Genomic DNA, 101,745 nt, shown 5'->3' on the forward strand with positions numbered 1-101,745 from the left:
TATAATATTATCAGTAAATCCGTTCAGCCCACTAATGATGAACCAGATACCTGAGGTTATCAGAACCGTTCCTTTAGAATATTACTTATACTTTAGCACCGCACTGTTTGTGATCGGAGTGATTGGTGTACTTACCAGACGCAATGCTATTGTAATTTTTATGTGTGTGGAGCTTATGCTTAACTCCGTAAACCTGCTTCTTACAGCATTGTCTGCTTACCGCTCAGACCCTAATGGTCAGGTATTTGTGTTTTTTATCATGGCTGTAGCGGCCGCCGAAGTATGCGTGGGCCTTGCTATTATAGTTATGATATACCGCAACATCCGATCTACGGATGTACAGTTGCTGAACTACCTGAAGTGGTAATAGTATCTAAAGAATCCCTGAATTAGCTTAATTAAATCATACGCTACATGCCAGAAATAGTAATGCCCAACAACAACCAGGAAATGGCGCTGCTGTGTTTGCTCGTTCCGCTCCTGCCGCTGCTTGGCTTTATCCTGAATGGGTTAGGAAACCGAAAATTGGCCAAAGGGCTCGTTTCTCTTATCGGTTGTGCTACCGTACTCGCTTCATTCCTGATCTCGATTTACCTCTTTTTAGATTTCACAGCTAATGGCAGCAAGCCATACCTGGTAGATTTCTACGACTGGATCTCAGTGGGTACGCTGCAGATCGGTTTCTCTTTTATGATCGACCAGCTGACGCTGCTGATGATGCTGATGGTTACCGGTATTGGCTTCCTGATCCACGTTTACTCGGCTGGCTACATGAGCCACGACGAGAACATGGGTAAATTCTTCGCTTACCTGAACCTGTTCCTTTTCTCGATGCTACTGCTCGTGATGGGCTCTAACTATGTGATGATGTTCGTGGGTTGGGAAGGTGTAGGTCTTTGCTCTTACCTGCTCATCGGTTTCTGGAATAAGAATACTAACTATAACAATGCCGCCAAAAAAGCCTTTATTATGAACCGTATCGGTGACCTGGGCTTTTTGCTAGGTATTTTCCTGATATTCATAACTTTTGGCAGCGTAAGCTATCCGCAGGTTTTCCTGGAAGCTTCTAAAGTTACCGGCATCGATACACCTGTTATGATTGCCATTACATTGCTACTTTTTGTAGGTGCAATGGGTAAGAGTGCGCAGTTGCCGTTATTTACCTGGTTACCGGATGCGATGGCTGGCCCTACGCCGGTTTCTGCCCTGATACACGCGGCAACCATGGTTACAGCTGGTATTTACATGGTACTGCGTTCTAATGTGCTCTATGTATTGGCTCCGACAACGCTGGATGTGATTGCAGTTATTGGTCTGGTTACGGCACTTGTAGCTGCAACTATAGGCCTGGCACAAAACGATATTAAAAAGGTACTGGCTTATTCTACAGTATCTCAGCTGGGCTTTATGTTCCTGGCGCTGGGTGTGATGGCCTTTTCTTCTTCCATCTTCCACGTACTTACACACGCTTTCTTCAAAGCATTGTTGTTCCTAGGCGCTGGTAGCGTAATCCATGCCATGAGCAACGAGCAGGATATCCGTAGTATGGGTGGTCTGAGAAAATGGTTACCAATCACGTTTATTACCTTCCTAATCGGTACACTGGCTATTTCTGGTATTCCGCCGTTTGCCGGTTTCTTCTCTAAAGATGAGTTATTGGCGCACGTGTATGAACACAACAAGATTATGTGGGTTGGCGGTTTGCTGGCCTCTTTCATGACAGCTTTCTACATGTTCCGCCTTCTGTTCCTGACTTTCTTCGGCAAGTTCAGAGGTACAGAAGAACAACGCCACCACCTGCACGAATCGCCGGCTTCGATGACATTCCCGCTGATTGTGCTGGCTATACTTTCAACTATAGGTGGTTTCCTGGGCTTACCGGCTGTGTTTGGCGAGAATATGCACGTGCTGCAAAACTACCTGAATCCAATCTACGACTTTGCCAGAATAGCAAACGGCGCAGCTTTAGAGGCTCCTCACATGGACCATGCAACTGAATATATGCTGATGGGTATTTCGGTAGCAGTTGCTGTAGTTGCCATCATCATTGCTTATGTAATGTATGTGAAGAAAGATACCGTACCGGCTCCGGAAACGGCAAAGCTTTCTCCTATCCATAACCTGATCTACAACAAATATTACATCGACGAGCTTTACGATGCGATCATCGTTCGTCCGCTGATGGCTATTTCTACAGCATTCCATCGCTTTATTGATGTGATACTGGTGGATGGTATTGTGAATGGCTTCGGCAAATTTGTAATGTTAAGTGGCCGCACATTGCGTTATGCACAAAGCGGCGTTATCAGCTTCTATGTGCTGGTAATGGTATTCAGCATTGCCCTGATTCTATTTTTAAACTTCTTTATCGGATAAGGTTCTTAGAAGATGATTACAGCTCTTTTACTTTTCTGGCCTGCCTTAGCTGCCCTGGTGGTGCTTCTGCTAAAAGGACAGGGTGCCAAGAAAGTGGCTTTTGTAGCGGCACTCGTTGAGTTTGCCATTGCTTTGTTTGCTACTGCTGGTTTTACGCCTGAAGTTACAGCACCACAGTACGCGCTTGATATTCCGTGGATAGCAAGTGCAGGTATCGGTTTCAGCATTGGCATGGATGGCATCAGCCTTCTGATGGTGCTCCTGACTACTTTCCTTATTCCGTTAATCATACTTTCGGCTTTTAAACACGATTATAAGAACCCGAATGTTTTTTACGCCCTGATCCTGTTCATGCAAACCGGCCTTATCGGAGTGTTTGTATCACTGGATGCCTTCCTGTTCTACTTCTTCTGGGAAGTGGCGCTTATTCCGATCTACTTTATTGCAGCTATCTGGGGTGGCGAAAATCGCATTAAGGTTACATTCAAGTTCTTTGTATACACGATCTTTGGCTCGTTGTTTATGCTGGCTGCGTTCGTATACTTATACTTCCAGACTCCGGGCACACATACTTCAAACGTAAACGCCTTCTACCAACTGGCACTCGATAGCAGCTCGCAAGGTTGGATCTTCTGGTTCTTGTTCCTGGCTTTTGCTATTAAAATGCCGGTATTCCCATTCCATACCTGGCAGCCCGATACTTATACAGAGTCTCCTGCTCCGGCAACGATGCTTCTTTCAGGTATTATGCTGAAAATGGGTATTTATGGTGTCCTGCGCTGGTTATTACCTGTAGTGCCACTTGGTGTTAGCCAGTGGGATGAAGTGGTACTTATACTTTCCATTATCGGTATAGTTTATGCCTCTGTCATCGCTATTCGCCAGCAAGACCTGAAACGCCTGATCGCTTATTCTTCTATCGCGCACGTTGGTCTTATCTCTGCCGGTATCTTTACACTGAATGAGCAGGGCTTACAGGGTGGCGTTATCCAGATGCTGAGCCACGGTATAAACGTAGTTGGTTTGTTCTTCATCATCGACATTATTTACAGCCGCACCAAAACAAGAGAGATCAGCAGCCTGGGTGGTATTACACAAACAACACCAGCGCTTTCTATCTTCTTTATGATCCTGCTGCTGGGTTCTGTGGCACTTCCGCTTACAAACGGTTTCGTGGGTGAGTTCCTGTTGCTTTCCGGTGTGTTCCAGTTTAACAACTACTTTGGTGCCATTGCCGGCCTTACAATTATACTTGGCGCGGTGTATATGCTGCGTATGTTCCAGGGTGTAATGTTCGGAAACAAATCTACTCATACAGAAGGCTTTACAGACCTGACATTTACCGAAATGGCTGTACTTATACCTTTGGTGATCATGGTGTTCTGGATCGGATTGTTCCCAAATACTTTCCTAAGCATTTCAGAGCCTGCAGTTATCAACCTGTTAAGCATCATCAAACGATAGACAATATTAATACAGGAAATAAGACGACATGACTTCGATTATACTTCTATCTGTTTTCGGGATTATTAACCTCTTTGTAGGTTTCCTGAAGTCGAACAGAATATTGTTGCCGCTGGCGCTGCTCTTCCTGGCAGTGGTGTTTGGTGCCAACTTGTTTAACTGGAACGATACGCAGAGCTATTTTAACAACATGCTCACCATCGATAATTATGCGGTGGCATTTACAGGCATTATGGTACTTTCCACCTTGCTGCTTATCCCATTCTCACAGCGCTACATCGATACAAAAGATGAAAACCTGGCAGAATACTACTCGCTGCTATTATTCTCGCTGGTAGGTGCTGTCATGATGGTAAGCTACGAAAACCTGATCATGCTTTTTGTAGGCATCGAGATCCTTTCAATCAGCATGTATGTACTGGCAGGCAGCGACAAGAAGAGCCTTCGTTCTAACGAGGCAGCTTTAAAGTACTTCCTGATGGGTTCTTTCTTTACCGGTGTGCTTTTATTCGGTATGGTAATGATCTACGGCGCAACAGGTTCTTTCAACATCACGGAAATTGGTGCTGCACAGGTATCGGCTGACGGTGTTACAAACACCATGTTCGTGCTTGGCCTTTTAGTAACCATTATCGGTATTTCGTTTAAAATTTCTGCTGCTCCTTTCCACTTCTGGACACCGGATGTATACCAGGGTACTCCAACGCTGTTTACTTCGTACATGTCTACTATAGTAAAAACGGCAGGTGTCGCGGCATTTTATAAGTTAATGGCATCTGCTTTTGCAGCATCTTATACTACCTGGTTCCCGACACTAATTGCAATTACAGTACTTACTTTAGTAGTAGGTAACATTGGAGCTGTAGTTCAGAAGAATGTAAAACGTATGCTGGCATACTCCAGTATCTCGCACGCTGGCTACCTGCTAATGTCGCTGATCGCGTTTAACGAGCGTTCTGATTCATCTATCTTCTTTTACTCGCTGGCCTACTCTACAGCAACTATAGCTGCCTTTGGGGTACTAAAGTTAGTAGCAGACCAACGCAAGGATGAGACATTTGAAGCCTTCAATGGCTTGGGAAGAACCAACCCGCTTTTAGCTTTTGCAATGACCGTATCAATGATGTCTTTAGCAGGTATTCCGCTAACTGCCGGCTTCTTTGCTAAGTTTTTTGTATTTGCTTCGGTATTAGAAGATGCAAACCTGATGTGGCTTGTAGTTATTGCAGTGTTACTGGCTGCAGTTGGTATTTACTACTACTTTAAAGTAGTTATAGCCATGTATATGCGCCCGGCAGAAAACCAGGAAAAGGTTGGAGTAAACAGCTTCACTTCTTTCACTTTGATATTCATAACCATACTAACTATACTTCTGGGTATAGTTCCAGCTCTGGTAAGCGATATACTGTAGATTCTATCTGCTTTTAAAATAAAAGGCTGCCCGAACAAAGCAGCCTTTTGTTTTGCCGGCTAGGTTATAAGTATGTAGTTTCAAGTATAAATTAGAAAGCTGAAACTCATCTTTAATTAAACAACTATCTGCTTGTGCACAACTCAAGGATAAGACCTTGGCCCTGTAGAAAATGCCATAAACAGAAACGCCTGCCACATTTATACTTGCGGCAGGCGTTTCTGTTTAATTATATACTTTCCTTCTAGTGAGGGAGATTCTTTAGCTTGATATGCAGCTCTTCTAATTGCGCATCGGCAATCGGAGAAGGTGCGTCTATCATTACATCGCGGCCTGAATTGTTTTTAGGGAATGCAATGTAATCGCGGATAGAATCGGAGCCACCAAACAGGGAGCACAATCTGTCGAAACCAAAAGCGATGCCACCGTGAGGAGGTGCACCATATTCAAATGCATTCAGCAGGAAGCCAAACTGAGCTTCAGCCTCTGCTTTTGAGAAACCAAGTAGTTTAAACATCTGCTCCTGCAACCTGCGATCGTGGATACGGATAGAACCGCCACCCACTTCCACGCCATTAATTACCATATCGTAGGCATTGGCACGGATCTCGCCAGGCGTATCGTCTATAAGTTCGATATCTTCCGGCTTAGGCGATGTGAACGGATGGTGCATGGCATGGTAGCGCTGAGAGTCTTCGTCCCACTCCAGCAACGGGAAATCAACAACCCAAAGCGGAGAGAAAACATTCTTATCACGCAGGCCAAGGCGCTCACCCATTTCCAGGCGAAGCTCGTTCAGGGCTTTGCGGGTTTTATCTTTAGCACCAGCAAGTATAAGCAACAGGTCGCCAGGCTTGGCATTGAAAGCAGTTGCCCAGGCAGCAAGGTCTTCCGGCGTATAGAATTTATCTACAGATGATTTAACAGAGCCATCATCGCCAACACGGGCGTATACCAGACCTGTTGCGCCAACCTGCGGGCGTTTTACAAAATCAGTAAGTTCATCGAGTTGCTTACGCGTATAGTGGGCTGCACCAGTTGCGTTTATACCTACAACCAGCTCGGCATCGTCAAAAACTTTGAAGCCTTTGTGTTTCACCAGTGGGTTAAGCTCTACAAAACGCATTTCAAAGCGCGTATCAGGCTTATCCGAACCATAATACTTCATGGCATCCGCGTAGGTCATACGCGGTAATTTATTAATATGCACGCCCTTAACTGTAGAGAAAAGGTGTTTTACCAAACCTTCAAATGTGTTCAGGATATCTTCCTGCGTTACAAAAGAAAGCTCGCAGTCAATCTGGGTAAATTCCGGCTGGCGGTCGGCACGCAGGTCCTCGTCGCGGAAGCATTTTACAATCTGGTAATATTTATCAAAACCAGAAACCATCAGCAGCTGCTTAAACGTTTGCGGCGATTGTGGCAGCGCGTAAAACTCACCCGGGTTCATGCGGCTTGGCACCACAAAATCACGGGCGCCTTCCGGCGTAGATTTTATAAGGACCGGGGTTTCTACTTCAATAAAGTAAAGATTATCCAGGTAATTGCGGGTTTCACGCATCACACGGTGACGCAGCTCCAGGTTGCGGCGCACAGGTGTACGGCGCAGGTCCAGGTAGCGGTACTTCATGCGCAGGTCGTCGCCGCCATCGGTTTCGTCCTCTATCATGAAAGGCGGTAACTTGGCAGCATTCAGCACTTCCAGTTTCGTCACCTTTAGCTCTATCGCTCCGGTTGGTATTTTATCGTTTTTAGATTCGCGCTCAATTACTTTACCAACCACTCTTATCACGTATTCACGGCCCAGGCTGCGTGCCTGGTTCAGTAAAGCTTCTGGTGTTAAACCTTCTTCGAAGCTTAGCTGCGTAATGCCATAGCGGTCGCGCAGGTCTATCCAGAGCATACCACCTTTATCGCGCTGGCGCTGTACCCAGCCGGTAAGTATAACTTCTTCGCCTACATTATCTATTCGTAGTTCGCCACAAGTATGAGATCGGAGCATAGTATCGTTTATAGTTTTGATAGAGCAAAAGTAATGATAGTTTTTCTACGATGCTTGGAAAACAAAGGTCAGTTAACAGGGTTTTATGGATGATTTACCAGAAAGTATCTACTGTTTGCAGTCAGGAATTTATACTTTATAAGCAGCTATTAACCTAGGAAGGCACTATAAACGTCGTAATTTATACTTCCTGCTACTGTAATTGATGAAGTTGTTTCAAAACTGAAAAGCCGCGTGGTTTAACCAACCAATCAGGTACTGCGTTAAGTATCCGTGCTTTACCAGGTATAAGTATATTCCTAAACCATACTTTAAGCCAATGCAACAGCCTCAGTCTGAAGTAAACTATAACCAACACCGGCAACAAATATCAGCGCATCCGGCACAGCCTGCTGAGGTAAAACCTATGCCTTTGGGTGTTATACTTACTATAGCGCTTGCCATCCGGTTGCTGGCTGCAGTTTTTTCCAAAGGTTATGCCTTCAGCGACGATCATTTTGATGTGATAAAGATTGCCCAGAACTGGCTCTACGACCTACCCTACTGGCTAAACACCGATATGCCGCCCCGCCACAGTATGTTTTATACCGGCCTGCATTACTTTATATTTTATACTTTGGAAGCGGCAGGTATAAATAGCCCGGATACTAAAATGCTGGTTATTCGATTGCTGCATGCTTTTTATTCATTGTTAATAGTATACTTTGGATATAAGATTACAGAATTGCTCAGCTCAAAAACAAATGCCCGACTGGCAGGCCTGATGCTGGCATTGATTTGGTTTATGCCCTTTATGAGCGTGCGCAACCTGGTAGAAATGGTTTGCATTCCGCCGTACCTGGCAGCTTTTTACCTGATGCTGAAGTATGAAAAGCAGGCGCTGAATAATTGGAAATGGCTGCTACCCGGTGCCCTGTTTGCGCTTGCCTTTGTGCTGCGTTACCATACGGCACTGTTTGTAGCCGGCGCAGGTTTTGTATTGCTCTACCGCAGGCAGTGGGCGCAACTTGCTTGGCTTAGCTTCGGGTTTATACTTGTTGCTTTCCTGATTCAGGGAACTATAGATATTATCTTCTTCGATTACCCTTTTCACTCAATTATTACTTACTTTTTTTACAACGCCGAAAATGCCTATGGCTTTAATACTGGTCCGGCTTACAGGTTTTTACTTACTGTTCTGGGTTTTTTAGTGCCGCCTATAAGCGTTTTTCTGTTGATGGGTTATGCCCGTACTCGCAGGCTCGCACCCATGCTTTTCTGGGCAGGTCTGCTGTTTTTTGTGGTGCATTCGCTCTTCCCGAACAAACAGGAACGGTTTATTTTTCCGCTTTTACCACTTATAGTTATACTTGGTGTAACAGGCTGGCAAAGTTATGTGCAACACAGCCCTTTCTGGCTAAAACACAGGCGCTGGCTTGCTTATAGCTGGCGGTTTTTCTGGGTTTTAAACATAGCCGCCGCCATTGGCCTGAGTTTAACCTATTCAAAAAAGAGCCGCGTTGCACCGTTGGTGTATCTTTCAGATAAAGAAAATGTTGAGGCCATAGTTCTTGAAACCGGAGAAGGTGGTGTAAAAAATCCGCCCCTGTTTTACCTGGGCCACATGAGCGCTACTTACCAGGAGTATCAGGATGATAATTACCAGGCCTGGGCAAAGTATAAAAATGGCCAGCCACTGCCTCACAACTTTATTATGGTGTATACTTTAGATGAAAACACAACGCTGGCGAAATTACAACAGCAAATAGCGCAAATGAAACGGAAGCCAACATACGTGGTAATGGCTGGCAATAAAAACCTCGAGCAACGACTTGCAAGGCTCCGTAAGTTATACCCTGCTCTAACTTTAGAAACAAGTATAAAACCATCGCTTTACGACCAGGTATTGCAACGCCTGAACCCGGGTGTGCACAAAGATGAAAGCGTACAGATTTACCGCATCGGCAAAAAATAGCCAGGCTATACTTTAAATGTGAAAAGGTAATTAGCCGAAAAATTCCAAAGCATGACTAAACCAATGGCGATCAGTTTGGCAACATAAAAATTAAGACCAAGCCGGTCGTGCAGCAGGTATACCAGCAAATTACTTAGCCCGAGCCCAACCACCGATACCGTTACAAACTTCAGGTATTGCTGCACTACAGCGGTGTCGTAATTCTGAAATGTCCAGGTGCGGTTAAGGATGTAATTAGAGGTGCAGGCAACTATAAAACCCAGGCTGTTCGCTACATACTTGTTCCAGCGTAGCTTCTCTTTTGCCAGGTAGGTTAGTCCGAAATCAATAGCAAGCCCACTCAAGCCAACCAGCCCGAACTTAAGAAACTTTATACTTAAACTCGCTATGCTCTCTGACATTAACCGCTGGTTTTTACTGGTGGTTTCTACAAACGAGAGAAAGCAAGGTTATAGTTGCCCTTTAATTGAAATTCTCACCGCCAGGCAATCCTATACATGCTTAAACGTCCACCCTTCCTTCCACATAAACCCAGTCAGGCCAATAGGCATCCTTTGTCGACAAATCAGGCACGTTGGTATAGTTTATTTTGATGGCGCTATTTGAATGATTTAATTCAACAGAAACAAACAATTAAGCTGCTACAAAATAAAACTATGAATTATATTGATTAATAACTACTTAGAAGCTATTTGCAACAATATGTCAAAAAAGTTGCCTTTCGGTTGGTTGCCTATATCAATTCAATCGATTTATGCCGTATCTTTGTGCCAAAATAAGGCCCTATTATAGCATAGAGCAACGAATTGGTTCGAGAATATCAGACTTTAAGATAGCAACTGATAACTCCTACAAAAACTGCCTGACCGGAAGTATAATTTAACCCAGGATCGGGATCTGAGCATATAAAGATAGCTGCGTTGAACGATTGGGTAAACACAGCTGTTCTTGCCTGGGAGTAAGTAGATCGGATTTATAGTATATGATAAAACGGTATAGCCCTTACCATATACTGACAGATGATAATACAAAGACATTGCCGCGCCTCAAAAGCCGGTAATTATAGGCATATCTTGTTTAAGGTGAGATGTAAGTAAGATGCCTTCCGCACCAAATATATCTACAACATTATTAAAAGAAGCCATACCTGTTGGGTATGGCTTCTTTGTTTTTATACTTGCTTTAGCTACATTTTATACCTGTTACTACTTAAACATACCGCCTAACTTATCGCCCAGGCCACCTGGCAACTTTTCCTTCAGTCCGCCGCCCAGCATACTCATCAGGTCAGATTGGCCCACCTCGCCGGAATTAACTTTGCCGGATAACTTACTCATCAGGAACTGCATTACATAAGGACCTATTTGCGTGGCTACGCCTACTGGTATACCTAACTTTGCGGAAAGAGATTGTATGTAATTTTGGGTCATACTGTTTACAGCAGGATGGATCCCAGCTTGGTTACCTTTCAGCATGTTCATAATACCGCCGAAGTCGCCACTGCCTGCTTCTTTCTTCAATCCATCGGTCATGGTATCCTTTGCCAGGTCTACAGAGCGGTTTGCCTGATCAGGGTTCAGGTTGAATTTACTTTGCAAGTCGCCGGTTAACTGGCCTTTTACGCTATTGATGATGTTTTCTAACATAGTTTTATACTTTAAATGGTTTATAAGCAGCTTATAAGTATAGGGGCACTATTTGGCTCCTGATTTTGTTACTTTATTTAACGAAAAACAGTAACCAGTAGATTTTCAACACGATACAGAAACAAAGGCAGCTAAATATGCTTTTGGCAAAGAAATTGTAACGAAGCTGGCAGCACCAAAAGAATATATAGTTTATAAGATTTTATAGCTTTGTCTATCACTAACCCATGAACATGCGATTTATAGCCCTATTAGCAGTTATCCTATTGGCAGGAGCGGCATTTGCCTCTACCAAGCTTAAAAAAGTAGACATTACCAAAGAGATCAGCGTAATGCTGCCACGCGATTTCTCTCCTCTACCCGATGAAGGCATCGCCCGGAAGTACCCGGCTACAACAAAACCGTTAGCAGTTTATTCCAGCCCAAGTGGCCAGATCGATTTCAGCGTTACCCAGAAGCAAACCCGCTTCCAGGCAACCGACCTGCCTATGCTGCGTGAGTTTTACAAGGCAAACCTGGTAGAGAGATTTACCAAAGTTGATTTTATCCGGCAGGAAGTAAAGCAGGTAAAAGGGCAGGATTTTATAGTTTTTGAGTTCGTATCTACCCTGGCCGATGAGCGCGGAGCAAGTAACCTGGCCCCTGTTCAGAAATACAGCATTATCGAGTATACTATAAAAGGCAACCAACTGCTGATATTTACACTGCATGTACCTTTTGCTATGAAAAATGATTGGCAGGCACCAGCCCGTGAGATCATGGAATCTGTAAAATTAAAGTAACGTATACTTTCGCTTTCAAAGCCTCTCCTTTTCGGGAGGGGCTTTTTTTATTTTTATACTTTTGCAGTAAGCCTGAGTATATAGATCAGGCTTCGATCACAGCTTACTAATTAACCAATCACCTATGGAATTTTTATCTCTTTACAGCGACGAGTATTTTATGCAGGAGGCTTACCGGCAGGCACAGTATGCTTTTGAAGAAGGCGAAATTCCGATAGGTGCTGTGGTGGTTTGCAACAACCGGATTATTGCCAAAGCTTATAACCAGACTGAAAAACTAAACGACGTAACGGCCCATGCCGAAATGCTGGCACTTACTGCCGCTGCCAACTACCTGGGCAACAAGTACCTCTCTGATTGTACCCTGTATGTTACCGTAGAACCCTGCATTATGTGCGCCGGCGCAAGCTATTGGGCACAACTAAAGCGAGTGGTTTTTGGCACTGCAGAACCCAAACGCGGCTATCGCAAAGCGGGCAATTTACTCCATCCTAAAACAGAAATGGCAAGCGGCATACTGGCTGCCGAGTGCGCCGAACTGATGGCTTCCTTCTTTGCACGTAAAAGAAATTAGCTATATTTGAAACTAAGTTTTCGAAGGCATACGTACACCTAAAATCTGTACGCATGCTATTTTTCACATATAAAATTCTATAAAACTATGGCTTTCGAACTACCGAAACTACCTTATGCCTACGACGCACTGGAGCCGCACATAGATGCACGCACCATGGAGATCCACCATACAAAACACCACCAGGCTTATACTGATAACCTGAACAAGGCTATTGCCGGTACTGAGATGGAGAACATGAGCATTGAAGAAATCATGCGCAGTGTGAAAGAAGATAATAAACCGGTTCGTAACAACGGTGGTGGTTTCTACAACCACAACCTGTTCTGGACAATCCTTTCTCCGAACGGTGGCGGCCAGCCATCTGGCGAGCTGGCTGATGCAATTAATGCTTCTTTCGGCTCATTCGATCAGTTTAAAGAGAAGTTCAACAATGTTGCTGCTACACGTTTCGGCTCAGGCTGGGCCTGGCTTTGCGTAAAAGATGGCAAGCTGGAAATTTGCTCAACTCCTAACCAGGATAACACCCTGATGAGCTTTGCAGAAGGCTGCGGTGGCCAACCTATACTTGGCCTGGATGTTTGGGAGCACGCTTATTACCTGCACTACCAGAACCGTCGCCCGGATTACATCAACGCTTTCTGGAACTTGGTAAACTGGGAAGAAGTAACTCGCCGCTTTAACGAAGCAAAGTAATTCTTTCAGATATTAGATATCAGACACAAGATTATAGATTTCTTGTATCCTTGATAAAAGAAAAGCCCTATCATTACGATGGGGCTTTTTTTTTACAGGCTATTTTTTCAAGGGATGTGCTTGAACTATGGAGCTTACACAACCCTGCTGTAAAGTATAAATCCCCTGCTATAGCAACAACTACGGCAGGGGATTTATACTTTATACTTTAGTGATACTTACTTCTGGGCTACTTGCTGTTTGGCTTTATAAGTTGCTACGCCTTCATCCAGGAACTTCACAAAATTCTCAACACTCAGGTCGTAAGCAATTGGCTTTACCAGTACGTTTTCGTTCTCATCCATCAGCACATAGTATGGCTGGGCGTTTACGTTAAACTTCGTGATCTGGTAATCGGCATACTTTTTACCAAGTGTCTTTTTCTCTTTGCCATCCTGCTTCGATGTATACCATTCATTCTGTGGCAGTTCGGTTTTATCATCAACATACAATGCAGCAATTACATAGTTCTCACGCAGGCGCTTCAGCACTTCCGGGTCAGACCAAACGTTGGCTTCCATCTCGCGGCAGTTTACGCAACCGTGGCCGGTAAAATCTATAAAGATCGGTTTGCCTTGTTCGGCAGCGCACTTCTTGGCTTGCTCCAGGTCGAAGTAACCTTGCAGGCCATGCGGCAGGTGCAGGAAATCGGCGTACTTGGGTTGTTCGCAGAGCTGGTTAGTGGCAACAGTTGCAGTACCGCCTCCGCTCTGGCGTACAATTGCGTTCAGATCGAAGTCGTGGGTACTTTGTGGTGGCAGGTAACCAGACAGGGCCTTTAATGGAGCACCAAACATGCCCGGCACCAGGTAAATCACAAAAGCAAACGTAGCTATAGCCAGGAACAGGCGAGGTACACTTATAAAATTAAGGTCAGAATCGTGTGAAAACTTAAGCTTGCCCAGCAGGTAAAAGCCCATTAAAGTAAAGATAATGATCCACAACGCTAAGTATACTTCACGGTCAAGTATACCCCAGTGATATACCTGGTCGGCTACGCTGAGGAATTTAAGCGCCAGCGCCAACTCTATAAAGCCCAGCACCACCTTTACAGAGTTTAACCAGCCACCAGACTTAGGCAGGCCGCTCAACCACGACGGAAAAATAGCAAACAAGGTAAATGGCAACGCAAAGGCAAGCGAAAAACCAAACATCCCTACTACAGGGCGTATGGTTTCGCCACCAGCCGATGCCACCAGTATACTTCCTACAATAGGGCCGGTGCATGAGAAAGAAACCAAAGCCAGTGTAAATGCCATAAAGAATACACCTATCCAGCCGCCTTTGTCAGCCTGGGCATCTACTTTAGTAAGCCAAGAACTTGGCAATGTTATCTCGAACATGCCAAAGAATGACATGGCAAATAGAAGGAAAATGGCAAAGAAAAGCAGGTTTGGCAGCCAGTGGGTACTGATGAAGTTTGCACCATCTGCACCGAATAATTTAGCAACTATCGTACCTGCTATAGTATAAATCGCGATAATGGACACACCATAAACCAAAGCTTTTAAGATAGCCTGGCTACGGTTTTTGCTGCTCCCGGTAAAGAAACTGACGGTCATGGGCACCATCGGAAAAACGCAAGGCGTAAGCAAAGCCACCAGGCCAGAACCAAAAGCCAGCAACATAAAGGCCCACAAGCCACTGCCCTCGGCAACCGGTTCAGCAGCAGGCAAGGCAGGAGTTACAACAGTTTCCGGCTTAGTAACAGTATCGGTAACTTGTGCGGTAGCTGATGATGCGCTATCCTGCACAAGCGGTGCTGTTGTATCTGAAGTGGTTGCAGCAGCGGCTGAAGTAGTAGGTAGTTGTGGCGTGGTTTGCAGGGTTTGTTGCTGCTGCGTAGAAGTCTGGGATGAAGCCGGTGCAGCCGTAGCAGCAGTTACCTGTATCTGGTTATTGGTGAATGAAAAATCATCGTCGAACGGAATACATTTGCCATCGATATCAGTACAAACCTGGTACTCGTAAGTGCCTTTTACCAGCAGGGTTGGCTGCAGCACTTTCACCTTTTGCCGGAACTGAGCGGTGCCTACAAAGTAAGTATACTCGCCGCCCCACAGCTCATCATACTTTTTCTTTGGTTTTACAGGCTTAATTTTGCCTACCAGCTCATAAGAAGGGTGTTTAGCAAATTTAAACTCCGTTACCATCGGACCCAGTTCAGGGTCAAAATCAGAAGAGTACAGGTACCAGTCTTTATCTATGCGAACATTGAAAATCAGTTCTACCTCCTCGCCTACTGCTACCTGCTTTTTAGAAACATCATAGCTCCAGGAAGCTGGTTTCAGCACCTGTGCCTGCGCTGCCACCGCAACTATAAATAGCAACAATGCGAGCGCTACCTGTTTCATGTTTATGTGTTTATTCATCGGGTGTATATACTTAATATGTATTCCAACAGCACTCTGCGAAAATGCCGGTTTAAATGCTTTACAAAAGTATAGTTTTTTATTTTACAGTTTCTCTCTGTTTGCTACTATACCAGCTTTACATGACAGACAACAAGAGAACCGCTGTTAAAACTCCATGCTGCACGGTATAAAAAACTATAAATGCCATATCGGTTGTAAGTTTATTTAAAACCACCTTAATAAGCAGCATTCTCAAATGTGATTTTAAAATAAATCAGTGCAAAAATAAGGGAGCAATTACGAAGGTCATGATTTATGTAATTTGCTCATAAACCTGTTTATACCCTTGCCACGCATTTTCTGAATACGAACAACTGGCATTTCGGCTGACTCCCTTTTTCAAACGCACAACATAAAAGCACAATTTTACAAATTAATAATAAAATAATACCATATTTATATATACTAAAAATTATATGTCTCGTATAACAACTCCATACTAATCAATGTGTTACAATTACCTTTTGCATTCGCTTTCAACTTTTACCAATACACCCTTAAAATTCAGATGTTCACGAACAAACACTATTTATAAGGTCATTACCGGAATTTTTGAAGGTCTTAATTTGTATATCTATTACAGAAAAAATATAACTTTACATAGTTAAATAAAGATAATGGAGGACAACTTGTATACGACTCAGGAGTTAGCTTTAAAGACCGAGTGCGGAAAAGAATTTGACGGCTTGTTTAAAGCTATCAAGCTTATCCGCGATGAGAAGCATAACTTTCATGTAGTGTATAAGACGTTTTCAGATGAGTACATCTACTCATTTTGCAATCCCTTCCAAGATACTTTTTCTGTAAACACCTATAAGTTGATCTCTGAGGAAGAGGCAAAAGGAATTTTCTTGAGCCGCCTTTCACAGGAAAATGCCCGCGAGCTGTTTAACACCGCCGAGGCATCTGCAGTTGGTTTTCACTCCTGATTTACAGAAAGTATCCGAGAACGAAAAGGTGCCACCCGGCACCTTTTCGTTATTATAAGCTATTTATACTTCATGGTTTTGCCATTTCGGTGGTAGTTGCGTACTTTGTATGAAATATAATAAGCTGGACGCACTATACTTGCGGCTATACATACTTTTGGCGTAAAACAGAAAACGCCTGCCGCTGCCACAGCCTGCTAAAAACTATGATCCTAAACATTATAATTACCATTTTACTCGTGTTGTTAAATGGTTTTTTTGTTGCTGCTGAGTTTGCTATTGTAAAGGTACGTTCGTCGCAGATAGAGCTGCGGGCACAAACCGGCCATACCATGGCAAAAATGGCCCAGCACATGCTCACCCACCTGGATGCTTACCTGTCTGCCACCCAATTGGGAATCACACTTGCCTCGCTAGGCCTGGGTTGGATAGGCGAAAGCGTAGTATCAGAGATCGTTATTAACACCATGGTTTTCTTTGGCTTTAAAGGAAACGCCGTGCTTGCCCATAGCATTGCCCTGCCAATATCGTTTGCCATTATTACGGTGCTGCATATTGTGTTCGGCGAGCTTGCTCCAAAATCTCTTGCTATTCAGCGCTCAGAAGCTACAACATTGGCGGTAGCGCTGCCTATGCGCTTTTTCTATATCACCTTCAGGCCTTTTATCTGGGTACTGAATGGCTTTGCCAGCACAGTCCTGCGCTGGATGGGAATACGACCGATGCACGGCTCAGAAGTACATTCTGCCGAAGAACTGCGCCTGCTGTTTGAGCAAAGCGCCGAGAGCGGAGCAATTAAAGAATCGCAGCAGGAATTGCTGGATAATGTATTCCAGTTTAGTGAGCGCATGGTAAAACAGATCATGGTGCCGCGTACCCGCATGGTAGCCATTGACGTGGAAATTCCGGAAGAAGAGCTGATGCAACTTATCCATACCGAAGGATACTCCAGGCTACCGGTTTACAGAGGCTCGATTGATAATGTAGTAGGTGTGCTGTATGTGAAAGACCTGCTTACTGTTATGCGCCTCGGCGAACCGATTAACATTGAAACGCTGATGCGCCAGGCCTACTTTGTGCCGGAAACTCAGAAGATAAACCGTTTGCTACAGCAGTTTCAGCGCCGCCACATGCACATTGCCGTAGTTACCGATGAGTTTGGTGGCGTATCGGGTATTGTAACCATGGAAGATATTATAGAAGAGCTCGTAGGTGAAATACAGGATGAGTATGATGAAGAAGCACCGATTGTAGAGCGCCTGAACGATTTTGAGTATAAGGTGAATGGTGCCGCCCCAATCTCCGATGCAAACGATTTCCTGCCTTACTCGCTGCCTGAAGGCGAAGACTATGAAACAGTAGGCGGTTTGATAACCATGGTATACGGACAAATCCCGGAAAACCTGAACGAAGTAGCCAGTTTTAACCAATACGATATCCGGGTGCTTGAAAAAGCGGATCGCCGCGTAGAATGGGTGCTTTTTAAAGTGAAAGAAGAATTCCGCGACGAGATCTCTTAATTATTTGCTGCCTGCATGAAACGCCACGAAAGCCTTGCCCCGGTATCGCGCCAGCACCACAACGGGTTACTGACGGCGAGGCTGCTGCAGAAAGATGCCCCGGCTTATAAAGGCATGCCTACCACGCTGGCTGGCAAACGCGACTATGTACTACGCTTTTTAAAAAGTGAGCTAGAGCCTCATTTCGCTGTAGAAGAGAAAACCATATTCATACTTGCCCGCACTGTTTCAGAAGAGCTGAAAGTACAAGCTGATGTATTAGAAACGGAGCATCGGCAGCTGGAAAAGCTCATAAACGATTTACTAAGCCTTACTGACGAATCTATACTTGCCGATAAACTGCATGAAACAGGAAAGCTCCTGGAGCAGCACATACGCAAGGAAGAACGCATCTTCTTCGAGTTGCTACAACAGGAGCTCCCGGATGAAAAACTACAGGAATTGAAACTGCAGATAGAACAGCACCTGCACTAGTTATACTTACTCTTTGCCCGTAAACCAGCCGCTATACATCACATAATTATTTGCCACTTTATCCAGCCCGTTAATCTGCTCCTGGCTTAGCTGCTTTACCTTTTTACCCGGAATGCCCGCATAAATCCACCCCGATTCGCAGACTGTATTTTCGAGTACGATAGCACCGGCTGCTACTATACAATTTTGCTGTACTACAGCGTTATCCATTACAATTGCGCCCATACCTATCAGCACATTGTCGTGCACGGTGCAGCCATGTACTATAGCGTTATGGCCGATAGACACATTGTTGCCTATAGTAGTGGCGGCTTTCTGGTAAGTACAATGTATAACTGCGCCATCCTGTATGTTGGTCTTATTACCTATGCGTATGGCATTCACATCGCCCCGGATTACAGCATTAAACCACACAGAACACTCGTTGCCCATTACCACATCGCCCACAATAGTGGCGTTTTCGGCTATAAAACAATCTTCGCCCATCTGGGGTTTTACACCTTTTACAGGAAGTATAACTGGCATATCTTTAATTGTTGATTGCTAAATTGATTAATTGCTAACCAGACAAAGTTAGAGTTTTAATTGCGTAGTCCGGATTGCTTAATTGTTGTTGTCTGCAAAACTGGATGTGTTATCCGCATAAATGATAATACGGGGATCAGGAAATCCCCGGCAGCTGGCTTTCGGACTGGGAAGTCCGAAAGAGCTTATTCATACAGAAAACCAATTAACAATCATCAATTAATTAACCTCTTCCAGGTGCCTTTGTGCAGGTTATACTTTAGCGTGCTGGGCAGGGCTTTCCAGAAGTACTTGTTTATTTCTACGGCAAAGCTGGGTTGCATGTAACAATTAATCGTGCAGCCTTCGCAGGCAGGCAATCTTCCCTCCTGTTTTTTCAGATCTTCTACGGCCTGTGAAGTATAAAGAGCCTGCAGGTTACCATTTATCGGGAAGCTCTGCGCGCCCAGATGGTAGCAAGGTAAAACCAGTTCGTTCTCCGGAGAGATTACCAGCGTAGTGCTGGCAGCTTTACAGACAGGAGCATTTATGTGGTTGCCTCCATCGCGGCGCAACTCTATAAAACCTTCGTTCAGGTACACGCCTTTGCGCCTTCCAAACGCCGATAGGTACTCCAGTTCTTCCTTTGTTAGCTGTTCGCCGGTCTCCACTGCATTATACTCAAAGGCAGGATTAAGTATAAGCATGAGCTTGTTGGGCTGAGTTATGGTCTGGTACACCTCTTCCAGCTCATGCAGGTTGTGCCTGAACACCGTAAACAAAATATCAGGCCGCTCGCCAAGCTCTTTCGCAACTTTTACCGACTCCATTACAAAATCGTAGCAGGCCACGCCGCGGCCTTTGTCGTGCACATCTTTTTTAGCCGAGTCAAGCGAAAAATGCAGCATATCTACTTTGCCCTTTAACCGTTCAGCCAGCTTTGGATATAGCAGGCCGTTAGTGGTAAGCGTGGTGATAAAACCCATGTCGTGCGCCATTTTCAGGAACACATCAATCTCGCGGTGCAGCAGCGGCTCGCCTCCGGTAAAGTCAATTACCTGCACACCCAACTTTTTAAGATCGCGCAGGTTGCGGGCCACATCCTCTGTCTTAATATAAGGCGATGGTTTTTCCCAGATATCACAGAACGAGCACCTGGCGTTACAGCGGTAGGTAACGTAGTAATTGCAAAGTACCGGTTTCGAGGTCAGGCGCATGGTTCTGAGTTGTGAATCCAAAATTAGGAATTATGAATGAAGGCGGAAGCTTTATATCTTAACCTTTACAATAACTCTTTATTTATACTTAAACTATAATTCAGCATTTGGGGCTAATTTATACTTTAAAACTATGAACAGACAAAACATTTCGTCGGGTGCCGTATGGGAAGATAAGGTGGGCTACAGCCGCGCAGTAAGAGTAGGCAACATAATTGAAGTAGCCGGCACCACCGCTACTAACGGTTCTCAAATAACAGGTAAAGGCAGCGTTTACGAACAGGCAAAGTATAGCCTGCAAAAAATTGAACATGCCTTGCAACAGGTCGGTGCCACTTTACAGGATGTAGTGCGCACCCGAATGTTCGTAACCGATATCAGCCGTTGGGAAGAAGCAGGCAAAGCGCACGGCGAATTCTTTAAAAGTATAAAACCTGCTACCACCATGGTAGAAGTACAGGCGCTCATCCACCCCGACTTATTGGTAGAAATTGAAGCCACTGCCATACTCACGGATCAAGTATAAAAAATCTACTTTTAGCAGCAACCTCACGCTCATATTTAAGTATCTATATCTATAAATTTTGCACAGCCTGCCTGTTTAACAATTCCGCATGGCTTACCCCGAATTAGCTTAGATCATGATAAAGAAATTTGCGCTGAAGGCACTGCTATTTACGTTAACCCTGCCTGTTTTATACTTTGGTGCTATTGTTTGCCTGTCGGTAATTAGTCAGGAAGGCCCCTTACCCAACATTCGCTCCACTACCGGAGGAGTTGGTTTCTCGTTGCTGCGCATGCGCGAAGTACAGCAGGTAAAGCAAGTTGATTTTTTGTTTGTAGGCTCTTCGCATGTATACCGTGGTTTCGACCCGCGTATTTTTGACCAGCAGGGCATCCGGAGCTTTAACCTGGGCTCTCCTCTGCAAACGCCTTTCAATTCCTACTTTGTGCTTAAAGAGCACCTGCCCAATATAAAGGCAAAGTATATTGTTATGGACCTTTACTGGGATATTATGGCCGGAGATGGCGTAGAATCAAGTATAGACCTGGTTTCTAACATGCCGGTTAGCGCCAATACTATTTCCATGACTGCCTTAAATAACGAGCTGATGGTTACCAACAGCCTGTTATATGCGATGGCCAAAAGGCTGCATACGCCGCTAACCCACGAAAAACAGAAAACCATAAAAACCGCCGTTTACACAGGCCGGGGCTATGCCGCATCGCTTAAAACCAGCAACCAGCACCTTGATGATTTACGAATGGCCGAGCCGGTTAATGTAGAGCCTAGCGATATGCAACTCAGGTACCTGCAAAAGATCATTAGCCTGGCAGAAGAACAGGGAGCGCAGATGATATTTGTACTGACGCCGGTAACAAAAGAGTATAAGAACACAGTAGCCAACTATAAACAGTTCTCGGAAAGTATACATAAGTTAGCTGCGGCCAATGGCATTGTATTACTGGATTATAACACCCGTACCGACCTGAAACTTTCGTCACTGCACGACTTTTACGACAAACACCACCTGACCCAAGAAGGTGTTCAGAAATTTAATACAACCTTTATCCGTGACTTACAGAAACTAGGGTATATACAGGTAGCAGCGCCCAAACTGGCTGCCAACGATGATTTTGATCAATAAGAAAATCCAATCGAAATTATAAACCGGCGCTATACTTTCTATATTTGCCGCAACAGGCGGGTGCGAAAATTTCAGCTAAAACGCATACCTTCGCCTTACGTCAAATTAATTCCGGATCATGATACAACCGTTGCGCCGCGGCGACAAAATAGCCATACTTTCTACAGCCCGAAAAGTAAGTTTACAGGAACTTGAAGCTGCCATCCAGACATTTGAGAGTTGGGGCCTTTACGTAGTGCTGGGGCAAACCATTGGAGCCAGTTACAATCAGTTTGCCGGCGACGATGCCCTCCGCCTCCAGGATTTTCAGCAGATGCTGGACGACCCAGGTATAAAAGCCATTGTTTGCGCGCGCGGCGGTTACGGCACAACCCGTATCATAGACCAGGTAGATTTTTCAGGATTTAAAAAGAACCCCAAATGGCTTGTGGGCTTTAGTGATGTAACCACACTGCACAGCCATATCCATAACCTGGGCGTCGAAACCATACATGCTACCATGCCTGTGCTTTTTTCTAAGGAAGGCACCGCCGAAGCCATTGAAAGTATGCGCCAGTTGCTGTTTGGCGAAGAGCCGCAATACAATGCGCCAGCCCATGCCTTTAACCGCACCGGCACAGCACAGGGCCAGCTGGTAGGTGGTAACCTCTCTATGTTGCACACGCTTACCGGCACCCGCTCCGATATTGATACACGCGGCAAAATACTGTTTCTGGAAGACCTGGACGAATACCTATACCACATAGACCGCATGATGGTGCACCTGGACCGCAGCGGCAAACTCAGCCAGCTGGCCGGCTTAATTGTAGGCCACATGAGCGACATGCACGACAACGCTATCCCCTTTGGTAAAGATGCCTACGAGATCATAGCCGAACACACCGGCAAGTATAATTATCCTGTTTGCTACAATTTCCCGGTTGGCCACGAAGCGCATAACCTGGCTGTAGTATGCGGCAGAGAAGCAAAGCTTGCAGTAAGTGAGAACGGCAGCAGTTTGGTGTATTGTTAACAGGCATTGAAATTTGCAACATTCTTAAAGAGAAGACACATTTATACTTTAACTATACTTTCTCTATCAGATCTTAATGGTTTAATATCGCTGAAGTATAAAATATACCAGCTACTGGCAAGAACCAAATTACAATCACCCTACATTAGATATTATATTTCCCGCTATCTTGTTAGCCATCTTATCGCATTCAACTGTTTGATTGTAGAAATACAGTGGAATCAACTATGTATATAGTGCAGAAAGTGGGAGTAGGTACTCCTGCTTCACAGTAGTTGGGTGTCATTAAAATTATGAAATGAAAAAATATATACTTGTTGTTGCACTTGCTACTACATTACTTGGCTGCAAATCTGCCCAGAGAATGACACCTGTTGAAGCCGCCAATAAACTTGGACCCAATCCACACTTCATTATAGACGGGCAAGCATCTGATAAATCTGCAATGCAAACAATGGAAGCGGAAGATGTCGCCTCACTGACCGCTTACTATGGTAAGGACGCCACAAGCCGATACGGGGACAAAGCCAAAGACGGAGCCGTTGAGATTGAAACCAAAGCATATGCTAAGGAGAAGTACCAGAAAGTGCTAAAAGAAGCAAGCAGTGAATATAAGAGCAGACTTGAGGCAGAAGGGGGAGATGACAACTTCCAGTATGTCCTGAACGGCAAAGCGTTGACAGAAAACTACGCTGGTGATTTGGCAAGTATAACACCTGATCTACTGAAAGAAATCAGGATAATTGAAAGCGAGGAATTAATTAACAGTTACAATATAAATGGAAGAGCTGTTACGGTCGTTATTACCGCAAATCCTCCCAAAAATCTCTATAACAAAAAAGAAAAATACAACCAAAAATAACGTCACCCAACCCAGTTCAGCCTTAACCTTTGCTACGCCTCAGGCTTCGGCTGCACAAATCCGTTAACGGCAATGAAGTTTATAATAGAATGCTCTCAAAAATGGACTGGAGTAAAGTGGACAAGTATGGTGGAGTGGTACTCCTCTGCATGTTATTTGGGTACATTTTCTATCAATCATATAGCCAAACTTATGAGCTTGCTTATAAAACCCGATATACTGTAGGCAAAATCACAGAGCTTTCCAGAAGTGGTTAATTAATAAAAAAGGTAGATTATAAATACCATGTGAATGATGTGGAGTACACAAGAAGGGGAAACTATTAAGGGGGGAAGTTGAAAAAATTACTTCGTTAAATTTTCTTCGCAGCCATCCAGTGGCAAGTATAATTCCTGCCTGAATGACTTACGATTGAGGCAATACCTAATAAGGTACAGCATTGCAGCGTCAGCCATGCGTAAAAATTAATCGGATTATTTAAAGAAATACCCACTCCCTGATCAGCACCTCCTAAGAACTGAATTAATAATAAAATGCAATTTTTTGACCGGGTGCTGCTAGGTTGCCATACTTAGTCCAGCTATTCCCTGCCGGTTTAACTGCTGCTCCCAAATCGGATCCATCAAATTAAAAGCACGTCTTATGCTACATGCTAGCAATAACCTGGCTACTCACCAACTATCAGTACAAACGTATATTTATTCTTAAATTATATTTTTTAAATAATATTTATAACTTTAAAACTTATAAATCTGTACCGGCGTATCCAATACGACCTGATATTTTGATTGGTAACTATATAAAGTGCTGTACCTACACATCATAGACTATGTGCTAAAGCGGCATAATAGCGACACTGTACAGGTACAAAGCATAGTTAGAGCAATCCATAACCTCAATCCGGAAAAGATTTGAAATAAACTTATACTTTTTTGACATGACTGTTTCCCAGGCCGATATACAACAGACGTGCAGCTTTCTGACAGAACTTCTGGAGCAAGCGACTTCCCCGGAAGGTTTGCAATGGCTCACGAAAAAGATGGAAAAAATAAACACTCCGAGCCCTGACAAAGCGTTGCAACTGGCCTTCAGTGCAGCACCACGATTTGTCGGGAAAACAAAACTTGCGTTAACCAAAGAACACCGTCAGGAGGCAAACAGGCTGCGCAAAGGCTTTAACCCCGGTAACTGGACGGCCGATCAGGCAGCAAGAGTTTTACTGCTTCTCTCCCTGCCTCACAACGAGGAAAAGGCTTTTCTGGAAAGTATAAACAAACTGTTTAGTGCAGCTGATTTGGGAGAACTGGCGGCTTTGTACGCTAGCCTGCCACTGTTGCCCTACCCGGAAGCATTCCGGTTACGGGCCGCAGAAGGCGTCAGAACGAACATGGGCACTGTGTTTGATGCCATCGCACTAGAAAACCCCTACCCTGCCGGTTACCTGGAGGAAGGCCCCTGGAACCAGCTGGTGCTCAAGACAGTGTTCGTTGGCAAGCCCCTTTACCGCATTTATGGGCTGGAGGAACGCAGCAATCTGCGCCTTGCCCGCATTCTTTCTGATTATGCCCACGAGCGCTGGGCAGCCGGACGTACCGTAACACCAGAGCTCTGGCGTCCGGTAGGCCCGTTTATCGACGAAATTATCCTGAAAGATATCGAGCGGGTATTCAACCATCCCGACGAGATACAGCAGGAGGCAGCCGCGCTGGCCTGCTTCAGCAGCAGCTATGTACCCGCACAGGAAATGCTGGAGGCACACCCACTCCTGAAACATAAAATTGAATCGGGAGAACTGACCTGGGACCTCATCGGGAACAGGAACCTGGCTTTTGCTTAAAAATTTCACCTTTCATCCTTACCGATATGCTTTCAAACAACATGATGTTCATCGACCCGCACATTCACATGACCTCCAGAACCACGGATGATTATGAACGGATGCGCAATGCCGGAATTGTCGCTATCATAGAGCCGGCTTTCTGGCTGGGCCAGCCCCGTACCGAAGTAGGCTCTTTCAAGGATTACTACAGCAGCCTGGTAGGTTGGGAACGTTTCCGGGCCAGCCAGTTCGGTATCAAACACTACTGCACCATCGGCCTTAACTCCAAAGAGGCCAACAACGAAGCGCTGGCCAAACAGGTAATGGAGCTGCTACCGCTTTTTGTATGCAAAGAAGGCGTGGTAGGTGTCGGCGAGATAGGCTACGACGACCAGACGGCAGCCGAAGACAAATACTTCCGCCTGCAGCTGGACCTGGCCAGGGAGGTAAACATGCCGGTACAGATCCATACCCCGCACCGCGACAAAAAATCCGGCACCATCCGAAGTATGGATGTTTGCCAGGAACATGGCATAGCACCTGGAATGGTGATCGTGGACCATAACAACGAGGAAACCGTGCGCGATGTGCTAGATAGAGGCTTTTGGGCTGCTTTTACCATCTATCCGAACTCCAAAATGGGTAACGAGCGGATGGTAGAGATTGTGAAGCAGTATGGCACAGAGCGCATCATCGTGAACAGCTCTGCTGATTGGGGCGTAAGCGACCCGCTATCAGTGCCCAAGACTGCTTCCCTGATGCTGGAACGTGGCATTCCGGAAGAGGCCGTTCGTATGGTCTGCTACCAGAATGCACTAGATGCCTTCGGGCAGAGCGGCCAGATGAAAGAAACTGACTGGCTGGATGCGATGCAGGTAGACCAGACGGCAAAGTTCTCTGATAACTCCGTGCTGCGGGGCGGGCAAACGCCGTTTGTCAGAAACATGTCCGCAACAGAAAAACCGGCAGACAACCTGGTACGATGACACGTGTGGGAGCCTATATCCGGCTGATGCGTCCTGCCAACATCATAACGGCTGTTGCCGATATCCTGCTGGGCTTTGCCGCATCCGGTGCACTGCTGTCGCTGGCCAATAACACTTTTACCTTTGCAGACCTGCAGCCGCTGTTCTGGCTCATACTTGCAACGATAGGTCTTTACGGCGGTGGTGTAGTTTTTAACGATGTGTTTGATGCAGACCTCGACCGCGTGGAGCGCCCCGAAAGGCCTATTCCAAGTGGCAGTGCAAGTATAACCGGAGCTTCCGTGCTTGGTGTTCTACTGCTGGCAGGTGGCGTTCTGGCAGCCTGGCAGGTATCGCTGCTCAGTGCTGGCATTGCCTGTGCGATAGCTTTCTGCGCCTTGTTATACGACTGGAAAGGGAAACATCATCCAGTAATTGGCCCGATTAACATGGGTACATGCCGGGGAGGCAACCTGTTGCTTGGCATCAGCGCGGTGCCGGCAGCAGTGGAGCAATACTGGTACCTGGCCCTGATACCGGTGGTGTACATTTCGGCCATTACCATGGTGAGCCGCGGGGAAGTACACGGGGGCAACACCGCTGCCCTCAAAGGGGCCGTGCTACTGTATGCACTGGTCATAACGGGCATCATCAGCCTGACCTTATTGCCGCAGTTCAACGTGCTTTACAGTGTTCCTTTTTTGCTGCTGTTTGTTTACCTGATCTTTCCGCCGCTCCTCAAAGCCATGCCTGCCCGTGAACCGAGCCTCATCATTAAAGCAGTGAAAGCAGGCGTACTGGCGCTAATCGTAATGAATGCAAGTATAGCTGCTGGTTTTGCCGGCTGGCAATATGGCCTCTTTGTGCTGTTGTTGCTGCCCCTCTCTGTTTATTTAGCCAGGAGCTTTGCCGTGACGTGATGGAAGTATAAGATTTGGCTGGTGGTAAATTCCAAGGCCTTTCACCCCTATAGGTATGAAAACAATTCGACAGAAATTTGAAGTACAGTTTACATATAGCGTCAGTTTTACCCAGGGCCTTTTTAAGCCGGAAAATAACATGCTGGCGGATGTGCTGCAGCAGGATGGCCGATCAGGGCCGCGCAAGGCGCTGTTTGTAATTGATAGTGGCGTAGCCGCTGCACACCCACACCTTACAGAGGAAATCGCAGCATTTACAAGCAAGTATAAAGATGTGCTTTGGTCCGTTACAGCGCCACTGATCATACCGGGCGGAGAGGAAGCCAAGAATAACCCTGCCCTGCTGAACAAGCTGCTGGAGGCTGTCAACCTGCATGGCATTTGCCGTCATTCCTATTTGATTGCCATCGGTGGTGGCGCCCTGCTGGACCTGGCTGGTTTTGCTGCGGCCATCGCGCACCGGGGCATCCGCCACATCCGCATCCCGACCACCGTGCTTTCGCAAAATGACTCGGGCGTAGGCGTGAAGAACGGCATCAACGCTTTCCATAAAAAGAACTTCCTGGGCACGTTTGCTCCGCCGTTTGCCGTTATCAATGACAGCGATTTTCTGCTTACCCTCGAAGAAAGGGACTGGCGCTCCGGCATTTCAGAAGCGATCAAGGTAGCCCTGATAAAAGACGCTGCTTTTTATCAACGAATCAAACAGGATGCCTTCAGGCTGGTAAACCGTAACATGGAGGCGATGCAGGAATTGATCTATCGTTGCGCCGAGATGCATGTGGAGCACATCGGGGGCCGCGACCCCTTCGAAACCGGCTCTTCCCGCCCCTTGGATTTTGGCCACTGGGGCGCTCATAAACTGGAACAGCTTACCAATTACAGGCTGCGGCACGGCGAAGCGGTAGCCATCGGCATCGCTCTGGATACTACCTATGCTATGCTGGTTGGCATGCTTAGCCCGGCGGAGCGGGAGGATATACTGAACTTGTTATCTGACCTGAGCTTTGAGCTTTACGTACCGGAACTGTCTATGGAATCAGAAGATAATAAACTCCGGATCTTGAAAGGCCTTACCGAATTCAGAGAGCACTTGGGGGGTGAGCTGACCATCATGCTGCTCAGTAAAATAGGTAAAGGCATTGAAGTACACCAGGTAAACGAACATCTGATGACCCAGGCGGTGCAGCTACTGCAGCAGTGGCAACATAAACGCCTGAGGCTGCATGTGTAACTGGCATTCATACTTTAAATCTGCAAAGTAAACATCATGCTACTGAATCAGGCATACCACCTCAGCTATTGTACCAATATCCACCCCGGAGAGACCTGGCAGGAGATATTTGATAACCTGGTGCGCTACCTCCCTGGCATCAAAAAGACGCTATCGCCTGAAAAGCCATTCGGTATCGGCCTACGCCTGTCGGATGTAGCCAGCCAGGAACTGCTGGAGCAAAACAAGCTGCAACAGTTCCGCAAGTGGCTGGATGACATTGGCCTGTACGTGTTTACGTTGAACGGCTTTCCGTATGGCGGTTTTCATCGCCAGGTAGTGAAAGATGCAGTCCACCAGCCAGACTGGACTACCACAGAAAGGGCCGCCTATACGATCAGACTGGCCACCATTTTAGCTGCCCTGCTTCCTGAAAGTATGGCGGGCGGCATTTCTACTTCCCCCCTTTCCTACAAACCCTGGTACACCGGCAAACCGGACCAACTGGAGCAGGTGTTTTATACTTCTACCGCACACCTCGTTCAGGTTATACAAGCGCTGCAAAGTATAAAAGAGGCTACCGGCAAAACCATTCACATTGACCTGGAGCCGGAGCCCGACGGGCTGCTGGAAAACACGGGGGAAGTGATTCGTTATTTCCAGGACCGGTTGCTGCCACAAGGTATAAAAACACTGATGGCCTCTTCTAACTTAGAGGAAACAGAAGCCCGGGAAGTTATACTTGAGCACCTGCAGCTTTGCTACGATGTGTGCCACTTTGCCTTAGCTTACGAGGAACCTGTCACCGCCTTTGCCAGGCTAAAGGCCGCAGGTATAAAAATCGGGAAGATACAGTTGAGTGCAGCCCTGAAGGTACAGTTGCCACCAGGTACAGCGGCGCGCAAGGCAGTGGCTGAAACGCTTGCGCCCTTTGCTGAATCTACTTACCTGCACCAGGTGGTGGAGCGAAGTATAAACGGCCAACTGATACATTACACCGACCTGCCGCTGGCCTTACAGCACATCCAAAAGCCGGAAGCCCGGGAATGGCGCACGCATTTCCATGTGCCATTGTTTACTGCCTCCTACAACAAGCTGCTATCTACACAGGATGATATTGTGAAAGTGTTGGCGCTGTTGCAACAGGACCAGATCACGCAGCACCTGGAGGTGGAAACCTATACCTGGGAGGTGCTGCCCGAGGGCCTGAAGAAAGACGTATCCGAATCCATACAGCGGGAGCTGGATTGGGTTATCCATACTTTAAACCAGACACACCATGCAGAAAACGGTCGTATTGAACGTAGTAGGGCTCACGCAGTCACTGATCGGTAAACACACGCCTTTCCTGGCAGAATGGGCAGCCAGTGCTCAGGGTGCCACCATTCAGCCGGTACTGCCTGCGGTTACCTGTACCGCACAGGCCACCTACCTGACGGGAAAGTTTCCAGAAGAACATGGTATTGTGGGCAATGGCTGGTATTTTAAAGATGAATGTGAGATCAAGTTCTGGCGGCAATCGAACAAGCTGGTGCAGGCCGAGAAAGTATGGGAAGTAGCCAAAGCGGCCAACCCTAATTTTACCTGCGCCAACATGTGCTGGTGGTACAACATGTATTCTTCAGCCGATTATTCCCTGACGCCCCGTCCGCAGTACCTGGCCGATGGCCGCAAACTCCCCGACTGCTATACCTACCCGGCCGAACTGCGGGATATCTTTCAACAAAAACTGGGCACCTTCCCCCTGTTCAGTTACTGGGGGCCCAAAACATCTATCGAATCCAGCCGCTGGATCGCGGAGGCCTCCAAGATCACCGACAACTTGCTCAACCCCACTCTCACCCTCGTTTACCTTCCGCACCTCGACTACAACCTGCAGCGGCTTGGACCCAGCGACCCACACATTGCAACAGATCTTCATGGGATCGACGCTGTTTGTGCCAACCTGATCAGCTTTTATGAGGCCAGGGGTGCCCATGTGATCGTGCTGTCAGAGTATGGCATTTCGGACGTAAGCAACCCGGTGCACCTGAACCGTGTGCTGCGGGAACAGGGCTATCTTGCCGTACGGGAAGAACGCGGCACTGAGCTACTGGATCCGGGTGTGAGTACAGCCTTTGCCGTAGCAGACCATCAGGTAGCCCATATTTACGTGAACGACAAATCGAAAATGGCGGAAGTGAAGCGCCTGGTTGAACAGGTACCCGGTGTTGAAGAAGTGTTGGGAGGGGAAGCGCGTACTAAATATAACCTGGCCCATGATCGCTGCGGTGATTTGGTAGCCATAGCGGATAGCAACGCCTGGTTTACTTACTATTACTGGCTCGACGATAAACGAGCTCCGGACTTTGCCCGCACCGTGGAGATTCACAAAAAACCCGGCTATGATCCGGTAGAGCTATTTGCCGACCCGAAGATCCGGTTCCTGATGCCGTTGGTGGCGGGCAAGTTGCTCAAAAAGAAACTGGGTTTCCGCACCCTGATGGACATCATCCCGCTGGATGCCACGCTGGTAAAAGGCTCACATGGCAGAATACCAGAGGATAAACAGGAATGGCCGGTGTTGCTTACCCGGAACATGCAAATGCCCCTTCCCTCTTCTATACAGGCCACCGACGTGTTCCATCTCATACTTGCCCATCTGAATGTTCAGCAGAAACAAGAGGCAGTGCCGGCCTAGGCTTGGCTGCTTATTGCGACAGCAACCTCGTAGGGTAGCTTTTTGTAGGTCTGTCCATTTGCGTAGATTGGCGTGTAGTTCTTCTTCTTACCTTCGGGCTGTGACAGAAGCAGGAAACTGTTGGCCACGAAGCGCATAACCTGGCTGTAGTATGCGGCAGAAAAGCAAAGCTTGAAGTAAGTGAGAGCGGCACCAGTTTGATGTATTGTTAACAGGCATTGAAATTTGCGATACTCATCAAGCAAGGGCTCATTTATACTTTAACTATACTTTCTCTCTCAGATCTTAATGGTTTAATATCGCTGAAGTATAAAATAAACCAGCTACTGAGAAGAACTAAATTAGAATTACCCTATATTAGATATTTTATTTCCCACTATTCTGTTGGCCACTTTATCGCATTCAACTGTTTGATCGCAGAAATACAGTGGAATCAACTATGTATATAGTTCAGATAGTGAGAGTTGGCGCTCCTGCTAGTTGTCGTGCATTAAAATTATAAATTGAAAAAAATTTTAAACATATTAACTATACTTCTTCAGGCGGGTCTAACACTTGTATTTGCTTTTTGTGTGTTTATGGTTTTTGCTCTATTTGATTACAAAGGCGGCGTTGCAAATTTTGTTGGATTGGCGTTATTCCAGCCTATAGCTGCGATAGTAGCCGCAGGGTTAACTGTTGTTTTCTGTTTTATTATGGGGCTTCCAATACGGCTGAATAAACGACTAAATATTTGGTGGAGAAAACACTTTTATGTTTCTCTAATCTTAGCTTTTATTGGAATCAGTTTCTGTGCAGCTTCCTTAGCACCGCAGTTTATTGAAGTAATAAGTTACAGAATGGACGGAATGGATTTTGAAGATACAGTTCCCAATAGATTTCTATCTATAACGGGTTGGTTTCTTCTCTCATTTGGAACGTTACACCAGTTCCCTCCATATAGACTTCAGCAAAAGCTGGAGAATATTGTAAGTGCTGTCTTTGAAGGGGAAATAACGAAACCACAACAAGGTGCATAATTTAGGCTTCGGCTACGCCTTGCCCATACTATGCACTAGTAACGTTAGTGCTCATTTTAAAAACATTTATTATGCCGCAAATTTAGCGCCAGCGTAACTTGTGTCTAACTTTGATTCCAAACTACCTGTTACCGCTTCGCTCAAACTGGCGGTATAGTTAGTATATCCTTCTAGGCTTTATAACTCAAAACTATAGTTTTAAAGCTTCTCTATTTTCTTCAAATCACAACTATCGCCATACCTTCGTACTAACCTCATGAAAACCGAAAAAGAGAAAATGCTGGCCGGGGAGTTGTACGATGCGCTGGATAAGCAACTATCGGAAGAGCGGCTGCAGGCACGGTTGCTGCTTAAACAACTCAACGACTCCCGCGAAGATTACCCCATAGAAAGAGGCCGCATTATTAAAGAGCTTATACCCAACGCCGGCGAAGGCCTATGGCTGCAACCACCTTTTTACTGCGATTACGGCTATAATATCATAGTTGGCGAGAAAGTGTTCTTCAACTTTAACTGCGTGGTGCTCGATGTAATGCCGGTAACTATAGGCAGCCGTACGCTTTTCGGCCCCAATGTACAGATCTATACCGCAACGCACCCGCTCAACTATAAAGAACGCGCCACCGGGCTGGAGTTTGCCAAACCCATAACTATAGGCGAAGACGTCTGGATAGGCGGCAGCGCAATTATTAACCCCGGCGTAACTATAGGCAAGAGAAGCGTTATCGGGGCGGGCAGCGTGGTTACAAAAGATATTCCGGCAGATGTTTTTGCGGCTGGCAACCCGTGTAAAGTAATCCGCGAACTGGAACAATAAAGTACAAACTCCCGCACAATGGAGCCAAGAATCGAAACCCTGACCGAAAAGAAGCTTATAGGCAAAAGCCTTGCAATGTCTTTAACTAACGATAAAACACCCGTGCTCTGGAAGAGCTTTATGCCAAGGCGAAAAGAAATTCAGAACAACAGTGGCACAGAGCTCTATTCTTTGCAGGTATACGATCCTTCATATTTTCAGAATTTCAACCCAACCACAGCTTACACAAAATGGGCTGCCATTGAAGTTACAGACTTTGAAACTGTGCCTCCCGAAATGGAAACCTTTATTGTGCCGGGCGGTTTATATGCCGTTTTCCTGCATAAAGGCTCCAGTACAGATACCAGCACATTCCATTATATTTTCACCAACTGGTTGCCAAAATCAGATTATGTGTTGGATAACCGGCCACATTTCGAGATATTAGGAGATAGGTATAAAAATGGGGACGCCAGCTCGGAAGAAGAGGTCTGGATACCGATAAAACTGAAGCAATAATGTTGGCAGCTTACAACAATTTACCAATGCCATACTTTACCGTACATCTCTAAACTGGTGTTTCTGAAGAAATAATCCTGATAACTAACCCAACATGAAAACCACTACAAGCCTCCTGCTCTCTCTTTCTGTTTTTTGCCTGATAGGCTGCTCAGAAAAGAAGCCTGCTGCTACCACTACCCCTGGCACAGCTGCGCCTGCCACCACTATACAGCAACCAGCTAACGGGGCAGTAGCGCTAAACCCGGCACACGGGCAACCCGGCCACCGCTGCGATATTGAAGTTGGCGCACCGCTTAACCTGCCGCCACAGCCAAGGTTAAACACGGCTCCGCCTGCCCTATCAACGCCGCCGGTTTCTACGCCGGTTCCGGTACAAAGCAATGTTGCCGCTGGCACTAATCCGCCGCACGGCCAGCCAGGCCACGACTGTGGCATACCAGTAGGCGCTCCGCTAAACAAGTAAAGTATAAAACAATGCAGCTAAGGGCGGCAATGGCTTCTGATATACCCGGGGTGCGCAAACTCCAGGATGTATATTTGTTCGATAACCTATCGGAGGAAGAGCGGTTGCAGGGTTTTGTGACCACGCCGTTTACAATTCCGCAGCTGAAGCAAATTATATCGGAGGGCGGCTTATTTGTGGCAACAGATAAGAGCGAAGTAGTAGCCTATGCCTTTGCCGGTAGCTGGGATTACTTTTCACAATGGCCCATCTTTCCGTATATGGTTTCGCGCTTTCCGCAGCTGAAGTATAAAAACGTTGAGGTCACTTCTGAAAACAGCTTCCAGTACGGGCCGGTATGTATAGCAATGGATTACCGCGGCAAAGGCTTACTAAACAAGCTGTTCGAAACCATGCGCCTGGAGTTGTTAAAGCAGTACCCGCTAAGTATAACCTTCATTAACCAGGTAAACAAACGCTCGCTAAACGCGCATGTGCACAAACTGGGCTGGACAGTGGTCGATGAATTTGAGTTCAACAATAAAAACTACTATGGCCTTGCCTTCGATATGCAGGAGTCGGTTTTATAGTTACAGCAGGCAAGTATAAAACCGGTTGTCAAAGTATAATCATCGCGCAAGTATAAATCTATCAGGCAGCTTTATCTATACCTTTAGCCCGCACATCCTGGTAGTAATTGCATATATGGCTTAGTACGCATTCTTCGCATTTTGGAGTATACCAGGTACAGATCTTCTGGCCATGCCGCAGCATGTGTATGTGGAAATTAAAGAGCTCTACGGGATCTTCAGGCAGCATTTGCAGCAGTATGTCGTGGGCTTTGTTGGCAGTAACCTTCGCCCCGATAATTCCTACCCGCTGGCTCACCCGGAACACATGCGTATCTACTGGCATAACCGGTTTCTTAAAATTAAAAAGCAGCAGCAGCGTAGCTGTTTTCAGGCCTACGCCCGGCAATTTGGTTAGCCAGGCCATTGCCTCGTCAACAGGCATATCCTTCAGGAAATCGATATTCATTTCGCCCCGCTCCTCTTTTATGAGGCGGAGTGTCTGCTGAATCTGGGGCGCTTTCTGGCCGGGGTAGCGAGTCGTCTGGATGGCATCGGCCAGTTCATCAACATCGGCATTCATGACGCCTTCCCAATCGCCGAAGCGCTCAAGCATGGTATCGTAGGCTTTTTCTTCGTCTTTATGTGTGGTACGGTGCGAGAGCATGGTACTGATAAGCTCGTGCATGGGCGTACGGCGGCTAGTATCCAGAGTCAGGCGTTTATAGTTCTGGTTCAGCAGCTCATGTGTTTGCAGGGCTTTTTGTTCCGGTGTGAGTTCGTGCGCATCCATCGTGACAAAGTTTAAAACTCTCTTTACGGCCCATCAGTATTTTCTGTTAAAAGCTCCGGAAGTATGAGAGATTTTTATACTTGCTGCTTACCTAATTTATACTTTATCAGCTACCTCAAGTATAAATTAATGGCCTGATACAACCATTTAAAGCCATTCACGCTATATGCTTTAGCCAAAGCAGCAACACGTAATGCTTTTCCGGTTCTGAAAATAAAATATATGCAGATAAAATTCTTAGGCACAGGTGGCGCTTTCGATGTGGATTACCTTAACTCCGCAGCAATATTGCATTTCAGGAACAGAAACATACTTATAGATTGTGGCTTCACCGTTTTCCCGACGTTGGTAAAGAAAAACCTCATTAAGAAGGTGGAGTACATCTTGCTTACGCACCTGCACAACGACCATAGCGGTAGCCTGGCCAACCTGCTGCTGTATAAAAGTATAGTAGAACACAGCAAGCGCCCCATTATTATTTACCCGTCAGAGCAGTTTAAGCAACATATATTCGATTTACTAGAGATACAGGTAAAAGATCCTGAAAAGTATGCCGAGTTTGTTCCCCTCGACCAGTTTCCGGGGATACAGGCAATAGATACGTTCGGGCAGCACTCAGAGCGTTACCAGACCTATGCTTATGTGTTTGAAGATGAAGACTCGCGCCTGGTATACTCCGGCGATTTAGGTAAGCCGGATGCGCTATTTGATAAGCTGGATAAAATGGCTGTTATGAAAACCTGCGTTTACCACGACATAACTTTTGAACCTGATAATACAGGCCATACTTACTATAAAAAACTGTTCCCGTACATTAGCCGGTATGAGATATTCGGCTACCACTGCGACCCGACCTTAAACCCCGCCGATAACCCCTTCCGGCTTGTGTTTTACCAGAAGGAGCTGATGGCTTAGCGGGTTACTTCAAGTCTGATGCTTTAATTTCGTGTTGCCACATTTCTTTACCTGCAGCGTTGTAAATTGTTACTTTAAACCTGCGGTCTGTGGCAGGGCCGCTAACATTAACAAGTCCAAAATTGCGTTCTGTTACCAGTGTGCCCGGCATACGCAAGGTGTTTGGCTCGTCTTTCGGGTCTACCTGCCCGGCCGTAAGCGGCGAAATGGTAAAGTCATATAGCGGATAGGTGCCGCTGCGCTCCTGTTTGGTAAGCTCGGTAAAGTGGCGGTCGCCATCCATAAAGATCACACCTTTTATCTTCGACTTCTGAATGGCATCTAACAATTGCTGGCGCTCTTTGGGATGGTTGCTATAGTTTTCTTTTTCCTCTGCCGGGTTTAGTACCTGGCCCCCAACACAAATTACTTTAAAAGTAGCGCTGCTTGCGTGAAGAGCATCTATTAGCCATTGCAGTTGCTTTTCTCCTAAGTAAGCTTTCGCGTCTGGACGGTTGTTTGGGCTCTTGTACCAGCGGTCATCCAGCATAAAAAACTGCACATCGTTCCAATTAAAAGTGCTCGTTACGCCGGCATCTTTAAAAATATAGTTCGGGTTTGCCCAGAAAGTTTTAAAGGCCTCCAGTGTCATGTTTTTTCCCCAGAAACTGCGGTCTGCGTTGTTGGGGCCATAGTCGTGGTCGTCCCAGGTGGCGTAATTGTGCACCGAACCCAGCAATGGCTGCAGTTCTGGCAACGAGCGTGTGTGCGTGTAACGGTACTGTATGCCTGTTTTAGTGTTCCAGTCTGGCTCACGCAGGTATGTGTTGTCGCCAATCCAGAGCATCAGGTCTGGTTTTTTCTGGTAAATGGTATTCAGTATCTCGAAACTGGTGCTGCCGTATGGTTTGCCCGGCCGGTCAGTGGGCGTATCGTTCACATAAAAGCAGCTGCCTACAGCAAAGGTAAAATCAGGAGCATCTTTGCGCCATTGCCATAATTCCTGGGTTTTAAACTCCAGTGCATAAGGCCTTGCTGCTTTTTTATTGTTGATATAAAGCTCATAGTTATACTTGCGGCCCGGTTGTACTTTATTAGCTAACAGATGGGTGGCAAAGGCATTGTCTGCTTCGGTTTTAACTTCTTTTGTAGTATAAACCTGCTTCGGATTCTCTTTGTCCCAGTACTTGATCTTTACTTTTGCGGCTTCTTTAGTCTGTACCCAAAGCATTACTTCTTTCATATCGGCATAGCCCACCATTGGGCCCGACTGCAGCAGTTTAACCTGTGCCGTTAGCGGCAATACACAGCACAAACCCATGCATAGCAACGCTATTAATCTTAATTTCATAGTATAGGTTTTAAGTATAAACATGCGTTTTTAAGGCCCAAAGATAAGCGGGCTGCATCAAAATAATAAAAACATGTGTATTACTTTTAGGTTAATGCTCCAGACAAATAACTTCAGATAACATGAATGTTACCACGCTTGCTAAGCCTGAAGCACGGGTGCCGTTTCTGCACCAGCCGTTGCACGTAATTTATACCGTGGCTTTCTTTGCTTTCTGGGTTTATACCGGCATCACTACAACCGACCTAATTAACTGGTTACTCGAAAACACGCTCACGCTGTCGCTGATCATTTTTGTGGTGGCGTTTTACAATATTTTCCGCTTTTCAGATACCAGTTATACTTTGATATTGCTGTTTCTGCTGCTGCATGTGTATGGCAGCCAGTACCAGTATGCAGGCAACCCGTTTGGGGAGTGGCTTAAACTAAGCTATGGCTTGGGCCGCAACCAATACGACCGCTTTGTTCATTTTGGTTTCGGGTTATTGCTGGCTTACCCTATGCACGAAGTCTTGGCACGCGGTTTCCGGCTTAGCCGTTTTCTTGCTTTACTGATGCCTCTTGAGATTATACTTTCTATGAGTGCACTCTATGAGTTACTGGAGTGGGTAGTAGCCGATATGTTTTTTAACGAGGACAAGCATGCTTTGGCATATTTAGGAACGCAGGGCGATGTGTGGGATGCTCAGAAAGATGTTGCGTTGGCATTTTTGGGCGCCTTCCTGGCTATAGCAACTACTTCGGCTATACTTAAGCTTAGCAGACGCTAATACTATACTTTTATACTTGCTATGAGCTGGTCAGCATTTATTTGCTTTCTTCCAGGCTGGCGCTGCCGTCGTTGGTTTCTACTTTCAGTTCGCCGGCTTCCATTTCAATTTTCACAAACTCGTCCTGGTATTTTACTTCCTCAAACTGGCTGTAATAATTTTTACGGCTTTGCATGTAGCCAGCATACTTTACCAGGGGCATGGTGCGGGCAAGCTGGGCATCAGCCTCCAGTTCCTGCTGCAATTCGGTTTTCCGGGTAATATCTGCTTTTTCTGGTGTAGGCTTGGTGGTAATTTGGGTAGGAATCAAACTGGCATATTCTGTATCTTCGGCCGCTTTGTTCATTCGTTCGCAGGCACTAAAAGCAAGCGTAATCAGCATGCTTAGCAGCGCCATATTCATAAACCTTCTCATCTTTTAAACAAAACAATAAAGTACTCGGGTAATTTTCAGGGATAAAAATACCAGCCGCGCTACGGGCACGGCTGGTATCTCAGTAAACATCAACAAGTTTTATTATAGCTGGCCTTTTTCAGCAGCTTTTTTCATTTTCTCGTTAGCGAAGATGGCAATCTCTACACGGCGGTTCTGCTGGCGGCCTTCGGCAGTGCTGTTATCAGCAACCGGCTGGTCGAAAGCATAACCCTTTGTTGTCATGCGGCTGCGCGACACACCCTGGGATGCTGTATAATCTGCAACAGACTGTGCACGCTGCTCAGATAAACGCTGGTTCAGGTCGCGGCCACCGGTATTGTCAGTATGGCCTTCGATTACGATGTTAGTGTCTTCATACTTCTTCAGTGTTTCGGCAAGTTGCGCGATCTCTGTTTGAGCGCTTGATTGCAGCTGTGCTGAGTTAGTTGCAAACAAAATACCTGAGTTGAAAGTAATTTTGATACCCTCGCCTACACGCTCCACTTTTGCATTCTCAAGATCACGACGCAGCTCTTCTGCCTGCTTATCCATGTGGCGGCCGATGATAGCACCTGTTGTACCACCTACTGCAGCACCAATAATGGCGCCTGCTGCTGTGTTACCAGCTGCTCTACCAATTACACCACCAACTACAGCACCAGTACCAGCACCAATAATACCACCTTTAGCAGTTTTGCTCATAGGTTTTTTCTGGGTAGTAGTTGTTTCTGTGCCCGTTTTCTGGGCAGTGTTACATGATGTAGAAAGGAGGCCAAAAATGGCAAAAATGGATAAATAAATTTTTAAGTTTTTCATAATATTGGTTGATTAAAATCCAGCTTTACAGAATCAAAAGATTCAGCACTTAATACTCCAAACGATTCAATTAGTTATGCATTTTAAGACAAACTTATTGAATAAAACTTAGCGAGCAATTCTGTTTTATAGTTATATATTGATTGTGAGCACTTTATATTAGCTATACTTTATACTATAAACGTCAGTAATTACTCGTAGGTTTTGAGTGCAATTCTTTTACTGCCCCGTAGCCAGTAAACACAATGTGCCCACCTTAATTAAAAGGCAGGCACACTTACTAGTAAAGTTAAATTATTTTACTTCGCCGCTTTCGGCAGCTTTTTTAAGTTCTTCGCTTGCAATAATAATGATCTCTACACGGCGGTTCTGCTGGCGGCCATCGGCAGTAGTGTTATCAGCAATAGGCTGATCGAAACCATAACCCTTCGACTCCATACGCGACTGATCTACGCCACGCGTGCGGGCATATGCCACTACAGATTGTGCACGGCGCTCTGATAAACGCTGGTTAAGCTCGCGGCTACCGGTGTTATCGGTGTGGCCTTCTATTACAACGTTGGTGCCATCATACTTTAGCAGCGTTTCAGCCAGCTTGTCTATATCCTTTTTGGCATTGGCGTTCAGCTCGGCAGAGTTTACAGCGAACAGGATACCTGAATCGAAGTTAATGCGGATAGCTTCGCCTACGCGCTCCACTTTTGCATTTTCCATACTCTTTTCTAGTTCCTCTGCCTGCTTATCCATACGGCGACCTATTACGGCTCCGGTTGCGCCACCTACCGCAGCACCAATGATAGCGCCCGCAGCTGTGTTGCCCATTCTGTTGCCAATAATACCGCCAATAACGGCACCTGAGCCTGCTCCTATTATACCACCCTTCGTGGTTTTCTTCATTCCTGTTTTTTCAGTTGTTGAGGAATCTGTATTACCTGGGTAGGTTTGTGTTGTGGGCTCAGAAGAAGAACCAGCCGCAGGTTTAGACGATTGGCACGAAGAGAACAGCATGGTAACTGCCAGCAATGATGTGAGTGAAAATTTCAGAACTTTCATAGTGGTTGTTAAAAGTGAATTATTAAACTATTTCGTTTTTAATGGCTTGATTTAAGCGGGCGCTTTGTGCGCTTGCCTACGTGAACGCAATACTGGTGCCAAAAGTATGTATAGCGTTTTCACTATACAAACAATGCAATAAAATACTTCTTAAATAGCAATTCAGGCAGTATTTGTGAGCAAATATGTAAAAGAGGGACCACTAAAAACTAAAAAGCCTGCCCAGGAATTGGGCAGGCTTTTTATACTTTGTTACAACGTGCTTAGGAAGCTTTGGCTGGTTTAGCAGCCTTTGGCGTTGCATCTTCGGCAGGTGTTGCCGGGCGAAGCATTCCAAACAGATCCGTCAGTCTTTGCTTGAGTTCTTTACGATCAACTATAAAATCAAGGAAGCCGTGCTCCAATACAAACTCGGCACTCTGGAATCCTTTTGGCAGATCTTTACCTATAGTTTCTTTGATAACGCGCGGGCCGGCAAAACCGATAAGTGCACCTGGCTCTGCGATGTTAAAATCGCCCAGCATGGCATACGATGCTGTTACACCACCAGTAGTTGGGTCAGTCAGCAACGATACGTAAGGCAGTTTTTCCTCGGCAAGCAAAGCCAGTTTAGCAGAGGTTTTAGCCATCTGCATCAGCGAGAAGCCAGCTTCCATCATACGGGCACCACCCGATTTAGAGATCATCAGGAAAGGGGTGCGGGCTTTGCGGGCATGGTCAATGGCGCGGGCAATTTTCTCACCTACCACTGATCCCATAGATCCACCGATGTAAGCGAAATCCATACAGGCAATGGTAACGTCCTGGCCATTCATTTTACCGTAGGCGGTGCGTACTGCATCTTTCAGGCCGGTTTTGCGCTGAGTAGCTGCTGTACGCTGCGGGTATGGCTGCGAATCCACGAAATTCAGCGGGTCGCCGGATGTCATGTTCTCATCCAGTTCAACAAACGTATTGTCGTCAAATAAAATACTGAAGTACTCTTTTGAGCCGATACGGTCGTGGTGGTTACACTTAACGCATGTATTCAGGTTCTTGCGGTGCTCGGCCATACTGGTAACGGCTTTGCAGCTCGGGCATTTATACCATAAGCCATCCGGCGTTTCCTTCTTTTCCTCTGTAGGCGTGTGAATTCCTTTTTCTACTCTTTTAAACCAAGGCATCATAGATGAATAGCGTGCTTACCGCACTTTAAGGTTTATAGCTATACTTTTTATTAAAGGCCTGTACCATAAAGTATAACGAACAATATGGCCTGCCCTTGTATGTCTCTTTTTAACAGAAACAAAAAGGCAGGCCACAAAATTACTTAATTAAAAAGAGATGTGCTATAGCTTAGGCCAATGTAATCTCATTTGATAAATAAACATCCTGGATTGCGTTCAGCAGTTCAACGCCTATTTTCATATCTTTCTGGAATGCTTTACGGCCTGAAATAAGCCCCATACCCCCGGCGCGCTTGTTAATTACAGCTGTTCGTACTGCATCTGCCAGGTCTGATTCGCCTTTAGATTCGCCACCAGAGTTAATTAAACCAGCACGGCCCATGTAGCAGTTTGCTACCTGGTAACGGGCAAGGTCAATTGGGTTATCGCTGCTCAGCTTGTCGTACATGGCTTTGTGCGATTTGGCAAAATTAATGGCTGTAAAGCCACCGTTGTTTTCCGGGAGCTTCTGCTTAATAATATCTGCCTGAATTGTTACACCAAGGTGATTTGCCTGGCCTGTAATGTCGGCTGCTACGTGGTAATCTATACCGTCTTTTTTAAAGGCGTTGTTACGGGCGTAGCACCAAAGTATAGTTGCCATACCTAGCTGATGGGCTCTTTCAAAAGCCTCTGCCACTTCCATTATCTGGCGCGAAGACTCTTCAGAACCAAAGTATATGGTAGCACCAACTGCGGTTGCGCCCAGGTTCCAGGCTTCTTCCACAGACCCGAACATGATCTGGTCGAACTTGTTAGGGTAAGTAAGCAGCTCGTTGTGGTTTATTTTTACTACAAAAGGAATTTTGTGCGCGTATTTTCTCGACATCATGGCCAGGTTGCCAAATGTAGTAGCAACAGCGTTACAGCCACCCTCAATAGCCAGCTTAATAATGTTCTCCGGGTCGAAATAAATAGGGTTTGGTGCAAACGATGCGCCGGCAGTGTGCTCTATACCCTGGTCTACCGGAAGTATAGACAAGTAACCAGTACCACCCAAGCGGCCATGGTCGAATAACTGCTGCAGGCTGCGGAGTACCTGCGGGCTGCGGTTAGACTGAGTAAAGATCCTGTCAACAAAATCCGGGCCCGGGGCGTGCAGCTGCTCTTTTAAGATTGTTTTGCTTTCATACTGTAGCAGGCCTTCTGCTTCAGAACCAAGTAAAGAAACGATGTTATCGTAATTCATTTTGTCTTAATAGTTTATGATAGAGACACTTTAAATTGGTGATACAAATATATAAGCTAATCCTAATTGAGACTATACTTTAACAACATAATATAGCACAAAACTATACTCCAGATCAGCATGGCGGATATACTTTTATAGTTATTGGAATGCATTAAAAAGAGGGATTAATCCAGCAAGCATACTTGCTCCGGCTAAAAAAGTTACCAGCTTACAAATTCTTTTTCTGCCACACACCCGCCTTTTTATTCAATAGCATCCTTTTTGGCAACACAAATCGGCAAGCATACTCGTTAAAATATATAACAAGCTCTTAATCTGATGAATACAGCAATAATAAAACCATTCGCCCCTAAAAAGCTGATGTTATACTTACTGCAGTTGCTTGTATTTATACTTGCATCAGGGTGTGCATCATCTACCAGGATTACAGGCACCTGGAAAAGCCAGGAGGCAGGCAGCCATAAGTATGATAAGGTTGTAGTGGCTGCGCTTACAGATAATGTGCGGGCCCGCGAGAAAGTAGAAACCGACATGCAGGCGCAGTTGCAGATGCGTGGTATTACCGTAGCCAGAAGTATAGATTTTTTCCCGCCAACGCTTTCGAGCAAAGATGGCCCCGGCGTTGATGCACTGATTGAAAAGCTTAAAAATGAAGAGTATGATGCTATTATGACCATCGCGCTGCTCGACGAGAAAACCGAATCGCGCTATGTGCCCGGTAACTATAGTTACACCCCTGTCACGCGGTTCGGATGGTATGGCAGGTTCAGCGGATATTATACTTACTGGTACCCTACTCTTTACAATCCCGGATATTACACCGAGGATAAAATATACTTCCTGGAAACAAACCTCTACGATAAGGAAAATGAGAACCTGATCTGGTCAGCCCAATCTGAGTCTTACAGCCCGGCAAGCTTAAGAAAAGCATCTGAAAAACTGGCAGAGATTACAATAGCCAGAATGGCGCAGGATGGAGTAATAAAGTAATATTTGTTTATTAAAGTATTCGGGTTCAATCGAAATAAAAACGGCGCACCATATTCAGAGTGCGCCGTTATACTTTATACTTCAAAGCAGGTATACTTACTCATTATATACCACATGCAGTACGGTCTGGCCTACTGCTTTCAGCGAGTTTTTACTGATGATAGACATGCTATCGGCGTGGCGGTGATGATAAGGACCAAAGTAATCGCCGTCTGCTGAGTTCAGGTTATACTCTATAATATCGATCATGCGGATACCGGCAATGGTATTTACATAATGATGATCATCAATAATGCCCGGTGAATTGATATATTTAAAATAATCTGAGTAGCCGAGCTTGTTTCCGGCTTTCCATACTTTATCAACTACGTCTTTTGCATATTCCATGGATGTACCTTCGCGGGCATACTTGGCGTTTGCGGCGCCTACCATATCCAGCAGAATACCAAACTGCGCTTTATAGTTTGGCGTGTGCATGTTTTTGCTCCAGTATTGTGAACCCAGGCACCAGGTATCGTCTTTATAAGGCAAACCGCTGTTATCCGGCTGGCCATAGTCTTCGCCATCAAAGAAGATAAGATCTACGCCTATATCCGGCTTTTGCTGTGCCTGGTTTATAGTTCGGGCAATTTCTAAAAGTATACCTACACCGCTGCCGCCATCATTGGCACCATCTATAGGTTTCTTCGGATCTTTGGCATCTTTATCGGCGTAAGGGCGTGTATCCCAGTGGGCGGCCAGCATTACACGGTTAGCAGCATCCGGGTTATAAGATGCGATAATGTTACGCAGGTTTAGCATGGTGCCATCGTAAGCACGCATCTGGAAACTCTGCACTTTAACATCTGCGCCATTCTCTTTCAGCTTGCTAATGATCCAGTCGCCGGTAGCCTGGTGTGGCGGTGTGTTAGGAACACGAGGGCCAAACGCCACCTGCTTTGCTACAAACTGATAAGCCGAATCTGCATTAAAATCCGGAGCTTTTACAGCCGGGGTTGTGTCTGTCTCTTCTACCTGTGCTTCCTGCTGTTCTGCGCTTTTTTCTGCTGAGTCGCAGCTATACATGGCAAGCGAACCGCTCAGCAGCAAAAACAATAGTTTCATTTTATTCTTCATAAGCCCAGTCGATACCGGTTTTTAAATCTTTAATTACAATGCCCTGCTTTTTCAGCTCTGCCCGAATCACATCCACTTTATCGTAAGCCTTGGCTTCTTTGGCTTCTTTGTAGAACTCCAGCACTAAGCTCAGCATTTCTTCCTGATCGCCAAGCGGTTCTTCTTTCAGGCCAAGTATATCAAGTACCAGCGTGTTATAAGTCTCCCGGATGGTGTCAAATGTTCCACGCGTGAGGTGGCTGATCTGCAACTGCCCTAAGTATAAACTGTTTATCTTTTTCAGCAGGTTGAATAGTGACGCGATTGTTCTGGCTGTGTTCATGTCGTCGTTCAGCCCACGGAAGCAATCTTCGGTAAGTTTCAGCAGCTCTTCGTTCAGTTTCTCGTCCGGCGTTACTCCTTCCTCAGGGTACTGCATTTTGTCCAGCACACGCAATCCGTTCATCAGTTTGGTATAGCCTTTTCGGGCAGCCTGCAATGCTTCGTTGCTAAAATCGAGGGTGCTGCGGTAGTGCGCCTGAAGTATAAAGAAGCGAACCGTCATCGGGGTATAGGCCTGCTCCAGCAATTCCTTGTTGCCACTGAACAGCTCGCCCAGGGTAATAAAATTACCTAACGATTTACCCATCTTCTGACCATTTATCGTGATCATGTTGTTGTGCACCCAATACCTGGCTTCATCAGATTTGCTGTTGCTGGCCTGGCTCTGCGCAATTTCGCATTCATGGTGCGGGAACATCAGGTCCAGCCCGCCGCCGTGTATATCAAAGGTTTGGCCCAGGTATTTGCGGCTCATGGCAGAGCACTCCAAGTGCCAGCCCGGGAAACCATTGCCCCAAGGCGAAGGCCAGCGCATGATATGCTCAGGCGAAGCGTTTTTCCAGAGTGCGAAATCCAATGGCGAACGCTTTTCGTGTTGCCCCTCTGTTTCGCGGGTATTACTCAGCAGATCCTCTATAATGCGGCCTGACAGCTTGCCATAGTTATGGTTCTTGTTGTAAGCCGGTACATCAAAGTATACCGAGCCGTTTACTTCGTAAGCAAAACCATTGGCAATAATTTCCTGGATCATTTCGATCTGCTCGAGGATGTGGCCAGATGCACGCGGCTCGATATCCGGCGAAAGTATATTCAGCAGCGCCATATCCTCGTGGAAACGATTTGTATAATGCTGCACTACCTCCATTGGCTCCAGGTGCTGTACCTTAGCTATTTTGGCAATTTTGTCTTCACCTTCGTCGGCGTCGTTCACCAAATGGCCTACATCGGTAATGTTGCGCACGTAACGCACTTTATACTTCAGGTATTTCAGATAGCGGTAAAGTACATCGAAAGTAACATAAGCACGGGCATGGCCCAGGTGTGCCTCCCCATAAACCGTAGGGCCGCAAACATACATGCCCACAAACGGAGCGTGTAACGGTTCAAATACTTCCTTCTTGCGCGTAAGCGTATTGTATAGATTCAGTTTCTGTTGCATAGTATAAGTATAGGCAGCAGTGCCGCCGCACTTTATAGTTTATCAGCCTGATGCGGCCGGTTTATAGTTCAAAATTAAAAAGATTGCCTTCTAACTCCTAACGGTCAGCTGTAGTATCCTGCCCCAGCACATACTTTGCCGAAATCGGGAAATGATCCGAATACCCCATTTCATGGTGCGTCCTGAACTCATAGGCACGCAAACCTTTGCTGTAAAACTGGTTATCGATGCGCAAAAATGGTAACGGGCCGTTATAGGTAGAGCCCACTCCGTTGCCGGCCACTACAAAAGCATTACTGAGTTCCTTAGCCATTTCGTTGTAAGTATAGCTGAAAGGAATATCATTAAAGTCGCCGCTCACAATCACATCATAGGGCGATTCGCGAATGTGCTGCAGCAGTTTCTCTATCTGGTAACCACGGGCAATAAATCCTTTGCGTAAACGCCTTGCCAGGTTGCGGCCCTCCTTTTCAAAGCTGTCCTGGTTGCCGATAGAAGAATAAGTATTCTCGATATCCTCTGCCTTAATACTCATAGATTGCAGGTGCACCGCATATACTCTTACTGTATCGCCTTTAACATTCAGGTCTGCCCAGATTGCCCGGTTCGCACTCGACTCCTGGCTAAATGAGATCATGCCCTTGTCTATAATCGGGTATTTAGAGAAAATGATAATGCCGAAATCAGCCTTCTCGCGGTCTACGCGCGATACAGAGAAAAAACGGCGTTTATTATAGCGCGTACCAATCTTACTGATTGTGTTGAACACGCTGGAGTTGCGTTTGCTGTAAAATTCCTGAAGGCAGTACACATCGGCAGGGTGCGTGGCCACCCATTCTATCATTTCTTTAGAAGTTTCTATACTAGAATCGTCGAGCTTGCCGTAGGCATTAAAAACATGCACATTGTAGCTGAGCACCTGTAAGGTATTGGCTCCGGCAGGTACCGGGTCTTCTTTAAAGTTGATCGGGAAGAAACGGGCATACTGGTTCCAGGAAAGTACCAGTGCGGCAATGGGTAAAATAACAAACCACTGGCGGCGCAGCAACCAGTACAGCAGGAACAAAATATTAAGCACCAAAGCCCCAGGCAAAGAAAAAGCAAGAAATGCTGACGGCCAGAATTTATGGGGCGGAACCTGCAGGCATACCAATCCCAGCAACATCCAGAACACCACTGCGATGTTCAGTATGAGCCAAAATCTTCTCCTTATTCTTTTGAATGTGTCTGACACAATAGCAAACTTACAAATTATGCTTTTATCTATACTATCCTATACTACAGAATATCTCTCTTTTGCAGAATAAGCAAAACTATAACAGAACGAACTATAATTAATTGTGTCGTGTTTTTTATCTGACGCCCCTCCCAAAGCCACTGCACTTGCAGCTGCTTTTTCCCTTTATAATTGGTGATGATAATTTAATACAAGCTGCCTAAACAGTGTATGTTGTTTATATAATGTTTTTGTAGTAAATTTGTGACATTATTTCCAGGGAGATGAGGGGACACGAAGTCCCCTTCTTTATTTCTTATTAGTTAACTATGGGACTTACGGCACAAACTATTCTGGCAATGGCCGAGGACAGCATCCGCGACACCGACCTTTTTATCGTAGATGTGGCAGTATCTGACTCAGCAGTTCGCCCAAAAGTAACAGTGCTTGCCGATGGCGAGCAAGGTATAACAATAGACCAGTGCGCTACTATCAGCCGCCGTATCAGCAAGAGAATTGAGGAGGCTTTTGGCGAAGAGTTAAGTTATACTATAGAAGTAAGTTCGCCGGGCGTGGATTTTCCGCTGACGCAGCCTAAGCAGTTTCAGCGTAACGTAGGCCGCAACCTGAAGCTTAAACTACAGGATGGTGCCGAGAAAACCGGCAAACTGGAAGAAGTAACAGAAACCGGCATTAACCTGCTGGAAGAAATTAAACAAAAAGGCAAGAAGGCAACGTATGAGCCTGTGCAAATACCTTTCGGGGAAATTGTAAAAGCAAATGTTGTAATATCTTTTAAATGATAAAATAATGAACAGTTCAGTCCTGATCGAGTCGTTCGCTGAGTTTGCGAAATTCAAGAACATTGACCGCCCGACTATGATGCGCATCCTGGAGGATGTATTCCGTACGATGATCCGCAAGAAGTGGGGCACCGACGAGAACTTTGACATCATCCTGAATGTGGAAAAGGGTGACCTGGAGATCTGGCGTAACCGCGAAATCGTGGACGACAACTCAGAAGACATCTGGGATCATGATAAGATCAGCCTTTCCGAGGCCCGTAAAATAGAACCTGATTTTGAAGTTGGTGAAGAAGTATCGGAAGAGATACAACTGGAAGACTTCGGTCGCCGTGCTGTTCTTACTGCCCGCCAGACGTTGATCCAGCGCATCAAGGACATGGAAAAGGAATTGTTGTTCCAGAAGTATAAAGACCTTGTTGGCGAGATCATTTCAGGTGAAGTATACCAGGTATGGAACCGCGAAGTGTTGCTACTTGATCAGGAAGAAAACGAACTATTAATTCCAAAAGGCGAACAGATCCCGAAAGACCGTTACCGCAAAGGCGATGTAGTGCGCGCTGTTGTTCAGCGGGTTGAAATCGTGAACGGTAATCCTAAGATTATACTTTCACGTACTTCTCCTACTTTCCTGGAGCGTCTTTTCGAAAACGAAGTACCTGAAATTTTTGATGGCCTGATCGCTATCAAGAAAATCGTTCGTGAGCCGGGTGAGCGCGCTAAAGTTGCCGTAGAATCTTTCGACGACCGCATCGATCCTGTTGGAGCCTGCGTGGGTATGAAAGGCTCGCGTATTCACAGCATTGTGCGCGAACTGGAAAACGAGAACATTGACGTAATTAACTATACCGATAACCTGGAACTATACATTCAGCGTGCCCTTAGCCCGGCTAAGATCACCAGCATGAAAATAGACCAGGAAAATGGCAGAGTTTCAGTATTCCTGAAGCCAGACCAGGTATCATTGGCTATTGGTAAAGGTGGCCAGAACATCAAACTTGCCAGCCGCCTGGTTGATATGGAGATCGATGTATTCAGAGAGTCTGAAACATACGAAGAAGATATCACACTGGATGAATTCTCTGATGAGATCGAAAGCTGGGTGATTGATGAGTTCAGAAAAATTGGCCTTGACACTGCAAAGAGTGTACTGGCTGTAACAAAAGAAGACCTGCTTCGCAGAACAGAACTGGAAGAAGAAACCATCGACGATGTACTTTCTATTCTGCGCGAAGAGTTTGAATCAGAAGATAACCAATAGTTGTGAGTTGTGCTCCGTTCGTATAATTTTGAAAGAAATATGAACGGAGCACATCCTGCATTGGGTTACAATTAGTAGTATTTAAGATTAAAATAAGAGACAGCATATTAGAACATGGCAGAAGAAACAACAAGGAGGCTTAAACAGGTTGCAACTACTTTGAACATCGGGGTATCTACGATTGTAGATTTCCTGTCTGCTAAAGGTTTTGACGTGGAAAATAAACCCACTACCAAAATCACCGCAGAACAGTTCGGTATGCTGACTAAAGAATTTGCTTCCTCCATGCAAGATAAAGCAGTGGCGGGAGAGCTTAATATTGGCAAAAAACCTCATAGCAACCAGGTAATTGAGCCAGAGCACCACGACATTAAAAAAGTGAGCGAATCGGATCAGGAAATTCTGATAAAAAATGCTCCCCAGCCAAAAGCTGAAGCAGAGCCGAAAGCCGCTGCACCTGAAGCTCCTGCAAAAGCAGAAGAACAGGCGCCAACTACAAAACTTCCTGGGTTTAAAGTACTGGGCAAGATCGATCTGGATGCAAAAGGGCGTCCGGTACCGAAGCAACCAGAACCACAAACGCCGAAAGCTGAAACTGCTACTCCAGTAGATGAAGCGCCAAAACAACCGGTTACTCCACCTGCTCCTCCTAAGGCGGAAGAAAAACCAGTTGCGGCAGCACCTAAAGCAGAAGAAAAACCAGTAGAAAAACCTGTTGCTCCAAAAGAGCAGCCAGAGAAACCAGCTGTTGAGCCAACCGCGCCACTTGCCGAGGCTCCGGCAGCACCAAAAGCAGAGGTTCCGGCACAACCTGTTACGCCTCCGGCCCCAGCCGAAGCGAAACCAGCAGCCCCAGCCCCTGCACCAGTAGCAACAACTCCGGCACCAGAGCCAACAGCACCGGAACAACCTGCTACACCGTCTGCAGAAAAATCACCAGAACAAATAGAAACGATCACAGCAAAAGCAGACCAGTTAAAAGGTCTGACTGTGTTGGGTAAAATAGAATTACCTGACCCACGTAGAAAAGGCACTAAGCCTGTTGCTTCTTCCGACGACAGGAAGAACGACAAAAAGAAAAAGCGTAAGCGTATTATAGTTGCCGGCGAAGGCACCCAGACGCAACAGCAGGGCCAGGCCCCACAAGCTGGAGCGCCAGGCCAGCCACGTCCACAGGGAACAGGCTACCAGGGCAACCGACCACAAGGTGGTGCCGGATACCAGGGTAACAGGCCACAGGGTGGTGCTGGCTACCAAGGTAACAGGCCACAAGGTGCCGGATACCAGGGCAACAGACCGCAAGGTGGCCCGGGCCAGCGCCCAGGAGGACCAGGAGGCAACCGAAATGCACCTCAACCAAGAGCAGAAAAAGCAGAGGTTACAGATAAGGAAATCCAGGAGCAGATTAAAGCAACGCTTGCTAAGCTGAGCGGAGGCAAAGGCCAGGGTGGAAATCGTGCGAAATACCGTCGCGAGAAACGTTCTGCAATTGCCGATGCAACGGAAGAGCGCAGAATGGCCGAGCAGGCAGAGTCTAAGACACTGCGTGCTACAGAGTTTATCTCTGCAAACGACCTGGCATCTATGATGAATGTGAGCGTAAACGACGTTATCAAAGTGTGTATGCAACTTGGTATGTTCGTTTCGATCAACCAGCGCCTTGATGCAGAAGCTTTGACTGTTATTGCTGATGAATTCGGTTATAATATTGACTTCATTACTTCTGAAGAAGAACAAGCACTAGAGCAGGTTGAAGAAGAAAATGAAGCAGACCTGCAAGAACGTGCTCCGATTGTGACTATTATGGGTCACGTTGACCACGGTAAAACTTCACTTCTTGACTACATCCGTAACTCTAACGTTACAGCCGGCGAAGCTGGTGGTATTACGCAGCACATTGGCGCTTACAAAGTAAAAACTGAAAGCGGCCGTACGGTTACGTTCCTGGATACGCCTGGTCACGAAGCCTTTACAGCGATGCGTGCCCGTGGTGCTAAAATTACGGACGTTGTTATTATTGTGGTAGCCGCTGACGACTCAGTGATGCCTCAGACAAAAGAAGCAATCAACCACGCACAGGCAGCCGGTGTACCGATTGTAATTGCACTGAACAAAATAGATAAACCTGCCGCTAACCCGGATAAAGTTCGTGAAGAGCTTGCTCAGCTGAACATCCTGGTGGAAGAATGGGGCGGTAAATACCAGTCGCAGGAAGTATCGGCTAAAACCGGCCTTGGTATACCTGAACTTCTGGAAAAAGTATTGCTTGAATCTGAATTACTTGAACTGAAGGCAAATCCTAACAGAAATGCTGTTGGTGCTGTAATTGAAGCCGCCCTGGATAAAGGTCGTGGTTATGTAGCTACTGTAATGGTACAGACAGGAACATTACGTATTGGTGATGTGGTACTGGCTGGTTCGCACTATGGTAGAGTAAAAGCGATGACAGACCATCGTGGCAGAAAAATGAAAGAAGCAGGTCCATCAACACCGGTACAGTTACTAGGTCTGGATGGCGCACCGCAGGCTGGTGATAAACTGATGGTAATGGAATCTGAGCGTGAAGCGAGAGAAATTGCATCAAACCGTACCCAGTTGCAGCGTGAGCAAAGCTTACGTACCCGTAAGCACATTACTCTGGATGAAATTGGTCGTCGTTTGGCAATCGGTACTTTCAAAGAGCTTAACGTGATCGTAAAAGGTGACGTGGATGGTTCGGTTGAAGCACTTTCTGACTCATTACTGAAATTATCTACACCGGAAGTACAGGTAAGCATCATCAACAAAGGGGTAGGTGCTATCTCCGAATCTGATGTTCTGTTAGCCTCTGCATCAGATGCGATTATCATTGGTTTCCAGGTACGTCCTTCTCAGAATGCGCGTAAACTGGCAGAACAGGAACAAATCGACGTTCGTCTGTACTCTATCATCTACGATGCAATAAACGAGGTGAAAGATGCGATGGAGGGTATGCTTGCTCCTACCCTGAAAGAGGAAATTACGGGTAACGCTGAAGTACGTGATGTATTTAAAGTAAGTAAGGTAGGTACAATTGCCGGCTGTATGATCACAGATGGTACTATCTCCAGAAACTCGAAAATACGCTTAGTACGTGATGGTATTGTAGTACATAATGGTGAGATCCTGGCCCTGAAACGCTTCAAAGATGATGTATCAGAAGTAAGACAAGGTTATGAGTGCGGTATCAGCATTAAAAACTATAACGAGATACAGTTAGGTGATATAATTGAAGCTTACGAAGAGAAAGAAGTTAAACGCTCGCTCTAAGCAAGTATAAATAATAAAAAAAGCCCCGTTGGTAATAACCAGCGGGGCTTTTTTTATACTTCCTGGGTAAAGAGGAGCATTTCGAAGTATAAAGTATAAAGGCCGCACCAATTGAGGTGCGGCCTTTATACTTTACTTAAATAGTAAAAACGAATCAGGACTGCCTGGCAAGCCGGCGTTTATCGCGCTTATGCTTTTTGTGCATTTCCTTCTCTTTCTTAAGTATAGCCTTCATGCGTTTGCTATGCTTAATGCGGTCTTTTGCAAAAGTATTGCGGCGTCCGTCTTCATACTTATTCCAACGGGAGTCCAGGCCTTCACCGCGCCTGCCGACAGCATCTGTAGACGCGGCAGGAGATTCAGTTTTAGCAGTTCCCCAATATTCATCTTTAGAGCTGCTTTGGCTGGTCTGAGCATTTGCCTCAGAAAATGCCAGCGAAAATCCGATAAACAGAATTGATAAAAATAACTTCTTCATATTCTTAAAACCTACAAAGTATAAAACGAAGTATCCCCGTAAAAAATATAAGTAAACAGATCAAATATTCAGGCCTGGTTACTTCTTGTTCTAGAATTACTTCTGACATAACCTGCAAAAGCGATACCAGGAAAAACTGAAATGTACTTTTTATTAAAGCAAGGAAAGGTAAAAGGAGTTCAATACTAACTCTAAATCTAGCATTTCAGTTTTTAACGAGAGCATAAAACCTCGAAAAATATTTCGCTCATGCCACAAGTGGCGTTTACAGCCCTACTTAGCTAATAGCCCAAACGCGGTAACAAATAGCAAAACACAATAGCTATTAAGGATTTAATGATTTCATTATATTTGTACCAGAAAAAAGACTTGAACTGAGCTGAAAGAACTATGGCACCATTTGATAACCTGCTGCTTCAACTAGAAAACGGCATCCTGACAATAACTATAAACAGAGCTGATAAACTCAATGCACTAAATATAGAGACAATCAGGGAAATTAAAACTGCCATTCAGCAAGTTTACGACGACCCTGCTATCAGAGCAGTTGTATTTGTTGGTGCCGGCACGAAAGCTTTTGTAGCAGGCGCGGACATTGCTGAAATTGCTGAATTAAGCGATGTAAATGCCCGAAGTTTTGCAGAACGTGGTCAGGAGGTTTTCAGCATGATAGAAAACAGCACCAAACCTGTAATAGCAGCTGTAAATGGCTTTGCTTTAGGCGGTGGTTGCGAATTAGCTATGGCTTGCCACATGCGCGTAGCCAGCAACAATGCAAAATTTGGTCAGCCGGAAGTTAATCTGGGCCTTATACCTGGTTATGGCGGCACGCAGCGCCTTACACAACTTATAGGTAAAGGCAAAGCCGTGGAATTAATGATGACCGGCGATATGATTTCTGCTGATGAAGCAAAAGATTTAGGTTTGGTAAACCACGTAACAACACAGGAGGATTTAATGCCAAAGTGCTATGAGATACTGAACAAGATCCTTACAAAAGCACCCCTGGCAATTGGTTTGGTTATAGATTGTGTAAACGCAGTGTTTGATAAAGAAGAAGACGGTTACCAGACAGAAGCTAACTCATTTGCACGCTGCTGCACCTCACAAGACTTTATTGAAGGTACCAATGCCTTCCTCGAAAAAAGAAAGCCTGAATTCAAAGGCAACTAATCTATACTAATCTATCTATACTTCATCCGCCCCTCAGACCAAAAGTATGAGCATAGCCAAGAAACTGGTCGGGCAGACTGCTGCCTATGGTTTAAGCAGTATTGTAGGCCGGGCGCTTAATTACCTGCTTGTTCCGGTTTATACTGCCGTATTCCTTCCCAACGAGTATGGTGTAGTATCGTACCTGTATGCCTTTGTTGCTTTTTTCAACATAGTGTATACCTACGGCATGGAAACAGCCTACTTCAGGTTTGCAAATAAAGCTGATGCTGATAAACCAGCCCTTTATAACCGGGTGCTCACGCTAATTACACTTTCCAGTTTAGCTTTTTCCGGTATACTTATACTTGCATCCGGGCATATCGCAAGTTTTGTTGGCATACCTGAAAAACCGGAATACGTGAGCTGGTTAGCTATTGTGCTGGCCATAGATGCTATAGTTGCCATACCTTTTGCTTCGCTGCGCCTGGAAAACAAAGCCATTAAGTTTGCCTCCATTAAGCTAATCAACATACTAATTACGGTTGGCGCCAACATGTTTTTCCTGGTACTCTGCCGCGATGTCTACTTAGGCAAGTATCTGGCACCATTAAAACCTATAGTCGACAGTATTTACAGCCCAACCTTCGGAATCGGTTACATATTTCTAATAAACCTGGTTGCCAATGCCCTGCAAATACCATTGCTATGGCGTGAACTGAGCAAATGGCGGTTTAACCTGGATATGGAAGTGCTGCGCCCAATGCTTTCCTACGCTTACCCGCTGCTTTTTATGGGTTTGGCAGGTATGGTGAACGAAGTGATCGACAGAATTCTGCTAGAGCGCCTGCTGCCTGATAATTTTTACCCCAATACTACAAGTATGGCAGCGGTGGGCGTATATAGCGCCTGTTACAAGCTCTCTATTTTTATGTCACTGGCCATACAGGCATTTCGTTATGCTGCCGAGCCTTTCTTTTTCTCACAATCACAGGATAAAAGTTCGCCGCACACCTTTGCTCTGGTTATGAAGTGGTTTGTGATCGCTTGTGCCTTCATTTTCCTTTTTATCAGTGCCAACCTGGAAGATTTTGCTTTACTGTTGCGTAGCCAGGCTTACCGAGAAGGTATAATGGTAGTACCGGTACTGTTGCTGGCCAACCTGTTCCTAGGCGTATACTATAACCTATCGGTGTGGTTTAAGCTAACAGATAAAACAAAGTATGGCACCTACATCAGTTTTGGCGGAGCTGCTATAACAATACTTTTCAACCTGCTGCTGATACCAGTACTTGGTTACATGGGCTCTGCGCTGGCAACTTTTTTATGTTACTTCGGGATGGCACTGGCAAGCTACCTTTTAGGCAACCGCCACTACCCTATTCCTTACCCTGTTAAAACCATTATGGGCTATGTAGTGCTGGCCGTTATACTTACTGTAGCAGCTTTGTATATCCCGATCGAGAATTTCTGGGTGCGCCATGCGGTGCATCTTATCTTATGTGGTGCCTTCGTGCTGGTAGTGTTCCTACAGGAGCGTCCGCACTTCCGGCTAAAAAATTAATCTTTATTTTTAAAAGATGAACAACAAGAACTTGCTGGTTAACGTCATTAACCAATCAAAGCATGCGCTTCCTAATTACCAGACTGAGCACTCGGCAGGTATGGACCTTCGCGCTAACTTAGAAACAGCTGTAACCCTTAAGCCATTGCAGCGCGCACTAATACCAACCGGCTTATTTATAGCATTGCCTGAAGGTCACGAAGCGCAGATCAGGCCAAGAAGCGGACTGGCTTATAAACATGGAATATCGATTGTTAACAGCCCGGGCACAATCGATGCTGATTATCGTGGCGAAATAAAAGTATTGCTTGTAAACCTCTCCGATCAGGATTTTGTGGTAGAAGATGGCGAACGCATAGCCCAGATGGTGGTAGCAAAGTATGAGCGCGTAGCCTGGGCCGAAGCTGAGACCCTGACGGATACAGAACGTGGCGCTGGCGGCTACGGCAGCACGGGCACGAAATAACGTAAGCAATATTTCGTTTTCCGTGTTTGGGCAAAGTATAGCCTATCAAAACAACAGGCATAACTAAGTATTTAACGCTGCAGTAAAAGCTGTGGCATCATTATAACTAACGAAACAAACAGAATTGCTATGAGGATAATAGTACCAATGGCAGGTATGGGCAAACGAATGCGCCCGCACACACTTACAGTTCCTAAACCACTTATACCTATAGCTGGCAAACCAATTGTGCAGCGCCTAGTTGAAGACATTGCAAAAGTATGCCAGGAGCCGATTGAAGAAGTCGCTTTTATCATCGGCCGATTTGGTGAAGAGGTAGAGAAGAGCCTGGTAAGTATAGCTGAGTCTGTAGGCGCTAAAGGCAGCATCCATTACCAGGACGAAGCACTGGGTACGGCGCACGCAATCATGTGTGCTCAAAATTCGCTGGAGGGTAAAGTAGTGGTTGCCTTTGCAGATACACTTTTTAAAGCGGATTTCCAGTTAGATACGAATGCTGATGGCACAGTATGGGTGCAGCGTGTGGAAGACCCTAGAGCTTTCGGCGTAATTAAGCTGAACGAAAACCATGAGATTACTGACTTTGTGGAAAAACCACAGGAGTTTGTATCTGATATGGCCATTATAGGTATATACTACTTTAAAGATGGCGCTTACCTGCGCAGCGAATTGCAATACCTGCTGGATAACGACATTAAAGAGAAAGGCGAATACCAACTGACAAACGCGCTGGAAAATATGAAAAACAAAGGCACTGTGTTTGTGCCTGCGCTAATTTCTGAATGGCTTGATTGCGGAAATAAAAACGCAACAGTTTATACCAATCAGCGCTATTTAGAGTATATAAAAGATGAAGAAGGATTAGTGTCTTCTTCGGCTCAGCTGAATAATGCAGTTATTGTGCCGCCGGTATTTATTGGAGAGAATGTGGTTATTCATAATTCTGTAGTAGGACCGCACGTTTCTATTGGTAACAACACCAGCGTGTACGACTCTGTATTAAGCAATTCGATCATTCAGGAAAATACGGTTCTTAAAAACGGGAACATTTCAAACTCTATGGTCGGCAACTTTGTTTCTTACAAAGGGCGCCAGTCTGATCTCAGCATTGGCGACTACAATACGCTTATAGATTAGTATTCAACATGATTCGATTCAGAAACATTGTTCTCGCAATTTGCTGCCTGACCCTGGTTGCATCAGGCGAAAGCCTTGCGCAATCCAAGCGCAAAAAGGCAAAAGCTGCAAAGCAGGCAGCCGCAGTTGCTGCCCCTGTGCCGCAACCGTCCGAGCAGGAAATGCAGATCAGCGAGACATTGTTTCTGGATGGATTGAAATATTATATGCTCGAGGATTATGACCAGGCACTTAAATTGTTTCAGAAAGCCTACGTCCTCACGCCCAACAATGCGGCCTTAAACTATAAATTAGCCGAAACATATCTGCAGCTTAAAAACCCAAAAGATGCTGTACCATTCGCCCAGGCCGCTATAGCCCAGGATAGCAAAAATGAATACTATTACCTGCTACTTGCTCAGCTTTATACGCAACAGAAACAAGTAGCTGAAGCAGCCCAGGCATATAATGCATTACTGCAAAATGTACCCGATTCAGACGATTACCTTTTTAACCTTGCTGATTTATACTTAGCGCAAACCCAATACGACGATGCCCTGAAAACTTATGAGCGCATCGAGAAGAAATTCGGACCGCTGGAGCAGGTGTCTATAAACAGGCAGCAGATTTACCTGCGCCAGAAAAACATTACCAAAGCTATACAGGAAGGTGAGAAACTGCTGGCAAATAACCCAACAGAAGTACGTTATTTCCTGGCACAGGCAGAACTATACAATGCCTCTCAAAAACCGGATATTGCTATCGAAACGCTGCAACGAGCGCTTCGCCTGGAACCAAACAACCCGTTTGCACACTTAATGCTCTCTGACCTTAACCGCCAGAAGGGCAACCTGGAAGAGTCTGAAAAACAAGTAAAAATTGCATTCGCAAGCCCGGAACTTGACATCGACACCAAAGTGCGTATTCTGGTTGATTTTATCCGGCAGTTGCCAAACCCGCAACTGGAAGGTATATCTCTGGAGCTGGTAGACTTAACTATACAATCTCACCCGCAGGAGGCTAAAGCCTACGCTGTAGCCGGCGACCTGCAAACTATAGTTGGCAAAAAAGAAACAGCACGAAACAACTATCTGAAAGCTGTTGAGCTTGATGATTCCCATTTTAAGATCTGGCAGCAAATCGTGCTTTTAGATGCTGAACTTTCACAATCGGCTGCCCTGATAAAGCACTCAGAAGAGGCATTGGAGCTTTTCCCGAACCAGGCTGTCTTCTGGTTTTATAACGGTACCGGCCACCTGATAGAGAAAAATTTTGAGAAGGCTATAAAATCACTGGAGTATGGCAAGCGCCTTTCGGCAAACGAACCTGAACTGGTAGCACAATTTAACATGCAGCTTGGCGATAGCTATCACTCCCTGAAAGAGTATAAAAAATCGAATGAAGCCTACGATGCCGTGCTCGCTTTTGATGCTGATAACGAATATGTGCTCAATAATTACAGCTATTACCTATCGCTGCGGAACGAAAACCTGCAGAAGGCAAAAGAAATGGCAGGCCGTTTAGTAGCCAAGCATGCCGATAATCCTACTTATTTAGATACCTATGCCTGGGTACTATATAAATTAGAAGACTATGAAGGTGCCCTTAAATTACTGGAAAAAGCTATTGCTACCTCTGACGATGCCACCATTGTAGAGCATTATGGCGATGTTCTTTTTAAGCTTAATCAGCAGGAAGAAGCCGTAAAGCAGTGGCAGAAAGCCAAACTAAAAGGCGAAGCCTCTGCCTTCATCGACAAAAAAATAAAAGAGAAAAAACTGTATGAATAAACAGCTCCTGCTTTGCCTGTTAGCTTTTACAATGCTAACAGCGTGTAAGAAAGAAACTGTACCTACTACTGCCTCTTCTACCACTGAAACTATAGGCAAAGTAACTGTCCAGAATTTAGACTTCAATTATTTAAGCGCAAAGGGCTCTTTAACATTGGACGACCGCGGCGAAAGCACCACTTCGGGTTATTCTATGCGCATCAAAAAAGACAGCGTGATCTGGGTATCGGTGCAGCCAGGCTTAGGTATAGAAGCTGCCCGCCTCAAAATAACCCAGGATTCTGTGTTTGTAATGAACCGCCTGCGCCGCGAATTTACAGCCACCAGTTATACTTACCTTAGCAATAAACTTAAAGTTGATGTAAACTTTGATGTGCTCCAGGCTATACTTTTAGGTAACTACCAGCCAAACGGCCAGGAAAAATCAATAGACGAAGCCGGCCAACAGCATGTGCAGCAGCTTCGCGAAAATTTATTGTTCGACTATTTTATTGGTAAACAGAACCAGAAGCTGCAGCAACTTAATGTTAAAGACCAGCAAACCGGAAGCACTATTACAGTAAAGTATAATACCTTCCAGCCTATAGGTGATGTGCCTTTTGCCCATGCTTTGGTTGCCCAAGTACAGCAACCTGACCAGATTTCCAGCTTTAATCTTATGCACAGTCGCGTTACAGTTACAGACGAAATTCTGGATTTCCCTTTCGCAGTTCCGTCAGATTATAAAAGGCTATAGTTTAATAAAATCAGGAGGCAGTTGGTTCTTCGTGTTTAGTTTTGCCATATTTGTAAACTTAGAGTCGAAGAACCCATAGCTTAATGATAGCCCTTTACAGATTTGCCTTCTTCTTGGCCCTGCTGATGCTCCCTTTTGCCACTCAGGCGCAAAAGAAAAAATCAAAAGCACAGTTAGAAAAGGAAAAGAAGGAAAACCTCGCCCGTATTAAAGAAGCAAACCGCATTCTGCAGCAAACAAAAGTGCAGAAACAGGCTTCTATTGGCCAGCTTACTGCCATACAGGAAAAAATTACCGTACAAAAAGGAGTTATCAAAAACGTATCGCGCGAGATAAACTATATCGAGTCGGATGTTCAGGAAACAGAAGGTATAGTGGGTGCCCTGCAATCAGATCTTGATAAGCTTAAGGCCGAATACGCTACTATGGTGTATGCCGCCTCTAAAACTGCCAACAGCTATAACAAGCTCATGTTCTTATTTGCTGCAGACTCTTTTAACCAACTGGTAATGCGTATGCGCTACCTGCAGCAGTATTCGGAAGCTCGTAAAAAGCAGGTTGAACAGATAAATAAAGTACAGGCTGCGCTTACAGGCCAGTTAGACATACTTGAGTCAAAAAAAAGACAGAAGCAAAATCTGTTGAACAAACAGCTGGTAGAAAGCAAAAATCTGCATAATCTTAAAAGCCAGCAGGATAGCGTAATTTCGCGCCTGAGCAAACAGGAATCTAATTTACAATCAGAAGTAGCGCAACGCCAACAGGCAGTACGCAAGCTTGATAACCTGATTGCCGATATAGTACGGGAAGAAATTGCCAGGGCTGCACGTGCTGCCAGAGCCGAAGGCCGCAAACCAAGTACCAGCACAAACAAAATTACGTTAACCCCGGAAGCAGCCCTTGTTTCGTCTTCATTTGCAGGTAACAAAGGTCGTTTGGCCTGGCCGGTAGAGCGTGGTTTTATTTCGCAGCGTTTTGGTCGCCACAACCACCCGGTACTTAAGGGCGTGGTTATCGAAAACAGAGGGATTGATATTCAGACATCAAGCGGAGAGCAGGCACGCGCTATTTTTGAGGGGAAAGTGTTAACTGTGGCCAGCGTACCCGGCATGAATAACATCGTAATGGTACAGCACGGCGAGTATTTTACAGTTTATGCCAAACTTAAAACTGTAAGTGTAACCACTGGCCAAACTGTTAAGCTAAAAGATGTTATCGGCACTGTTTATACCAACTCCGATGGCACCACCGAACTGCAATTCCAGATCTGGAAAAATAATGCCAACCTTAACCCACAAAGCTGGATCAAAAGCAAGTAAAATACAGGAAAGTATAATCCGATAATTTACTGCGCTGCTTCTGCTAGGGCCTATATCCTATAGTTTATACTTTAGGCCTTACTTAAAATAGCTTGAAAATTATTGCCACCAGGTATAAAAAGAAAAAAGCACTCTACAAAGCAGAGTGCCTTTCCAAGCTATGAAAACAAACTTAATTTTATATTCTTTCGCAAACTCAGGTAAAACCTTTGCCTGCAACAAAATATCATTATAAATATACATCCACTTTTGCAATTGTGCAATAGCCTCCCCTACTCTACTTTTGTTTTTCAGTTATTAGGCTCTTAATTTTCGCACTGCTTTATTGCGGATAAACCTACCTAAACAAGTTACAGGCCAAAAAATAACTAAATCACAACAAACTGATTATCAATCCAATTACAATCAACCATTTGGCAATCATTCTCTATTTGGGAAAAACAAATTCCTATAACAGGAAGAAATACATAGGAAATTTACTATGTAATTTATTTTATCCTTAACAAATTTCACCTCACTGAATATTCTACTTTACAAAAGATAGCTAGTGTAAGGGAGGTATAGCCAGGTAAGTCTAAAGGGCGGTCTGCATCGTAAGTATACTGTTTACATAAAAACCTGCATATGCATAACGGCACATAATAAACTAATGTGTCCTTTTGTGGGTTTATTTAAAATATTAACTCTAATTTTGTAACCAATACATTTTAACATCTAAAACAATGGGTATCACCAACATTTTTGCTTTTATCGGAGGCCTGGGTGGCACAGAGGTAATTCTTATTTTGTTTGCCATTCTATTACTTTTCGGTGCTAAGCGCATACCTGAGCTTGCAAAAGGTTTGGGCCGCGGCATTCGTGAGTTCAAAGATGCTGCCAAAGACATCAAAAACGATGTAGAGCATTCAGCTAACGACACTAACAACAACAAATAGTACTTTTTAAATTAACCATTTAAAAAGAAAATATGTGCTTAAATACAATTTTCCTCTTCCTGGGAGACCTGGGAGGCGGAGAGATGCTTGTTATACTAACAGCCATCCTGCTATTGTTTGGTGCTGATAAAATCCCTGGTATTGCGCGCTCTTTTGGCCGCGGTATTCGTGAGTTCAAAGACGCAACAAACGAAATAAAGCACGAATTAGAACGATCAATCGACGACGACAAGAAGCCAAAATAGTTTGAGACAGTATCATTCGTTACGTGACATCCGCACAGACATTGCCAGCGGGCAGGTTTCGTGCAAGCAACTGGTAGATCATTACCTACGCAATATTAAGAATAATGCCCACCTGAATGCCTTTTTAGAGGTGTTTGAGGAGGAAGCTTTTGCCCAGGCTGATACCGTAGATCAGAAAATTGCCAGCGGAACCGCAGGCAAATTGGCGGGTATGGTTATCGGTATAAAAGACGTGCTAGCTTACGAAGGCCATAGTTTACAGGCATCAAGCCAGATCCTGAATGGCTTTAAATCTTTGTATACGGCCACGGCTGTACAGCGCCTGATTGCTGAGGATGCTATTATTATTGGTCGCCAGAACTGCGACGAATTTGCTATGGGTGCCTCTAACGAGAACTCTTCTTTCGGTCCAGTTTTAAACGCCGATGATGTTACCCGAGTACCGGGTGGTTCATCAGGTGGATCGGCTGTTGCTGTACAGGCAGATCTATGTTTAGCTTCAATCGGTTCTGACACCGGAGGCTCTGTGCGTCAGCCAGCTTCGTTTTGTGGTGTTATCGGACTTAAGCCAACATACTCCCGCATATCGCGCTATGGCCTTATCGCTTATGCTTCTTCTTTCGACCAGATCGGGATTATGAGCAAAAGTGTGGAAGATGCTGCGCTTTTACTGGAGGTAATGGCCGGCAACGATGACTATGACAGTACTGTGAGTCAGCGCGAAGTACCCGCTTACAGCGAGCTACTGGCCACCGACAAGAAGTATAAAATAGGTTATATCCGCGACTGTTTCGAGAGCGAAGGCCTTGATAAGGAAGTTAAGGAAAGTATACTTTCGGTAAAAGATATGCTGAAAGATGCCGGCCACCAGGTTGAGGCTGTGGAGTTCCCATACCTTGACTACATGGTACCAACTTATTACATCCTGACTACTGCTGAAGCAAGCTCCAACCTTGGCCGTTTCGACGGTGTAAAGTATGGCTATCGCAGCCACAATGTTACAGACCTGACTTCGTTATACAAAAAAACAAGGTCTGAAGGATTTGGCCTGGAAGTACAGCGCCGCATTATGCTGGGTACTTTTGTACTTAGCGCCGATTATTACGATGCTTATTACACTAAGGCACAACGTGTTAGAAGGCTTATAAAGGAAAAGACTGACGAATTGCTTCAAAAGTATGATTTCCTTATATTACCTACTGCACCTACTACAGCTTTTAAATTAGAGGAGAACACTGCCAATCCACTGGCTATGTACCTGGCCGATATTTTTACGGTTCAGGCTTCGCTTGCAGGTGTACCAGCTATCTCTATTCCGGTTGGTCGCGATGCAAACGGCCTTTCCATCGGGTTACAGCTAATGACCCGCTCATTTGAGGAACCGCAGTTGCTGGCTTTCTCAAATTATATCTTGGATAAGATAACCGTTGAAGCATAACATATAAAATGACCTACACTAAACTCTTTACAGTTCTTGCGGCTATAGTTGGCAGCATGTGGGCTTTCTGCGCCCATGCCAACAGCTTTGGCCCTGGGTATGAAAAGCCAATAGCGGAGGATTCGCTTAAACCTCAGGTAGAAGATACCACACTCTTTACACCCGAGGAAATTGACCTGATGATCGAATACATCCCTAATGAGCCCAATGAGGTTATTAAGGACAGGTTAAGCTGTATCGAATCTGATTTTCCGCTTACTTTTAATCCGTTCGTAAGGGGTTTTATAGATTATTTTACTATCCGCAACAGGAAGTATACCCGCACCATGATAAGCCGCGAGAATGTATACTTTCCACTGTTCGAGAAGTACCTGAAAAAGTATAACATGCCGCAGGACCTGAAGTACCTATCTATTGTAGAATCAGGCCTTAATCCTAAGGCAAAATCGGTAGCAGCAGCTGTTGGCTTATGGCAGTTTATAGGCTCTACAGGCAAGGAGTATGGCCTCGATCAGAATGGGCATATTGATGAACGCATGGATCCGGAAAAGGCTACTGACGCTGCTATGCGTTTCCTAAGCCGCCTTCACCGCTATTATGGCGATTGGGAACTTGCAATGGCTGCTTATAACTGTGGTCAGGGCAATGTAAACAAAGCTATTCGCCGGGCTGGCGGTGGCAAAAAGACTTTCTGGGAGATCTTTCCTTACCTTCCTAAAGAAACCCGCAGCTATGTACCTTCCATGACGGCCGTAATTTATACTATGAAGTATGCGCCGGAACACAACATTTTCTCTGATTCTATACTTTACGCAACAGATGTAGAGCACCTGGAAGTAAACCAGGCATTGGATCTGGAGAAACTGGCTGTGGAGCTGCATGTAGATACTAAATCTTTGCTGGCGCTGAACCCGGAATTAAAGACAAAGATGCTACCAGCACATACCCGCAACTATAAGCTTCGCATTCCGGCACAACGTGCAGCCTTGCTAGCCACTGAAACTGACCGAAGCTGTATTATGCTTGCCGCCACACCAACGCAACGCATTCCTGACCCGGTAAAAGAAATAACACCTGCGCTGGCGCAACCTTTACTTGCTACTGCCAAACCAGACACAGCCGAGAAAAAAGCAGCCGCCGACAAACTTACCTATATAGTTAAACGCGGCGATAACCTTACAACTATTGCAAACCGACACCAGGTAACAGTAGAACAGCTGAAGGAATGGAATAAACTCGGCAAGAGCAGCATCATACCAAACCAGAAGTTGTTTGTGTTCGGAACTGCAACAGAAGAGCCTGCCCTGTTAGCTTCAGCAGAAGAGAAAGCCGAGCCGAAAGAAGTAAAGAAAATAGCAAAAGCTTCAACTAAAAAATCACCAGAAACGGCCAGAGAACAAAAAGAAAGCGCTGTACACCATGTGCAACCAGGCGATACCCTCTGGAATATTTCGCAGCGGTATAACGGTATCAGCGTTGATCAGATAAAGAAACTGAATAAGCTAAAATCAAACGAAATTAAGCCAGGCCAAAAACTGATCATCAGTTAAGCCAGTTATTTTACATAACAAAAAAGCACCTCCCTAAACGGCAGGTGCTTTTTTGTTATAGTTTTTGAGTATAAAACAAGGTACTAACATAAAAAAACCATACTTTTTGTGCCTGCAAAGCACATACAGCTTATCTTTGGAGGCTGCACTTTGATTAGCCGCAAATTCTTAGGAAATTAGCCTTTATCCCTATTTTATACTTTCTTAAGTAGATAGGGCTGGAAGCAATTCCAACTACACAAACAACAACGCATACCATGATTAAAGTAAACAAACAAGACGCCCTGAATTACCACATGGAGGGTAAGCCCGGAAAGATTGAGGTAGTACCAACCAAAATGGTAAGTACACAACACGACCTTGCACTGGCTTATTCACCGGGAGTTGCAGAGCCTTGTAAAGAAATTGCCGCAGATAAAGACAATGTATATAAGTATACAGCCAAGGGCAACCTGGTTGGTGTAATATCAAATGGTACTGCCGTACTGGGCCTGGGCAATATTGGTCCTGATGCCTCCAAGCCTGTAATGGAAGGGAAAGGAGTACTCTTCAAGAAATTCGCAGGCATCGACGTATTCGATATCGAGATAGATTGCACTGACCCTGCTGAGTTTGTGCGCATCGTAAAATCGCTGGAGCCTACTTTCGGAGGTATAAACCTGGAAGACATCAAAGCCCCGGAAAGTTTTAAAATAGAAAATGCGCTGAAAGAGCAGATGAACATTCCGCTCATGCACGACGACCAGCATGGTACTGCTATCATTTCTGCAGCCGCTTTGCTGAATGCGCTAGAACTGGCTGGCAAAAGTATAGATAAAGTACAGCTGGTAGTAAATGGTGCCGGTGCCGCAGCTATTGCCTGCGCTAAACTGTATGTAGCGCTAGGTGCTAAAATGGATAACATCGTTATGTTCGATAAAGACGGCATTATCCGTCCGGAGCGCGACGACCTGGATATCTACAGAGCGCAGTTTGTGACTTTACGTAAGATAAACACATTGCAGGAAGCGATGCAGGGTGCCGATGTATTTATTGGTTTATCAGCAGGTAATGTGCTCCCTCCGGAGTATGTAAAACTGATGGCCGATAACCCGATCATATTTGCACTTGCTAACCCGGACCCGGAAATTCCTTACGATGTGGCGATGGCTACGCGCCCTGACCTGATCATGGCAACCGGCCGTTCCGATCATCCTAACCAGGTAAACAACGTTCTTGGTTTCCCTTACATTTTCAGAGGTGCACTTGATGTAAGAGCTACCGAAATAAACGAGGAAATGAAACTGGCTGCAGTGCGCGCACTGGCAACGCTGGCTAAAGAGCCTGTTCCGGAACTTGTACACAAAGCTTACGGCGATAATACGATCTCTTTCGGCCGTTTCTACCTGATCCCTAAGCCACTGGACCCACGCCTGATTACAACAGTGTCGCCGGCTGTGGCAAAAGCAGCTATGGAAAGTGGTGTAGCCCGAATTCCGATTACTAACTGGGAGGCCTACGAGCATGAGTTACAGGAGCGCATTGGTATAGACCAGAAACTGATGACGCGCATTACTAACCAGGCGAAGAAAGATCCGAAAACGGTAGTATTTGCAGAAGCAGACCATTATAAAATTCTGAAGGCAGCACAAACTGTAAAAGAACAGCAGATTGCGAACCCTATACTTCTTGGCAACCGCGAACGCATTAACGAAATTATTAAGGAGTATAACCTGGATTTGCAGGGCTGTACTATAGTTGACCCTTTTGAGGAACACGAAAAGCGCGAAGAGTTTGCCCAGTTACTTTACAAAAAACGCCAGCGCAAAGGTTTTACTTTATTCGATTGCCGCCGCCTGGTACGCGACCGCATATACTTTGGTAGCCTGATGCTGGAAACCGGCGAAGCTGATGCACTCATATCCGGACTAACCCGCGACTACTCCAGAACTATACTTCCGGCCATACAGGTCATCGGCGTGGAAGAAGGTGTAAACAAGGTAGCAGGTATGTATATTATCCTCAACAAAAAGGAGCCGTACTTCTTTGCTGATACCACCGTAAACGTGAACCCTACAGCCGACGAACTGGTGGATATAATCGGCCTGACTGCCCGTACTGTCCGTTTCTTTGATACAGAACCACGTATGGCAGTATTATCGTACTCTAACTTTGGCTCTGTAAAAGGAGATATACCTAATAAAGGATCTGAAGCAGTACGTAAAGCCAAGCAACGCTACCCTGACCTGCTGATAGATGGCGAAATGCAGGCGAACACCGCCCTTAACCGCGATATGCTGCGTGAGAATTATCCGTTCAGTACATTAGCTGAAAAAGGAGCGAATACGCTGGTGTTTCCAACGCTTACTGCCGGTAACATTGCTTACAAGCTGTTACAGGAAATTGGCGGCGCTGAAGCAATTGGCCCTGTATTAATGGGTATGCGCAAACCTGTTCATATTCTGCAACTTGGCAGTTCTATCAGAGAAATTATAAACATGGTAGCCATTGCTGTCGTAGATGCACAGAACTATAACAACAAACATATATAGATGATAGCCTATATTGATGGCAAATTAACTTATAAAGATCCAACCTATGTCATTATCGATGTTAATGGCATAGGTTACCAGATCAAAATATCGCTCGGAACGTATTCGGCGCTGCCTGATGGTGAGCGTTGCCGGCTGCATACTTTCCTGCATATAAAGGAAGACGCCCATACGTTGTATGGCTTTATGACAGCAGCAGAAAAAGAGACCTTCCTGCATCTGATCTCTATTTCGGGTGTTGGCCCGAATACAGGACTGATGATCTTATCATCACTGTCGGTAGAGGAAGTGCAGCAGGCTATAGTACGCGAAGATGTGCGCACGATACAGCATGTAAAAGGTATTGGCGCTAAAACAGCACAGCGAATTATACTTGAACTGAAAGATAAAATGAAAAAAGAAGTGTTGCTTTCAGATGCAGGCGTATCCGCACCTGGAGTGGCATACAATACCAACCGTTCCGAAGCGTTATCTGCTTTGGTAACATTGGGCTTTGCCAAGAATGTGGCCGAGAAAACTCTTGACTCAATCATCAAACGTGAAGGCAGAGAGCTAAGCGTGGAAGAGATGATAAAGTTAGCATTGAAATCTTCATAAGAGATATACCCAATTTGATCTGGAAAAGTAAAAAAAACAACCTGCTACTGGCATCGGTTGCTGCTATCTGTTTGCTGGCTTTATGGTCGCAGGCCGAAGAAGTGCGCTCGCGTAATAGGTTTAACTATTCTCTTTTCAAAAATCTGCTTTTACAGGATACTATTAAAACAGATTCCTCTAAACTGCAAAAATATATCCCGAGCCGCCGCCCTACGTTTGTACCCCGCGACCGCCGTGGCAACCCTTTCAGTACCCGTTCTAATGCTTCTCCCCTGCTATTGGGCCAGCCTGGCAATGTAGAGCTCAATATGCAGCTGGATGACAGCCTGCAACAATATACTATTGATGAAACTATAGGCGACCTCGATTACAGATTGCCTTCTTCAATGACGTTGCAGGAATACTCAGAGTGGCAGCAGCGCCAGTCTATACGAGATTACTGGCGGAGTAAATCCGCAGGCCTGGATGGCGAAAGCGTAGTAAGCAGCAAACGCCTGGTGCCTAAGATCTATATCAGCCCTGTTTTCGATCGTATTTTTGGTGGCAACTTTGTAGATATCCAGCCAAATGGTAACGTATCGCTGAAGTTTGGCGCACGGTTTAACCGCAACGAGAACCCAACTATACCTTTGCGCCAGCAACGCACCGGCGACTTTGATTTTGAGCAGAACATATCGCTGAACCTGGTTGGTAAGATCGGTGAGAAAATGCGCATCAACTTTAACTGGGATAACAACGCCAATTTCGATTTCGAAAACAACATGAAGCTGGATTACACCGGCTACGAAGAGGAGATCATACGCAAAGTGGAAGCGGGTAACGTTAGCCTGCCGCTTAACAATTCGCTTATTACGGGTGCCCAAAACCTTTTTGGTATAAAAACACAGCTGCAGTTTGGTCGCTTGGGCGTAACCGCTATTGCCTCTAACGTGCGCGGCCGCAACGATGAAATTGTAGTACAGAACGGGGCGCAGAACAAACCCTTTGAAATTCGGATAGACCAGTACGACCGCGATCGCCATTACTTTTTGTCGCAGTTTTTCCGGGGCCGGTATGATAACACGCTTAAAAACCTTCCGCTGGTTAATTCCGGAATCGTAATTCGCCGTTTAGAGCTATATGTAACCAACAACACCCGCTCTACCGAAAACCTGCGCAACATGGTAGCCTATATGGACCTGGGCGAAGCGGACCCGTACCGCGACCAGTTCCAGGGCAGCAATCCCAATGCCCCGGCAAACAACAATGCTAACCAACTCTATAGTTTAATAGCCAACAATACCGCCGCCCGCGATAATAACCGTGTAGATGATTACCTGACCAGCATCGGCTTACAGAAAGCAGTTGATTTTGAACACGTACGCGCGCGCAAACTTGACCCCCGTGAGTATAAATTTAACCCGCAATTGGGTCATATTTCACTTAACACAACCCTGTTGCCAGATCAGGTACTGGGTGTAGCTTTTGAATATACTTACAATGGCAAAACCTATAAAGTAGGCGAGCTTATAGAAGACTACCAGAACCGCTCCGACGACCAGGTAATTCACATGAAGTTGCTGAAGGCTACCAATCCATCATTACAATTCCCGACCTGGGACCTGATGATGAAAAACGTGTATAGCCTGGATGCCACGCAGCTTAACCGCCAGAATTTCCAGTTCCAGATCATTTATAAAGACGACGAGACAGGTGTAGATATCACAAGTATAAAAGAGCCAAGCGCTATCCAGAATATACCTTTGATTGAAGTACTGAACCTGGATAATGTAAACACCAACAACGACAAACCACGCGACGGCAACTTCGACTTTTTGCAGGGCATAACTATAGATCCTGAAACAGGGCGTATTTTCTTCCCGGAGGTAGAACCTTTCGGTAGTTACCTGGCCGGTAAGTTAGCTGGCAACCCGGAACTAATAGAGCGCTATGTATTCCAGGAATTGTATGAACAGACCCAGACAGATGCTCAGCAAAATACTACCAAGGCTAAGTTTTTCTTAAAAGGCCGCTTTCAGGCCACTTCAACCGATGAGATCGTACTTCCGGGCTTTAGAATAGCAGAAGGCTCTGTAGCTGTATACTCTGGAGGTACGCGCCTGGAAGAAGGCACTGATTACCAGGTATTTTATGATCTTGGCCGCATCAAAATTCTTAACCCAAGCTACATCAGCTCTGCCAGCGACCTGCGGGTGACCTACGAAAAGGCTGAGCTGCTGAATATTCAACCGCGTGCTTTACTCGGAGCCAGATTCGATTACAGGCTGAACAACGATGTAAACCTTGGTGCCACCGTTTTACACCTGAGCGAGCAGCCATACATAAACAGGGTAAGTATAGGCGACGAACCGAGCAACAATACCATTTATGGTTTCGACGTCAACATAAACAAAGAGTCTCGTTTCCTGACCAAGCTAACCGACAGAATCCCGCTTATCCAGACAAAGGCGCCATCCAGCGTAACGTTTAGCGGTGAGTTTGCACAGCTGGTGCCAGCTCCTTCCAAATCTCCTGTAAATGAAGCGGGTACTTCTTACGTTGATGACTTTGAAGGAGCAGAAACACCTTATAACCTGGGTGGCTTTAACAACGCAAGCTGGCGCCTGGCTGCTACTCCTGCCCCACTTGTACAAGGTCCGGGCCTACAATATTCTTACAACCGGGCTAAACTGGCCTGGTATACTATAGACCAGATCTTTTACCGCGACAGCGATAACCTGAAACCGGGCAACATTACCAAAGACGATCTGAAAAATCATTACGTGCGTGGCATACGCCGCAACGAAGTTTTCCCGGGCCGCGACCCGGAAGTAGCCAACACCTACGAATATACCTTTGACCTTGCTTACTACCCGCGAGACCGTGGCCAGTACAACTATAATCCCAATCTGGATGCTCAAGGCCGTTTATTAAGCGACCCTAAGAAGAACTGGGGTGGTATCAGCCGCGATATTACCTTCGATACCGACTTTGATAATGCTAATATTGAGTACATGGAGTTCTGGCTCATGGATCCTTTTATTACAGGGCCAAATGGCCGCAAAGATGACCAGGGCAACCAGATTACAAGTACTGAAGGCGGTGAACTTATACTTAACTTAGGTAGCGTATCGGAAGACATATTACGGGATAACCGCTATTCATTTGAGAACGGCTTGCCAACCACCGCCGGCGATGTGCAAAGTATACAGGAAACGATCTGGGGCCGCGTAACCACACAGCAGTTCCTGACCGATGCCTTTACAGGTGTTCCGGGCGGGCGCCAGTTCCAGGACATTGGTTTGGATGGTTTAAACGATGCCGACGAGCGTAACAAATTCCAGAACGGATTCCTGGACCAGATTCCGGGCACAGTGCCGCAATCTGTGATCGATGACCCTTCCGGCGATAATTTCCTGCACCACTTGGACCCGGTTTACGACCAACGCAATGCCGGTGTACTTGCCCGTTACAAAAACTTCAACGGCATGGAGAACAACTCACCGGAAAACAGCCGTTTCTCAAACTATGCTTTCCCGGATAAAGAAGACATGAACAAAGACAACGTTCTCAGCGACCTGGAGCAGTACTTTGAATATAAAATCAGTTTGAAGCCGGGGCAACTAAATGTTGGCCAGAATTACGTTGTAGACCAGGTAGTACACGAAAACATAAATGGCGATAAAGTAACCTGGTACCAGTTCCGTATTCCGGTACGCCAGCCAACAGCCAGTGTAGGCAACATCAGTAGCTTTAAGTCTATCCGGTTTATGCGTATGTACATGACCGAATTTGCCGACCCGGTGGTGCTACGCTTTGTGCAGTTCCAGTTTGTGGCTAACCAGTGGCGCACGTTCCTGCAGCCTATAACGGATGGTAACCCTTGTCTTACCTGCACAGACGATGCTAAAACCTTTACAGTTTCTACTGTTAACGTCGAAGAGAACAGCGAGTCGGCTGATGGCACCATACCTTATGTACTACCACCGGGCATAGAACGCCTCCGCGATTACGCCTCTACCAACGATCGCCGCCAGAATGAGCAGTCGCTGCAGCTTTGTGTAGAAGACCTGAAAGATTCTTTCTCGAAGGCTGTATACAAAAACCTGAGCCTGGACATGCTCATCTACAAGCGCCTGAAAATGTTTATACATGCTCAAACAGATGATGTAAACACACAAGACGATGATGTGCAGGCTTTCGTGCGTATCGGCACCGATTATACCCAAAACTACTACGAATACGTGGTACCGCTTAAGATATCGCAACCAGGCAGCAACACCCGCGAAGCCATCTGGCGAGCTGAAAACGAAATTGACATTGCCTTAGAAGACTTTGTAAATGCTAAAAACGAACGTAACAGGGCTGGTTTTGACAGAAGAATTCCTTACGAGGTAACTATAAATGGCAAAACAATACGCATAGTAGGTAACCCTGATTTCAGCGAAGTACAAAGTGTAATGATAGGCTTGCGTAACCCAACCGAAGCAAACGACGATGGCCGTCCGCATTCGGTATGTGTTTGGGTAGATGAGCTACGTGTAACTGACTTTAAAAACCAATCGGGCTGGGCTGCCAATGCACGCCTGAATACCAAACTGGCAGACTTTGCTAACCTAACCGCAACAGGAGCTTATACTACAGTTGGTTTCGGAGGCTTGCAGCAGAAAATAGCCCAGCGCTCGCGCGAGAACACAGCACAGTTTGATGTAAGCGCAAACATTGTAGCCGATAAGTTTCTGCCTGAAAAGTTAGGTGTTAAAGTACCGGTGTCGGTGCAATACGGCACCCTGAGCAGCGAACCGCAGTTCGACCCGCTGGATAAAGACGTGCCACTGGAGGAGTCACTAAAACGCTTTGACTCGCCATCAGAAAAAAGAGACTATAAACGCGAAGTAATTACCCAGGAAACACGCAAAAGCATAAGCCTGCTGAACGTACGCAAAGAGCGCACGAACCCGGAGGCGAAAGCCAAACCTTATGATATCGAGAACCTGGCTTTCTCCTACTCTTATGGCGAGCGCCTGTTTACCAACATCGAAACCGACCGCGACTATACTAAAACCTATACGGGTGGTATAGCTTATACTTACACCGCTACGCCTAAAAACTATACACCGCTGGCAAAAGCTAAAGCGCTTAACTCGCCATACCTGCGCCTGATAAAAGACCTTAACTTTACGCCGCTGCCAAGCCGTTTTGCCTTCCGAGCCGACCTGGACAGAAGGTATAACGAAACATTCCTTCAGCGCCGCGATCCGGGTTCAGGTTTGATCACCACAAGAGGTATTGAACCTACTTTCCAGAAATACTTTTACTTTAACCGCATTTACGACCTGAAGTGGGATATGAGCAAGAGCCTCTCGCTGGACTATACGGCTACCAACCGTGCTGTTGTAGATGAACCGGATTTCCGGATCGATAATGACATAGACTCACTTAAGTATAAAAACAAGATTATTTGGGAGAACCTGCGCCGTGGCGGCCGAAACACTAACTTTAACCAGTTAGCAGCTATCAACTATAAACTCCCGCTGGATAAATTCCCGCTGACGGATTGGCTGGGTGCCGAAACGCGCTATGCCGCTACTTATATCTGGACAGCCGGGTCTACGGCCCTAAACCAGGACGCAAACTTCAGACTGGGTAATACAGTTGAGAACAGCACCGAGTTCAGCGTAAATGGCCGCTTCGATCTAGTAAAACTTTACAACAAGGTGAAGTTCCTGAAAGAAGTAAATACGCCTGCACCGGCAGCCCGCCCTAAAACACCAGCGGATACAACAGCAAAACCAGCCGGCTCTGATATGAAGGTTGCCAGGTCGCTGGCTCGTGTGCTGATGATGACGCGCTCTATCAACTTTACATACTTACAGAACCGTGGTACCATGCTGCCTGGCTACCTGCCAACTACCAAAGTGCTGGGTTTTGATGATGGTTTTGATGCCCCTGGCCTGCCGTTTATACTTGGCAGGCAGTATGACCTTGATAACCTGTATAACCGCGCTTTCAGCAATGGCTGGTACACTGATAGCAGCCAGTACCTGAACACGCCGCTAAGCGCTATAAATACAGAAACCTTTACAGCTCGTGCTAATCTGGAGCCATTTAAAAGTTTTAACCTGCAACTGGATGCCCGCCACAACAAATCGGAAATTGAGGAAGTATTTTACCGCAAAGAATTTAATGATTTCGGCGAAGTAGGTGAGATCAACCAGCGTCAGAACCCGATCAACACAGGCTCTTTCAGCACATCGTTCCTGGCTCTGGGCACTTTATTCGAAGCGAACGACAGGGGTACTTCCGCAGCGTTTGAAGATTTTATCCGGAACAGGTATAATGTGCGCGATAAGTTAACCAATGCCAATGCCGCTGCCGGCGACTCAGGTTATACTTTGAACTCGCAGGATGTATTGCTGGAGTCGTTCCTGTATGCGTACCAAGGGCGCGATATTAACGGTTACAAGGCAAGAGATAAAAATCCGTTCAGCCGACTGCCAATTCCAAACTGGCGCATCGATTACAACGGGCTGTCACAGTTGCCTTTCTTCCAGCAGTGGTTCAGCCAGGTTAATCTTACGCATGCTTATAACTCCAGCTATAACATCACAAGCTTTACATCGTCGCTGGCTTACCAGAGTGCGCCTGCTGGTTATCCAGACAATAAAAACGACTTTGGCCAGATTGTGCCTTACTATATTGTGAGCCAACTGACAGTTGTAGAGCGCATGGCACCGCTGGTAGGCGTTAACTTCCGTACGAAGACAAACTTCACAGGCCGTGTGCAGTACAACATGGAGCGTAACCTGTCGCTAAACCTGACCAACGCGCAGGTAACCGAAACCAACGTGAAAGATTACGTACTGGGTTTTGGCTACAGCACCACCAATTTCAGAATACCATTCAGAATTGGCGGCTCGCGCAAAGTATTGGAGAATGAACTGACCATGCGCCTGGATTTCTCGGTGCGTGATAACCAGACAGTACAGCGTGCCATTGCCCGAGACGATGCCGGGAACGAGCGCAGCCAGAACCAGATAACTAACGGAACTATGCAACTGCAACTGCGCCCTACCGTAGATTATGTGCTCAGCCAGCGCGTAAACCTGCAGTTCTATGTGTTGAGAACCGTATCAGACCCTAAGATCTCCACCTCATTCAGAAGCAGTGTTTCAGAGGGCGGTGTACAGGTACGAGTTAGTTTGCAATAATATTTTGGCATTGCGAAAAAGGCTGTATTTTTGACGAGTCATAATTAACAGAAATAACAAATGAACCTACCTGAAAACCTAAAGTATACAAAAGACCATGAGTGGGTGCGTATCGAAGGCGATGTAGCCTATGTAGGCATCACAGATTTTGCGCAGAGCGAACTGGGTGACATCGTGTATGTAGACATCGACACTGTAGACAAAGAGATCAGCAAAGAAGAAGTTTTCGGTACTGTAGAGGCCGTTAAAACTGTATCTGACCTTTACAGCCCATTAAGCGGTACTGTGCTGGAGTTTAATGATAAACTTGAGGCTAGCCCTGAACTGGTAAACTCTGACCCTTACGGCGATGGTTGGATCATTAAAATGTCTGTAAGCAATACTGGCGAAGTAAACGAGCTGCTTACTGCAGAAGCTTACAAAGAGCTGATTGGCCACTAACAAATAAATAAAGTAGGTTGATTTTAAGGTATAACCTATTTACCATTTTGTGGGCAGCAATGATCCTTTTAACGACATTGCTGCCCACTTCTTCTATGCCGCAGTCCCTCTCTATCTGGGACCTCCTCTCCTTCGACTCTTTTGCCCACGGGTTCATGTTTGCCATACTTACCTTCCTGATGATCGTAGGCATGTCTAAACAATATACTTATACCAAACTACGCCATTACGCCATCCGCGTATCTCTTGCCACATGCTTCCTGTTTGGTGTCACCATTGAGCTGATTCAGCATATTTCGCAAGCAGGCCGCCATGGCGATATCATGGATGTGCTGAGCAATACGATCGGCTGTTTCCTGGGCATTCTGCTTTTCAAGATCATCTACAAACGCTGATATTTTCTGGTAGCAATCTAAACTATAGCTGCTTATCTTTCGCAGATGAAGCAAGTTTATACTTTATACTTAGTGCTACTGCTTTGCCTGCCGGCAACACTTATACATGCACAGCAAATGAACCGCGTGCGTCAGACCATTGATACGCTGTGTTCGCCAGCCATGCATGGCCGCGGCTATATTTTTGATGGCGATAAAAAAGCAGCAGATCTTATCAGTTATACTTTCCGCTCGGCTGGCCTCAAAAGTTTTGGGAGCAGCTATTTCCAACCTTTCAGCTTAACAGTAAACCGTATTACCGCCACTCCGCAACTACAAGCCGATAAAATTAAATTAACTGCCGGTGAAGATTTTGTTGCGGGTGCCGCCTCGGCTTCGGGCAAAGGCAAGGCGAAAGTGCTGGCCCTGGATACACTCGTTTTTACAGATACCACCGTTGCCAGCAAGTTCTTCTCTCAGCCCCTGAAAAAGAAAGCCATACTTTACCGACAGCAGGACAAGCAGAAGCTAATTAAACTTCCGGAGCCCTACCAGAAACAATTGCAGGCTGCTAAGCTGCAAATTATACTTCAGCCTAAAGAACTCTTAACTCCGGTGGCACGGCAACAAACCCTACCAGTATTGGAGGTAAAAACAACAGCCTGGCCTACCCAAACCCGCAAAGTAAAGTATAACATTCAGGCTGATATGGCGCAGAACTATAAAACCCAAAATGTGGTGGCGTTTGTGGAAGGTAGTATAAAACCTGATTCTTTCATTGTTTTTTCGGCGCACTACGACCATTTGGGCGGTCAAGGTAAAGATGTATACTTTCCGGGAGCAAACGACAATGCCAGCGGCACGGCCATGTTACTTGAGTTAGCACACCACTATAGCCAGCCCGAAAACAAACCAAAGTATAGCATGGCCTTTATAGCATTTGCAGCCGAAGAAGCAGGTTTGCTGGGCTCTTATCATTTTGTGCAAAATCCGCTGTTTCCGCTAGGCCAGATCAGGTTCCTGGTTAACCTGGATTTGCTGGGCACCGGCGATGATGGTATGATGGTTGTGAATGGAAGTATACATCCGAAGGAATTTAACCTGCTAACCCAACTCAACCAACAGCAGCATTACCTTACTCAAATCAGAAGCCGCGGCAGGGCAGCCAACTCCGATCATTTCCCTTTTTCAGAAAAAGGTGTGCCTGCTTTCTTTTTTTATACTTTGGGCGGCACCACTGCTTACCACAACACAAACGACAAAGCTGAGCAACTACCACTTACACGCTTTCCGGAAGTGTTTAAACTAATAACAGCATTTACAGCGCAATTGCAGTAGCGTTTATACTTTAGCCAAAGTCAGCCAGGCTAAATTTATCAGAAATATTGATTCATACTATACTCCAGGAGCTTGCCTTTGCAGGGCCAATTCATTAGATTTAATATTCTGCTTTAGTGCCTTAGCCGTTTATACTTACAGCTTACCTGTCTATGAAACCAAAACGTATGCGCTTACATGCTTTGCCGGCTTTTCTTGGGGCGGTACTTTTATCCTGCCTTCCGTTAGGGCTGTTTGCCCAGAAAAAAGACAATACGTTTTTAGACCAGACAGAACAAAAAAAATTAGCCCCGGCATTGCAGCAAAATGATGCCCGGCAGTCCTCAGCAGGCAAATTCCGCGTGCAGGTTAAGGACAGCGCTCTGTTTTTAAAGTGGCTGCAAGAGCAAAAACTAAGTATTAACACGACCAAAGTAGCCGGTTATAAAAATATCATACTTGTATCAGATGTAGCCGACAGCGAACTGAAGCAGCTTATATCCAGCCCGTATGTTACGTTTATTGATAAGCCCAACCGTAGCCCACGCGAAGAATCTGAATTTAAGGATGCAGACCTTACCTTTAACAAAATCAACTATGTGCACAGCATTTACCCACAGGTAAACGGCGAAAACCTGGTTGCATCGGTAAAAGAAGATGCCTTTGACCCTACCGATATTGATTTAAAGAACAGAACACTGCCATCGCCGCAGGCCAGCAGCACCCAATCTGCACATGCAACAACTATGGCAACTATAATAGCAGGCGCAGGTAATTCTTCGCCCTTAGGTAAAGGAGTTGCCCGCAAAGCCAAACTGGTTTCTTCGGATTTTAAGGAACTGATGCCTGAAAGCAGCGAGCAACTTTTAGCTGTTGGCGTTTCGGTACAAAATCATTCCTATGGCGTTGGAGTAGAGAACTATTATGGGTTAGAAGCCGCTGCCTACGACAAACAGACTTATACTTACCCGCAACTGCTGCACGTATTTTCGTCGGGTAACAGTGGCACAGAAACTGCCGTGGACAACCCATACAAAGGCATTGCAGGCATGGCTAACCTGACGGGGCAATTTAAAACATCTAAAAATACGCTGAGTGTAGGTGCCATTGAGGCTAACAGACAGATTGGTGCGCGCAGCTCAAAAGGCCCCACTTACGATGGCCGTGTAAAGCCCGAACTTGTTGCTTATGGCAAAGGTGGCACTTCTGAGGCTGCTGCGCTGGTATCTGGCGTATCGCTGCTGTTGCAGCAAAGTTACCGCGACAACCACAACGGCACCTTGCCTCCGGCAGCATTGGTAAAAGCCATACTTATAAACAGTGCTGATGATGCAGCCCGGCCGGCCGTGGATTTTGATTCGGGTTTTGGAAACACCGATGCAAAGGGAGCGCTGAAAACTATGTTGGATAAACGGTTTGTAATTGCTGCTGTAGCTCAGAACGAAGAAAAGACGTTTACCATTACAGTACCAGCTGATGCACATGAGCTGAAAGTTACCCTGGTATGGCACGACCCCGAAGCAGAAGCCAATGCTTCCAGAGCCCTCATCAACGACCTGGATTTAACAGTACAGCAAAGCGGTACCGGCCTGACCTGGCAACCATGGGTTCTCAGTACTTTTCCTCATCCCGACTCGCTTAAACTACCTGCCAAGCGCCGTGCTGACCACTTGAACAATGTAGAGCAGATTACCATTTCTGCTCCGGAAGCAGGAACTTATACTTTGAAAGTTAAAGGCTACCAAGTTAGCGAAGGTGCAAAAGATTTCAGTCTGGTTTATGAATATGAAAAAGGCCTGGAATGGACATACCCGGTGCAGGGAAGCAGCCTGATACCCGAAAGTATAAACCGCATACGTTGGGATGGCTCCAAACAAGCTGCCACCGGCAAACTGGAATATAAAAGCGCAGGCAGCAATACCTGGACGCTGGTAAATGATGCAGTTGATATAGCGACAGGCTACTTTGATTGGCAGGCACCCGATAATGTGCAAGTTGCGCAGCTTCGTTTAAGCGCTGGCAGCCAAAGTATAACTTCCGGCAGTTTTATACTTGCAAATGAACTTGCGCTAAAAGTTGGCTACGATTGCGATAACAAACTAATGCTGTTCTGGCCAGAGGCTGCCGGGGCACTACAATACCAGGTATACCAGCTCGGCGATACTTACCTGGAGCCACTGGCCCTTACCCCCGATACTATACTTGTAGCAGATAAAAGCCAGCTCACAAGCAGCCGGTTTACGGTAGCGCCAATTGTACAAGGCATTGAAGGCGCTTATGGCAGTACCATCGCTTCTGATCGTGTTGGTTATACTTGTTACATTAAAAATTTCCTGCCGCGCTTTATAGTTGGCAATACCATAGTTTTTAACCTCGAACTGAGCACACTATACGAACTGGCCTCTATAAGCTTGGAAAGGGCAGATGAAAAAGGTATGTTCCAGACAATCAAAAGTATAAATCCGGTTACACAATTAACCTCCGAGCTTTCAGACCCTGCACCAAAACTGGGGCAAAATATTTACAGGGCCAGAGTAGTCAGCAAAGCCAACCAGTCATACTACAGCCAGTCTGAAACAGCATACTTCGTAAATGAAAAGTTTATGCAGGTGGCACCTAACCCGGTAGCTTCAGGGCAGGATTTAAGTGTTCTGGTAGAGGCCGACCCGGTAACATTACAGCTTTTTGATCAGTTAGGCCGGTTGGTGCGGGAATCTACAGAGTTAGGAGCTATTAAAACACTATCTACACTTAACCTGCCCGCCGGACTTTATATTGTGCGTGCACGGAGCGAAAACGGAAAATTCACTTCTTCAAGCCGGGTAATCATACTTTAAGCTAAAAGCTGCTAAAACAAAAAAGCCCTGCAAAACTGCAGGGCTTTTCTTATGCAAAACTACTTGCTGCTTAGTACAGGTAGTTAAGAGCTGTTCTGTCGTTAGAGTTGAAGTAACGGTTCACACCAGATCCGATACAAGCCAGCATCCAGGAATTAGGATCTGGGCCAGCTGGCGTTCCTGGGATCTGGATTGCACCTACAGTAGAAGCTCCTTCGTTAGAGTAAGCACCACCGCAAGAGTAGCTACGATCCATGTAATCTGTGTGGCGGAAACCAATGCAATGGCCAGCCTCATGTGCCAGAATAGTAGCCAGGTAGTTGGTACCCGGGTTAGAACCCAGGTAATCAGAATTAACCTTTACGCTGTTGTAAGGGTTGCCACCTGATGGGAAACCAGCAGAAGCCAGGTAAGAAGAACCTGTTGGCGCTTTCGAGAAAAGGATCTCGTAACCAGAAGATACGCGCTGGAATTTAATACGCAGGTTCTCGGCATTGTAACGACGGATAGCTTCATCAAGCGCAGTTACATACGAAGACGGCAAGCTGGTAGTAATCGCCACTTTGATAGTACGGGCAGTAGAGCCTACACTTACTAGGTTTGTGGTGCGATACTGCTCGGCTTCGCCTACACGTAACGCATTAACCTTGCTTCTCTCGGCAAGATCAGCATCCGATAACATGATGTCGCCTTCTACAAGATAGCCACCCTCTACGCGCTCAACACCCTGGGTGCTGAAGCCCGCCTGGGCGATCATGTCTAGTGTAGTCTGCGACACTTTGTTGTCTGCTACTTCGGTTTCTTCCTGCTGGCAAGAAGCGAAGCTGAACATTGCCACGAAAGCGGCTCCAATGAGTAATCTGTTTGTTAACATAGGTTTTAAAGTGGTTAAGTGAAACATGTACTAATATATATAAATATACTATATATTAGCAAGTCTATTACTCACTTTAAACCAATTAGTTACATTAAATAAATATGAAATAAACACAATAAAATGTGTCTAAACACTAAATAATGCGATTGCATTTAGCCAGTAAGCTTTTTATCTAAATCAGGCGGGATTGATGTGCTAACATCGCTGCAAAAATATTTTTAAGAAATTTTATAATTACCTTATACACCAGGCACATAACAGCAGTTTATACTTTACTTTATACTTAAAATTTGCTTATCATACTTTGAAGCTGATCACATTGTAACGATTTATCTTAGCATACTACCCTACAGAAATAATAAGGGCTGCCCACACATGTGTGGGCAGCCCTTATTATTTTATACTTAAACGGCCTTAGTACAAATAACCTAAAGCGCTTCTATCGTTGCTATTGAAAGGACGATCCTGGCCGGAACTGATACAAGCCAGCATCCAGGAGTTAGGATCAGGGCCTGTTGGCGTACCTGGAATATGTATAGCGCCTACAGTGCTGGCACCTTCGTTTGAGTACGATCCACCACAAGAGTAGCTGCGGTCCATGTAGTCAGTGTGGCGGAAACCAATGCAATGGCCTACCTCGTGCGCCAGAATAGTAGCCAGGTAGTTGGTACCCGGGTTAGAGCCCAGGTAGGTAGAGTTAACCTTTACACGGTTGTAAGGATCTCCATTAGAAGTAGGGAAACCTGCTGAAGCTAAATAGCCGGCTCCTGCTGGTGCCTTAACCAGCGAGATATCGCCTCCTGAATTTACCCTGCGGAAAGTTATCTGCAGACTTTGCGCATTGTAACGTCTGATAGCCTCATCGGTAGCTGTTACATAAGCACTCGGCAACTGGCCTGATACGCTAATAGTAATTACACGTGGCAAGCCTTTTACCAGGTTTGTGGTGCGGTACTGCTCGGCTTTGCCTACGCGTAAAGCATTAACCTTACTTCCTGTTGCAAGCTCAGCTTCGGTTACTACAATGTCGCCTTCTACGAGGTAACCTTCCTCAATGCGCTGCACATTGTTGGTGTTAAAACCGGCTTTTGCAATCTGATCGAGTGCCGCCTGAGAAACAGCATCATTGGTAACCACATTTTCGTCATGCTGGCAAGAGGCAAAACCAACTGTAAGCGCCAGGGCTAACCCGAGTTGTAAATACTTTGTTCTCATAAGATGAAAGAGTTTAGGTGAAACAATAAAAAAGACAGTTTATATAGTAGGTATATATATTTATTGCTCGTTATCAAGTGGTTACCTTGATCAGGATTTGTTATACTTCTATATAAATATTAAGTTACTTTGCTTCACCTATTTATTTTTAAATTTTAACTTCATAACATCCTAGCTTCCATATACCTATAAAATAAAAGGGCCTGCAAATAATTGCAGACCCCTTTTTAGCTAAGTTTTTAACTTCTTAGTACAGGTAGTTCAAAGCAGTTTTATCGTTTGCGTTGAACGGACGGCTCTGGCCAGAACCGATACAAGCCAACATCCATGAGTTAGGATCCTGTGTAGATGGAGTACCTGGGATCAGGATAGCGCCTACTGTAGAAGCACCTTCGTTTGAGTAAGAACCACCGCAAGAGTAGCTACGATCCATGTAGTCAGTGTGACGGAAACCGATGCAATGGCCCATCTCGTGTGCAAGGATGGTAGCGAACCAAGCCTGGTTAGGAGCAGTACCAATGTATCTTGTAGCAACTTTTATTTGGTTATGAGGATCACCTGCAGAAGTAGGGAAACCAGCAGATGCTAAGTACTGAGCGCTTTTTGGAGCAGCAACAATATCAATAGCTCCACCAGATGCTACACGCTGGAATGTGATCTGCAAACCTTCTGCATTATAACGGGCAATAGCCTCATCTAAAGCCGGAAGGTAAGAAGATGGCAATGAAGTAGACATGCTAACAGTAATCACACGTGGCAGGCCTTGAACCAGGTTAGTAGTGCGGTACTGCTCAGCTTCACCTACGCGTAAAGCATTAACTTTAGCAGTGCTGCTAAGTTCGCTATCAGATAAGAAGATATCACCTTCTACTATATAGCCACCCTCAGCGCGCTGCACATTGTTTGTATTGAAACCTAATTGAGAAATCTGCTCAATGGTTTTTTGATTTACGGCGTCCTGGCTTGTAGCCTCTTCTTCTTTCTGGCAAGACACAAGAGCGAATGATGCCATTACAGCAGATGCGAACAGTAAGCGTGTTAATTTCATAAAGTTTTAAAATTTTAAGTTAAACATAAATGAAATATAATATATATAAATAAAGTATCAAAATGTTTTAAAGCTTATTTAAGCGTTTTTTATATAAATATTCAGGTGTTATTACATCCATGTTGTACCACTAAATAATATGATTATTTAATCACTTTAAAACATCAAATTTCCGATAAAGTAGATGGAATAACATTAATTTCTGATGGTTTGCACCTTCTCAGAGCAGGCTTTATTATCAAGTTTTATTATCCGGTAGTAGGTAAAGTATGGAAGGGTTAAAAAGAATAAACTACACTTTGTATAAGCATAAAAAACGGCTGTTACTTTGTAAAAGCAACAGCCGTTAGCTATACTATAATAAGGTATAATTAAAGTATGTTATTTATCTGCTCTTTTATCTTCTCCAGCTCTTCCTTCATCTCTACCACATAATGCTGTATGGTTGCATCGTTAGCCTTGGAGCCTATGGTATTTATTTCGCGACCAATTTCCTGGGCAATAAAGCCAAGTTTCTTACCGGTAGGTTCTGGCAAGTATACGGTTTCAGTAAAATAATGCAGGTGGTTTATCAGGCGCACTTTTTCTTCGGCAATATCCAGCTTCTCCATAAAGTATATCATCTCCTGCTCAAATCTGTTCTTGTCGAAATGTTCAGAGGTACCGATATCTGTTAAATGGCCTTTAATACGTGCACGAATGTGCTCCATACGTACCGGGTCGTGCTTTTCAATTTCGGCCAGCAAAATCCGGATTTTATCTACGTATGACATGATCTCGGCAGTTAGCGCTTTGCCCTCATCGGCACGGAAAGTATTTATATTGGCCAGCGCCTCTTCTACCAAAGGCTGCACAATGCTCCAGTCTGCGCCGGTGCTTTCGTCTTCGCCCTGGTCCTGCTGCAAAACATCAGGCATGTGCAGTGCTAACCGGAAAAGATCATTCTTCTGCCCACCCACCATATCAGCTGCTTCGTTCAGTTCGGAATAATAGGCACGAAGCAATTCTTTGTTAATAGTGCTTTTAGCTTTCTGGGCTTTATTTTTAGTATAATCTATACAAATGCTTACTTTACCACGAACCAGCGCTTTTGTAAGCATATTTCTTATTTCGTACTCAAACTCGCTTAAAAAACGGGGCAGGCGCACACCTAAATCCATACTTTTAGAATTAAGCGAACGGATTTCTACTGAAATGGAATACTGATCGGCATCTTGCCGGGCACTTCCAAAGCCTGTCATGGATTGTAACATAAGCTCTTTTTATAATAGTGATACTCTGGCAAATTAAGTATAATTCTTCAGATTTTAGTGCCTGCACAGCTTAAAGCTATTAAATGCAAACTTATGCGTGCAGCCCTATTAATATTTATTTAACTTTGAAGTATGAAATTTGGTGTAGTCGTTTTCCCGGGGTCCAACTGCGACCAAGACCTTGTAGATGCTCTAAGCGTGGGCATGCAACAGGAAGTTGTTAAACTATGGCACAAAGACCACGACCTGCAGGGTTGTGACTTTATACTGCTGCCAGGTGGTTTCTCTTATGGTGATTACCTGCGTTCAGGTGCCATTGCCCGTTTCTCGCCTATTATGCAGGAAGTGGTGCAGCATGCCAACCGCGGTGGTTATGTAATGGGTATCTGCAACGGTTTCCAGATTTTAACGGAAGCCGGTTTGCTACCAGGCGCACTGCTGCCTAATGCAAACCGAAAATTTATCTGCGACAACGTATACATTAAGCCGGTTACGAATGGTTTGTTACCAACACGCCACCTGGACCTGGACAAAGCTTACAAAATACCAGTTGCCCATGGCGACGGCCGCTACCACGCCGATAAAGACACGCTGCGCAAACTGGAAGACAACGACCAGATCATGTTTAAGTATAGCAGCAACATTGCCGATACGCACGAGATCTACAACATAAACGGCAGCTTGTTAAACATTGCCGGTGTAGCCAACGAGAAGAAAAACGTGTTTGGTATGATGCCGCACCCGGAACGCGCTGTAGACGCTGACCTTGCTAACACTGACGGCCGCGCTATTTTCGAATCTATACTTGATATGGTAAACGCGTAGGTTAGACGCCAGACTTTAGACTCAAGCCATTATACTTTATAGTTTATAGTTTATACCAGAAGCCCCGCTTGCTACAACAGGCGGGGCTTTTTATACTTATCCTTTGCCGGATCTTAATGAAACAAGGATGAAGGCTTTTCGATTTCAGCCAGTATGTTTTTGCAGCTGTGGCTATGGCCGGTATACTTCAGATATTGGTTGGCCTGTTTAAGCTGGGCAAATTTATCAGGCTGGTGCCGCAACCGGTAATGTATGGTTTTGTAAATGGCCTGGCGGTTATCATTTTTACCCCGCAACTGGGGCAGTTTAAAACGATAGTTAACGGCCAAACTACGTGGCTAACCGGCGAACCGCTCTGGATCATGCTTGGCCTGGTAGCGCTAACTATAGCAATAATACTTCTCTTCCCGAAAATTACCAAAGCTATACCTGCCTCGCTGGTCGCTATTATAGTAGTGTTTATAGTAGTGCTGGGTTTTAACATCGATATCAAAACAGTAGAGTTATGGCCCGCTGTTCTTTGGATCTGTAACGGCCTTCTCCGAAAAGTTTGATGTGCAAAACGACCTGCGGAAGTGATCATTGATTTTAAGGTAAGTCGTGTGGCCGATATGTCGGGGATTGATGCGCTGAACAAATTAACCGAGCGGTACCGGAATGCCGGTAACAAGCTGCACCTGCGCCACCTCAGCGAAGACTGTCGCCGCCTGCTTGCCAACGCCCAGGATGTAATCGATGTGAATATTCTCGAAGACCCACATTATGCGGTATTAACTGATAAGCTATAAAACAAAAGCCCTGAAGTTATACTTCAGGGCTTTTGTTTTATAGCTTGCTGTTATACTTAACTTCTAGCTAACATCAGTTTATTAACCATACTATAGCTAACCATAATACACGCAAAGAAAGCAACTGCTAAAATAAGATCATCCAGTAACGGGAATTTTTCAAACAGGGTGAAAGCTGCAACAGCCAAAGCTAATAAGACCACACCTGCAATCAATCTGGCCATAAAAGTAGTAGATGCTATCAATCGGGTTTTAACAGTAATTAAATGTGTAATTAGGGTAACTATGATCAGGGGTAATATAACTCTTGGTAAACCTGTACTCAAAGCTTTACCAATCAAATCGAATCGGTCAGATACAGCTAACTCTGCAACTATAAAAAGCGACAGTAACATTAATGCGAGCAAGGAGCTATAAGATACTTGTTTCATGGGTTTGCGAAGTTTGTTCAAGTTAAATTATATAGTATAAACTAAATATACAATTCTTAAAACATATATACTACTACTTCACTACCTCATTCACTGCATCAATCATTGTCAGCACTTCGCTTGGGTGGTTGTTAATTCGTTCGCCGCGTTGTTTGCCCAAGCGTACTATAATAATTTCTTTTTCAGGCATAACAATAATATACTGCCCAAGTATACCACGCGCATAAAAAACACTTTGTCCTTTATAGTTAGGGAGCAGCCACCACTGGTAACCATAAAAATCTGTTTTCTCACCGGTCAGAGCATCTGGCAAACCGCTTGGTGTTAAAGATGCTTTTACATAAGCCGGATCCACTATAGTGTCGCCATTCCAGATGCCATTATGTAAGTATAATTTACCGATGCGGGCAAAATCGCGGGCGTTACTAAAAAAACAGCAGTAGGCTTTTTCGTTACCTCCCGGATGGTCAACGCTCCATTCTGCGTTGTGGTCTGCGCCAATGCGTTTCCATAATTTTTCTTCGGCATAGTCGCTCAGGTGTTTGCCGGTAGCGGCCTCCAGCACAAACCCCAGTATCTGCGTATCACCACTTTTATAGCTGAATTTTTTACCGGGTTCATCTACTGCCTCCAGGCTCTTGATCACTTTTTTCAGATCGGAGCCATAGTAGGCCTCAGTAGTTACAGAAAGCGGGTTCATGTAAGATTCGTCCCAGTTCAGGCCGGAGCTCATCCAGAGCAGGTGCTTTAATCTGATCTTTGCTTTCGCTCCTTTTTTAAAATCCGGAAGAAAATCAGCAACAGGCTGCTCTATACTTTTAATGGCACCTTCCTCCAAAGCCACGCCTACAAGTATACTTACTATACTTTTAGCCATCGAGAAAGAGTTACTCTTTGATTTTTCAGAATAGCCATCCCAGTACTGCTCATAAAGGATAGAATCTTTGTGCACCACCAGAAATGCCACCGATTCTAATTTCTCGTGCAGCTTTGCTAATTCAGGCGGTAACTTTACTTTATTATAGTTTTTGGCAACAGCCCAGGCAACAGGTTTTGCTGGCGCTTTTATTTTGCGCTGCTGAAAAATCAGGTGATCATCTATATCGGCAAAATTGTGGTAAATGGCTTTGTACACATAGTTTTTATCAGCCATGTGCAGCCATGCAGCCAGAAGACCTAACAGCAACACCGTGCCAAGCCCAAAGCGTTTTGCTCTTCGGTTCATGGGCAGTTGCTTAAAAATCGTAACCGAGTGTTACGTAAAATTTAGGGCCATTGCTCTTATAATCTTCTTCGCCCCAGGCAACATCCAGTTTACCATACACTCCAAACAAAGTAGTGCGTGCACCAAAACCATAGCCCAGCAGGAACGGGTTGCGGTAATTGATAACGGTAACTTCAAACGGATCGGCCTGCGTTGGGCTTGTGCGGCCACCAACTACGCGCGTATTGATAGAGTTATTGCCTGTGAACGGGTTAGCACCATTATAAGCCGAACCCGCATCGCCGAAGGCAGTAAGCTGCAGGTTACGGAAGAAGCCCGATGGAATAGGCCCGTTGTAAATATACTGCACAATAGGAATGCGCAGTTCTGCATTTGCCAACAGGTATTTGCTGCCGTTGCGGGTGTTATAGTTAAAGCCGCGTAGCGGTGTGGCATATTGCAGGTAAAACAGATCGGCAGGCGCCCTTACAACAATATCGTTCTCATCTGTTGCATCATCATCCGAAGCAAAAAGCCAGTTATCCATACCCCCGATAAGGAAGCGCTTAGGCGAATTACCGAAGAACGACCCATAACTCAGGCGCGTGGCCAAAATTATCTGGCGGTGCAGTTTCTGGTAATGCCGCAAATCCAGGTAAAACTTATTGAAGTTAACATCCGAATTGCCGAAGCCTTTCAAGGCAAGTATACCAGCTTTCATACGGGTGCCTTCGAGCATGTTTACACCCGTTGCTACCGTGTTATCATATACCACCTCCACGTTGCCGCCGCCAAAATTATTTACGCTGTCAGGCGTGGCAAAACTATTAACGAAAGTAAAGCGGGTGTTCACAAATTTAGGCTTCATCCGGATGCTGGTGCTGTGGCTTAGCGGATAAACCAGCGTTGGCGAAAATTCATGCTTCCCAAAACGCAGCACGGCACCTGTTTCTTCTACCTGCGTTACAATCACATCGCGCTCGTATTGCATGCCAATATCGAAACGGTTTTTCAGGTTCATGTACTCGGCAAAGAAACGGCTTGTCTCCAGGTCGGTGCGCAGGAAGGCATTGCCCCTGATGTGATGATTTTCAAAAAGATCGCTCATGTTTACACCTGCCACTATACCAAACCCAAGCTGTGGATCGGAGTAGACGGATGAAACAATTTCCTGCACGCTAAACCGCAGGTCGTAATCCATAGGGCCCAGTAACTGGGTGCCATCGGATGTGCTGGAGCGTTTTACAGAAGTAACAGGTTTTTTAACTTCTGTTGTTTTAGCTTGCTCCTGCGGCTGATCGGTTCCGAATTCGTAATTCTCAATATTTACTTCGCCTTCTTTCCTGGCTGGGTTTTGCTTTTTAGGGTCGTTTTCGAGGAGTTTGCGTGTAGGCCCGGGGGCAGTAACCGGAGTGCGTGCCCTTGCTTCCAGAATAATCTGCCGCGATGTTTTTGGCAGGCTGTCCAGTGAGGTTGCTGTATAGTTTGGTACCAGGTATACAAAGTTTCGGGCACCATCATTGGCAACTATGGCCAGCGTACTTTTGTCGCTGCTGTAATCGAAATCGTCTATACTTTGCAGGAAGTTCGTAAGCGGTTTGCTCGAGCCAGAAGCAACATCAAGCAAGTATAAACTTCTGATACCGTTTTGCTCGCCTATATATGCCAGGTTATCATCAGCTGTAGGCCGTGGGCGTAATTCGCTGGCTATAGAGTTTGTTAGTTGCCTGAAGTTAGCCTGTTTGCCTTCTCTTGTCAGCAAAAAGATGTCGTAATTGTTTACCACGCTCTGGAAATCAGCCTTTGGCGTAAGGCCGGTTGTATCTATCCAGCGGTTAGAGCTAAACGCAATGCTGCCATTTCTCAGGAAAACCGGATTAATGTCGTCGTAAATATCATCGGTTATCTGCTCTAAGCTACGCCCGTTGCTACGCAGCACATACAGGTCGCTCTGCCCATCGCGTACCGCGCTCACAACTATACTTTGCCCGTCTGCAGAATAGCTCATGTCGCGCACCTGCGAAAAATCTTCGAGCGTGGCGGCTGGCTTCATTATATCGTCATAGTATGGAATAAACGACTTGCGATCGTTGGCAGCTACCTGGCGCAAGGTCATTTTGCCACGCCGTGCTTCTATAAAGCCAAGCTGCGAGTTTGAGCGCCATGCCAGCACCGGTAGCTTATAATCTACATGCTGGTCCTGGGTTTTGTAACCATTCTTCCAGACAATGTGGCTGCGCTTACTGCGTACATCCTGCACAATAATGCGGTAGCCACCGCGGTCGTTTTCGGCATATGCCAGCAAAGTACCGGCAGGGTTAAACACTGGCTCTGTGTAGCGCAGGTTGCGTTTATTCTTGCTGAAAAGCTTATTATCGGCTGGCAAGTTCACCAACGGGTTATCGGAACGTTGGTTTATCTGCACATAGTAGTTGCGCCAATCCTGCAGAAAACGCTTGTAAGGGATGTTAAGGCTGCTTGTTACACCTACTTCCACATCGCGGGTTATGCGTGTCAGGTTCAGGATATTCTGGATAGAAGTATAGCCGTAGCGCTCGGCAATGTAGTTCCAGATGGTCTGGCCGGTTAGCTCCTGGTTACGCAAAAAAAGCTGCTCATTTCTGATACTCGGATCTTTTAGCATCATATCGCGCACGTAATTATCCATACGCATGCTCCATCCTTCGGCAGTATAAGCTGCTACGCCGCTCACAAACCAATCGGGCAAACGAAGCAGGTAGCTACTCTGTAATGCTTCCTTTAAACTACCGCCATACATCATATCGTTCAGCAGTAGTTCTGTAAGCTGGTAACTCAGGTCGCGTTTAAAATCGGTTTGGGTACCATCGAAAGCAAGCTCAATTTTGTTCTTCAGGAATAGTGTTTCTCCCCCGGTCTGGAACTGGTCGTTATCGAGGCCAATGTTGCTCTGCTTTAAATCGGTGGCAGAGTTATAAAGTATAAGCGTTATTTTAGAATAAGGATAATACCCGATAAGGCTGGTAATGCGCTTTAGTTCGCGTTCGGCGTACTCAGCTGCGTGCTGTGCCGTAGGGTCGCCGCCTTTATAGAAGTACAGGTTAAAGTTTTGGGTACTATATAGCTTCCAGTCGAAGTTCTTGTATTGGATACGGCTCTTTCCAAAAACATCGCGGTTGGGCTGCGCTACTAAAGCGCTGCTACTGCACACACAGAGTAGAAATAGCAACAATAACCTTGTATTAAAACGCATGCGCTCAGGGTTATGGGGTTTGGTGTTTTATATAGTTGTAATATAACGAAAAATATCTCGAAATGTGTACTTCCGGAAGCAATTCTGTTTCGCCGGCAAGTGCATCTGCAAAGTGCTGCGACAGGTAAGGCGCCATTAATACACCTTTAGAACCCATACCGTTAAACACACTCAGTTGCTTATAGTTTGGGTGCGTGCCCGCCAAAGGTCTGCGGTCGCGGACGGCGGGCCGTATACCTGCCCAGTGCCCGGTAACCGTAAACTCCTGCGTGGTAATTTGCCGGAACCGCTCTGCCAGCTCTTCTTTTCCCTGCTCCGTTATTTCTTCATCAGGATTTCGCCAGTCGTAGGTAGCTCCTATTATAAAGCGACCTCCTCCTTCCGGAACAACGTAAACGGCTTTGTTATAGATGCATTCGGGGCTGAAATTCTGTTCGGTCTGTACTTCTAGCACCTCGCCTTTGGTAGGTTGCAAGGGCAGCCACGCAAAGTATGGGTTATTTACTATCTGGTAACCTTCGCAAAAAACAAGATGCTTCGCTTCTATACTTTTATACTTCACACCACTTTCTGTCAGTTGCAGCTCACTTATCTCAAACCGCTCCGGTAGCATCAGGTGTCGCTTCAGCAGGTCTTCGGTCAGCAGATCGAGCATAGCATATACATGCAGAAAGCCACCTTTCTCTATCATAATCCCGCCAAACGGATCATCTATGCCTGGCTGGTTTATACTTTGCGTATAGGTTGCTGAAATATACGCATCCCAGTTGCCTCCGGCGCTTTTGGCCATCCAGGTGTTCTGCTCTTCTATACTTGAAAAGATTTTATAGATAGGTTTATGGAAAAACAGTTGCTGCCCATAACGTGCTTCCAGCGCATCGTAAAAGGCATCGGCAGCAGGTATAAATGTATCCACGAGCCACGATTTGGCAAAACGCTTACCGGCAACCGGATTTAACAGACCAGCCGCTACCCGCGACGCCGAGTTCTCTTTTGGCTCATCTATCACTAGTACGTTCTTGCCGCGACTTCGTAAGGTTTCTGCTAAAATGGCACCAGCCAGGCCGTGGCCAACAACTATAAAATCGTAAATCATGTGGGCAATTTACGACAAGTATGCCTTAAATTTGTAACTTAGATGCCGATTTTGTGGGTTAGCCTGCACTTTAAAAGTATAAATTATGAAGGTTACCTGCCTTACCTTTAACCAGTTTCAGGAAAACACTTACCTGCTCTACGACGACACCAAAGAGTGCGTGGTAATAGACCCAGGTTGCTACGAAAAGCATGAGCAGCAACAGCTCAAAAACTACATCGAGCAAAATAACCTGAAAGTAGTAAGACTGCTGAACACGCACTGCCACATAGACCATGTGCTGGGCAATAAATTTGTAGCCGATACTTACAACGTGCCACTGGAAATACATAAAGATGACCTGCAGACGCTACGTTCTGTTCCGGCCTATGCGCCTGTGTATGGCTTTCCGATGTACCAGGAAATACTTCCGGAGGCTTACCTGAAAGAAGGTGATACCATAAAGTTTGGCAATACAGAGCTGCAGGTGATTTTTGCACCGGGCCATGCGCCGGGCCATGTGGTATTTTACAACGAGCTGAAGAAAATCTGCATTGGAGGCGATGTGCTGTTCCAGCAAAGTATAGGCCGTACCGATTTACCCGGCGGCGATTTCGATACGCTTATCCAAAGTATAAAAACAAAACTTTTTACGTTGCCAGATGAGGTAACAGTTTACCCGGGCCATGGCCCCGAAACCACCATCGGTTACGAGAAAAAGTATAATCCATTTTTGCGCTAATTACTGCGCCAACCTTTACATGAAGAAACACATACCCAATGCCATAACCTGCCTGAACTTATTTACAGGTTGCCTGGCTTTATACTTCGCTTTTAAGGGAGAGCTTGTTTACTCGGCTTACCTGATCGGGATTGCTGCTATATTTGATTTCCTGGATGGCATGGTAGCCCGTGTGCTGAACGCTTATTCCGAAATAGGAAAACAACTGGATTCGCTTGCAGATATGGTTTCGTTTGGCGTGGTGCCGGGCACGATCATGTTTAGCCTGCTAAGCAGATCCGGAGAATCTATACCTGGTATACCTGCCGATATACTTCCGTTCTTCGGTTTCCTGATAACTATTTTCTCGGCACTGCGCCTGGCTAAATTTAACATTGATACCCGCCAGACTACTTCTTTTATTGGTTTGCCAACGCCAGCCTGCTCGCTGTTTGTGGGTTCGTTGCCGCTTATACTTGCCGGAGGGTCGTTGCTATCTTTCGAGTTTATCCTGAACCCTTATCTACTGGTAGCGCTTACTATTATACTTTCGTACCTGCTGGTGGCTGAGCTGCCGCTATTTGCGCTTAAGTTTAAAAGTCTGCGCTGGAAAGACAACGAAGTTCGTTTTATTTTCCTGGGCATGTCGGTTATCTTACTTGCCCTTGTTAAATTCGCAGCGATACCACTAATCATCGTGTTGTATATCCTTTTATCTATCGTTAAAAAAACATCTCACTCATGAAATTTATTGCCGAAATCAATGTAATGCCTCGTCCGGAGTTGTTAGACCCACAAGGTAAAGCGGTGCTGTTAGGTTTAGAGCACCTTGGCCTGGACCAGGTTGGTGACGTGCGCATTGGCAAACACATTAGCCTGCAACTGGAAGCAGAAAATGAGCAGATTGCGAAGGAGAAAGTGGAAAAAGCCTGCAGCAAACTACTGGCTAACCTTATAATGGAGTCTTACAGCTACGAGCTGAAGCAACAATAATACACCTTGCTGCACCGCTTTACTGGCCAGGCAGTTAAAATTTATACTTCGGATGATGGCTGTTGTGTAACATAAACACGCAGCCATCATCCTTGTTTTTATTACCCGCTAACTTAGTTTTATATGAGGCCTTTTAGTTTCGTATACATGTGCCTGTTGCTTTTTTCAGGCTGGCTATCTGGCGAGGTAAAAGCTCAGAACGCACCCGCACCTGCGCTTACAAAACTAACTTGGCAAGGCTATGAAATGGTGTTGCCCAACGGGAACATGCCCGGTAAAATTCCCTCTTTTAGCGGTGCCAGCCTCGATTATGTGGAGCGGCTGCCATACTATAAAATCAGCATTCCCAACCTCCGTTTACAAAATTTTATACTTAACAGCACCAGCTACGAGCCCTTCTCAGCTGACGATGCCAAACTTTTTGATGTTGAAAGTATACATCCGGAACCAGCCATAAGTATAGTTAATGCCACAGAAAATAAAGTACCTGTTGCTATAGTTACGATACTTCCGATCCGGAGAAACAAGCAAACCGGCAGACTGGAGAAACTCATAAGCTTCAGTTATACTTATACTTCACAAACAACCGCAACACAAAGCACTACTGCCCGAAAAGCTGCTGACCTTACTAATTCTGTTCTGAGTTCTGGTAATTGGTACAAGCTGGGAGTTACTTCTTCGGGTATCCATAGAATAGACAAAGCTACGCTGCTGGCGCTGGGCATAAACACGCAGAACCTGGATCCCAAAACAATTCAGCTTTTTGGCAATGGCGGCGGCATGTTACCACAAGCTAACAGCGCCCCCCGCCCCAGCGACCTGCAGGAAAACGCCATTTGGGTATCGGGCGAAGCCGACGGTAAATTTGATGACACGGATTATGTTCTTTTCTATGCTCAGGGCCCGCACACCTGGACGTATAACGCCGACCAAAAACTTTTTAAACACAACTATAATATTTACTCCGACTCGGCTTATTACTTTTTGCGGGTAGGTTATACTTCTTCAGGAGCACGCATTAGCAGCAAAGGCCAGGCAGCAAACCCATCGCAAAGTATAAGCACCTATAACGAAAGGCTTTTTCATGAGAAAGACCTGCGCAATATGGTATACTCAGGCCGCGAATGGTATGGCGAAGAGTTCAGCTCTTTTACCCCAAATCGTGAAATCACTTTCCCGGTGAGCGATGTGGTAGCTGGCTCTGAAGTAAAGTTAACGGCTACGCTTATGGCAAACTCGCCGGCTGCAACCACTTTTACACTCAAGCTGAATAACCAATTGCTGGGCACGCAAAGTATAAACGGCCGTGGCACTTACGAATATCACCCTGAAGGCGTTAACAGCATTAAAACGTATACTATAAACCAACAGGACCTGGGCAATATTACAGACCTGAAAGCTTCTTTGGCCTTTGCTCCCGGTGGCAGTACAACCGCTATTGGTTACCTCAATTACCTGCAACTGAACTTTGAGCGTCAACTTAAATTATTCGGAGAGCAAACCAGCTTTCGCAGCATTGTAAGCCTCAATGCACCCGTTTCTACTTTTAAAGTCTCAAATGTTCCGGCTAATACCATTGTCTGGGATGTAACAGATCCGCTGCGACCAGTACTGCAACAAACTATACTTGGCAGTGATCTAACTTTTAGCGCTGTCACTTCTGTACTTCGCGAGTTCGTCGTATTTCAGCAAAACATAACTCAAAAACCTACTCCTCTGGGCAAAGTTGCTAACCAGAACCTGCACAGCCATAATCTTACTGCCGATGTTGATTTTGTGATCGTAACGCACCCTAAGTTTTTGCAGGAGGCTAATCGCCTGGCAGCCCACCGAAGCAAGCAAACCAACATGAATGTGCTGGTAGCCACTACTACCCAGATCTATAATGAGTTCTCATCAGGAGCACAAGATGTAACTGCCATCCGCGATTACGTGCGTTTGGTATATAACCGCAGCAACAAAAGTGGCAGCAATAAATTATACTTGCTACTCTTCGGCGATACTTCTTACGATTACAAAAACAGGCTTTTTAACAATACTAACTTCGTTCCTGTTTACCAGTCGCGGCAATCGTTACACCCTATTACCAGCTATTCTTCAGAAGATTATTATGGCTTTATGGATGAAGAGGAAGGCGAATGGGAAGAAAATAGTAACGGCGACCACCTGCTGGACATAGGCATTGGCCGGTTGCCGGCTAAAACTGCTACAGAAGCTGCCGCACTTGTAAACAAGATCATCACCTACGAAAGTCCAACACATTTCGGGGAGTGGCGTAACCAACTCTCATTTGTAGCAGATGATGGTGATTTTAACGAGCACCAAAACGATGCTGAATACCTGGCTAACTATGTAGAGCAACAACAGCCAAGATTTAATACAAACAAACTATACTTAGATCTTTTCAGGCAGGAAGCTGTTGCCAATGGCCAGCGCTCTCCAGAGGCGGTAGCTGCTATTGAAAATGCCGTGCAGCAAGGGTCGCTTATACTTAATTATACCGGTCATGGCAATGAAATAAGCTGGGCATCAGAGCAACTGCTAACAATTCCGCAGATCAACAACTTGCGTAATAAAGACAGGCTAACATTTATGTTAACAGCCACCTGTGAGTTCGGCCGTTACGATGACCCAGAAAGGTCATCTGGCGCTGAGGCTGCTCTGCTTAATTCCGAAGGCGGTGCGGTAGGCCTTATTACAACTACCCGACCTGTATACTCCAGTGGCAACCGCGTTCTTAACCGCAATTTCTTTAAAGGTGCTTTTACGTCTGTAAATGGGCAGATGCCGCGTTTAGGCGATCTTGTATTATTGACTAAAAATAACAGCATCACAGATAATACCAGCGGCTCACGGGGGGTAAACAATCGCAATTTCACACTCCTCAGCGACCCATCGTTACAACTGGCCTACCCTGCACTTCAGGCAAAAATAACGCACATGAATGGCAGGGAAATTACAACAGATACTCTACGTGCCTTAGAAAAAGTAACACTCACAGGCATTATCGCTACTGCAAATGGTACTATAGCTCAAAACTTTGACGGGAAGCTCCATATTACAGTTTTTGAAAAGCAAACTGTCAGCACAACCTTTGGAGATGAAAATGCTTCGCCAGAACAAGTAAAACAGCGTAAAAACATACTATATGATGGCCAGGCATCAGTTTCTAAAGGCTTGTTCCAGGTAAATTTTGTTGTACCTAAAGATATTAACTATCAGTACGGTAGCGGTAAGATCAGCCTATATGCCAGCAATGCTACAACAGATGCTGCCGGTGGAAATAATTCTATACATATAGGCGGCAGTGCCAATAATATCAGCACTGACAACACGCCCCCAACAATAAAACTACACCTGAACGACGAGTCTTTCGTATCAGGGGGGCACACCGGTCAAAATCCTGTTTTACTGGCAAAGATCTTTGATGAGAATGGCATAAATACCGCAGGCATAAGCAGCGGGCATGAGCTTTCGGCTATATTAGATGAAAATAGCGATAACAAAATATTTCTAAACGACTATTATACTTCTGACGTAGACAATTACCAATCCGGCACTATAAAGTTTGCTCTGAAAGACGTGAAAGAAGGCGCTCATACTATTAAATTAAAAGCCTGGGATACTTACAATAATTCTACTGAAGAATATATAGAGTTTTTTGTATCTAACAACAGCAAAATTGCGTTAGAGCACCTAGTTAATCATCCGAATCCGTTTTCGTCTAAAACAACCTTCCATTTCGACCATAACAGGGCAGGCGAAGATTTAGACATACAGATTCAAATATTTACAATTTCAGGAAAATTGATAAAGACCTTACAAACAACAAGTTATTCCAGCAAAACTCACGTTGCCGAATTAACCTGGGACGGCCGGGACGAGTATAAAGATATGCTTGCGCGCGGTGTATACGTTTATAAGGTAAATGTTCGTTCTCATCAAGATGGTGCCAAGGTTTCTAAATTCGAGAAACTTGTAATTTTGAATTAGTATAATCCTCATAATATATTTCTATATTTGATATAGCTATCAACACCCTACGTATGTATAAAAGAAGTACACTATACAAGGCCGCCTCATTTATGCTGGCCTTTGCCTCGGCACCACTTGCATTTGCACAAACACCTATTGGTCAGGATAATGAAGTAAAGGCTGTAACAACTGCAGTGCCTATACTCACTGTTGCACCAGATGCAAGGGGAGCTGCTCTAGGAGATGCTGGTATTGCGCTTAGCCCCGATGCTAACGCACCTTTCTGGAACCCCGCTAAACTTGGCTTTGTAAAGAACGATGTTGGTATTAGCTTTTCGCACTCGCCATGGCTGCGAAACATCGTAGACGACATGTCTTTAAGTTACCTGTCAGGCTATAAAAAACTGAACGAAACGTCTGCTATCTCAGCTTCTTTGTTATACTTTGATTTAGGAGAAATTCAGTTTATTGACGAGAACCGCAACCCTATACAAGATTATAGTCCAAAAGAATATGCTATCTCGTTAGCATACGGTCAGGCGCTAAGTGAAAAACTGAGTTTAGGTATTGGAGCCCGCTTTATACATTCTAACCTTGCAGGTAATGTTAATGTAGGTGGCTCAACCACATCTTTCGAATCTAAGCCTGGTAATACAGCGGCTGTTGACGTGGGCGTGCACTACATGACAGATATTAACGATAAGATCAATCTGGCTTTGGGTGCTAACATCTCTAACATTGGTGGTAAGATTGCTTATACAAATGCTGACCAAAAAGATTTTCTGCCAACTAACTTAAAGGTTGGTACTGCCGTTACAATGAATCTGGATGAGTTTAATGCGCTTACATTTGTGTTAGATGCAAATAAACTTCTTGTTCCATCGCCGGGAGCCGATAGTACACAAACTGTAGTAAGCGGTATCTTCACCTCTTTTGGAGATGCTGAAGGTGGCGCAAGCGAAGAGTTACAGGAAATAACTTTGGGTGGAGGTCTGGAGTATTGGTACAACCAATTATTTGCTGCCCGTGTAGGTTATTTTTATGAAAACCCTGAAAAAGGGGACAGAAAATTCCTGTCACTTGGATTAGGCCTTCGTTACCAGAAGTTTGGTGTAGATGTGGCTTACTTGGTGCCTAACGACAGCGGCAACCCACTTGCACAAACTTTCCGTTTCAGCATTGGGCTAAACCTGGAGTAAAGAATAGCATATAACATAATAATACATAATGCTTGATAGAAAAAAAGCACCAGCAACATACGAAATAGATGCCGTCTCGCTTCCGAGTGCAGAAGTTACAAAACTTGGCAATGGAGCTAGACTACATATCATAGAAAACAAAACCCAGCCCGTTATAAGGCTGGATTTTGTTTTTAAAGCCGGTAAGTGGTACGAACCAGCAACAGGCATTTCTGATCTTACCTCAAAAATGCTTTTAGAAGGCACAACTACTTATACAGCAAAGCAAATAGCAAATAAAGTAGCTTTTTATGGTGCTTCTTTTGAAAGTAACCATGGCTACGATAGAGTAGAGTATACACTTTATTGCCTTTCTAAATATCTGAAGGAACTGCTGCCTTTGGTTTTGGATGTACTACAAAACCCAACTTTCCCGGAAGGAGAGTTCGAATTGCTAAAACAACGTACTATCCAGAATATAAAAGTACAACGTCAGAAGAATGCGTACTTAGCAACTAATAGCTTCACAAAGCTTATATATGGAGCAAACCATCCTTACGTATTCGGATACGAGGAAACAGCGCTGAATAATATTTCCCTAGATGAACTAAAAAGCTTTTACAAACAGCAATTAAGTACACAAGGAATGGAAGTCTTCGCTTGCGGAGACTTGAATACAGAATCCAATATCTACCTTAAACAATCAATTGACGCCTTACAGCTTACTGATAAAAGTATAATTGATAATGGAAACAAAACTATAAATCTTAACTCAGAAGCTAAGTATAACTTTGTAGATCTACCAAACAGCATACAATCATCTATCAGAGTAGGTAAACATTTCCCATCTATACAGCATCCGGATTATCTTAAGCTAACAGTAGTTAACGAAATACTAGGGGGTTATTTTGGTTCACGTCTGATGAGAAATATACGTGAGGATAAAGGTTATACTTATGGTATTTATTCTGCCATGTCTCCTAAAGAACATGATACACTGTTTTATATAGGTACAGATGTAAACTATGAAGTAACCGAAAATACACTGGCTGAAATAAGAAAGGAAATCGAGTTGCTTCAAAAAGAAGCAGTATCAACAGATGAACTTGATGTGGTGAAGAATTACATGCTGGGAAAATTCCTTAATGATATCGCTACTATTTTTGATCAATGTGATAAGTATAAACACATCACACTTAATAATTTAAGTAGTGATCATTTTAATAATTTGCTACATACTATAAGAACAATTGATCAAAATGAAGTTCAAAATTTAGCTCAACAATATCTTTCGCTGGAAGAACTTAGTACAGCTATTGCTGGAAAGAAATAGATAGAACAAGAATTTACTAAAACAGAAAGAGCTGCTTATAAAAAGCGGCTCTTTCTGTTTATATGATTTGTCTCATTTTATATTCATAAGAAGAATTGAGAACATCGTTTAGTTGATAAAACTAAATCAACATTAGAAACCATCCCTTTTCAGTTATTATAAAAATGAAGTGACACCTGATTGATAAACTTAGAGTTGATCAGGTTTTCGATCTATATATAAACAGTGCTGCTTGTATTGGACCGGCTTGCTCCTGGGCTATTGCAGGTGGCGGGATGCTTTGCCTTCTACGCCCCAATGAGCAGGTGGTATAAACGGCAACACCCCTTGCTCAAGCAGAACAAGGGGTGTTGGTTGATGGGTTGGCGGCTACCTACTCTCCCGGATGTGACTCCAGTACCATCGGCG

At 45.4% G+C, this 101,745-nt stretch carries 84 protein-coding genes; 59 read left to right on the plus strand and 25 right to left on the minus strand.

What is annotated here, in order from left to right; all coding sequences use genetic code 11:
- The first annotated feature begins 37 nt into the window (after positions 1 to 37).
- Genes nuoK through LWP20_RS09775 form a run of 4 tightly spaced genes read left to right on the plus strand, consistent with a single transcriptional unit; the run spans position 38 to position 5,251 of the window.
- Positions 38 to 367: an NADH-quinone oxidoreductase subunit NuoK gene (gene nuoK / locus LWP20_RS09760; protein WP_242928035.1), complete on the plus strand. Its 330-nt coding sequence runs from the start codon at positions 38 to 40 to the stop codon at positions 365 to 367.
- Positions 368 to 414: 47 nt separating this feature from the next.
- Positions 415 to 2,376 carry an NADH-quinone oxidoreductase subunit L gene (gene nuoL, locus LWP20_RS09765; protein WP_242927936.1) on the plus strand — a complete coding sequence of 654 codons (1,962 nt, stop codon included), beginning with the start codon at positions 415 to 417 and terminating at the stop codon, positions 2,374 to 2,376.
- 12 nt (positions 2,377 to 2,388) lie between these two features.
- Entirely contained in the window at positions 2,389 to 3,840 is a 1,452-nt protein-coding gene (locus LWP20_RS09770) for a complex I subunit 4 family protein (protein WP_242927937.1), read from the plus strand.
- 28 nt (positions 3,841 to 3,868) lie between these two features.
- The gene (locus LWP20_RS09775) at positions 3,869 to 5,251 is read left to right on the plus strand and encodes an NADH-quinone oxidoreductase subunit N (protein WP_242927938.1); all 1,383 of its coding nucleotides are present in this window, start codon (positions 3,869 to 3,871) and stop codon (positions 5,249 to 5,251) included.
- A 244-nt stretch (positions 5,252 to 5,495) separates the two neighbouring features.
- Here the strand turns inward: LWP20_RS09775 and aspS are convergent, their stop codons facing one another.
- Complete coding sequence (gene aspS, locus LWP20_RS09780) at positions 5,496 to 7,253, minus strand: aspartate--tRNA ligase (protein ID WP_242927939.1); 1,758 nt, start codon at positions 7,251 to 7,253, stop codon at positions 5,496 to 5,498.
- 319 nt (positions 7,254 to 7,572) lie between these two features.
- On the opposite strand from aspS, the gene LWP20_RS09785 reads away from it, so the two are divergent.
- A complete protein-coding gene (locus LWP20_RS09785) occupies positions 7,573 to 9,207 on the plus strand; it encodes a glycosyltransferase family 39 protein (protein ID WP_242927940.1) in 1,635 nt (544 codons plus the stop codon).
- 5 nt (positions 9,208 to 9,212) lie between these two features.
- On the opposite strand, the gene LWP20_RS09790 is transcribed toward LWP20_RS09785, so the two are convergent.
- Positions 9,213 to 9,608 (minus strand): GtrA family protein, encoded by a 396-nt coding sequence (locus LWP20_RS09790; RefSeq protein ID WP_242927941.1) that lies wholly within the window; start codon positions 9,606 to 9,608, stop codon positions 9,213 to 9,215.
- Between the two features lie 804 nt (positions 9,609 to 10,412).
- A complete protein-coding gene (locus tag LWP20_RS09795; RefSeq protein WP_242927942.1) occupies positions 10,413 to 10,853 on the minus strand; it encodes a hypothetical protein in 441 nt (146 codons plus the stop codon).
- Positions 10,854 to 11,080: 227 nt separating this feature from the next.
- Here LWP20_RS09795 and LWP20_RS09800 point away from each other — a divergent pair, with 227 nt between their 5' ends.
- The 3 genes from LWP20_RS09800 (at position 11,081) to LWP20_RS09810 (ending at position 12,905) form a co-directional block, all read left to right on the plus strand.
- A complete protein-coding gene (locus LWP20_RS09800; RefSeq protein ID WP_242927943.1) occupies positions 11,081 to 11,635 on the plus strand; it encodes a hypothetical protein in 555 nt (184 codons plus the stop codon).
- 124 nt (positions 11,636 to 11,759) lie between these two features.
- Positions 11,760 to 12,209, plus strand: a complete 450-nt coding sequence (locus LWP20_RS09805; RefSeq protein ID WP_242927944.1) for a nucleoside deaminase — start codon at positions 11,760 to 11,762, stop codon at positions 12,207 to 12,209.
- 87 nt (positions 12,210 to 12,296) lie between these two features.
- Positions 12,297 to 12,905, plus strand: coding sequence for a superoxide dismutase (locus LWP20_RS09810; protein ID WP_242927945.1), 609 nt, complete (start codon positions 12,297 to 12,299; stop codon positions 12,903 to 12,905).
- Between the two features lie 218 nt (positions 12,906 to 13,123).
- Here the strand turns inward: LWP20_RS09810 and LWP20_RS09815 are convergent, their stop codons facing one another.
- Complete coding sequence (locus tag LWP20_RS09815; RefSeq protein ID WP_242927946.1) at positions 13,124 to 15,316, minus strand: protein-disulfide reductase DsbD family protein; 2,193 nt, start codon at positions 15,314 to 15,316, stop codon at positions 13,124 to 13,126.
- 659 nt (positions 15,317 to 15,975) lie between these two features.
- Here LWP20_RS09815 and LWP20_RS09820 point away from each other — a divergent pair.
- From LWP20_RS09820 to LWP20_RS09830, 3 genes are all read left to right on the plus strand, one after another.
- The gene (locus tag LWP20_RS09820) at positions 15,976 to 16,287 is read left to right on the plus strand and encodes a hypothetical protein (RefSeq protein ID WP_242927947.1); all 312 of its coding nucleotides are present in this window, start codon (positions 15,976 to 15,978) and stop codon (positions 16,285 to 16,287) included.
- Between the two features lie 206 nt (positions 16,288 to 16,493).
- The gene (locus tag LWP20_RS09825) at positions 16,494 to 17,807 is read left to right on the plus strand and encodes a hemolysin family protein (RefSeq protein ID WP_242927948.1); all 1,314 of its coding nucleotides are present in this window, start codon (positions 16,494 to 16,496) and stop codon (positions 17,805 to 17,807) included.
- 15 nt (positions 17,808 to 17,822) lie between these two features.
- Positions 17,823 to 18,281 carry a hemerythrin domain-containing protein gene (locus LWP20_RS09830; RefSeq protein WP_242927949.1) on the plus strand — a complete coding sequence of 153 codons (459 nt, stop codon included), beginning with the start codon at positions 17,823 to 17,825 and terminating at the stop codon, positions 18,279 to 18,281.
- 6 nt (positions 18,282 to 18,287) lie between these two features.
- Here the strand turns inward: LWP20_RS09830 and LWP20_RS09835 are convergent, their stop codons facing one another.
- Positions 18,288 to 18,806 (minus strand): gamma carbonic anhydrase family protein, encoded by a 519-nt coding sequence (locus tag LWP20_RS09835; RefSeq protein WP_242927950.1) that lies wholly within the window; start codon positions 18,804 to 18,806, stop codon positions 18,288 to 18,290.
- Positions 18,807 to 19,021: 215 nt separating this feature from the next.
- Entirely contained in the window at positions 19,022 to 20,002 is a 981-nt protein-coding gene (locus LWP20_RS09840) for a radical SAM protein (RefSeq protein WP_242928036.1), read from the minus strand.
- Positions 20,003 to 20,135: 133 nt separating this feature from the next.
- On the opposite strand from LWP20_RS09840, the gene LWP20_RS09845 reads away from it, so the two are divergent.
- The 15 genes from LWP20_RS09845 (at position 20,136) to LWP20_RS09915 (ending at position 34,491) form a co-directional block, all read left to right on the plus strand.
- Positions 20,136 to 20,528: a RidA family protein gene (locus tag LWP20_RS09845; RefSeq protein ID WP_242927951.1), complete on the plus strand. Its 393-nt coding sequence runs from the start codon at positions 20,136 to 20,138 to the stop codon at positions 20,526 to 20,528.
- A gap of 115 nt (positions 20,529 to 20,643) precedes the next feature.
- Complete coding sequence (locus LWP20_RS09850; RefSeq protein WP_242927952.1) at positions 20,644 to 21,651, plus strand: DUF1574 family protein; 1,008 nt, start codon at positions 20,644 to 20,646, stop codon at positions 21,649 to 21,651.
- Between the two features lie 118 nt (positions 21,652 to 21,769).
- Positions 21,770 to 22,663, plus strand: a complete 894-nt coding sequence (locus LWP20_RS09855) for a S66 peptidase family protein (protein WP_242927953.1) — start codon at positions 21,770 to 21,772, stop codon at positions 22,661 to 22,663.
- 298 nt (positions 22,664 to 22,961) lie between these two features.
- Positions 22,962 to 23,525, plus strand: coding sequence for a hypothetical protein (locus tag LWP20_RS09860; protein WP_242927954.1), 564 nt, complete (start codon positions 22,962 to 22,964; stop codon positions 23,523 to 23,525).
- A gap of 937 nt (positions 23,526 to 24,462) precedes the next feature.
- Positions 24,463 to 25,362, plus strand: coding sequence for an EboA domain-containing protein (locus LWP20_RS09865; protein WP_242927955.1), 900 nt, complete (start codon positions 24,463 to 24,465; stop codon positions 25,360 to 25,362).
- 26 nt (positions 25,363 to 25,388) lie between these two features.
- Positions 25,389 to 26,330 carry a TatD family hydrolase gene (locus LWP20_RS09870; protein WP_242927956.1) on the plus strand — a complete coding sequence of 314 codons (942 nt, stop codon included), beginning with the start codon at positions 25,389 to 25,391 and terminating at the stop codon, positions 26,328 to 26,330.
- Positions 26,327 to 27,229, plus strand: coding sequence for a UbiA-like protein EboC (eboC, locus tag LWP20_RS09875; protein ID WP_242927957.1), 903 nt, complete (start codon positions 26,327 to 26,329; stop codon positions 27,227 to 27,229). Before LWP20_RS09870 ends, eboC begins: the two co-directional genes overlap by 4 nt.
- 55 nt (positions 27,230 to 27,284) lie before the next feature.
- Entirely contained in the window at positions 27,285 to 28,463 is a 1,179-nt protein-coding gene (locus LWP20_RS09880; RefSeq protein ID WP_242927958.1) for a 3-dehydroquinate synthase, read from the plus strand.
- Between the two features lie 36 nt (positions 28,464 to 28,499).
- Positions 28,500 to 29,777 (plus strand): metabolite traffic protein EboE, encoded by a 1,278-nt coding sequence (gene eboE, locus LWP20_RS09885; RefSeq protein WP_242927959.1) that lies wholly within the window; start codon positions 28,500 to 28,502, stop codon positions 29,775 to 29,777.
- Positions 29,722 to 31,122: an alkaline phosphatase family protein gene (locus LWP20_RS09890; protein ID WP_242927960.1), complete on the plus strand. Its 1,401-nt coding sequence runs from the start codon at positions 29,722 to 29,724 to the stop codon at positions 31,120 to 31,122. The genes eboE and LWP20_RS09890 overlap by 56 nt, the downstream gene beginning before the upstream one ends.
- 503 nt (positions 31,123 to 31,625) lie before the next feature.
- Complete coding sequence (locus LWP20_RS09895) at positions 31,626 to 32,141, plus strand: hypothetical protein (protein ID WP_242927961.1); 516 nt, start codon at positions 31,626 to 31,628, stop codon at positions 32,139 to 32,141.
- Positions 32,142 to 32,397: 256 nt separating this feature from the next.
- Positions 32,398 to 32,958, plus strand: coding sequence for a sugar O-acetyltransferase (locus LWP20_RS09900; protein WP_242927962.1), 561 nt, complete (start codon positions 32,398 to 32,400; stop codon positions 32,956 to 32,958).
- Between the two features lie 18 nt (positions 32,959 to 32,976).
- Complete coding sequence (locus LWP20_RS09905; RefSeq protein ID WP_242927963.1) at positions 32,977 to 33,456, plus strand: GyrI-like domain-containing protein; 480 nt, start codon at positions 32,977 to 32,979, stop codon at positions 33,454 to 33,456.
- Between the two features lie 94 nt (positions 33,457 to 33,550).
- Entirely contained in the window at positions 33,551 to 33,922 is a 372-nt protein-coding gene (locus tag LWP20_RS09910; protein ID WP_242927964.1) for a hypothetical protein, read from the plus strand.
- A gap of 11 nt (positions 33,923 to 33,933) precedes the next feature.
- On the plus strand, positions 33,934 to 34,491 hold the full coding sequence (locus LWP20_RS09915; protein WP_242927965.1) for a GNAT family N-acetyltransferase: 558 nt from the start codon (positions 33,934 to 33,936) through the stop codon (positions 34,489 to 34,491).
- Positions 34,492 to 34,552: 61 nt separating this feature from the next.
- On the opposite strand, the gene LWP20_RS09920 is transcribed toward LWP20_RS09915, so the two are convergent.
- Positions 34,553 to 35,263 (minus strand): endonuclease III domain-containing protein, encoded by a 711-nt coding sequence (locus LWP20_RS09920; RefSeq protein ID WP_242927966.1) that lies wholly within the window; start codon positions 35,261 to 35,263, stop codon positions 34,553 to 34,555.
- Between the two features lie 222 nt (positions 35,264 to 35,485).
- Here LWP20_RS09920 and LWP20_RS09925 point away from each other — a divergent pair, with 222 nt between their 5' ends.
- Positions 35,486 to 36,178: an MBL fold metallo-hydrolase gene (locus LWP20_RS09925; RefSeq protein ID WP_242927967.1), complete on the plus strand. Its 693-nt coding sequence runs from the start codon at positions 35,486 to 35,488 to the stop codon at positions 36,176 to 36,178.
- 4 nt (positions 36,179 to 36,182) lie between these two features.
- Here the strand turns inward: LWP20_RS09925 and LWP20_RS09930 are convergent, their stop codons facing one another.
- Positions 36,183 to 37,508: an alkaline phosphatase D family protein gene (locus LWP20_RS09930; protein ID WP_242927968.1), complete on the minus strand. Its 1,326-nt coding sequence runs from the start codon at positions 37,506 to 37,508 to the stop codon at positions 36,183 to 36,185.
- Between the two features lie 122 nt (positions 37,509 to 37,630).
- On the opposite strand from LWP20_RS09930, the gene LWP20_RS09935 reads away from it, so the two are divergent.
- Positions 37,631 to 38,278 carry a DUF2238 domain-containing protein gene (locus LWP20_RS09935; protein ID WP_242927969.1) on the plus strand — a complete coding sequence of 216 codons (648 nt, stop codon included), beginning with the start codon at positions 37,631 to 37,633 and terminating at the stop codon, positions 38,276 to 38,278.
- A gap of 37 nt (positions 38,279 to 38,315) precedes the next feature.
- On the opposite strand, the gene LWP20_RS09940 is transcribed toward LWP20_RS09935, so the two are convergent.
- The 5 genes from LWP20_RS09940 to LWP20_RS09960 all read right to left on the minus strand — a co-directional run bounded on the left by LWP20_RS09940 (position 38,316) and on the right by LWP20_RS09960 (position 42,956).
- The gene (locus tag LWP20_RS09940; RefSeq protein ID WP_242927970.1) at positions 38,316 to 38,693 is read right to left on the minus strand and encodes a hypothetical protein; all 378 of its coding nucleotides are present in this window, start codon (positions 38,691 to 38,693) and stop codon (positions 38,316 to 38,318) included.
- A gap of 102 nt (positions 38,694 to 38,795) precedes the next feature.
- The gene (locus tag LWP20_RS09945) at positions 38,796 to 39,509 is read right to left on the minus strand and encodes a YiaD family glycine zipper/OmpA-like lipoprotein (protein WP_242927971.1); all 714 of its coding nucleotides are present in this window, start codon (positions 39,507 to 39,509) and stop codon (positions 38,796 to 38,798) included.
- A gap of 294 nt (positions 39,510 to 39,803) precedes the next feature.
- A complete protein-coding gene (locus LWP20_RS09950) occupies positions 39,804 to 40,517 on the minus strand; it encodes a YiaD family glycine zipper/OmpA-like lipoprotein (protein ID WP_496197212.1) in 714 nt (237 codons plus the stop codon).
- Between the two features lie 308 nt (positions 40,518 to 40,825).
- On the minus strand, positions 40,826 to 41,725 hold the full coding sequence (accD, locus tag LWP20_RS09955) for an acetyl-CoA carboxylase, carboxyltransferase subunit beta (protein ID WP_242928037.1): 900 nt from the start codon (positions 41,723 to 41,725) through the stop codon (positions 40,826 to 40,828).
- 172 nt (positions 41,726 to 41,897) lie between these two features.
- A complete protein-coding gene (locus LWP20_RS09960; protein ID WP_242927973.1) occupies positions 41,898 to 42,956 on the minus strand; it encodes a class I fructose-bisphosphate aldolase in 1,059 nt (352 codons plus the stop codon).
- 321 nt (positions 42,957 to 43,277) lie between these two features.
- On the opposite strand from LWP20_RS09960, the gene LWP20_RS09965 reads away from it, so the two are divergent.
- Complete coding sequence (locus tag LWP20_RS09965) at positions 43,278 to 43,949, plus strand: DUF4136 domain-containing protein (protein WP_242927974.1); 672 nt, start codon at positions 43,278 to 43,280, stop codon at positions 43,947 to 43,949.
- Positions 43,950 to 44,045: 96 nt separating this feature from the next.
- Here the strand turns inward: LWP20_RS09965 and LWP20_RS09970 are convergent, their stop codons facing one another.
- From LWP20_RS09970 to LWP20_RS09980, 3 genes are all read right to left on the minus strand, one after another.
- Positions 44,046 to 45,065 carry a M28 family peptidase gene (locus LWP20_RS09970; RefSeq protein ID WP_242927975.1) on the minus strand — a complete coding sequence of 340 codons (1,020 nt, stop codon included), beginning with the start codon at positions 45,063 to 45,065 and terminating at the stop codon, positions 44,046 to 44,048.
- Positions 45,055 to 46,545, minus strand: a complete 1,491-nt coding sequence (gene cysS, locus LWP20_RS09975; RefSeq protein WP_242927976.1) for a cysteine--tRNA ligase — start codon at positions 46,543 to 46,545, stop codon at positions 45,055 to 45,057. The genes LWP20_RS09970 and cysS overlap by 11 nt, the downstream gene beginning before the upstream one ends.
- Before the next feature lie 97 nt (positions 46,546 to 46,642).
- On the minus strand, positions 46,643 to 47,779 hold the full coding sequence (locus LWP20_RS09980) for an endonuclease/exonuclease/phosphatase family protein (RefSeq protein ID WP_242927977.1): 1,137 nt from the start codon (positions 47,777 to 47,779) through the stop codon (positions 46,643 to 46,645).
- A 311-nt stretch (positions 47,780 to 48,090) separates the two neighbouring features.
- Between LWP20_RS09980 and rimP the strand changes: the two genes are divergently transcribed.
- The 3 genes from rimP (at position 48,091) to infB (ending at position 53,113) form a co-directional block, all read left to right on the plus strand.
- Positions 48,091 to 48,564 (plus strand): ribosome maturation factor RimP, encoded by a 474-nt coding sequence (gene rimP / locus LWP20_RS09985; RefSeq protein WP_242927978.1) that lies wholly within the window; start codon positions 48,091 to 48,093, stop codon positions 48,562 to 48,564.
- Between the two features lie 7 nt (positions 48,565 to 48,571).
- Positions 48,572 to 49,825, plus strand: coding sequence for a transcription termination factor NusA (nusA, locus tag LWP20_RS09990; protein WP_242927979.1), 1,254 nt, complete (start codon positions 48,572 to 48,574; stop codon positions 49,823 to 49,825).
- Between the two features lie 114 nt (positions 49,826 to 49,939).
- Entirely contained in the window at positions 49,940 to 53,113 is a 3,174-nt protein-coding gene (gene infB / locus LWP20_RS09995) for a translation initiation factor IF-2 (protein WP_242927980.1), read from the plus strand.
- Positions 53,114 to 53,267: 154 nt separating this feature from the next.
- Here infB and LWP20_RS10000 read toward each other — a convergent pair whose 3' ends face one another.
- Positions 53,268 to 53,591: a hypothetical protein gene (locus LWP20_RS10000; RefSeq protein ID WP_242927981.1), complete on the minus strand. Its 324-nt coding sequence runs from the start codon at positions 53,589 to 53,591 to the stop codon at positions 53,268 to 53,270.
- 390 nt (positions 53,592 to 53,981) lie between these two features.
- Here LWP20_RS10000 and LWP20_RS10005 point away from each other — a divergent pair, with 390 nt between their 5' ends.
- From LWP20_RS10005 to LWP20_RS10090, 18 genes are all read left to right on the plus strand, one after another.
- The gene (locus LWP20_RS10005; RefSeq protein ID WP_242927982.1) at positions 53,982 to 54,764 is read left to right on the plus strand and encodes an enoyl-CoA hydratase/isomerase family protein; all 783 of its coding nucleotides are present in this window, start codon (positions 53,982 to 53,984) and stop codon (positions 54,762 to 54,764) included.
- Between the two features lie 46 nt (positions 54,765 to 54,810).
- Positions 54,811 to 56,307 (plus strand): oligosaccharide flippase family protein, encoded by a 1,497-nt coding sequence (locus LWP20_RS10010; RefSeq protein WP_242927983.1) that lies wholly within the window; start codon positions 54,811 to 54,813, stop codon positions 56,305 to 56,307.
- Positions 56,308 to 56,323: 16 nt separating this feature from the next.
- Positions 56,324 to 56,773: a dUTP diphosphatase gene (dut, locus tag LWP20_RS10015; protein WP_242927984.1), complete on the plus strand. Its 450-nt coding sequence runs from the start codon at positions 56,324 to 56,326 to the stop codon at positions 56,771 to 56,773.
- 129 nt (positions 56,774 to 56,902) lie between these two features.
- Positions 56,903 to 57,910, plus strand: a complete 1,008-nt coding sequence (locus LWP20_RS10020) for a sugar phosphate nucleotidyltransferase (RefSeq protein WP_242927985.1) — start codon at positions 56,903 to 56,905, stop codon at positions 57,908 to 57,910.
- An 8-nt stretch (positions 57,911 to 57,918) separates the two neighbouring features.
- A complete protein-coding gene (locus LWP20_RS10025; RefSeq protein ID WP_242927986.1) occupies positions 57,919 to 59,679 on the plus strand; it encodes a tetratricopeptide repeat protein in 1,761 nt (586 codons plus the stop codon).
- The gene (gene lolB1, locus LWP20_RS10030; RefSeq protein WP_242927987.1) at positions 59,672 to 60,415 is read left to right on the plus strand and encodes a lipoprotein insertase outer membrane protein LolB1; all 744 of its coding nucleotides are present in this window, start codon (positions 59,672 to 59,674) and stop codon (positions 60,413 to 60,415) included. The genes LWP20_RS10025 and lolB1 overlap by 8 nt, the downstream gene beginning before the upstream one ends.
- Before the next feature lie 83 nt (positions 60,416 to 60,498).
- The gene (locus LWP20_RS10035; RefSeq protein WP_242927988.1) at positions 60,499 to 61,734 is read left to right on the plus strand and encodes a murein hydrolase activator EnvC family protein; all 1,236 of its coding nucleotides are present in this window, start codon (positions 60,499 to 60,501) and stop codon (positions 61,732 to 61,734) included.
- Between the two features lie 722 nt (positions 61,735 to 62,456).
- The gene (locus LWP20_RS10040) at positions 62,457 to 62,669 is read left to right on the plus strand and encodes a Sec-independent protein translocase subunit TatA/TatB (RefSeq protein WP_242927989.1); all 213 of its coding nucleotides are present in this window, start codon (positions 62,457 to 62,459) and stop codon (positions 62,667 to 62,669) included.
- Positions 62,670 to 62,701: 32 nt separating this feature from the next.
- Positions 62,702 to 62,914 carry a Sec-independent protein translocase subunit TatA/TatB gene (locus LWP20_RS10045; protein WP_242927990.1) on the plus strand — a complete coding sequence of 71 codons (213 nt, stop codon included), beginning with the start codon at positions 62,702 to 62,704 and terminating at the stop codon, positions 62,912 to 62,914.
- A 1-nt stretch (position 62,915) separates the two neighbouring features.
- Positions 62,916 to 64,352: an Asp-tRNA(Asn)/Glu-tRNA(Gln) amidotransferase subunit GatA gene (gatA, locus tag LWP20_RS10050; protein WP_242927991.1), complete on the plus strand. Its 1,437-nt coding sequence runs from the start codon at positions 62,916 to 62,918 to the stop codon at positions 64,350 to 64,352.
- Positions 64,353 to 64,360: 8 nt separating this feature from the next.
- Positions 64,361 to 65,902 (plus strand): lytic transglycosylase domain-containing protein, encoded by a 1,542-nt coding sequence (locus LWP20_RS10055; RefSeq protein WP_242927992.1) that lies wholly within the window; start codon positions 64,361 to 64,363, stop codon positions 65,900 to 65,902.
- A gap of 257 nt (positions 65,903 to 66,159) precedes the next feature.
- Positions 66,160 to 68,433: an NADP-dependent malic enzyme gene (locus LWP20_RS10060; RefSeq protein ID WP_242927993.1), complete on the plus strand. Its 2,274-nt coding sequence runs from the start codon at positions 66,160 to 66,162 to the stop codon at positions 68,431 to 68,433.
- Positions 68,434 to 69,030, plus strand: coding sequence for a Holliday junction branch migration protein RuvA (gene ruvA / locus LWP20_RS10065; RefSeq protein ID WP_242927994.1), 597 nt, complete (start codon positions 68,434 to 68,436; stop codon positions 69,028 to 69,030). It abuts the gene before it with no gap.
- A 14-nt stretch (positions 69,031 to 69,044) separates the two neighbouring features.
- Positions 69,045 to 76,220: a T9SS outer membrane translocon Sov/SprA gene (gene sov, locus LWP20_RS10070; protein WP_242927995.1), complete on the plus strand. Its 7,176-nt coding sequence runs from the start codon at positions 69,045 to 69,047 to the stop codon at positions 76,218 to 76,220.
- Positions 76,221 to 76,280: 60 nt separating this feature from the next.
- Positions 76,281 to 76,661 (plus strand): glycine cleavage system protein GcvH, encoded by a 381-nt coding sequence (gcvH, locus tag LWP20_RS10075; protein WP_242927996.1) that lies wholly within the window; start codon positions 76,281 to 76,283, stop codon positions 76,659 to 76,661.
- 59 nt (positions 76,662 to 76,720) lie between these two features.
- Entirely contained in the window at positions 76,721 to 77,056 is a 336-nt protein-coding gene (locus LWP20_RS10080; protein ID WP_242927997.1) for a VanZ family protein, read from the plus strand.
- A gap of 45 nt (positions 77,057 to 77,101) precedes the next feature.
- Positions 77,102 to 78,373: a M28 family metallopeptidase gene (locus LWP20_RS10085; RefSeq protein ID WP_242927998.1), complete on the plus strand. Its 1,272-nt coding sequence runs from the start codon at positions 77,102 to 77,104 to the stop codon at positions 78,371 to 78,373.
- Positions 78,374 to 78,525: 152 nt separating this feature from the next.
- Positions 78,526 to 81,189 (plus strand): S8 family serine peptidase, encoded by a 2,664-nt coding sequence (locus LWP20_RS10090; protein WP_242927999.1) that lies wholly within the window; start codon positions 78,526 to 78,528, stop codon positions 81,187 to 81,189.
- A 70-nt stretch (positions 81,190 to 81,259) separates the two neighbouring features.
- On the opposite strand, the gene LWP20_RS10095 is transcribed toward LWP20_RS10090, so the two are convergent.
- From LWP20_RS10095 to LWP20_RS10110, 4 genes are all read right to left on the minus strand, one after another.
- Entirely contained in the window at positions 81,260 to 82,063 is an 804-nt protein-coding gene (locus LWP20_RS10095; protein ID WP_242928000.1) for a M57 family metalloprotease, read from the minus strand.
- Positions 82,064 to 82,480: 417 nt separating this feature from the next.
- On the minus strand, positions 82,481 to 83,281 hold the full coding sequence (locus tag LWP20_RS10100) for a M57 family metalloprotease (protein ID WP_242928001.1): 801 nt from the start codon (positions 83,279 to 83,281) through the stop codon (positions 82,481 to 82,483).
- A gap of 247 nt (positions 83,282 to 83,528) precedes the next feature.
- A complete protein-coding gene (locus LWP20_RS10105) occupies positions 83,529 to 84,329 on the minus strand; it encodes a M57 family metalloprotease (RefSeq protein WP_242928002.1) in 801 nt (266 codons plus the stop codon).
- 371 nt (positions 84,330 to 84,700) lie between these two features.
- A complete protein-coding gene (locus LWP20_RS10110) occupies positions 84,701 to 85,582 on the minus strand; it encodes a YicC/YloC family endoribonuclease (protein ID WP_242928003.1) in 882 nt (293 codons plus the stop codon).
- Between the two features lie 132 nt (positions 85,583 to 85,714).
- Here LWP20_RS10110 and purQ point away from each other — a divergent pair, with 132 nt between their 5' ends.
- The 3 genes from purQ to LWP20_RS18360 all read left to right on the plus strand — a co-directional run bounded on the left by purQ (position 85,715) and on the right by LWP20_RS18360 (position 87,195).
- Positions 85,715 to 86,407, plus strand: coding sequence for a phosphoribosylformylglycinamidine synthase subunit PurQ (gene purQ, locus LWP20_RS10115; protein WP_242928004.1), 693 nt, complete (start codon positions 85,715 to 85,717; stop codon positions 86,405 to 86,407).
- A gap of 167 nt (positions 86,408 to 86,574) precedes the next feature.
- Positions 86,575 to 86,961 carry a SulP family inorganic anion transporter gene (locus LWP20_RS18355; RefSeq protein WP_367615744.1) on the plus strand — a complete coding sequence of 129 codons (387 nt, stop codon included), beginning with the start codon at positions 86,575 to 86,577 and terminating at the stop codon, positions 86,959 to 86,961.
- A 21-nt stretch (positions 86,962 to 86,982) separates the two neighbouring features.
- On the plus strand, positions 86,983 to 87,195 hold the full coding sequence (locus tag LWP20_RS18360) for a hypothetical protein (RefSeq protein WP_367615745.1): 213 nt from the start codon (positions 86,983 to 86,985) through the stop codon (positions 87,193 to 87,195).
- A 56-nt stretch (positions 87,196 to 87,251) separates the two neighbouring features.
- Here LWP20_RS18360 and LWP20_RS10125 read toward each other — a convergent pair whose 3' ends face one another.
- The 4 genes from LWP20_RS10125 to LWP20_RS10140 all read right to left on the minus strand — a co-directional run bounded on the left by LWP20_RS10125 (position 87,252) and on the right by LWP20_RS10140 (position 93,158).
- Positions 87,252 to 87,626, minus strand: coding sequence for a hypothetical protein (locus tag LWP20_RS10125; protein ID WP_242928005.1), 375 nt, complete (start codon positions 87,624 to 87,626; stop codon positions 87,252 to 87,254).
- 73 nt (positions 87,627 to 87,699) lie between these two features.
- Entirely contained in the window at positions 87,700 to 88,851 is a 1,152-nt protein-coding gene (locus tag LWP20_RS10130; protein ID WP_242928006.1) for a serine hydrolase domain-containing protein, read from the minus strand.
- Between the two features lie 10 nt (positions 88,852 to 88,861).
- Positions 88,862 to 92,062, minus strand: a complete 3,201-nt coding sequence (locus tag LWP20_RS10135) for a hypothetical protein (protein ID WP_242928007.1) — start codon at positions 92,060 to 92,062, stop codon at positions 88,862 to 88,864.
- A 10-nt stretch (positions 92,063 to 92,072) separates the two neighbouring features.
- Complete coding sequence (locus LWP20_RS10140; protein WP_242928008.1) at positions 92,073 to 93,158, minus strand: NAD(P)/FAD-dependent oxidoreductase; 1,086 nt, start codon at positions 93,156 to 93,158, stop codon at positions 92,073 to 92,075.
- A gap of 85 nt (positions 93,159 to 93,243) precedes the next feature.
- Between LWP20_RS10140 and LWP20_RS10145 the strand changes: the two genes are divergently transcribed.
- The 6 genes from LWP20_RS10145 to LWP20_RS10170 all read left to right on the plus strand — a co-directional run bounded on the left by LWP20_RS10145 (position 93,244) and on the right by LWP20_RS10170 (position 101,337).
- Positions 93,244 to 93,879 carry an MBL fold metallo-hydrolase gene (locus LWP20_RS10145; RefSeq protein WP_242928009.1) on the plus strand — a complete coding sequence of 212 codons (636 nt, stop codon included), beginning with the start codon at positions 93,244 to 93,246 and terminating at the stop codon, positions 93,877 to 93,879.
- 19 nt (positions 93,880 to 93,898) lie between these two features.
- Positions 93,899 to 94,603: a CDP-diacylglycerol--serine O-phosphatidyltransferase gene (pssA, locus tag LWP20_RS10150; protein WP_242928010.1), complete on the plus strand. Its 705-nt coding sequence runs from the start codon at positions 93,899 to 93,901 to the stop codon at positions 94,601 to 94,603.
- Positions 94,600 to 94,851: a phosphoribosylformylglycinamidine synthase subunit PurS gene (gene purS, locus LWP20_RS10155; RefSeq protein ID WP_242928011.1), complete on the plus strand. Its 252-nt coding sequence runs from the start codon at positions 94,600 to 94,602 to the stop codon at positions 94,849 to 94,851. Before pssA ends, purS begins: the two co-directional genes overlap by 4 nt.
- Before the next feature lie 123 nt (positions 94,852 to 94,974).
- Entirely contained in the window at positions 94,975 to 98,844 is a 3,870-nt protein-coding gene (gene porU / locus LWP20_RS10160; protein WP_242928012.1) for a type IX secretion system sortase PorU, read from the plus strand.
- 53 nt (positions 98,845 to 98,897) lie between these two features.
- A complete protein-coding gene (porV, locus tag LWP20_RS10165) occupies positions 98,898 to 100,025 on the plus strand; it encodes a type IX secretion system outer membrane channel protein PorV (RefSeq protein ID WP_242928013.1) in 1,128 nt (375 codons plus the stop codon).
- Positions 100,026 to 100,053: 28 nt separating this feature from the next.
- Complete coding sequence (locus LWP20_RS10170) at positions 100,054 to 101,337, plus strand: M16 family metallopeptidase (RefSeq protein WP_242928014.1); 1,284 nt, start codon at positions 100,054 to 100,056, stop codon at positions 101,335 to 101,337.
- Positions 101,338 to 101,745: the final 408 nt, after the last annotated feature.

It is taken from the genome of Pontibacter vulgaris, from assembly GCF_022758145.1.
Taxonomy (GTDB): domain Bacteria; phylum Bacteroidota; class Bacteroidia; order Cytophagales; family Hymenobacteraceae; genus Pontibacter; species Pontibacter vulgaris.

What these genes read in the sequence shown, in the direction of transcription:
- nuoK (WP_242928035.1), top strand. Translation starts at nt 38, where the DNA reads ATGAACCAGATACCTGAGGTTATCAGAACCGTTCCTTTAGAATATTAC.
- nuoL (WP_242927936.1), top strand. Translation starts at nt 415, where the DNA reads ATGCCAGAAATAGTAATGCCCAACAACAACCAGGAAATGGCGCTGCTG.
- LWP20_RS09770 (WP_242927937.1), top strand. Translation starts at nt 2,389, where the DNA reads ATGATTACAGCTCTTTTACTTTTCTGGCCTGCCTTAGCTGCCCTGGTG.
- LWP20_RS09775 (WP_242927938.1), top strand. Translation starts at nt 3,869, where the DNA reads ATGACTTCGATTATACTTCTATCTGTTTTCGGGATTATTAACCTCTTT.
- aspS (WP_242927939.1), bottom strand. Translation starts at nt 7,253, where the DNA reads ATGCTCCGATCTCATACTTGTGGCGAACTACGAATAGATAATGTAGGC.
- LWP20_RS09785 (WP_242927940.1), top strand. Translation starts at nt 7,573, where the DNA reads ATGCAACAGCCTCAGTCTGAAGTAAACTATAACCAACACCGGCAACAA.
- LWP20_RS09790 (WP_242927941.1), bottom strand. Translation starts at nt 9,608, where the DNA reads ATGTCAGAGAGCATAGCGAGTTTAAGTATAAAGTTTCTTAAGTTCGGG.
- LWP20_RS09795 (WP_242927942.1), bottom strand. Translation starts at nt 10,853, where the DNA reads ATGTTAGAAAACATCATCAATAGCGTAAAAGGCCAGTTAACCGGCGAC.
- LWP20_RS09800 (WP_242927943.1), top strand. Translation starts at nt 11,081, where the DNA reads ATGAACATGCGATTTATAGCCCTATTAGCAGTTATCCTATTGGCAGGA.
- LWP20_RS09805 (WP_242927944.1), top strand. Translation starts at nt 11,760, where the DNA reads ATGGAATTTTTATCTCTTTACAGCGACGAGTATTTTATGCAGGAGGCT.
- LWP20_RS09810 (WP_242927945.1), top strand. Translation starts at nt 12,297, where the DNA reads ATGGCTTTCGAACTACCGAAACTACCTTATGCCTACGACGCACTGGAG.
- LWP20_RS09815 (WP_242927946.1), bottom strand. Translation starts at nt 15,316, where the DNA reads ATGAATAAACACATAAACATGAAACAGGTAGCGCTCGCATTGTTGCTA.
- LWP20_RS09820 (WP_242927947.1), top strand. Translation starts at nt 15,976, where the DNA reads ATGGAGGACAACTTGTATACGACTCAGGAGTTAGCTTTAAAGACCGAG.
- LWP20_RS09825 (WP_242927948.1), top strand. Translation starts at nt 16,494, where the DNA reads ATGATCCTAAACATTATAATTACCATTTTACTCGTGTTGTTAAATGGT.
- LWP20_RS09830 (WP_242927949.1), top strand. Translation starts at nt 17,823, where the DNA reads ATGAAACGCCACGAAAGCCTTGCCCCGGTATCGCGCCAGCACCACAAC.
- LWP20_RS09835 (WP_242927950.1), bottom strand. Translation starts at nt 18,806, where the DNA reads ATGCCAGTTATACTTCCTGTAAAAGGTGTAAAACCCCAGATGGGCGAA.
- LWP20_RS09840 (WP_242928036.1), bottom strand. Translation starts at nt 20,002, where the DNA reads ATGCGCCTGACCTCGAAACCGGTACTTTGCAATTACTACGTTACCTAC.
- LWP20_RS09845 (WP_242927951.1), top strand. Translation starts at nt 20,136, where the DNA reads ATGAACAGACAAAACATTTCGTCGGGTGCCGTATGGGAAGATAAGGTG.
- LWP20_RS09850 (WP_242927952.1), top strand. Translation starts at nt 20,644, where the DNA reads ATGATAAAGAAATTTGCGCTGAAGGCACTGCTATTTACGTTAACCCTG.
- LWP20_RS09855 (WP_242927953.1), top strand. Translation starts at nt 21,770, where the DNA reads ATGATACAACCGTTGCGCCGCGGCGACAAAATAGCCATACTTTCTACA.
- LWP20_RS09860 (WP_242927954.1), top strand. Translation starts at nt 22,962, where the DNA reads ATGAAAAAATATATACTTGTTGTTGCACTTGCTACTACATTACTTGGC.
- LWP20_RS09865 (WP_242927955.1), top strand. Translation starts at nt 24,463, where the DNA reads ATGACTGTTTCCCAGGCCGATATACAACAGACGTGCAGCTTTCTGACA.
- LWP20_RS09870 (WP_242927956.1), top strand. Translation starts at nt 25,389, where the DNA reads ATGCTTTCAAACAACATGATGTTCATCGACCCGCACATTCACATGACC.
- eboC (WP_242927957.1), top strand. Translation starts at nt 26,327, where the DNA reads ATGACACGTGTGGGAGCCTATATCCGGCTGATGCGTCCTGCCAACATC.
- LWP20_RS09880 (WP_242927958.1), top strand. Translation starts at nt 27,285, where the DNA reads ATGAAAACAATTCGACAGAAATTTGAAGTACAGTTTACATATAGCGTC.
- eboE (WP_242927959.1), top strand. Translation starts at nt 28,500, where the DNA reads ATGCTACTGAATCAGGCATACCACCTCAGCTATTGTACCAATATCCAC.
- LWP20_RS09890 (WP_242927960.1), top strand. Translation starts at nt 29,722, where the DNA reads ATGCAGAAAACGGTCGTATTGAACGTAGTAGGGCTCACGCAGTCACTG.
- LWP20_RS09900 (WP_242927962.1), top strand. Translation starts at nt 32,398, where the DNA reads ATGAAAACCGAAAAAGAGAAAATGCTGGCCGGGGAGTTGTACGATGCG.
- LWP20_RS09905 (WP_242927963.1), top strand. Translation starts at nt 32,977, where the DNA reads ATGGAGCCAAGAATCGAAACCCTGACCGAAAAGAAGCTTATAGGCAAA.
- LWP20_RS09910 (WP_242927964.1), top strand. Translation starts at nt 33,551, where the DNA reads ATGAAAACCACTACAAGCCTCCTGCTCTCTCTTTCTGTTTTTTGCCTG.
- LWP20_RS09915 (WP_242927965.1), top strand. Translation starts at nt 33,934, where the DNA reads ATGCAGCTAAGGGCGGCAATGGCTTCTGATATACCCGGGGTGCGCAAA.
- LWP20_RS09920 (WP_242927966.1), bottom strand. Translation starts at nt 35,263, where the DNA reads ATGGATGCGCACGAACTCACACCGGAACAAAAAGCCCTGCAAACACAT.
- LWP20_RS09925 (WP_242927967.1), top strand. Translation starts at nt 35,486, where the DNA reads ATGCAGATAAAATTCTTAGGCACAGGTGGCGCTTTCGATGTGGATTAC.
- LWP20_RS09930 (WP_242927968.1), bottom strand. Translation starts at nt 37,508, where the DNA reads ATGAAATTAAGATTAATAGCGTTGCTATGCATGGGTTTGTGCTGTGTA.
- LWP20_RS09935 (WP_242927969.1), top strand. Translation starts at nt 37,631, where the DNA reads ATGAATGTTACCACGCTTGCTAAGCCTGAAGCACGGGTGCCGTTTCTG.
- LWP20_RS09940 (WP_242927970.1), bottom strand. Translation starts at nt 38,693, where the DNA reads ATGAGAAGGTTTATGAATATGGCGCTGCTAAGCATGCTGATTACGCTT.
- LWP20_RS09945 (WP_242927971.1), bottom strand. Translation starts at nt 39,509, where the DNA reads ATGAAAAACTTAAAAATTTATTTATCCATTTTTGCCATTTTTGGCCTC.
- LWP20_RS09950 (WP_496197212.1), bottom strand. Translation starts at nt 40,517, where the DNA reads ATGCTGTTCTCTTCGTGCCAATCGTCTAAACCTGCGGCTGGTTCTTCT.
- accD (WP_242928037.1), bottom strand. Translation starts at nt 41,725, where the DNA reads ATGCCTTGGTTTAAAAGAGTAGAAAAAGGAATTCACACGCCTACAGAG.
- LWP20_RS09960 (WP_242927973.1), bottom strand. Translation starts at nt 42,956, where the DNA reads ATGAATTACGATAACATCGTTTCTTTACTTGGTTCTGAAGCAGAAGGC.
- LWP20_RS09965 (WP_242927974.1), top strand. Translation starts at nt 43,278, where the DNA reads ATGAATACAGCAATAATAAAACCATTCGCCCCTAAAAAGCTGATGTTA.
- LWP20_RS09970 (WP_242927975.1), bottom strand. Translation starts at nt 45,065, where the DNA reads ATGAAGAATAAAATGAAACTATTGTTTTTGCTGCTGAGCGGTTCGCTT.
- cysS (WP_242927976.1), bottom strand. Translation starts at nt 46,545, where the DNA reads ATGCAACAGAAACTGAATCTATACAATACGCTTACGCGCAAGAAGGAA.
- rimP (WP_242927978.1), top strand. Translation starts at nt 48,091, where the DNA reads ATGGGACTTACGGCACAAACTATTCTGGCAATGGCCGAGGACAGCATC.
- nusA (WP_242927979.1), top strand. Translation starts at nt 48,572, where the DNA reads ATGAACAGTTCAGTCCTGATCGAGTCGTTCGCTGAGTTTGCGAAATTC.
- infB (WP_242927980.1), top strand. Translation starts at nt 49,940, where the DNA reads ATGGCAGAAGAAACAACAAGGAGGCTTAAACAGGTTGCAACTACTTTG.
- LWP20_RS10000 (WP_242927981.1), bottom strand. Translation starts at nt 53,591, where the DNA reads ATGAAGAAGTTATTTTTATCAATTCTGTTTATCGGATTTTCGCTGGCA.
- LWP20_RS10005 (WP_242927982.1), top strand. Translation starts at nt 53,982, where the DNA reads ATGGCACCATTTGATAACCTGCTGCTTCAACTAGAAAACGGCATCCTG.
- LWP20_RS10010 (WP_242927983.1), top strand. Translation starts at nt 54,811, where the DNA reads ATGAGCATAGCCAAGAAACTGGTCGGGCAGACTGCTGCCTATGGTTTA.
- dut (WP_242927984.1), top strand. Translation starts at nt 56,324, where the DNA reads ATGAACAACAAGAACTTGCTGGTTAACGTCATTAACCAATCAAAGCAT.
- LWP20_RS10020 (WP_242927985.1), top strand. Translation starts at nt 56,903, where the DNA reads ATGAGGATAATAGTACCAATGGCAGGTATGGGCAAACGAATGCGCCCG.
- LWP20_RS10025 (WP_242927986.1), top strand. Translation starts at nt 57,919, where the DNA reads ATGATTCGATTCAGAAACATTGTTCTCGCAATTTGCTGCCTGACCCTG.
- lolB1 (WP_242927987.1), top strand. Translation starts at nt 59,672, where the DNA reads ATGAATAAACAGCTCCTGCTTTGCCTGTTAGCTTTTACAATGCTAACA.
- LWP20_RS10035 (WP_242927988.1), top strand. Translation starts at nt 60,499, where the DNA reads ATGATAGCCCTTTACAGATTTGCCTTCTTCTTGGCCCTGCTGATGCTC.
- LWP20_RS10040 (WP_242927989.1), top strand. Translation starts at nt 62,457, where the DNA reads ATGGGTATCACCAACATTTTTGCTTTTATCGGAGGCCTGGGTGGCACA.
- LWP20_RS10045 (WP_242927990.1), top strand. Translation starts at nt 62,702, where the DNA reads ATGTGCTTAAATACAATTTTCCTCTTCCTGGGAGACCTGGGAGGCGGA.
- LWP20_RS10055 (WP_242927992.1), top strand. Translation starts at nt 64,361, where the DNA reads ATGACCTACACTAAACTCTTTACAGTTCTTGCGGCTATAGTTGGCAGC.
- LWP20_RS10060 (WP_242927993.1), top strand. Translation starts at nt 66,160, where the DNA reads ATGATTAAAGTAAACAAACAAGACGCCCTGAATTACCACATGGAGGGT.
- ruvA (WP_242927994.1), top strand. Translation starts at nt 68,434, where the DNA reads ATGATAGCCTATATTGATGGCAAATTAACTTATAAAGATCCAACCTAT.
- gcvH (WP_242927996.1), top strand. Translation starts at nt 76,281, where the DNA reads ATGAACCTACCTGAAAACCTAAAGTATACAAAAGACCATGAGTGGGTG.
- LWP20_RS10080 (WP_242927997.1), top strand. Translation starts at nt 76,721, where the DNA reads ATGATCCTTTTAACGACATTGCTGCCCACTTCTTCTATGCCGCAGTCC.
- LWP20_RS10085 (WP_242927998.1), top strand. Translation starts at nt 77,102, where the DNA reads ATGAAGCAAGTTTATACTTTATACTTAGTGCTACTGCTTTGCCTGCCG.
- LWP20_RS10090 (WP_242927999.1), top strand. Translation starts at nt 78,526, where the DNA reads ATGAAACCAAAACGTATGCGCTTACATGCTTTGCCGGCTTTTCTTGGG.
- LWP20_RS10095 (WP_242928000.1), bottom strand. Translation starts at nt 82,063, where the DNA reads ATGTTAACAAACAGATTACTCATTGGAGCCGCTTTCGTGGCAATGTTC.
- LWP20_RS10100 (WP_242928001.1), bottom strand. Translation starts at nt 83,281, where the DNA reads ATGAGAACAAAGTATTTACAACTCGGGTTAGCCCTGGCGCTTACAGTT.
- LWP20_RS10105 (WP_242928002.1), bottom strand. Translation starts at nt 84,329, where the DNA reads ATGAAATTAACACGCTTACTGTTCGCATCTGCTGTAATGGCATCATTC.
- LWP20_RS10110 (WP_242928003.1), bottom strand. Translation starts at nt 85,582, where the DNA reads ATGTTACAATCCATGACAGGCTTTGGAAGTGCCCGGCAAGATGCCGAT.
- purQ (WP_242928004.1), top strand. Translation starts at nt 85,715, where the DNA reads ATGAAATTTGGTGTAGTCGTTTTCCCGGGGTCCAACTGCGACCAAGAC.
- LWP20_RS10125 (WP_242928005.1), bottom strand. Translation starts at nt 87,626, where the DNA reads ATGAAACAAGTATCTTATAGCTCCTTGCTCGCATTAATGTTACTGTCG.
- LWP20_RS10130 (WP_242928006.1), bottom strand. Translation starts at nt 88,851, where the DNA reads ATGAACCGAAGAGCAAAACGCTTTGGGCTTGGCACGGTGTTGCTGTTA.
- LWP20_RS10135 (WP_242928007.1), bottom strand. Translation starts at nt 92,062, where the DNA reads ATGCGTTTTAATACAAGGTTATTGTTGCTATTTCTACTCTGTGTGTGC.
- LWP20_RS10140 (WP_242928008.1), bottom strand. Translation starts at nt 93,158, where the DNA reads ATGATTTACGATTTTATAGTTGTTGGCCACGGCCTGGCTGGTGCCATT.
- LWP20_RS10145 (WP_242928009.1), top strand. Translation starts at nt 93,244, where the DNA reads ATGAAGGTTACCTGCCTTACCTTTAACCAGTTTCAGGAAAACACTTAC.
- pssA (WP_242928010.1), top strand. Translation starts at nt 93,899, where the DNA reads ATGAAGAAACACATACCCAATGCCATAACCTGCCTGAACTTATTTACA.
- purS (WP_242928011.1), top strand. Translation starts at nt 94,600, where the DNA reads ATGAAATTTATTGCCGAAATCAATGTAATGCCTCGTCCGGAGTTGTTA.
- porU (WP_242928012.1), top strand. Translation starts at nt 94,975, where the DNA reads ATGAGGCCTTTTAGTTTCGTATACATGTGCCTGTTGCTTTTTTCAGGC.
- porV (WP_242928013.1), top strand. Translation starts at nt 98,898, where the DNA reads ATGTATAAAAGAAGTACACTATACAAGGCCGCCTCATTTATGCTGGCC.
- LWP20_RS10170 (WP_242928014.1), top strand. Translation starts at nt 100,054, where the DNA reads ATGCTTGATAGAAAAAAAGCACCAGCAACATACGAAATAGATGCCGTC.